At 51.5% G+C, this 115343-nt stretch carries 105 protein-coding genes, 7 tRNA genes and 1 pseudogene (2 of these 113 running past the window's edge); 46 read left to right on the forward strand and 67 right to left on the reverse strand.

Annotation, left to right across the window (positions count from 1 at the left end; translation table 11 throughout):
* Positions 1-1158, forward strand: the 3' portion of a protein-coding gene (locus tag CULFRC11_RS06245) for an aminotransferase class I/II-fold pyridoxal phosphate-dependent enzyme (protein WP_038620601.1). Its footprint begins 57 nt before the window's first position; 1158 of the gene's 1215 nt are visible here — the last part of the coding sequence; its start codon lies off the left edge, out of view; the stop codon is at positions 1156-1158.
* Positions 1159-1169: 11 nt separating this feature from the next.
* On the opposite strand, the gene CULFRC11_RS06250 is transcribed toward CULFRC11_RS06245, so the two are convergent.
* The 10 genes from CULFRC11_RS06250 to CULFRC11_RS06295 all read right to left on the reverse strand — a co-directional run bounded on the left by CULFRC11_RS06250 (position 1170) and on the right by CULFRC11_RS06295 (position 11174).
* Positions 1170-1628 (reverse strand): LemA family protein, encoded by a 459-nt coding sequence (locus CULFRC11_RS06250; RefSeq protein ID WP_013911654.1) that lies wholly within the window; start codon positions 1626-1628, stop codon positions 1170-1172.
* A gap of 5 nt (positions 1629-1633) precedes the next feature.
* A complete protein-coding gene (locus tag CULFRC11_RS06255; protein WP_023635811.1) occupies positions 1634-2734 on the reverse strand; it encodes a glycosyltransferase family 4 protein in 1101 nt (366 codons plus the stop codon).
* Positions 2735-2832: 98 nt separating this feature from the next.
* The gene (locus CULFRC11_RS06260; RefSeq protein WP_023635812.1) at positions 2833-3750 is read right to left on the reverse strand and encodes a phosphatidylinositol mannoside acyltransferase; all 918 of its coding nucleotides are present in this window, start codon (positions 3748-3750) and stop codon (positions 2833-2835) included.
* Positions 3747-4436, reverse strand: a complete 690-nt coding sequence (gene pgsA, locus CULFRC11_RS06265) for a phosphatidylinositol phosphate synthase (RefSeq protein ID WP_023635813.1) — start codon at positions 4434-4436, stop codon at positions 3747-3749. The genes CULFRC11_RS06260 and pgsA (CULFRC11_RS06265) overlap by 4 nt, the downstream gene beginning before the upstream one ends.
* Entirely contained in the window at positions 4429-5022 is a 594-nt protein-coding gene (locus tag CULFRC11_RS06270) for an ATP adenylyltransferase (protein ID WP_014525872.1), read from the reverse strand. The genes pgsA (CULFRC11_RS06265) and CULFRC11_RS06270 overlap by 8 nt, the downstream gene beginning before the upstream one ends.
* Before the next feature lie 171 nt (positions 5023-5193).
* Entirely contained in the window at positions 5194-7263 is a 2070-nt protein-coding gene (thrS, locus tag CULFRC11_RS06275) for a threonine--tRNA ligase (protein WP_023635814.1), read from the reverse strand.
* Positions 7264-7496: 233 nt separating this feature from the next.
* Positions 7497-8804, reverse strand: a complete 1308-nt coding sequence (locus tag CULFRC11_RS06280; protein WP_023635815.1) for a Dyp-type peroxidase — start codon at positions 8802-8804, stop codon at positions 7497-7499.
* Positions 8805-8916: 112 nt separating this feature from the next.
* Positions 8917-9522: a copper chaperone PCu(A)C gene (locus CULFRC11_RS06285; RefSeq protein ID WP_038620606.1), complete on the reverse strand. Its 606-nt coding sequence runs from the start codon at positions 9520-9522 to the stop codon at positions 8917-8919.
* Positions 9523-9526: 4 nt separating this feature from the next.
* Positions 9527-10111 (reverse strand): copper resistance CopC family protein, encoded by a 585-nt coding sequence (locus CULFRC11_RS06290; RefSeq protein WP_023635817.1) that lies wholly within the window; start codon positions 10109-10111, stop codon positions 9527-9529.
* A gap of 739 nt (positions 10112-10850) precedes the next feature.
* Entirely contained in the window at positions 10851-11174 is a 324-nt protein-coding gene (locus tag CULFRC11_RS06295; protein WP_023635819.1) for a hypothetical protein, read from the reverse strand.
* Between CULFRC11_RS06295 and CULFRC11_RS11040 the strand changes: the two genes are divergently transcribed.
* Positions 11173-11412, forward strand: a complete 240-nt coding sequence (locus tag CULFRC11_RS11040; RefSeq protein WP_080669066.1) for an excalibur calcium-binding domain-containing protein — start codon at positions 11173-11175, stop codon at positions 11410-11412. The genes CULFRC11_RS06295 and CULFRC11_RS11040 overlap by 2 nt on opposite strands.
* Positions 11413-11474: 62 nt before the next feature.
* Here CULFRC11_RS11040 and CULFRC11_RS06300 read toward each other — a convergent pair.
* A tRNA-Val gene (locus CULFRC11_RS06300) sits at positions 11475-11549 on the reverse strand.
* Between the two features lie 367 nt (positions 11550-11916).
* Between CULFRC11_RS06300 and CULFRC11_RS06305 the strand changes: the two genes are divergently transcribed.
* The 9 genes from CULFRC11_RS06305 to msrB all read left to right on the forward strand — a co-directional run bounded on the left by CULFRC11_RS06305 (position 11917) and on the right by msrB (position 15298).
* Positions 11917-11992, forward strand: a tRNA-Gly gene (locus tag CULFRC11_RS06305).
* A gap of 22 nt (positions 11993-12014) precedes the next feature.
* Positions 12015-12089, forward strand: a tRNA-Val gene (locus tag CULFRC11_RS06310).
* 36 nt (positions 12090-12125) lie between these two features.
* Positions 12126-12198: transfer RNA gene (locus CULFRC11_RS06315), tRNA-Gly, on the forward strand.
* 33 nt (positions 12199-12231) lie between these two features.
* Positions 12232-12302, forward strand: a tRNA-Cys gene (locus CULFRC11_RS06320).
* A gap of 8 nt (positions 12303-12310) precedes the next feature.
* Positions 12311-12385: transfer RNA gene (locus tag CULFRC11_RS06325), tRNA-Val, on the forward strand.
* Between the two features lie 36 nt (positions 12386-12421).
* Positions 12422-12494, forward strand: a tRNA-Gly gene (locus CULFRC11_RS06330).
* Between the two features lie 54 nt (positions 12495-12548).
* Positions 12549-13313 carry a pyrimidine reductase family protein gene (locus CULFRC11_RS06335; protein WP_023635821.1) on the forward strand — a complete coding sequence of 255 codons (765 nt, stop codon included), beginning with the start codon at positions 12549-12551 and terminating at the stop codon, positions 13311-13313.
* A gap of 71 nt (positions 13314-13384) precedes the next feature.
* A complete protein-coding gene (locus CULFRC11_RS06340; RefSeq protein ID WP_023635822.1) occupies positions 13385-14665 on the forward strand; it encodes a glycosyltransferase family 87 protein in 1281 nt (426 codons plus the stop codon).
* A gap of 222 nt (positions 14666-14887) precedes the next feature.
* Positions 14888-15298: a peptide-methionine (R)-S-oxide reductase MsrB gene (msrB, locus tag CULFRC11_RS06345; protein WP_023635823.1), complete on the forward strand. Its 411-nt coding sequence runs from the start codon at positions 14888-14890 to the stop codon at positions 15296-15298.
* Positions 15299-15374: 76 nt separating this feature from the next.
* Here the strand turns inward: msrB and hemQ are convergent, their stop codons facing one another.
* Entirely contained in the window at positions 15375-16079 is a 705-nt protein-coding gene (gene hemQ, locus CULFRC11_RS06350) for a hydrogen peroxide-dependent heme synthase (protein WP_013911667.1), read from the reverse strand.
* Positions 16080-16372: 293 nt separating this feature from the next.
* Between hemQ and CULFRC11_RS06355 the strand changes: the two genes are divergently transcribed.
* Positions 16373-16981: a DUF3000 domain-containing protein gene (locus CULFRC11_RS06355; protein ID WP_031270363.1), complete on the forward strand. Its 609-nt coding sequence runs from the start codon at positions 16373-16375 to the stop codon at positions 16979-16981.
* A 10-nt stretch (positions 16982-16991) separates the two neighbouring features.
* Positions 16992-18197, forward strand: a complete 1206-nt coding sequence (locus CULFRC11_RS06360; RefSeq protein ID WP_023635824.1) for an HRDC domain-containing protein — start codon at positions 16992-16994, stop codon at positions 18195-18197.
* Positions 18198-18221: 24 nt separating this feature from the next.
* Here CULFRC11_RS06360 and dxs read toward each other — a convergent pair whose 3' ends face one another.
* From dxs to dut, 5 genes are all read right to left on the reverse strand, one after another.
* The gene (gene dxs, locus CULFRC11_RS06365) at positions 18222-20141 is read right to left on the reverse strand and encodes a 1-deoxy-D-xylulose-5-phosphate synthase (protein WP_023635825.1); all 1920 of its coding nucleotides are present in this window, start codon (positions 20139-20141) and stop codon (positions 18222-18224) included.
* A gap of 222 nt (positions 20142-20363) precedes the next feature.
* The gene (locus tag CULFRC11_RS06370; protein WP_023635826.1) at positions 20364-21683 is read right to left on the reverse strand and encodes a class I SAM-dependent RNA methyltransferase; all 1320 of its coding nucleotides are present in this window, start codon (positions 21681-21683) and stop codon (positions 20364-20366) included.
* Positions 21684-22388 carry a DUF3159 domain-containing protein gene (locus CULFRC11_RS06375; protein WP_023635827.1) on the reverse strand — a complete coding sequence of 235 codons (705 nt, stop codon included), beginning with the start codon at positions 22386-22388 and terminating at the stop codon, positions 21684-21686.
* Between the two features lie 26 nt (positions 22389-22414).
* Complete coding sequence (locus CULFRC11_RS06380; protein WP_023635828.1) at positions 22415-23227, reverse strand: DUF3710 domain-containing protein; 813 nt, start codon at positions 23225-23227, stop codon at positions 22415-22417.
* A 107-nt stretch (positions 23228-23334) separates the two neighbouring features.
* Positions 23335-23796, reverse strand: coding sequence for a dUTP diphosphatase (gene dut / locus CULFRC11_RS06385; RefSeq protein ID WP_023635829.1), 462 nt, complete (start codon positions 23794-23796; stop codon positions 23335-23337).
* 232 nt (positions 23797-24028) lie between these two features.
* Between dut and CULFRC11_RS06390 the strand changes: the two genes are divergently transcribed.
* Positions 24029-24526, forward strand: coding sequence for a DUF3093 domain-containing protein (locus tag CULFRC11_RS06390; RefSeq protein WP_031270365.1), 498 nt, complete (start codon positions 24029-24031; stop codon positions 24524-24526).
* 148 nt (positions 24527-24674) lie between these two features.
* On the opposite strand, the gene CULFRC11_RS06395 is transcribed toward CULFRC11_RS06390, so the two are convergent.
* On the reverse strand, positions 24675-24968 hold the full coding sequence (locus tag CULFRC11_RS06395; RefSeq protein ID WP_013911676.1) for a DUF4193 domain-containing protein: 294 nt from the start codon (positions 24966-24968) through the stop codon (positions 24675-24677).
* A 193-nt stretch (positions 24969-25161) separates the two neighbouring features.
* Entirely contained in the window at positions 25162-26094 is a 933-nt protein-coding gene (locus CULFRC11_RS06400; RefSeq protein WP_023635831.1) for an inositol monophosphatase family protein, read from the reverse strand.
* Positions 26095-26310: 216 nt separating this feature from the next.
* Between CULFRC11_RS06400 and ppgK the strand changes: the two genes are divergently transcribed.
* Together ppgK and CULFRC11_RS06410 are read left to right on the forward strand one after the other, a co-directional pair.
* The gene (ppgK, locus tag CULFRC11_RS06405; protein WP_031270367.1) at positions 26311-27063 is read left to right on the forward strand and encodes a polyphosphate--glucose phosphotransferase; all 753 of its coding nucleotides are present in this window, start codon (positions 26311-26313) and stop codon (positions 27061-27063) included.
* Between the two features lie 366 nt (positions 27064-27429).
* Complete coding sequence (locus tag CULFRC11_RS06410) at positions 27430-29031, forward strand: RNA polymerase sigma factor (RefSeq protein ID WP_038620610.1); 1602 nt, start codon at positions 27430-27432, stop codon at positions 29029-29031.
* Between the two features lie 69 nt (positions 29032-29100).
* Here the strand turns inward: CULFRC11_RS06410 and CULFRC11_RS06415 are convergent, their stop codons facing one another.
* The 3 genes from CULFRC11_RS06415 to CULFRC11_RS06425 form a co-directional block, all read right to left on the reverse strand.
* Positions 29101-29625 carry a DUF4190 domain-containing protein gene (locus CULFRC11_RS06415; RefSeq protein ID WP_013911680.1) on the reverse strand — a complete coding sequence of 175 codons (525 nt, stop codon included), beginning with the start codon at positions 29623-29625 and terminating at the stop codon, positions 29101-29103.
* 141 nt (positions 29626-29766) lie between these two features.
* Positions 29767-31473 (reverse strand): DEAD/DEAH box helicase, encoded by a 1707-nt coding sequence (locus CULFRC11_RS06420; RefSeq protein ID WP_023635833.1) that lies wholly within the window; start codon positions 31471-31473, stop codon positions 29767-29769.
* The gene (locus CULFRC11_RS06425; RefSeq protein ID WP_013242069.1) at positions 31470-31709 is read right to left on the reverse strand and encodes a DUF3039 domain-containing protein; all 240 of its coding nucleotides are present in this window, start codon (positions 31707-31709) and stop codon (positions 31470-31472) included. Before CULFRC11_RS06425 ends, CULFRC11_RS06420 begins: the two co-directional genes overlap by 4 nt.
* 59 nt (positions 31710-31768) lie before the next feature.
* Here CULFRC11_RS06425 and CULFRC11_RS06430 point away from each other — a divergent pair, with 59 nt between their 5' ends.
* From CULFRC11_RS06430 to galE, 6 genes are all read left to right on the forward strand, one after another.
* Entirely contained in the window at positions 31769-32275 is a 507-nt protein-coding gene (locus CULFRC11_RS06430) for a DUF3099 domain-containing protein (protein WP_023635834.1), read from the forward strand.
* A gap of 165 nt (positions 32276-32440) precedes the next feature.
* The gene (locus CULFRC11_RS06435; RefSeq protein ID WP_023635835.1) at positions 32441-33967 is read left to right on the forward strand and encodes a DUF7782 domain-containing protein; all 1527 of its coding nucleotides are present in this window, start codon (positions 32441-32443) and stop codon (positions 33965-33967) included.
* A gap of 5 nt (positions 33968-33972) precedes the next feature.
* On the forward strand, positions 33973-34407 hold the full coding sequence (gene dtd / locus CULFRC11_RS06440) for a D-aminoacyl-tRNA deacylase (protein WP_023635836.1): 435 nt from the start codon (positions 33973-33975) through the stop codon (positions 34405-34407).
* Between the two features lie 138 nt (positions 34408-34545).
* Positions 34546-35535, forward strand: coding sequence for a sigma-70 family RNA polymerase sigma factor (locus tag CULFRC11_RS06445; protein ID WP_014525892.1), 990 nt, complete (start codon positions 34546-34548; stop codon positions 35533-35535).
* Between the two features lie 273 nt (positions 35536-35808).
* Complete coding sequence (locus CULFRC11_RS06450) at positions 35809-36489, forward strand: metal-dependent transcriptional regulator (protein ID WP_023635837.1); 681 nt, start codon at positions 35809-35811, stop codon at positions 36487-36489.
* A gap of 11 nt (positions 36490-36500) precedes the next feature.
* Complete coding sequence (gene galE, locus CULFRC11_RS06455; RefSeq protein ID WP_023635838.1) at positions 36501-37484, forward strand: UDP-glucose 4-epimerase GalE; 984 nt, start codon at positions 36501-36503, stop codon at positions 37482-37484.
* Positions 37485-37523: 39 nt separating this feature from the next.
* Here galE and CULFRC11_RS06460 read toward each other — a convergent pair whose 3' ends face one another.
* Complete coding sequence (locus tag CULFRC11_RS06460; protein WP_023635839.1) at positions 37524-38591, reverse strand: DUF4192 domain-containing protein; 1068 nt, start codon at positions 38589-38591, stop codon at positions 37524-37526.
* Positions 38592-38983: 392 nt separating this feature from the next.
* On the opposite strand from CULFRC11_RS06460, the gene CULFRC11_RS06465 reads away from it, so the two are divergent.
* Positions 38984-39997: a PAC2 family protein gene (locus CULFRC11_RS06465; RefSeq protein ID WP_023635840.1), complete on the forward strand. Its 1014-nt coding sequence runs from the start codon at positions 38984-38986 to the stop codon at positions 39995-39997.
* Positions 39998-40153: 156 nt separating this feature from the next.
* Positions 40154-42694, forward strand: a complete 2541-nt coding sequence (locus CULFRC11_RS06470) for a DEAD/DEAH box helicase (protein WP_023635841.1) — start codon at positions 40154-40156, stop codon at positions 42692-42694.
* A 135-nt stretch (positions 42695-42829) separates the two neighbouring features.
* Here CULFRC11_RS06470 and CULFRC11_RS06475 read toward each other — a convergent pair whose 3' ends face one another.
* On the reverse strand, positions 42830-43354 hold the full coding sequence (locus tag CULFRC11_RS06475; RefSeq protein WP_023635842.1) for an alkylhydroperoxidase, AhpD family: 525 nt from the start codon (positions 43352-43354) through the stop codon (positions 42830-42832).
* Between the two features lie 145 nt (positions 43355-43499).
* A complete protein-coding gene (locus tag CULFRC11_RS06480) occupies positions 43500-44096 on the reverse strand; it encodes a peroxiredoxin (RefSeq protein WP_023635843.1) in 597 nt (198 codons plus the stop codon).
* Between the two features lie 313 nt (positions 44097-44409).
* Between CULFRC11_RS06480 and CULFRC11_RS06485 the strand changes: the two genes are divergently transcribed.
* Entirely contained in the window at positions 44410-45351 is a 942-nt protein-coding gene (locus CULFRC11_RS06485; protein ID WP_023635844.1) for a hydrogen peroxide-inducible genes activator, read from the forward strand.
* 77 nt (positions 45352-45428) lie between these two features.
* Here CULFRC11_RS06485 and CULFRC11_RS06490 read toward each other — a convergent pair whose 3' ends face one another.
* Positions 45429-46457 carry a DUF2189 domain-containing protein gene (locus CULFRC11_RS06490; protein ID WP_038620614.1) on the reverse strand — a complete coding sequence of 343 codons (1029 nt, stop codon included), beginning with the start codon at positions 46455-46457 and terminating at the stop codon, positions 45429-45431.
* A gap of 249 nt (positions 46458-46706) precedes the next feature.
* On the opposite strand from CULFRC11_RS06490, the gene hrpA reads away from it, so the two are divergent.
* Positions 46707-50705 carry an ATP-dependent RNA helicase HrpA gene (hrpA, locus tag CULFRC11_RS06495; RefSeq protein ID WP_023635846.1) on the forward strand — a complete coding sequence of 1333 codons (3999 nt, stop codon included), beginning with the start codon at positions 46707-46709 and terminating at the stop codon, positions 50703-50705.
* Here the strand turns inward: hrpA and nrdR are convergent.
* Positions 50702-51157, reverse strand: a complete 456-nt coding sequence (nrdR, locus tag CULFRC11_RS06500; RefSeq protein ID WP_013911696.1) for a transcriptional regulator NrdR — start codon at positions 51155-51157, stop codon at positions 50702-50704. The genes hrpA and nrdR overlap by 4 nt on opposite strands.
* Positions 51158-51265: 108 nt before the next feature.
* The gene (locus tag CULFRC11_RS06505) at positions 51266-51649 is read right to left on the reverse strand and encodes a hypothetical protein (protein WP_023635847.1); all 384 of its coding nucleotides are present in this window, start codon (positions 51647-51649) and stop codon (positions 51266-51268) included.
* A gap of 300 nt (positions 51650-51949) precedes the next feature.
* On the opposite strand from CULFRC11_RS06505, the gene lexA reads away from it, so the two are divergent.
* Positions 51950-52657, forward strand: a complete 708-nt coding sequence (gene lexA / locus CULFRC11_RS06510) for a transcriptional repressor LexA (RefSeq protein WP_023635848.1) — start codon at positions 51950-51952, stop codon at positions 52655-52657.
* 289 nt (positions 52658-52946) lie between these two features.
* Complete coding sequence (locus tag CULFRC11_RS06515) at positions 52947-53723, forward strand: transcriptional regulator SugR (RefSeq protein ID WP_013911699.1); 777 nt, start codon at positions 52947-52949, stop codon at positions 53721-53723.
* Positions 53724-53802: 79 nt separating this feature from the next.
* Here the strand turns inward: CULFRC11_RS06515 and ptsP are convergent, their stop codons facing one another.
* Positions 53803-55506: a phosphoenolpyruvate--protein phosphotransferase gene (ptsP, locus tag CULFRC11_RS06520; protein ID WP_023635849.1), complete on the reverse strand. Its 1704-nt coding sequence runs from the start codon at positions 55504-55506 to the stop codon at positions 53803-53805.
* A gap of 210 nt (positions 55507-55716) precedes the next feature.
* Here ptsP and CULFRC11_RS06525 point away from each other — a divergent pair, with 210 nt between their 5' ends.
* The 6 genes from CULFRC11_RS06525 to CULFRC11_RS06550 all read left to right on the forward strand — a co-directional run bounded on the left by CULFRC11_RS06525 (position 55717) and on the right by CULFRC11_RS06550 (position 62220).
* Positions 55717-56520: a DeoR/GlpR family DNA-binding transcription regulator gene (locus CULFRC11_RS06525; RefSeq protein WP_023635850.1), complete on the forward strand. Its 804-nt coding sequence runs from the start codon at positions 55717-55719 to the stop codon at positions 56518-56520.
* The gene (locus tag CULFRC11_RS06530; RefSeq protein WP_023635851.1) at positions 56517-57497 is read left to right on the forward strand and encodes a 1-phosphofructokinase family hexose kinase; all 981 of its coding nucleotides are present in this window, start codon (positions 56517-56519) and stop codon (positions 57495-57497) included. Before CULFRC11_RS06525 ends, CULFRC11_RS06530 begins: the two co-directional genes overlap by 4 nt.
* Positions 57498-57646: 149 nt before the next feature.
* Positions 57647-59686, forward strand: a complete 2040-nt coding sequence (locus CULFRC11_RS06535) for a PTS fructose transporter subunit IIABC (protein ID WP_023635852.1) — start codon at positions 57647-57649, stop codon at positions 59684-59686.
* A gap of 278 nt (positions 59687-59964) precedes the next feature.
* Entirely contained in the window at positions 59965-60231 is a 267-nt protein-coding gene (locus CULFRC11_RS06540) for an HPr family phosphocarrier protein (protein WP_013911704.1), read from the forward strand.
* Positions 60232-60438: 207 nt separating this feature from the next.
* The gene (locus tag CULFRC11_RS06545; protein ID WP_023635853.1) at positions 60439-61554 is read left to right on the forward strand and encodes a CE1758 family FMN-dependent luciferase-like monooxygenase; all 1116 of its coding nucleotides are present in this window, start codon (positions 60439-60441) and stop codon (positions 61552-61554) included.
* Positions 61555-61557: 3 nt separating this feature from the next.
* Positions 61558-62220: an FMN reductase gene (locus CULFRC11_RS06550; RefSeq protein ID WP_023635854.1), complete on the forward strand. Its 663-nt coding sequence runs from the start codon at positions 61558-61560 to the stop codon at positions 62218-62220.
* Between the two features lie 32 nt (positions 62221-62252).
* On the opposite strand, the gene CULFRC11_RS06555 is transcribed toward CULFRC11_RS06550, so the two are convergent.
* The 3 genes from CULFRC11_RS06555 to hflX form a co-directional block, all read right to left on the reverse strand.
* Complete coding sequence (locus CULFRC11_RS06555; protein WP_230478277.1) at positions 62253-62756, reverse strand: hypothetical protein; 504 nt, start codon at positions 62754-62756, stop codon at positions 62253-62255.
* A 108-nt stretch (positions 62757-62864) separates the two neighbouring features.
* Positions 62865-64151 (reverse strand): uracil-xanthine permease family protein, encoded by a 1287-nt coding sequence (locus tag CULFRC11_RS06560; protein WP_023635856.1) that lies wholly within the window; start codon positions 64149-64151, stop codon positions 62865-62867.
* 83 nt (positions 64152-64234) lie between these two features.
* Positions 64235-65854, reverse strand: coding sequence for a GTPase HflX (gene hflX / locus CULFRC11_RS06565; RefSeq protein ID WP_023635857.1), 1620 nt, complete (start codon positions 65852-65854; stop codon positions 64235-64237).
* A gap of 242 nt (positions 65855-66096) precedes the next feature.
* Between hflX and CULFRC11_RS06570 the strand changes: the two genes are divergently transcribed.
* A complete protein-coding gene (locus tag CULFRC11_RS06570; RefSeq protein WP_023635858.1) occupies positions 66097-66852 on the forward strand; it encodes a hypothetical protein in 756 nt (251 codons plus the stop codon).
* A gap of 94 nt (positions 66853-66946) precedes the next feature.
* Positions 66947-67471, forward strand: coding sequence for a hypothetical protein (locus CULFRC11_RS06575; RefSeq protein ID WP_013911711.1), 525 nt, complete (start codon positions 66947-66949; stop codon positions 67469-67471).
* Between the two features lie 67 nt (positions 67472-67538).
* On the opposite strand, the gene dapF is transcribed toward CULFRC11_RS06575, so the two are convergent.
* Genes dapF through CULFRC11_RS06590 form a run of 3 tightly spaced genes read right to left on the reverse strand, consistent with a single transcriptional unit; the run spans position 67539 to position 70110 of the window.
* Entirely contained in the window at positions 67539-68402 is an 864-nt protein-coding gene (gene dapF, locus CULFRC11_RS06580) for a diaminopimelate epimerase (protein WP_181878578.1), read from the reverse strand.
* A 26-nt stretch (positions 68403-68428) separates the two neighbouring features.
* Positions 68429-69364: a tRNA (adenosine(37)-N6)-dimethylallyltransferase MiaA gene (miaA, locus tag CULFRC11_RS06585; RefSeq protein ID WP_023635860.1), complete on the reverse strand. Its 936-nt coding sequence runs from the start codon at positions 69362-69364 to the stop codon at positions 68429-68431.
* Between the two features lie 26 nt (positions 69365-69390).
* Complete coding sequence (locus tag CULFRC11_RS06590) at positions 69391-70110, reverse strand: hypothetical protein (RefSeq protein ID WP_023635861.1); 720 nt, start codon at positions 70108-70110, stop codon at positions 69391-69393.
* A gap of 270 nt (positions 70111-70380) precedes the next feature.
* Between CULFRC11_RS06590 and CULFRC11_RS06595 the strand changes: the two genes are divergently transcribed.
* Complete coding sequence (locus CULFRC11_RS06595; RefSeq protein ID WP_023635862.1) at positions 70381-71733, forward strand: DUF349 domain-containing protein; 1353 nt, start codon at positions 70381-70383, stop codon at positions 71731-71733.
* 10 nt (positions 71734-71743) lie between these two features.
* Positions 71744-72880, forward strand: a complete 1137-nt coding sequence (locus tag CULFRC11_RS06600) for a GNAT family N-acetyltransferase (protein WP_023635863.1) — start codon at positions 71744-71746, stop codon at positions 72878-72880.
* Positions 72881-72893: 13 nt separating this feature from the next.
* Here CULFRC11_RS06600 and CULFRC11_RS06605 read toward each other — a convergent pair whose 3' ends face one another.
* The 5 genes from CULFRC11_RS06605 to CULFRC11_RS11050 all read right to left on the reverse strand — a co-directional run bounded on the left by CULFRC11_RS06605 (position 72894) and on the right by CULFRC11_RS11050 (position 77451).
* Positions 72894-73565 carry an Rv2732c family membrane protein gene (locus tag CULFRC11_RS06605; protein WP_023635864.1) on the reverse strand — a complete coding sequence of 224 codons (672 nt, stop codon included), beginning with the start codon at positions 73563-73565 and terminating at the stop codon, positions 72894-72896.
* Between the two features lie 68 nt (positions 73566-73633).
* The gene (gene miaB, locus CULFRC11_RS06610) at positions 73634-75172 is read right to left on the reverse strand and encodes a tRNA (N6-isopentenyl adenosine(37)-C2)-methylthiotransferase MiaB (RefSeq protein WP_023635865.1); all 1539 of its coding nucleotides are present in this window, start codon (positions 75170-75172) and stop codon (positions 73634-73636) included.
* A gap of 104 nt (positions 75173-75276) precedes the next feature.
* On the reverse strand, positions 75277-75882 hold the full coding sequence (gene recX, locus CULFRC11_RS06615) for a recombination regulator RecX (protein ID WP_031270372.1): 606 nt from the start codon (positions 75880-75882) through the stop codon (positions 75277-75279).
* Positions 75875-76984 (reverse strand): recombinase RecA, encoded by a 1110-nt coding sequence (recA, locus tag CULFRC11_RS06620; protein ID WP_023635867.1) that lies wholly within the window; start codon positions 76982-76984, stop codon positions 75875-75877. Before recA ends, recX begins: the two co-directional genes overlap by 8 nt.
* Positions 76985-77238: 254 nt before the next feature.
* The gene (locus tag CULFRC11_RS11050) at positions 77239-77451 is read right to left on the reverse strand and encodes a DUF3046 domain-containing protein (protein WP_029975259.1); all 213 of its coding nucleotides are present in this window, start codon (positions 77449-77451) and stop codon (positions 77239-77241) included.
* Between the two features lie 77 nt (positions 77452-77528).
* Here CULFRC11_RS11050 and CULFRC11_RS06625 point away from each other — a divergent pair, with 77 nt between their 5' ends.
* From CULFRC11_RS06625 to CULFRC11_RS06635, 3 genes are read left to right on the forward strand one after another with little or no spacing between them, the layout of a single operon-like run.
* Entirely contained in the window at positions 77529-78128 is a 600-nt protein-coding gene (locus CULFRC11_RS06625; protein ID WP_023635868.1) for a biotin transporter BioY, read from the forward strand.
* Between the two features lie 4 nt (positions 78129-78132).
* Entirely contained in the window at positions 78133-78825 is a 693-nt protein-coding gene (locus CULFRC11_RS06630) for an energy-coupling factor ABC transporter ATP-binding protein (protein WP_023635869.1), read from the forward strand.
* Positions 78822-79436, forward strand: a complete 615-nt coding sequence (locus CULFRC11_RS06635; RefSeq protein WP_023635870.1) for an energy-coupling factor transporter transmembrane component T family protein — start codon at positions 78822-78824, stop codon at positions 79434-79436. Before CULFRC11_RS06630 ends, CULFRC11_RS06635 begins: the two co-directional genes overlap by 4 nt.
* A gap of 81 nt (positions 79437-79517) precedes the next feature.
* Here the strand turns inward: CULFRC11_RS06635 and CULFRC11_RS06640 are convergent, their stop codons facing one another.
* The 4 genes from CULFRC11_RS06640 to pgsA (CULFRC11_RS06655) form a co-directional block, all read right to left on the reverse strand.
* A complete protein-coding gene (locus CULFRC11_RS06640; RefSeq protein ID WP_013911725.1) occupies positions 79518-80354 on the reverse strand; it encodes a PspA/IM30 family protein in 837 nt (278 codons plus the stop codon).
* 130 nt (positions 80355-80484) lie between these two features.
* Positions 80485-80817 carry a helix-turn-helix domain-containing protein gene (locus CULFRC11_RS06645; RefSeq protein ID WP_013911726.1) on the reverse strand — a complete coding sequence of 111 codons (333 nt, stop codon included), beginning with the start codon at positions 80815-80817 and terminating at the stop codon, positions 80485-80487.
* Positions 80818-80932: 115 nt separating this feature from the next.
* Entirely contained in the window at positions 80933-81448 is a 516-nt protein-coding gene (locus CULFRC11_RS06650) for a CinA family protein (protein WP_023635871.1), read from the reverse strand.
* Positions 81438-82031: a CDP-diacylglycerol--glycerol-3-phosphate 3-phosphatidyltransferase gene (gene pgsA, locus CULFRC11_RS06655; protein WP_014525919.1), complete on the reverse strand. Its 594-nt coding sequence runs from the start codon at positions 82029-82031 to the stop codon at positions 81438-81440. The genes CULFRC11_RS06650 and pgsA (CULFRC11_RS06655) overlap by 11 nt, the downstream gene beginning before the upstream one ends.
* A 111-nt stretch (positions 82032-82142) precedes the next feature.
* Here pgsA (CULFRC11_RS06655) and CULFRC11_RS06660 point away from each other — a divergent pair, with 111 nt between their 5' ends.
* Positions 82143-82436 carry a YciI family protein gene (locus tag CULFRC11_RS06660; protein WP_023635872.1) on the forward strand — a complete coding sequence of 98 codons (294 nt, stop codon included), beginning with the start codon at positions 82143-82145 and terminating at the stop codon, positions 82434-82436.
* A gap of 125 nt (positions 82437-82561) precedes the next feature.
* Here the strand turns inward: CULFRC11_RS06660 and CULFRC11_RS06665 are convergent, their stop codons facing one another.
* The 11 genes and pseudogenes from CULFRC11_RS06665 to CULFRC11_RS06715 form a co-directional block, all read right to left on the reverse strand.
* A complete protein-coding gene (locus CULFRC11_RS06665) occupies positions 82562-83581 on the reverse strand; it encodes a TerC family protein (RefSeq protein ID WP_031270374.1) in 1020 nt (339 codons plus the stop codon).
* A gap of 299 nt (positions 83582-83880) precedes the next feature.
* Positions 83881-87024, reverse strand: coding sequence for a DNA translocase FtsK (locus CULFRC11_RS06670; RefSeq protein ID WP_023635874.1), 3144 nt, complete (start codon positions 87022-87024; stop codon positions 83881-83883).
* Positions 87025-87099: 75 nt separating this feature from the next.
* Positions 87100-87763 (reverse strand): annotated as a pseudogene (locus CULFRC11_RS06675) (TIGR03085 family metal-binding protein).
* Between the two features lie 72 nt (positions 87764-87835).
* Complete coding sequence (locus tag CULFRC11_RS06680; RefSeq protein WP_023635875.1) at positions 87836-89887, reverse strand: ribonuclease J; 2052 nt, start codon at positions 89885-89887, stop codon at positions 87836-87838.
* Positions 89888-89889: 2 nt separating this feature from the next.
* Positions 89890-90795 carry a 4-hydroxy-tetrahydrodipicolinate synthase gene (dapA, locus tag CULFRC11_RS06685; RefSeq protein ID WP_023635876.1) on the reverse strand — a complete coding sequence of 302 codons (906 nt, stop codon included), beginning with the start codon at positions 90793-90795 and terminating at the stop codon, positions 89890-89892.
* A 133-nt stretch (positions 90796-90928) separates the two neighbouring features.
* Positions 90929-91687 (reverse strand): FAD-dependent thymidylate synthase, encoded by a 759-nt coding sequence (thyX, locus tag CULFRC11_RS06690; protein WP_023635877.1) that lies wholly within the window; start codon positions 91685-91687, stop codon positions 90929-90931.
* A complete protein-coding gene (dapB, locus tag CULFRC11_RS06695; protein ID WP_023635878.1) occupies positions 91687-92436 on the reverse strand; it encodes a 4-hydroxy-tetrahydrodipicolinate reductase in 750 nt (249 codons plus the stop codon). The genes thyX and dapB overlap by 1 nt, the downstream gene beginning before the upstream one ends.
* A gap of 251 nt (positions 92437-92687) precedes the next feature.
* On the reverse strand, positions 92688-94991 hold the full coding sequence (locus tag CULFRC11_RS06700; protein WP_023635879.1) for a polyribonucleotide nucleotidyltransferase: 2304 nt from the start codon (positions 94989-94991) through the stop codon (positions 92688-92690).
* 140 nt (positions 94992-95131) lie between these two features.
* Positions 95132-95401, reverse strand: a complete 270-nt coding sequence (gene rpsO, locus CULFRC11_RS06705; protein WP_013242127.1) for a 30S ribosomal protein S15 — start codon at positions 95399-95401, stop codon at positions 95132-95134.
* A 198-nt stretch (positions 95402-95599) separates the two neighbouring features.
* Entirely contained in the window at positions 95600-96565 is a 966-nt protein-coding gene (locus CULFRC11_RS06710) for a nucleoside hydrolase (RefSeq protein WP_023635880.1), read from the reverse strand.
* A gap of 17 nt (positions 96566-96582) precedes the next feature.
* The gene (locus CULFRC11_RS06715; protein ID WP_023635881.1) at positions 96583-97581 is read right to left on the reverse strand and encodes a bifunctional riboflavin kinase/FAD synthetase; all 999 of its coding nucleotides are present in this window, start codon (positions 97579-97581) and stop codon (positions 96583-96585) included.
* 12 nt (positions 97582-97593) lie between these two features.
* Between CULFRC11_RS06715 and truB the strand changes: the two genes are divergently transcribed.
* A complete protein-coding gene (gene truB / locus CULFRC11_RS06720) occupies positions 97594-98505 on the forward strand; it encodes a tRNA pseudouridine(55) synthase TruB (RefSeq protein WP_023635882.1) in 912 nt (303 codons plus the stop codon).
* A gap of 24 nt (positions 98506-98529) precedes the next feature.
* On the opposite strand, the gene CULFRC11_RS06725 is transcribed toward truB, so the two are convergent.
* The 9 genes from CULFRC11_RS06725 to rimP form a co-directional block, all read right to left on the reverse strand.
* Entirely contained in the window at positions 98530-99201 is a 672-nt protein-coding gene (locus CULFRC11_RS06725; RefSeq protein WP_013911741.1) for a 4'-phosphopantetheinyl transferase family protein, read from the reverse strand.
* Positions 99198-100073 carry a metallophosphoesterase family protein gene (locus tag CULFRC11_RS06730; RefSeq protein WP_023635883.1) on the reverse strand — a complete coding sequence of 292 codons (876 nt, stop codon included), beginning with the start codon at positions 100071-100073 and terminating at the stop codon, positions 99198-99200. The genes CULFRC11_RS06725 and CULFRC11_RS06730 overlap by 4 nt, the downstream gene beginning before the upstream one ends.
* Positions 100074-100143: 70 nt before the next feature.
* A complete protein-coding gene (locus CULFRC11_RS06735; RefSeq protein WP_023635884.1) occupies positions 100144-101496 on the reverse strand; it encodes an MATE family efflux transporter in 1353 nt (450 codons plus the stop codon).
* Positions 101497-101590: 94 nt separating this feature from the next.
* Positions 101591-102583 carry a DHH family phosphoesterase gene (locus CULFRC11_RS06740; protein ID WP_023635885.1) on the reverse strand — a complete coding sequence of 331 codons (993 nt, stop codon included), beginning with the start codon at positions 102581-102583 and terminating at the stop codon, positions 101591-101593.
* On the reverse strand, positions 102576-103013 hold the full coding sequence (rbfA, locus tag CULFRC11_RS06745; RefSeq protein ID WP_013911745.1) for a 30S ribosome-binding factor RbfA: 438 nt from the start codon (positions 103011-103013) through the stop codon (positions 102576-102578). Before rbfA ends, CULFRC11_RS06740 begins: the two co-directional genes overlap by 8 nt.
* Positions 103014-103242: 229 nt before the next feature.
* Positions 103243-106182 (reverse strand): translation initiation factor IF-2, encoded by a 2940-nt coding sequence (infB, locus tag CULFRC11_RS06750; RefSeq protein ID WP_038620623.1) that lies wholly within the window; start codon positions 106180-106182, stop codon positions 103243-103245.
* A 105-nt stretch (positions 106183-106287) separates the two neighbouring features.
* The gene (locus tag CULFRC11_RS06755) at positions 106288-106662 is read right to left on the reverse strand and encodes a YlxR family protein (protein ID WP_013911747.1); all 375 of its coding nucleotides are present in this window, start codon (positions 106660-106662) and stop codon (positions 106288-106290) included.
* Between the two features lie 276 nt (positions 106663-106938).
* Positions 106939-107937, reverse strand: coding sequence for a transcription termination factor NusA (gene nusA / locus CULFRC11_RS06760; protein WP_023635887.1), 999 nt, complete (start codon positions 107935-107937; stop codon positions 106939-106941).
* The gene (gene rimP, locus CULFRC11_RS06765) at positions 107934-108488 is read right to left on the reverse strand and encodes a ribosome maturation factor RimP (RefSeq protein WP_023635888.1); all 555 of its coding nucleotides are present in this window, start codon (positions 108486-108488) and stop codon (positions 107934-107936) included. The genes nusA and rimP overlap by 4 nt, the downstream gene beginning before the upstream one ends.
* Positions 108489-108546: 58 nt before the next feature.
* On the opposite strand from rimP, the gene CULFRC11_RS06770 reads away from it, so the two are divergent.
* Positions 108547-109461 (forward strand): DUF4439 domain-containing protein, encoded by a 915-nt coding sequence (locus CULFRC11_RS06770; RefSeq protein WP_031270378.1) that lies wholly within the window; start codon positions 108547-108549, stop codon positions 109459-109461.
* Between the two features lie 94 nt (positions 109462-109555).
* Here the strand turns inward: CULFRC11_RS06770 and CULFRC11_RS06775 are convergent, their stop codons facing one another.
* Positions 109556-111313 (reverse strand): proline--tRNA ligase, encoded by a 1758-nt coding sequence (locus tag CULFRC11_RS06775; RefSeq protein WP_023635890.1) that lies wholly within the window; start codon positions 111311-111313, stop codon positions 109556-109558.
* A gap of 32 nt (positions 111314-111345) precedes the next feature.
* Here CULFRC11_RS06775 and yaaA point away from each other — a divergent pair, with 32 nt between their 5' ends.
* Complete coding sequence (yaaA, locus tag CULFRC11_RS06780; RefSeq protein ID WP_031270381.1) at positions 111346-112083, forward strand: peroxide stress protein YaaA; 738 nt, start codon at positions 111346-111348, stop codon at positions 112081-112083.
* A 66-nt stretch (positions 112084-112149) separates the two neighbouring features.
* Here the strand turns inward: yaaA and cobA are convergent, their stop codons facing one another.
* Positions 112150-112917, reverse strand: coding sequence for a uroporphyrinogen-III C-methyltransferase (gene cobA / locus CULFRC11_RS06785; protein WP_051373204.1), 768 nt, complete (start codon positions 112915-112917; stop codon positions 112150-112152).
* Positions 112918-113011: 94 nt separating this feature from the next.
* On the opposite strand from cobA, the gene CULFRC11_RS06790 reads away from it, so the two are divergent.
* On the forward strand, positions 113012-114388 hold the full coding sequence (locus CULFRC11_RS06790) for a protein adenylyltransferase SelO family protein (protein WP_031270386.1): 1377 nt from the start codon (positions 113012-113014) through the stop codon (positions 114386-114388).
* Positions 114389-114415: 27 nt separating this feature from the next.
* Here the strand turns inward: CULFRC11_RS06790 and CULFRC11_RS06795 are convergent, their stop codons facing one another.
* Positions 114416-115343, reverse strand: partial view of a GTP-binding protein gene (locus tag CULFRC11_RS06795; RefSeq protein WP_023635894.1) — the 3' portion only. Its footprint extends 188 nt past the window's final position; 928 of the gene's 1116 nt are visible here — the last part of the coding sequence; its start codon lies beyond the right edge, outside the window; its stop codon occupies positions 114416-114418.

A 115343-nucleotide genomic window follows, 5' to 3' on the forward strand; every position in this document is an offset into this window, starting at 1 on the left:
GCACCCTCTCTCCTTGGGGACTTTGCAGAAGAGAAAAACCGCTGTTGGGCTGAACAGGGATTGCTACGGGCTCCCGTGCGATTCGATGGCCCGCAAACACCAATGACCCTTATTGAAGGCATCGAGATGTGTTTGTTTGCGTCCTCAGATTATCTCGGTTTATCAGTCCACCCAGCTGTACAAGAAGCTGCGATCCAGGCCATCCATGACTTTGGCACAGGATCTGGAGGAAGCAGGCTTACCACCGGCACCAATCTTCACTCGGCTCTAGAGCGACAACTTGCAGCGTTTTTTGGAGTTGAGGACGCCGTATTCTTTGCGACAGGGTACCAAGCTAATCTCTCGACAATCGCCACAATTGCCACGGCCTCAACCACCATATATTCAGATGAGCTCAACCACGCATCCATTATTGACGGATGCCGCATGTCCAAGGCTCAGGTACACGTGTATCCCCACAACGACATGGAAACTCTTGAACGCCTGCTCAAAGAGTGCACAACGCCTCATGCCCTGGTTATCAGCGACGCTGTTTTTTCCATGACCGGCGAAGTCGCGCATATCGACGCCCTACATACCCTCTGCAGCAAACATAAAGCTTGGCTTTTGCTTGACGACGCCCACGGGGTCGGCGCGCTAGGCCCCACGGGAAAAGGTAGCACCGAACAAACCGGCATTGATCCCACTCGTGAAATTCTCATCGGCACCGCAAGCAAAGCCCTAGGATCCGAAGGTGGTTTTGTTCTGTGTAATCATGAGGTTGCAACGCTGCTACGCAATAGGGCCCGAAGCTATGTCTTTTCTACGTCCCCGACGCCTGCAACCGTTGCCAGTGTGGCCGCTGCCCTTTCGGTGATCGAAGATGAACCTGAACGCTTAGAAGCTTTACAAAACAACATCGCGTATTTCAGCCGGCTCCTTGGTATACCCGCGCCACAGACACCAATCATCCCTATTCACGTGGGTGATTCCGTGCGCGCTGTACGTATTTCTCAATCACTTGCCGATGAAGGATTCTTTGTTCCTGCTATCAGGTATCCCACTGTGGCGCACCAATCAGCTCTCTTGAGAGTCACGCTCACCGCAGCCCACACAACTCAGCAGCTCAGGCGACTTGCGGAAGCCATCCAGCGGTTGCTCCCTACAATCACTCGATGAGTGCCCCTGCACTATACGTAATCGGCGAACTCGAAAAATTCGGGTAACTTCGCTGTGCCACCCAAGCGTAGCCAGCGTACAAGTGTTCGTGTCCGTAACGCACGAGTATCTGCAACAGCGTCATTATAAAAGCGGTGCGCTAAAGAAAGCCGCACTTCCGCATCAACAATCATCGGTTCTGCGGACTCACCAATCGCAGCAATCCGGGCAGAGATTGCCCGTTCCTTCTCCGCCCGATCAGCAAACGTCTCATAACCCAACTGAATCTTCTGCGCCGCCTGGGCATCCCCAATAGCCTCAGGGTGTAGTGCGGCCACCAGCGCAGCACGACGATCAAGCGCTGCCTGCAACGCCTGCAACGCCGAATCTGTGCGAATGTGTAACCGGTTCAATCGCTGTGCCATCATCCATGCCCACACCACGATAAATGTGAGCAGGACTGCAATAACCGTCATCAACACGGTACTCATAGCAATCACACCTCCACTTTCGTGCCATCAGCAACAGTTTCATAAACTCGAACTATTTCGGAGGCGACCCGTTCCCAGTCATATTGCTTTGCCCGAGTTTCACCGGATTTCGCTAGCTGTTCGCGACGGTCTGGGGCGTCGATAAGCAGGCGCAGCACAGATGCCAAGGCAGATGCATCTCCATTGCGGAACAATAATCCAGCCGGTGCTGGAGAATCCGCATCGCACACTGCGTGAAAAGCCTCCAGGTCGCTTGCTACCACCGCGCAACCAGCCGCCATGGCTTCGACTAACACAATGCCAAAGCTCTCGCCGCCGGTGTTCGGAGCCACATAAATATCAGCCGCGCCCAAAATCTCAGCTTTACGTTCCTCCGAGACCCTTCCCACGAACTCCACAGAATCGGTATTATGGCGCTGGGCTCCACCACCGATAACTGTGACATGAACGCCACAATCAAGCTGTTCTACAGCCTGTAAAAGGATGTCCAAGCCTTTTCGTGGTTCGTCGATACGCCCCAAAAATACGATCTCCACTGGGTCGTTCGGGCTCTTCAAAAAGACATTTTTACGAGCCTGCGCAAAAAGCGATGTGTCCACGCCGTTGGGGATAGACACAGGGTCGCCTCCCAGCATCTGAACTTGCCATCGACGTGCCATTTCAGAGACCGCAATCCCACCACGAATCTTCTCCAGCGAACCACGCAAAAACGGCAACGCAAGCGTTAAAAGAGTCGACTTGCTACTCGACGCATGATAGGTGGCCACGATCGGCCCCTGCGCTACTTTTAAGGCTGCTAAAGAAAAACTCGGAGAGTTGGGCTCATGAATGTGGAGCACATCAAAGTTACCCTCTTGGATAAACTCACGAACCTGCCTAAAAGTCTTTGGGCTAAAAGCCAGCCGTGCCACTGATCCGTTATAAGGAATCGGCCACGAGCGCCCGCCTTTGGTAACAAAATCAGGCACCTCCGTTGATTCTGCACAGGGGCCGATTACGCCAACGTAGTGCCCCATATCGATGAGCTTACGAGCAAGATCAAGGATATGAGCTTGAACTCCGCCGGGTTCGTCAAAGGAATAAGGGCACACGATTCCTATACGCATGTATCTTCCTTTGTTTCACTAGGCATTGGTCATGTCAGGCTGTCATCTAAAAAAACAGAGGTACCGAGGCAATCGACGGGCCCCTACTAACTGATGAGCTAAGACAGTCCCGCCTGAAAACGATCCTGGTCCAGATCCGCAATCCACAGCGGCTGCAGCACATGCCAGTCTTCTGGATGAGCCGCAATATTCTCCTGCATTATGTCAGCAACACGTTGCACTGTCGAACTCACATCAGTGACCCGTACTTCTGGAGAAATGCTTATCCCCCAGCCGTCTCCTTCAAACCACACATGCCCAACGTGAAGAGCTGCAGTGGTTTGCATGGCTAGTTTCACAGGACCTGCAGGCATGCGTGTAGACTCGCCAAAAAATTCCACGTCAATGCCTGTTTTCCTCAGGTCACGCTCTCCAAGCAAACAAACAATACCGCCATCATTCAGCCGGCTTTTCAACTCGGGGAAAGGCGCCGAACCACCGGTTAACGGCAAAACCTCGAAACCCAAGGTCTCTCGAAAAGCTACGAACGCCCGATAGAGGCTTTCAGGCTTTAGTCGCTCAGCCACAGTAGTAAAAGGACCAAACGCATGGGCGACATACATTCCAGCCATATCCCAGTTACCGGAATGCGGCAATACCACAATCGCCCCTCGACCTGAGCGCACAGAAGCTTCTAAGTTCTCTTTACCGCGCATGCAATTGTCTAACCGACGTATCACTCTGGGGTCCCCGGCCATACTGGGAAGACAAAAAGCTTCTTTCCAGTATCGAGCATAAGAACGCATAGATGCCCGAACTAGATCTTTAGTCACATTCTCAGCGCCTACCACCCTCGCCAGGTTTTTCCTCAGCTGTTCCATCCCTGCACCACGCCGAGAAACTACGTCGGCGCCAAAAGCAAAAATGAAGTCAGCCACCCGACTGGGCAGCATCCGAACCACAGCCCAACCAGTGTGATATCCCCATGACGTCACCTGTTCTAATGCGCTCACACGCCAGGATATATGGCGGCTCATACGTCTTCCTGCGCAATTCCGGCGTCAACGGCCTGTCCACGCGGATGCTCCTGTGCCCCAGCGGGAGGAGCTATCTTGTCTTGAGCATATTCTGATCGGGATGCGATAAACAGCCTTTGCGCCACCGTAAAAATGCTTCCTACAGCAAGAATCCACAATGCAACATCTATGGCGAACGGAACTCCAAAGCCTGTCAATCCGATTCCAATAAGGCCAATGATAAGGCGTTCGGGACGTTCCACGAGCCCACCGACCATCGAGAATCCGCTGGCTTCTCCCCTGGCCTTGACATAAGAGATCACCTGCGAGCAGATGAGCACGACAAAAGACGCCGCCACTAATGCTTTGTGAGCGTCATAGCTATATACAAGCCACCACGTGATAGCACCAAAAAGCGCACCATCAGTAATACGATCACATGAGGCATCAAGAGTCGCCCCAAACTTTGTTCCGCCGCCCCGCATACGCGCCATAGTCCCGTCGACCATGTCAAAGGCTGCAAAAAGGCCCGACAATAATGCAGCAGCCACTAAATGCCCGGTAGGGATTAGAAAGACCGCGATAGCTACGGTGATGACTGTGCCCAACACAGTAACGCTGTTAGGAGATAAACCCATTTTGCTGAAGCACTGCGCCACTGGCTCAACAATGACAGCTGCAGGTTTTCTACCATGAACACTAAGCATGTGCGACTCCTGGAATACCTTCCATCTCATCCCATGCTTGTGCGAGAAGCGAACGAGTATCCCGCAAAAGCTGAGGCAGTACCTTTGTTCCGTCAATGATCGTCATAAAGTTTGCATCACCCGTCCACCGCGGAACAATGTGCATATGCAAGTGCTCTCCTACTGAGCCACCCGACGCCTTACCCAGGTTAAAACCAAGATTGATGGCGTCAGGAGCAGAAACTTTCTTAAGCACTTTAATTGCGGCCTGAGCAAAAGAAAAAAGCTCTGCAGATTCTTCCACGGTAAGGTCTTCTAGATTCCGCTCTTGCCTATAAGGCACAACCATCATGTGTCCGGCGTTGTAGGGGAACAAATTAAGCACGCAATAAACAAGCTCACCGCGCGCGACAATTAACCCTTCTTCGTCGCTAAGTTCAGGGATTCGGATAAATGGATTAGCTGGCCGCTCGTTGGCGTCACGTTGGTTGCGAGACCCATCGTTACGGATGTAGGACATCCGGTACGGTGCCCACAGTCGCTCTAGGCCGTCGGATATACCAACACCTTGATCCGTGTACGTCTCGTTTTCCCCATACGAGGGCATATCCGCGAACTCCTTCAGCATTCACAAACTACGTAAGCTGGCTGCCATACGATGCTGCATATAACAACGGCTTTACGACCTACAGAAACACCGTAGTCGCTTACCCTACAGAATGGGCTCGGCAGCTACGGTGTTTCTGATAAAACCATCTAATATCAGTAGCTTGATTTTTTAATCAAGAACCAGAGCGCTCACTGATTCTTCTGTTGGCTGGTCATTGTTCCGCGAACGAATCCACTGGTCGATAATCTCTACAGCTTTTTCTACTGGAACCCCGTTAACCTGAGTTCCGTCAAGGAATCGGAAGCTCACAGCACCGGCCTCAACGTCACGAGCACCCGCAAGAACCATAAAAGGAACCTTGCCTGTGGTGTGATTACGGATCTTCTTTTGCATACGGTCATCAGAAGTATCCACGTCTGCACGAATGCCTCGTTGACGCAGCTGCGCCATCATGTCTTCAAGGTGTCCCACAAAAGCATCAGCCACAGGAATACCAATAACTTGGTGCGGAGCCAACCATGCGGGGAAAGCACCCGCATAATGCTCTAAGAGCACGCCAAAGAACCGCTCGATGGAACCAAACAGAGCTCGGTGAATCATAATCGGCTGGCGCTTGCTGCCATCAGGAGCCGTGTACTCCAAGTTGAAGCGATCCGGCAAGTTGAAGTCCAATTGCACCGTGGACATCTGCCACGTACGGCCAATCGCATCACGAGCCTGGACAGAGATCTTTGGCCCGTAAAACGCCGCACCTGCTGGATCAGGAACCAACTCAAGGCCCGACTGCGTTGCCACACGCTCCAAGATCGAGGTGGAGCGCTCCCAAATCTCATCCGATCCGACGAACTTGTTTGGATCCTTGGTAGACAACTCCAGGTAGAAATCATCAAGGCCATAGTCCTTGAGCAACGAGATAATGAAGTCAAGAACCGACGTGAGCTCTGCTTCCAGTTGATCTTCCGTGCAGTAGATGTGGGCGTCATCCTGCGTGAAGCCACGTGCACGGGTCAAGCCGTGAATAACTCCCGACTTCTCATAACGATAAACCGTTCCAAACTCAAAAAGTCGGAGAGGCAATTCACGATACGACCGTCCCCGCGACGCAAAAATGAGATTGTGCATCGGGCAGTTCATCGGTTTAGCGTAGTAATCCTGCGCCTGCTTGGTAACGTTGCCGTCCTCATCGACTTCACCGTCGAGCTGCATGGGCGGGAACATTCCGTCCGCATAAAAGTCTAGGTGACCAGACTTTTTAAACAGATCTCCCTTGGTGATGTGTGGGGTATTAACAAACGAGTACCCCGCCGCAATATGCCGTCTGCGGGAGTGCTCTTCCATCTCCAAGCGCACAACTCCACCATTGGGGTGGAACACCGGGAAGCCTGAACCGATCTCATCGGGGAAGCTGAACAAATCAAGCTCAGCTCCTAGACGGCGGTGATCCCGCTTCTCAGCCTCTGCCATCATCGTCTGGTATTCCTCAAGGGCCTCTTTAGATTCCCATGCGGTACCGTAAATTCGCTGCAAATCAGCCAAAGACTGATCTCCGCGCCAGTATGCTGCGGAGGACCGGGTAAGGGAAAAAGCAGGAATGTACTTGGTGGTAGGCACGTGGGGTCCACGGCAAAGGTCATACCAATCGACCTCGCCCGTGCGTGGATTGAGGTTGTAGTAACCCGTCAGATCACCCGCACCGACCTCAGTGGCTTCATCAGAGTCAGGATCGACGCTGCCTTTATCCCTGATCAGCTCAAGCTTATAGGGCTCATTTTTCAGCGCTTCTGTTGCTTCTGCTACAGACGCAAACGTGCGGCGTTCAAACTTTTGCCCCTGCTTGATGATCTTCTTCATCCGCTTTTCAATGCGCTTCAGATCCTCAGGAGTAAAAGGCTCTGCAACGTCAAAGTCGTAGTAGAAGCCATTCTCGATTGCTGGGCCGATACCCAGCTTGGTTCCTGGAAACTCAGCTTGTACAGCCTGCGCCAACACATGGGTGCACGAGTGGCGGATAACCTCGCGGCCTTCCTCCGTATTTGCCGGTACCGGGGTTACCTGCGTATCTGTCTCGGGGACAAAGGAAAGGTCTCTCAGAGTGCCTTCGGAGTCTTTGACGCAGACGATTGCCTCTGGCCCTTTATTGGGCAGCTCAAGCTCTCGCATAGCAGCACCCGCCGCTACTCCTGCGGGGACGATGAACGGTTGGTGCAGATTAGGCGTCGCCTCGATGAGATGTGCCATTATAAAAATGCGCTCCTTACTTGCGCTCATGCTCAGCGTCATACCTGGACGCGTGGGCTGTAGATAGCGGCGAAGGCTAAAACTGGATATGAAAGTTGTGCTAGTTAAGAAAATGCCCGCACAAGATTGCACTTAAAAAGAACTATTTCTCAAGCACAGACTCATGCGAGCATGACTGCAGATGTATCACACCAATGCTTACCGACGCTCAGCTCCCATCCTACAACTAGTTGTTAGGATTCAAAGAGCTCAGCTCCCCAGTAGTGTTTTTTGCTTCCACTATCTTCAGAGGTTCCCGGCAAAATAGCGTACACCGCTGATCCAATATGGGTGATCCATTCGTTCAGTCGATCCGAATCATTGAGGCGTTTCTGAATAGGGATAAATTGTTTCCTAGGGTCTTTTTGGAAGCAGCAAAATACCAATCCCACATTCGACAGCTGCCCCGAACCTGGAATAGGCGCCTCATCATAGGAATAAGCTCGGCGCTGAATCTTCTGATCCGGGCTGTCAGAAGGCGGCGTGGCTAACGCCATATGTGACCGAGCATCGATCTTAGGCAGTCCGTACTCATCCACGGCATGAAAATCCGGCGCATCAAACTCAGAACCACCGCTTAGCGGAGCACCGTCTTTTAGGTCTCGACCAATGACTATCTCACGGGATTCGCGATCAAGAATCTCCCAGGTATCAAGATTCATGGCAATACGACGAACAATCATGCACGATCCCCCCTGAAGCCAAGCCGGGGAATCATCTGCTTTATCAATCCACACTTGAGCGTCAAACTCTTGGTCATTGTGTGGGTTAACAGTTCCGTCTTTCTGACCAAACAGGTTACGAGGCGTCTCGCCTTTTTCATTAGCACCGTTGGCGTTCAGGAATCCTTTTTGTACCCACAGAGTTTCCGTATAGTCCGTGCCAGAGCGAATCATGTGGCGAGTAGCAAAAGCTATGGTCACCGGATCGTCGCACGCAATCTGGATCACAATGTCAGACTCACCCCAGCGTGGATCCAACTTGTCTTTGGAAAACGCAGGGAGGGGTTGAAGCCACGCGGGACGCTGGTCTTCTTTCCCGATGATGCTAAAAAATCGCTTTCCTACCCCGCATGTAATGGTCAAACGCGCAGGTTTGGTCACCATTTCCGGCTCAAGGCTACCCAGAGGGTTCTCTCCTTGAGTCAAACGACGAGCATCCTCCGTCCACAACTTGAGCAAACGCTGTACGCCAACTTTGTTCACGCCTGCGCGTATGTTCAGAGCAATAACGGTGAGGTGAGCTTGCGCAGAGGTAGCAATTCCGGACTGATGCGCTCCGTCAAAAGGCTCGCGTGCCGCAGCTACTGAAGCAGCGCTGACCGACGCATCCTTTGCTGTTGCGTGTTGTTCCGCATTAGTACATCCCGCCAATGCAGCCCCACCGACAACCGTCGCTCCGGTCGCCGACCCTAAAAGAAAGCTACGACGAGATATTCCTTTTACCGGCGGCGATTTTTCTGACTGTAGTTGGGAATCAGAATGGGATTGAGCGGCTGTCATCATGTGCTCCGGGGTCAGTTAATGGGGTATCAACAAGGCTGATGGCCTTACTCGACTTAAAGTAAGACCATAGTTTTTAAAAGCCGCGTAATACATTACGCGGCGACTATCTTTAGTGCTTGTGCATCATTCCTGTGGAACCGGTCTCCTTATGCAAAGAGCCATCTTCAGCGTAGCTCTCATCTCCGGCGGCAACGGTACGAACAGGAACTTCCTTAACGGCTACAGTTGATCCGTCGGAAAGCTGCAGAGTTACATCTACGGAGTCTCCCGCTGCGACAGGCTTATCCAGACCCATGAGCATCATGTGATCTTTACCGGGTTCCATTGTCAGAGTCTGGCCTGCAGGAATCACAAAGCCACCATCTTTTTCTTTCATCACACCGTCAACAACCTCATGAAGCTGGTTCATCTTAGCGTTCATAGAAGAAGAGAAGCCGGTAACCGTGATCTCTTTATCAGTGTGGTTCTTAATCTGACCAAAAATGGCGGTCATGTCCTTGCCTTCGCTCATGGCGCGCACGTAGGGGTCGACAAGCTCAACGCCCTTAGCGGACATTTCATCAGAAGCTTTAGCTCCTGCAGAAGCCGCCGCAGAGGTAGCAGTATCTACCTTCTTGGCGGAATCTTTTTCGGAGCTAGAGCACGCAGTCAGCGCAAGCGATGTAACAGCGAGAGCACATATTCCGACCTTGATACGAGAACTAACGATAGACATATAATTAATTACCTTTCTGTTTACGAGACCTAAGTGCCACAATAGTCCCACTGCCTATGCCCGCAACCGCGAGCAATCCAATAACAGGCCATAGCCATCCGGGAAACCCCGCGGGCTGGGTCACGTCACTCGAATCCGAGCTTGTCGACGCCCCCTCGGCGCGTTCGCCGGCCACAGTAAAGGTGGTCTTGCCGCGGGTGGCGTGCCCATCCGACGACGTAATCTGAAAGCCCAAAATATAATCGCCCGGTCCCGGCGCTATGTCCGACGGCACCTCAACGCTCACGTTTCGCCCCTCAATATGAGGGTCCGCAGTAAAAAGCACCTTGGAGTTTGATGCATCACTTACTGCAACTGTATTAAACCCAGGCTTCGGCTCGCCAGAAAAGACCAGTGAAAGCGACCTTGGAAAAGAGTCAACAGTTGAGCCGTTGACAGGGTTGGAATCGATAACCACATCGTGGGCATACGCAGTAGACCCTGCGCTTATAGAAAGCGCACAGGTTGCAGTCAACGCGGCAACACAAGCGGCCACCCTACCCAAAATGGGAGTATCGCGACCACACACGCTGTCCCCAGCACCACTCACTTAGATTCTCCCATTCGTCGAAGCTGCTTACAGCTCCCACTCTTCCATATTGGATTGCTCTACGTTCCTATGTAACAAGATATGAGCTGTCTATATCTATCTATAGTGACATTCAATACATAAGGATGCGAGCACAATTAAGAGTCGGTTCTTTGGATATAGAAGTTCCCCTGGAGGGTTAATTTTCTTTAAACATACCCCCGGGAAAGTTCGACAAGGTGAACTCTTCACAATGAGAATCTAACCCGCGTTGACTCCAATACCGCGCCCGATCGTACGGCTAGAGCATAAGACCAACAATGTGCAACGTAGTGGATCATTACCCCCATCGAATATCAAATTCGCAAAAGCCGCATAATCGTTTCCCCTGTGCAATAACCTAAAAAACTAGGAGTAACCTTCGGTTTTTGCAACGATAAGCAAAGACTGTGTTTAGCAGACACACAACACGGTATGGAAAGCACACTATTGCTCTCTTAGAGATGGAAGACCCCTCATCTTCCCGCTTCCCTATTCTCCTCCCCCTCAAACCGCTAAGAAATACCCCTCAAACCGCTAAGAAATACCACTCAAAGGGCAAAAATATGAAAGTAGTAGCCTCACTCATAGCGATCGCCTTGGGCATGTTCATCATACTTTTAGGCATATTTGGCGCGATTGCTGAAAGCAACTTCCGCTTCTTTGTCGCATTCCTATTGATCAGCTTGATGCCACTCTTACCGGGCGTATGGACGTTACTTCACCAACGACGAGAAAAGAAAGGTGCGGAACCCCTCAAACGCCATTGGGGAAAGGTAACGCTTGCGTCCTTTATCGCTTTCATACTCGGTTCTGCACTTATACCCACAACAGAAGCCCCTTCTGAAAAGACTGCACCAACAACCAGTACAGCCTCTACGTCTTCCAGAGTGTCCCCTACCTCTTCCGTGACATCAAGCACCACATCAAAAACTACGCCCACATCCACGAGTGAGTGGACCAGCACAGCAAGAAGCACTTCCAAGAAACCGTCAGCAACACCTAAGCTTCCATCATCTACAGAACCAGTACCACAGCAGTTCATGGCCCCTCCGCCTCCTACAGCCCCAATGCCTACCCCAACACCAACGCCGGTCCCCGCCCAGGCCCCACAACAGTTCGTAGCCCCTCCACCAGCTCCGGCGCCAGCACAAGACGTGTATTTCAGCAGCTGCAAAGAAGCCCGCGCCGCAGGATACTCGCATATGCGTCGTGGAGAACCCGGCTATAGATCAGGGCTTGACGGGGATAATGACGGCATTGCTTGCGATAAGAAAAAGTAGCGTCAGACAACAGGGATAAACTGAGATACCCCACACCTTTGATGGTGTGGGGTATCTCAGTTTGGTGGTCCTAGCTGGGATCGAACCAGCGACCTTTCCGGTGTGAACGGAACGCTCTTCCACTGAGCCATAGGACCTTATAATTTAAGCCGCACTCAATGTGCAACAGAACTAGAATTTAGCACCATCTACATTTCTATTCAAAACCCAATGCAGAAGCATCTTTTAACCCCGCTGTTCTAATATCCGCCTAGAGATTCGCCCCCTATACCCAGTGCCATCCCCAGACATTCTCCAACCAATTATCACCAAACCCCGCGATTCTTTGAGTGCGCTCAAGGACGCACTCAAACTAGTGCCACCGTCAAGGAGATGCCCCAACAAAGATCCCCTCACTGCTCACCGCAGCAAGCATAAAATTCGGTGGTTCCCTTAGTTTCACTGGGGATTTGTACTAAACCGACGATTCAGGCTAAAGTTTCATCTCGCAACAACAGTTGTAATGCGGATGTAGCGCAGTTGGTAGCGCATCACCTTGCCAAGGTGAGGGTCGCGAGTTCGAGTCTCGTCATCCGCTCCACGTTCACATTATTTGAACGCCCGCGCGTTTAGCTCAGCGGGAGAGCGCTTCCCTGACACGGAAGAGGTCACTGGTTCAATCCCAGTATCGCGCACCAAAGCCTTGTTTCAGGCTTTTCAAACAGTAGAAACATGCGGATGTAGCGCAGTTGGTAGCGCATCACCTTGCCAAGGTGAGGGTCGCGAGTTCGAGTCTCGTCATCCGCTCAGGTACATTAGTATCTACGGCGGTAACGCCACGGTGGAATGGCCGAGTGGTGAGGCAACGGTCTGCAAAACCGTGCACACGGGTTCGATTCCCGTTTCCACCTCGTATTAAGCGCGTTTAGCTCAGCGGGAGAGCGCTTCCCTGACACGGAAGAGGTCACTGGTTCAATCCCAGTATCGCGCACCAAAGCCTTGTTTCAGGCTTTTCAAACAGTAGAAACATGCGGATGTAGCGCAGTTGGTAGCGCATCACCTTGCCAAGGTGAGGGTCGCGAGTTCGAGTCTCGTCATCCGCTCAGCACAAGGCGGCACCTCTTAAGAGGTGCCGCCTTTTATGGTCTAATCGTTTTATGTCCACTACTCAGCAGCAGGCACAACAGTTACTAGGAGAGATCCAGCCAGCCCAACACCCGGAACTAAGAGCTGTCACCTTAGCCACTCTTAATGGATCCGCGACCATCAACGGTGTATCCGGTTTTTCCTCCACACCTCTGGATGCAGAGATGATCGCGGCTGTGCGGGCATGGTCAGATCTCGTGCTGGTTACTTCCGCGACCATCAAGGCCGAATCTTATGGCCCTGTTTCGCTTTCACCAGAAGTGCAGCTAGAGCGAAAAGCCAGAGGTCAGACTCCCCTTCCCACTCTTGGCATAGTCAGCCGTTCCCTCGATTTTCCCAGCGATTCGGTTGTCTTTGAGCCAAGTGCGCGAGGTTCTTTACTTGTGATTACTGAGAACGTCGATAAGCAGGACGCCCAGCGGGTGCAGCGATACCGTCAACTCACTGACTCGGGGATCGTCGTTCTTATGGTTTCCGATTTAGAGACTCCCCCAGGCCTCCACTCCGCGCTGACAACTCTGCGCCAAAACGGGTTTTCCCGCATCAGTTGCGAGGGCGGACCGTCCTTGTATCGGAAACTTCTTCAGGCCCAGCTCATTGACATCATTCACCTGACCATTGCACCCGTCATTGCGTTACCCGTCGAAACACCCAGTTTTGCCACCGACTCATCGACCGACACTTCTCTGTATCACTTTGATGTAGAAGAAACGCTGACTGCCACCGATGGGTCAGTTTTTCTCAGGCTCAAAGCCAATCGCGGTAACAAACCCTAACAGCAGATTTTTCGAGGTACTAACCAGTTTCGATCCCCCACCCCACGGGTTTTTCCACTACGGTAATCAAGGTGACCGAGAATCAAATTACCCGTAGCACCCGTTTTTCTTTCCCTCAATGGTTGCGTCGGCAGGCGGAGATATCCCGCTCGTTCTCCTACTCCCAACCGGCGCCAGCTCGAACGCCATGGGATAGCGCGGGAAAAAAGGCTTTATACCCGCTAGCTATTGGCTTGGTCATATACAGTGTTGCGGTTTTAGGTGTTAACGGCAGCATCACCGATGATTTCTCTACCGTTTATAATGCTTTACGACGTTTCCTCGACGGAGTTCCTGTCTATAACGAGACATACTATTTCGTTGACCCACATTATCTCTATAACCCCGGGGCCACTGTTCTCCTGTCGCCGATAGCCCTAGGCACTCATTTTGCGTTTCAGCGCCTGGTGTTCATCATCGCAAACGCAGCTGCCATCATCGCGGCGCTGGCGCTTCTCACTCGGATTTTTGGATACTCGCTCAAAAGCGCGATCTTTCCGCTCGTGATCGCACTCGCCTTTCTCACAGAAGCTGTAAGAAACACCCTCATCTTTTCCAATATCAACGGAGTCTTGCTTCTAGCTTTTGTCGCTTTTCTCCGATTGACTCTTGATAATCGGCGGTGGTGGGCCGGAATTATTATTGGTCTGGCGATTGTGGTCAAACCTGTTTTCTTGCCAGTCCTTTTTATCCCGCTAGTTTTGCTGCACTGGCAGACCCTGTGTGCTGCGCTGGGAATTCCGATAGCCGCCAATATTGTCGGTTGGTTCCTAGTGCCAGGCGCTTCCGACTATCTCAGCCGCACAGCCCCTTATCTTAAAGAGGTTCGAGACTACGCCAATAGTTCCTTGCGTGGTATGGCAGTGTACTTTGGTGCGCCGACGTGGGTGAGCGCTTTCTTTTTCCTGCTCTTTGCCGGGCTCGTTATTGCGGGTCTTCTCTTTCTCCTTCAATGGCGGTCAAAGGAACCTTTACTGTGGATTATTTCCACAGCATCGCTTCTCCTCCTCGCCGGCTTTTTCTTATCCTCGCTGGGGCAGATGTACTATTCCATGACGCTTTTCCCCCTACTGTTTACCGTTCTTCTCTCCCGCTCCCCTATGCATACGTGGACGGCATGGATCGGCGCACTCCTTGTCCTTGCTCCATTTGATTGGACTTCATCGTATTGGCCGGTAGTAGGCCCCTGGATTACTACGTTCCAGGCCACTTTTGGCTGGGGACTACTCATCATCGCTATCAGCGTCAGCGCCATGGCATGGCGACAGGCGGATGTTAACAACACTGCTGCGCTGAAGCCGTCGACCGCTTAAATCTCGAAGAAGTCTCAAAAAGCACTCTGCCCTATCTTCCCTTTTTATTCAGCACTTATCCTGCGTTTTCGCGTCGGAAGCTACCATAATCCTGCTGTATTACTGTTAAATTCCTGAATCGGCTCATAAAGGGAAATATCAGGAAAGCCCGCGCGTTGATAGATACATAAGATCCATTGGCGCTTGGTTTTCAAGCCCGTCGACTAACAAGGAGTGCTTATTATGACTAACTTCAAGCTGATTTCCGACGATCAGTGGCGGCAACGACTCAGCGCTGAAGAATACCGGGTTCTGCGACAGGCCGGAACTGAAGCTCCTCACGTTGGCAAATACACAAATACAAAGACCGAAGGCGTTTATTCCTGCCGGGCATGCGGAACTGAGCTATTCAGATCCACGGAGAAATTTGATTCCCATTGTGGCTGGCCCTCATTTTTCTCCCCTCTAGCAGGGGACAAAATTATCGAGCGCTCCGACACCTCGCTAGGAATGGTACGCACCGAGGTCCTATGTGCCACCTGTAACTCACATCTAGGTCATGTTTTCGCAGGGGAAGGCTATTCCACCCCCACAGACCTACGTTATTGCATTAACTCAATCTGCCTTGAGTTAGAAGAGAAGCCCATCGACTAAATAAAACCACTACTCCCCTCGTCTATAAGCCCACACAAGGGCTGAGACGAGGGGAGTTTTTCTTAAACCAGAAACGTTATGGCAGTACAGAAATCACATCGCCGATAGTCGTTACTCGCTTACCGGTGAAGAAAGGCACCTCTTCACGTACGTGAAGTCGCGCCTTGGTATAGCGCATTTGGTGCATCAGATCAACGATGCGGTCCAAGCTCGGTGCTTCAAAGGCCAGCATCCACTCATAATCACCCAAGGCGAAAGCAGGGACAGTGTTAGCACGGACATCTGGGTATTCGCGGGCTGCTTGACCGTGTTCGACCAAGATGGCGCGACGCTCTTGCGGATCCATAAGGTACCAGTCATAAGAACGCACGAAAGGATAAACAGTGATCCATTGACCGGGCTCTTCCCCCATAATGAAGGAAGGAAGGTGCGAACGGTTAAATTCTGCAGGGCGATGGAGTGAGTTACCAAGCCAGAAGACTTCAGTGGTTTGTCCTAGCACGGTGTCTCGGCGGAACCTACAGTATGCATCCTGAATCTGTTCAAATTCCTCTGCAATCCACCAGATCATAAAGTCAGCTTCAGCCCGGCACCCCGACAAGTCATAAATTCCGCGGACGGAAACTACACCTTCGCGTTCCAGCTCAGCGAAAAAGTCCTGTGCCTGAGCGATGATATCGCTTCTGTCTGTTCCCAAAGCTCCTGGTATCGCTTTAAACGTCGCAAATTGCGAATACCTTTGCAAACTATTCAATTCGTCGAAGTTAATCTTCTTTGCCACTGCGTAGCCTTTCTGCCTGCACCTAGTTGCCGTCTATAACATGTTCGTAGTAATCAGACAGGAATCCTGGAGAAAGCGATTCTGGGAATCTGACCCATCCACCAAAACTCCCGCCTTGTTATCAATCTTAAGTTTTATTCCAGCTCACGGTCAAAGAATCCTGTGCCGCGCGCAGGCCACACCTCTTCCCTACCCCATCTCACGTCGACTTATTTCCTATACACAGTTCAAGCACTACGTACTTCCGGCGCGCCTCCAACCAAACGTACACAGCAAAAGTTACGTTCTCCTTTGTGACTGATTCTCAAGCACCGTCGACGCCCAATATCTCGGACGCCACGGACTCAACCCCACTGGAGTTTTCCCAGGCGGTCGAATCTATGCATCAGGCTATGCTGCGCCCTGAGATCACTTTGGGGACAATCCGCCCCCCGCAGCGTCTTGCTCCGTTTAGCCACGCAATCGGCCTAGAGGTATCTGACCCATCGCAGGGCTCGCGTATCCCTGACCATAGCGAAGGCGACGCTTTTGGCCGACTCATCCTTCTTCATGATCCTCATTCCGAGGACTCCTGGGAAGGAACCATGCGCCTCGTTGCTTATATCCAAGCAGATATGGATGCTTCTGTAGCCAACGATCCCTTGCTCCCAGAGGTTGCGTGGGAATGGCTCACTGAAGGACTAGCAGATGCAGGTTTTAGCAACTTAGGCGGAACAGTGACATCTACGTCTTCAGTTCGCTTTGGAGATATCGGCGGACCACCAAGGGCGTATCAAGTTGAGATGCGGGCATCATGGACTGCAGAATCCTATGATCTCGCACCGCATGTCCTCGCTTTTTCAAAGGTACTTGCCAACGTCGCAGGTCTGCCCCCTGAGGGTATTTCAGCAATAGGCCGCTAATACGTACATTATGCCCGAGCTTCTCGACGAACCCAGGGAGGGCCTTCCTCCACTGTGCACTACGGTAGAAGAAATAGCTGATGCAGCACGTCTTCTCGAATCTGGAACTGGACCGTTTGCTGTAGATACAGAACGCGCCTCAGGATTCCGTTATGACGATCGTGCTTTTCTTCTACAAATCCGTAGAAGGCAAGCCGGCACGGTGCTTATCGACCCTTCAATCCATCCCGAGGCGGTCACTCAGCACATCGGGAGGGCGCTCAACTTCCATACCTGGGTTATTCACGCGGCTCCTAGTGATCTACCGTGTCTGCACGAATTGGGGCTGCGTCCTTCTAATATTTTTGATACCGAACTTGCCGGAAGGCTCATCGGCATGCCGCGCGTCAACCTTGCCGCGATGACCGAAGAAATCGTCGGCTTCACATTGCTCAAAGGACATGGCGCAGAGGATTGGTCCACGCGTCCCCTTCCTACAGACTGGCTAAACTATGCAGCTCTAGACGTAGAAACTCTCTTGGATCTTGCTGATGCCATGGCGGAGCTACTCGATTCTCAAGGCAAACTCGACTGGGCTGAGCAAGAGTTTGCACACCTTGTCCATATGGAATATGACACTCCGCGCTCACCTAAACAGTGGATAGATCTTAAAGGAATTGGTTCCATCAAAGATCCCGAGCAACTTGTCGTGGCCCGAGAAGTCTGGAATGCACGAGAGAAAGAAGCCTACGAAGTGGACAAGGCAGTGTCTCGTATACTGCCTGATAAAGCAGTCATCGGTTTAGCACTTTCTATGCCGCAGAGCGTACGTGCAGTAGAACGATCACCCGGTTATCCTTCCCGGTTACGGAAGGCATCTCGTAGATGGTTGAGCGTTGTCACGGCTGCCCGCAAGCTTCCCTCTAGTCAATGGCCACAAAGAAATCCTCGTCCACCGCGCCCTTATCCCCCCAAATCTTTGTGGGGACGCGACTATCCTGAGGTCCTGGCGGCTTGGGAGGACGTACAGCGCTCGTTAAGCTCTCTGTCTCTCCATCTGGAGATTCCCGTCGAGAATATTCTTCAGCCCTCGGCCCTCCGAGAAATTGTCTGGCTGTGCTGCACTACACACTCGATCGTCTCCCATGACGATCTTGTGCAGGCTTTACGCGATCACCAGGTGCGCGAGTGGCAAATCCAGATTGTCCTCGACCCGCTGCGTCGCAAGCTCCTATAAAAGCTTTTCGACGCAGCCTATCCGCTATTCCGCTTCTGCCTCACTAGGGCCAAAGAGATCTTCCGCCCAACCACAAATAGTAGTGGTCACACTGTGAGAATCGAGTCCCACCATCTTAAGCAGTTCGCTTCTCGACGCATGCTCGGGGAACACTTCCGGGAAGGCTAAGTTCCGAACCGGAACATCAATTTCTGCAGCGTTAAGGGCCTCATTGATCATCGAGCCAATACCGCCATGGATAATGCCGTCTTCGATGGTAACCACGAGGTCATGATCTGCTGCCATAGCAATAAGCGACGGCGCAACAGGTGAAACCCATCGTGGATCAACCACTGTTACGTTTAGTCCTTCTTCGATCAGGGTCGAACACGCTTCCATCGCGGTCTTCGCCATAATGCCCACCGCAATGATCAAGATGCTAGGCGAATCACTATCAGCACCTTCAGTGTCCGCATAAGCCAGTACCTCCGCGCCGTCGTCAAGCCTCATTAACGCTGGGATCTCCTCAGGAAGATTTCCTTTGGGGAACCTGACCACAGTGGGACCATCGATAGATACGGCTTCGCGGAAGAGCTCTTTAAGCTGCGATCCATCTCGCGGCGCCGCAACGCGCATCCCCGGAATCACTGACGTTATAGCAAAATCCCATACGCCATTGTGGCTTGCGCCATCAGAACCAGTTACGCCTGCTCTGTCCAGCACGATGGTGACGGGCAGTTCAAGGAGGCTGACGTCCATAACCATCTGGTCAAACGCCCGGTTGAGGAACGTAGAATACACCGCGATAACGGGGTGTAGACCACCCAAGGCTAGGCCCGCTGCAGAGGTCATCGCATGTTGTTCAGCGATCCCTACGTCAAAAAATCTCTCCGGATAGGCTTCCCCAAAGGCCGATAAACCAGTCGGGCCTGCCATCGCAGCGGTAATGGCCACGATGTCCTGGCGTTCCTTGCCGACCTCCACAAGTTCCTTGCTAAACACAGACGTCCAGCCGGGGCTTTTTGTTCCTACGGGTTCACCTGTCTTGGGGTTAATAACACCCGTGGAATGCATGAGTTCCGCAACATCGTTTTCCGCGGGGGCATAGCCTTTGCCCTTTTCGGTGACCACATGAACGATCAGCGGGCCTTTATGATCACGTCCATAGCGGAGCGCAGTTTCTACGGCCTTGATGTTATGCCCGTTAACCGGACCAATGTACTTCATCCCCAGCTCAGGGAACATTTCTGTAGGAATAACGCTAGATTTAACGCCTTCTTTGAATGCATGAAGCGCTTCAAAAGTTCGCTCCCCCACCCAACCAAGGGCCTTCAGCGTGCTCTTCCCTTGTTCCATCATCTTGTCGTAGAACGGCTGCATCCGAAGGCCCGCTAGGTTATCGGCAAAACCGCCGATCGTAGGAGAATAGCTGCGACCGTTGTCGTTGACCACGATCACAACATTGCGGTCCTTGCCCATCGCGATGTTGTTGAGAGCCTCCCAACACATCCCGCCGGTCAAAGCGCCATCGCCAACAATCGCAACGACGTTGCGATGGGTTTCTCCTTGAATCTCAAACGCCTTGGACAAACCATCGGCGTATGACAATGCTGCTGAAGCATGTGAAGATTCGGTCCAGTCGTGAGGGCTTTCTGCACGGTCTGTATAGCCCGACAAGCCGCCCTTTTGCCTTAGCGAGTCAAACAGCCCCCCGCGTCCCGTCAGGATCTTATGAACATAGGACTGATGTGACGTATCAAAAATAATGGGATCCGAAGGAGAAGAAAAGACACGATGCAGAGCAATCGTCAGCTCAACTACTCCGAGATTTGGCCCCAGGTGGCCTCCGGTAGCAGATACTTTTTCAACAAGAAATTCTCTAATCTCTGCAGCAAGCACATCAAGCTCATCAAAAGAGAGCCTTTTCACGTCGGCCGGAGACGAGACGGTGTGAAGAATACCCATGGAGGAAAGGCGCACCCTTTCATTGATCGCGGACGACGGGCTTAGCTGTTAGCACTCTCCGCTAAGGATAATGGAGAGCTCTACGGTCTGAGGAGACATGCGATTGGGGGCGCATGCAGCTACAAGCCTGAAGTGACAAAAATTCTTAAACGCATTCTACTCCGTCATGCACTCCGACTAACAAAGCCCACCGCTTTTCGCATGTCGTCGCAAACGTATTAATTAAAGTTTGCGGCCCTTATCGCGCACCAATAACCCAAGGGTCTCAAAATGATGAGTACCCGGAAAAGCATCCACAAGCTGGAGACGAATCAACGCGTATCCGTTTTCCTGCCAGTACGACATGTCGCGAGCAAAAGTAGCAGGATCACAACCAATATGAACCACAACCTCGGGGGAGGCTAGTGCAACATCATCAATTACTGCTCGCCCAGCCCCCACCCGCGGCGGATCGAGTACCACTGCGGCAGGCTTTGGCAGCCTGGAAACAGCCCGCTCCACCAGCGAGGAGTGGAAGACCACCCGTTTGGCGTCGTGGATGCTTCTTAGAGCATGTTTTCCAGCTTTTGCAGCTTCTGGCGATAGCTCCACAGAGTGGACAACGCTGCTATCTCCCAGCGCATCCAGCATCGCAGGTACAAAAGCTCCTGCCCCACCATAGAGGTCCCATCCGATGGGTTTGCCGTTAACAGCATCCTTGAGGTTAAGCTCCTGCAGCGTAGTTTTCATCCAGCGTTGGATAGTAGAAGCATAATGCTGGGCCGAAGCCTTATGTGCCTGCCAAAAAGCTGTTGCTGGAATAGTAAATTGTGCGTTGTCAATGACCTGAGTAACGTTGCCGTCGCCTTCCAATACTTTTTGAATCGACTCAGCACGTTGCCCTCGCGATGGCTTTCGTGTTTCCACGACCGAGCGTTTACCCTCATCGTCCAGGACGACCACAATCTGAGAACCTGGCGTGAACGTAAAGTTCACTGCCGCTCCTTCAGATTCGACGATCCCGTCCAACAAGCCTGGAACAGCTTGTGAACAACGATGATGCGCCACTATATCGTGAGAATTACGACGGCGAAAACCAGCGTTTCCCAGAGCATCGATGCCCAGGCGCATCCGAGTGCGCCAGCCCACCGGTTCCCCGATAGTCTGCACATCAATAGCAGGGACATTGGCGATTTTGCCTAAACGCTGAAGCTGGTCTTTCAAAATACGCGCTTTGAACTGGGCTTCTTCTTCAGGCCTAATATCCCCTAGATCACAGCATCCGGCACCATGCGACGCTGCCAGACATCTATTGGTTGTTCTAAGATCGGATGCTTGCAGCACTGCGTTCAGTTCCGCACGCGCAAATTTTTTCTTCACCTGCGTAATCGTGGCCTCGACTACATCCCCGGGATAGGCATTAGGAACAAAAACCACCCGCCCCTCTGACAAGGCTATACCTTCGCCCCCATGCGCTGACCGTTCGATGGTCAACTCGACTTGTGTTCCCTTATGCATGATTGTGTTCGATCCCTCGGGACTATCCGATGCCGTCTCAGTCATTTATTTATGTCCTTCTTGAGGATCGACAGGGTTAGCTTCCCGATCCGTAGTTTCTTCTACAGGCATATTTTGCTCTGTGGTCATCGCACGTGCGGCTTTCTTAACCATCCACACAGTAAGTAGCGTGACTAATCCGGTAAGCGGCCATCCCATGAGAATACGGGCAAGCGCCAGCGCATTAGTTGCGTCTGCGTCATAAAGATTACGCTGAACTACAAAGCGCGTTGCAAATACTAAGGCCCATCCGAACGTAGCTACAGCATAAGCACGACGTGCCGTTACGTTTGATCTCCACGCCATGCCTTCGCCGTTGATCCCTTTCCAGATGATTCCGACCATAGGCCATCGCACGATCAACGAGACTATGAACACAAGAGACATCAAGCCTGACATCCAGATGCCATAAAGGAAATAGCCTTTGGCATCTCCAGTCCACCATGCGATTGCCGCGCAAATTCCTACTCCGATAAACCCTGAGATCGCAGGCTGAAGATTTTCTTTCCGCATCAGGCGCCACACTGTGACTGCTATCGCTATTGCAATCGCGGCCAAGAGGCCAATATTAAGACCCCATGTATTGTTGATTGGAACAAAAACCAGGATAGGTAAGGTCGAGGAGACTAAGCCTCCAAGACCACCCATCTGGTCCAAAAACGTACCAGTATCTTTGGTTTTTCCTTCAGGTTCTGTAACAGAAGAGTCCACTTAATTCCTTTATTACTATCAGTGGGTTATTCAGAAGGGGCAGCTGGAGGCTGAGAATTATTTGGATCGTTTTCCATCGCGGCTCGTCGCGCCATCTCTTCCTGTACTTGCTCCGCAAGCGGTTGCGGAAGAGCCACTGGCAGTGAGCTTCCAGCCAAAATAGGAGCATCTCCGCGATTCACAAAAGTACGGGCGATAACTTCACGACCCAGCTCAGCCATCTGCTCGGCAGATTCCGCCGGCGCGGCAAGAGTCATCCGCAGCATCCAACGAGGTCCATCTACGCCGATGATGCGGATTATGCCGTTTCCTCCGTCTGCGGATCCAACGATTTCACGACCCCAAGGACCATGTTCGATGTGCACGAGGAGTCCGTCTTCACGCATTCCCGCCGCAATTTCTTTGGTCGACTCACGCCATTGTCCTGCGGAAGAAGGTGCAGCAAAAGCAACCGGAGTGATGCGTCCATGTTCTGTAAGAATGTGAAGCATCTTCGGTCCTTCTGGCCCCATTTCCACTTGCACCTCAGAAGGGCGTGGGAGCGGGACAAGTAAGGAACCTAGATTGAGTGTTCCATCGGAGAAATCAGAAAAATCAAACTCTTCTATGTCTACGTGCCCGGCGTCAAAGGGGCCTCTATGCCCATTGATCGCATCATGAATAGGATCTGTGTCTTCAGATCCATCCGATACCAAGCTGTCATCTAAAGAATCACCCTCTGGATCTGCTTTTACCAGAGATGGATCATTTTCTGCCGGATATCCGGGGTCTTCTTGTCGGTCCGTATCTGGGTTGTCAGCGGACTCATTTTTATTTTTGCCAAAAGGCCAGATAGACATATTCTTCCTTCGCACTTGCACTGCTTTGCAATTCATTGTGGTTAATCAAGGGCTGGTAGTACAAGACAACACAATTAGCTGTAGCCACAGATTACGTTGCCTATAAACTAGTTAACCCCTGTAGAGCCGTAGCCGCTAGATCCCCGCACTGTGTCATCTAGCTCCTCGACCTCTATAAAATCAACCAACTCAACTTTTTGAATCACAAGCTGAGCAATACGCTGACCACGCTCAATAGAGATAGGTGTCTGAGGATCAAGGTTAATCAGGCACACCTTGATTTCTCCACGATAATCTGCATCGATTGTACCGGGAGCATTGACAATACTGAGTCCTTCTTTTAGAGCACGTCCTGATCGTGGGTGGATAAGTCCCACAGTCCCCAGAGGCAAAGCTAACGCCACGCCGGTGCCTACGAGTGCCCGATGTCCAGGCTGAATCTGGATGTTCTCGGTGGCATACAGGTCCACTCCTGCGTCTCCGCGATGTGCACGCTGAGGTAGCGGAAGATCTTTATCTAGCCGTTTAATCGACACAGGTCCTATTTGGTGGTCACTGTAGGCATCCACGATGCAGCTCCTTGCTCTGTTGTTCATCTGACCTAAGTCTTTCTGTGCCGATGCGGCACAAACACCGCATAAGAATGCCACACCAACGTACAAATTCTCACATTTATGAGGCCATCTTCTTGAATAAGCTTTGCGACCCCACCGCAATAGCGTCGTAAAGCTCAAAACCACTGTGAAGTCATCTCAGTGCTCAGCAGTTGTAGTCGCCTTGCACTGCAGTAGACTGTGCTGCGTGACTGATGGGGAACGTAATCAAGTAAAAGTCTTGTACAGCGAACGACAATGGGTTCCATGGTACTGGTGGCTTTTTGCCGCAGCCTTCGTCGCCCTCATCGCGACACAGGCTGGGATAAACCGATCTGGTATCTGGTTCTATGGCACCGCTGTGCTTCTAGCAGCAGTATCGACGTGGGTCCTCCTTTCTTGGTCTGGGACAAAAATTACTGTCGAGGAGGACTCTGAGGGAACCCGTTGGCTTGTTGTCGGCGAAGCCAACCTGCCTTCTACCGTAGTTTCGCGTTCGTTGGCTGTCCCCTCTTCTGCCAAACGCAACGCGATGGGACGCCAGTTTGATCCTGCCGCTTTTATGGTCTCTCATGGCTGGGTACCTGAGATGGTGATGCTCGTGTTAGACGACGAGGACGACCCCACCCCCTACTGGCTGATTTCTTCTAAGAACCCAGAACAATTGCTTCAGAGTTTTGTGCCTCATCAAACCGTCAACACGTGAGGCTAATCCACTGAGAACACGCATAAGGTCAGAGGTTGCTAAAAATGTAGCAGCCTCTGACCTTATATTTTGTGCGCTAACGCGCAGCATCCACGTTGGCAGTTACGGCCGATGAATGCATCGCACTTATGCCCTCATGACGACTTAGTTACGCACAATCTTTGCAGATAATACTGCCGTCATCTTCGACGTGATCGATACGATTATTGCGTTGAACCAAATAGCAAACAGAACAGGTGAACTCGTCGGAACGGCGAGGAATTACGGTAACGCTAAGTTCTTCTCCCGAAAGATCCACTGTGGGAAGCTCAAAAGGTTCGACGATCTCACCGTCATCATCAATATTGCTTTTAGTCGACTCTGCGGCTTTCAGTCCCTCTAGGGAGTCAGTCTCGATCTCGTCTTCTTCTCGACGTCGGGGTGCGTCGTAGTCAGTCGCCATGTGTCTCGCTTCCTGAAGTAAATTGCAGAACAGTCATCGCGTCAGCGGCGTTGTATGCCTGCCTCTGCCCGAACTACTGTGTGGCATCTATCGACGCGCATATTAAGGCACAAATCTCAGATTGTCACTTCAGTTCCAACAACCTCCCTAACGGGGGTAACTTCAAAGAAGTGAACCTATTAATTCATGCTCTTTAATTTCGCACGTTATGGGAGGTAATAAGGTTTTCTAGCTCTATCGAAATGCTAGGTGAGGACGCCCACACAATTTCCCCCGACGTTCCCGGCGTAGAAAGAGGCGGGATTCGGACACTCGCACCAGCTTCAGATGCAATCAACGCCCCTGCAGCGTAATCCCATGAGTTAAGGCCGCGCTCAAAATAAGCATCAATCTTCCCCTCAGCCACAGAACACAAGTCTAAAGCGGCACTTCCCATCCTGCGAATGTCACGCACTTGAGGCAGCACGCTCACAAGCAATTCCGCTTGTTCTTCCCTCCGCTTCGCCGCATAGGAAAACCCGGTAGCTACCAGCGCCGTGGCCAAATCCTGAACATACCTCACCCTGATGACCGACCAGTCTCCACCTTCATCGGCAGCAATTGCACCTGCTCCTACTGCAGCGGCATACATCCGACCGGTGGCCACGTTCACTACTGCGCCAGCAACGACCTGACCATCTATGGCCGCCGCGATCGATACCGCATAGTGAGGAATCCCATAGAGAAAATTAACCGTGCCATCAATCGGGTCAATGATCCACGTCACTCCACTGACGGATACCAGCTCGCTGCCTTCCTCACCAATAATGCCGTCGCTCGGACGTCTACGAGCAATTTCTTCGGCGATAATTCTCTCTGCCTCCGTGTCCACTACAGTCACCGGATCCACTGGGGAAGACTTAGTCTGCACAAAGTCGGAAATGTCTCCCAACTGGGCAACCTGTCCCCTAATGGCCGCAGCAGCACAATCAGCAATCGCAATAGCATCGCCTGCAAGTTGGACCGCATTACTTGGCTCTGCATCGTGCTCTGCAGTTAAAAGAGCTATTGCTTGTCCTGCTCGAGCACACTCAAAACCCTCTCGCGACAAATGTGCATCTATGTTGTGATCATTGCTGTTTGACATGCTGCTCAACCGTCCTTAAATCACGGAAGTGACATCTTTTACAAAACTATTTACGCACGATCCATTCTTCCTTCTTTTCCTAGATTGTGCAGCCCAAAAGCCTCCATGGGTTTTTGAGGTTCCTTGCTACGTTTTTTGCGTTATTTACATCGCGTAGAGACGTAAATCTGCTGCAATTGCACTCACAGGGGCTTGCCATTCAGTAAGCTCAAATCCATGACACGAATTGGCTTTGGCATTGATGTTGGTGGATCTGGGATTAAAGGCGCCCGTGTTGATCTGGATACCGGTGAATTTGTCGGAGACAGGATTAAAATCTTAACGCCCAAACCTGCCACCCCCGAAGCGGTCGCCCAAACGATTTGCCGCATTGTTACAGAAGCTGAATGGGAAGGCCCAGTCGGAATAACGCTTCCCTCTGTAATCCGGAATCAGGTGGCCCTTTCCGCCGCCAACATTGACAAATCATGGATCAACGTTGATGTTCAGAAACTATTTACAAAAACCCTAGGCGGACGTAACGTCGCAGTGCTTAACGACGCCGATGCGGCAGGCATCGCCGAGGTAACTTTCGGGGAAGAACAAGCTCGCCGCGGTTCCGCCATTTTGCTCACTTTAGGAACTGGAATCGGTTCCGCTTTCTTTATCAACGGCGTCCTATTCCCCAATACCGAACTAGGACACATGCTCGTAGAAGGAAAAGAAGCCGAGCATCTCGCTTCATCCGCAGCGAAAGATCGTGAAGAGCTAAGCTATTCCAAATGGGCCAAGCGTGTTTCTAAAGTCCTCAGCGAATATGAACGACTCTTCTGGCCAGATGTCTTTATCGTAGGCGGAGGAATCTCACGCAAAGCCGATAAATGGATCCCTAAGCTCACTATCGATACACCTGTCGTACCTGCAAAGCTACGCAATACTGCAGGAATCGTAGGAGCGGCAATGGCAGCTGACCAAAATATCCGCCCCTAGAGCATCGTAAAAACCGCCAAACTTCGTGGGGTCGCTACCGCTAAAACTTCCATAATTTTGCAAGTAACGACCCCTCAAACCCCGCAATCTCCTTAAATGTTTTATAATGGCGCTTTGTCCAAGTCGTAATTAGTAAAATGCCTAGGAACTTCCACGTTCGACCTCCAGTTCTCCCTGTGTCCTTCCGCTTGTTGAACTTTATATAAAGTGCACAGGTTAAGCAGGGAATAATAATGAGGCTTTTGACGTTAAAGCTTCCATCGGGTTAAGCCCCTTAGGCGAGTAAGAAACAGCTCTGTTCTTCACGTCCTACCTGGCATCAACCTTTTTACGAGGAAACTCACTCATCCAATCGAAAGGGCGTACGTGGCAGCCACTGATAATTCAGAATCTTCCGCAACGGCACGCACTAGCGGCACCGGTCTTTCTGGAACTCCTGCCGGTGAAGCAGCCGCTCCTGCCGCAAAGAAGACGGCAAAGAAAGTTGCAGCGAAGAAGACGGCACGCAAGGTCGCTCGGAAGGCCGCTCCGCGCAAAGCCGAGCCGGTATCCACCACAGTGGGCCTCGTCGGCGGTATTGAAGCTGAATCCCCCACCGCGTCATCCATCGAATCGGATTCTGTCGAGTTGAAGGATTCTGCTCCCGTGAAAAAAGCGGCTAAAAAAACCGCTAAAAAGACGGCTAAGAAAGCAGCCAAAAAGGTAGCTAAAAAAACTGCCAAAAAGGCCGCTAAAAAAGCTCCTAAGCGCGCAGTCAAAGTCGAAGAACCAGTAGAGGTTTCACCTGAACTGGAATCTACTGATGAAGACGAGCTTGAGACCGATGACAACGATGATTATGATCCTCTCGACGCTGCAGAGGATGATCTTCACGATGAAGAAGACGATCTTGTATCGGTTCTCGGCAATGACGATGAGGAAGAAGCTTCTGAAGAGGCTGAGGACGAAGAAGACGATGAAGGTTCCTCAGTTTGGGACGAAGACGAGTCTGCTGCCCTACGCCAAGCCCGCAAAGATGCGGAACTCACGGCTTCTGCAGACTCGGTGCGCGCTTATCTGAAGCAGATCGGTAAGGTCGCTCTTCTTAACGCAGAGCAAGAAGTCTCTCTGGCTAAGCGCATTGAAGCTGGCCTCTATGCCACCTACCGCATGGAGCAAATGGAAGAGGCCTTTAACAATGGAGACAGGGAAGCAAAACTTACTCCTGCAGTTAAGCGCGACCTTCGTGCAATTGCCCGCGATGGCCGTAAGGCTAAGAACCACCTGCTAGAGGCCAACCTCCGTCTGGTAGTTTCATTAGCTAAGCGCTATACCGGTCGAGGCATGGCCTTCCTAGACTTGATTCAAGAAGGCAACCTTGGTCTTATCCGCGCAGTTGAAAAATTCGACTACACCAAGGGTTACAAGTTCTCCACGTACGCTACATGGTGGATTCGACAGGCCATTACCCGCGCTATGGCGGATCAAGCACGAACCATTCGTATCCCTGTCCACATGGTGGAAGTTATTAATAAGCTGGGCAGAATCCAACGCGAGTTGTTGCAGGATTTGGGACGCGAGCCTACTCCGCAAGAGCTAGCTAAGGAAATGGATATCACCGAGGAAAAGGTTCTCGAGATCCAGCAATATGCGCGCGAACCAATTTCTCTTGACCAGACCATCGGCGATGAAGGCGACAGCCAGCTTGGTGACTTCATCGAAGACTCTGAAGCAGTTATCGCTGTCGATGCAGTTTCCTTTACATTGCTCCAAGATCAGCTACAGGATGTTCTCCATACGCTCTCAGAGCGTGAAGCTGGTGTAGTTAAACTCCGCTTTGGCCTCACTGATGGTATGCCACGAACGCTTGATGAAATCGGACAGGTTTATGGAGTTACTCGTGAGCGCATCCGCCAGATCGAGTCCAAGACTATGTCTAAGCTACGGCACCCATCACGTTCGCAGGTTCTCCGCGACTATCTTGATTAATTAGCTATAGCTGTAGATAAGCGTGGTGGCCTTCCCCGACTTTGGGGAAGGCCACCACGCTTATCTTTTTTAGTTATTAAACTTTTTATTGAGCTCGGCTTCAACGCACTGCTGTTGTTCTTCTTGTGGAAGGTTAACACAGTTGCCAGCTGTATCTAGGACGAAAGCTCCCAAAAGCAAAGCGCTAACCAGTGATCCAACGATAATAAGGATACTAAGAACCAGGGAGATAATAGACATGCCTTTACGGGTCTTAGATCCTAAAGGCATCTTGCGCCCCTTCACCAGCGCAATAATCGCCAAAACGAGGGCAACGAGCGCGGGAATAAACGCAAAGATAAGACCCACGATGCTGAGTACAGCCAACACAGAGATAATGGCAAAGCCCAGCGCCCAATAAGCAATGGTGTTGTTCGCCGGAGTTACTGCGCCATATTCTGGGTTTCCGTAATGCATTCCGTTGAAGGAATCCTGGCCATAGTCCCCTTCTGTATTTCCTATTCCAGGATATGCAGGCATCGAGTTAGGTTGCTGCGGCAATCCGTCACCAAAACCATTCTCGTTATTACCATAGGGGTTCTTCGGGGTGGTCATAATGTCCTTCCGAGTAAAAGTGAAAAATACTTGTAGGCTCCATTATGCCTATCAAAGTAATCATTTTCGCAATAATAGTGTTTCTTTTTCAGTTAAAGCAGGCCACCGTAACGCATCGAGCACTACAGCTCACTTCGCTCTTTACCAGCGCCGTAAATAATCAATACGTGATTGGAGCTGTTCGGCTGAACACATGGCGGTGGGAGGGCCACCGCATTTTTTTCTCACCTCAGTGTGAATAGCTCCGTGGGGCCTACCAGTGCGTGAAGCTGTCACTGATACCAAAGCATTGAGCTCTTTGCGGAGTCGAGGAATCTCAACGCTTGCAACCCGGTCTGCAGATTCCTGCTGTTGTGTTGCTTTAACGCTTTCTTCATTCCTTTCGCGTTCTTTTGCTTCCGCATCTCGCGCATCAAGTTGCTCAGTTTGGTGTTTTCGGAGCAACGCACGCATCTGGTCGGCGTCGAGAAGCCCTGGAAGTCCCAAATAATCAGCTTCTTCGTCTGATCCTGCAAAAGTACCCGTTCCATAGGACGAGCCATCATAGATCAGCGAATCTAGCTCTGCGTCCGCTCCCAGCGACTCATAGCTAGGCAGGTCATCCTTCTCGGTCTCTTCTTTGTTTGCTTGGGCCAACAACTCGTCATCCCAACCTTCACTGGGTCTATCTGGCTTACCCAAAACGTGGTCACGTGAGTTTTCCAGCTTCGACGCCAAATCAAGCAAGACCGGAACAGAAGGAAGAAATACCGATGCGGTCTCGCCTTTTCTTCGGGATCGCACGAATCGCCCGATCGCCTGTGCAAAGAACAACGGGGTGGATGCAGATGTTGCATACACGCCAACGGCAAGGCGAGGAACGTCCACACCTTCAGACACCATGCGCACCGCGACCATCCATTCATCGGTAGACCCGTTGAAATCTTCAATGCGCTGCGAAGCCCCGGCCTCATCAGACAACACCACAGTGACCGGTGTGGAAGATAAACGCTCCAAAATCTTGGCGTAAGCTCGCGCCGTCGTTTTATCCGTTGCGATCACAAGCCCACCAGCATCGGGAATATGCTTGCGCAGCTGCAATAACCGCGTATGGGCAGCTTGGAGTACTGCAGGTATCCAATCGCCTCTAGGATCTAGAGCGGTCTTCCAGGCACGCGCTGTCTGTTCCGGATTTAAAGGTTCCCCTAATCTCGCAGCAAATTCCTCGCCCGCGTTTGTACGCCAGCGGGCCTCGCCAGAATAAGCCAAGAACACCACGGGGCGCACCACGCCGTCCGCCAAAGCATCCGAGTAGCCGTACGTGTGATCCGACTGGGACACAAGGTGGCCTTCGCCGTCTTCTTCATAGCGAACAAACGGAATCGTGGAATCGTCCGAGCGGAAAGGAGTTCCGGTCAAAGCTAATCGACGTTCCACGTCACCGTAAGCATCGCGGATTCCGTCGCCCCAGCTTTTAGCATCGCCGCCATGGTGAATCTCATCCATGATGACCAAGGAGCGCTTTGCGGTAGACACCGCATGGTGCTTAAACGGGTGCATAGCAACCTGTGCATAGGTCACCACGATGCCATCGTATTGGGGGTTAACTGCATCGGAGTTTTTAAAGTAAGGGTCTAGAGCCAACCCCACTCGTGCGGCTGACTGAGCCCACTGCACTTTCAAGTGCTCCGTAGGCACAACGACGATAACCCGGTCGACAGTACGGTTTTCTTTCAGTTCCGTAGCAACCCTCAAGGCAAAGGTGGTTTTACCAGCACCAGGAGTAGCTACTGCAAGAAAGTCCCGCGGGCCCTTCATCAAATACTTGGTAAGCGCCTTGCGCTGCCAGGCGCGTAGGTCGCTTTTCACTTTTTACGTAGACCCCTATAGATACGCTCGCAGTCTGGGCATACAGGCGACCCAGGCTTAGCTTGTTTGGTTACAGGGAAGGTTTCTCCACACAGAGCGACAACCATTTTTCCTGAAATTGCAGAATCAACAATCTGATCCTTTTTCACATAATGGAAGAACTTCGGGGTGTCATCACCAGTGAGATTGTCTTCTCTGATGTCTGGACGTTCGATGGTCTGCGTGCTCGTACTCACTCCACCTATATTGCACCACAATGTGTGGTCTCGGCTACATGGGTCTACCCTAGGAGGTTATGCAGCAGCGTCAAGGAGATCACAGTGAGCATAATCTTGCGGATACTGAGGTAGCCGAGCTCAAGCTAAGCCGAAAGACTCGTGTTTTACGCCGTTTCATGGGCCACCGTGTGGAATTAGTCACCGATGCCAAGAAGAGCCCCTCGGAAGACCGCCATCATCGAGAAGTGGTTTACTCCTGGATTCAAGGATTACGGATTCCTTTTCTGCTTGCAGCCATGGCTGCATATATCTGGATGCACAACATGGTTTTATCAGTAATTCTTTTTATCATCTGTGTACCACTCCCCTGGATCGCCGTTGTCATTGCCAACGGCGTAGGAGAAAAGAGAGATCCCCGTGCGCCAACCGTATATAAACCTGCTGCAGCGCGAGAACAAGAACGCTATTTGAATAACGCTCACAACGATCAACAACAGCTTTCTGCCCCTTCCGCCACAACAAACCCACCTATGGTTATTGACGCTGATGACACAGACGATAATGTCTCACAAAACCCTACGTAACCGCTGTAGCTCAACACGAAACTGTGGACGATACCGGCAGACGTCGGCACGCTAACCTCTCTTAATGCTCCTCCCTTTAGCTTCCATTACTTAACCTGTTACGGTTTCTACAGTGCTTCACCCACGGCTTCTCCACGCCATTTCACAGAAAGACGTGCTACATACATGCGCAGTACTCTCACTGAGATCTCACTCCAGCTTGTCCAGGTGCTTGAAGAGGTAGGTTTCACCCCTGCAGCGTTGCAAGAATATCTAGGACCTGCAGCTTTCTCTTCTATAGCCCGAGGTGAACCCGCGTCAATCCTCTACGCGCTGCGCACGCGAGAAGAAGAACCACTAGCCATCCTGATACGAGCTTTTCTGGTGCATGCTGCGGTACCTCGACAGCACCTTGACAGCATCCTCGATGCACAGATCGTCGACACTCTTTTAACGCTCGGAATGGCACAGGAGAAGGATTCCCTCGTCACTATTGGGATTGACATTCGTAGCACTTTGATCGATGGTCGATTGGTCTGGGTTTTTTCTGACATGGATGCTTCCATGGTCGCAGGCCACGTTCCTGGGAAAGACCATGTCCTGGGTATCGGCGCCGCCAGTTTATCGCTACTATCGACGACTCCACGAACCCCTGTTCACGCGCTGCTTGACCTCGGCGCGGGATCCGGCATCCAAGCGCTGGGACAAGCTCCCTATGCACGTGCAATCGTCGCAACTGATGTCCATGACCGTGCTCTTGATTTCGCAGAAGCCAACGGTGCAGCAAATAAGGTATCGCTCGACATACGTTCTGGATCCTGGTTTGAACCCGTGGCCGGCGAAAAATTTGACCGGATCGTAGCCAACCCACCTTTTGTTGTCGGCCCCCCAGAAATTGGACATGTCTATCGCGACTCCGGTCTCGATTTAGACGGAGCCACCGAGTGCGTTGTCCGAGGCGGGGTCGAGCATCTCAAAGAACAAGGATGTCTTCACGCATTGGGTTCCTGGGTGTATCGCAAAGAAGAATCTGTTCCGGCACGAGTTGCATCATGGATTCCGGAGAAAGGGATATCAGCTTGGTTCGTCCAACGAGACATCGTCGATAGCATCGACTACGTCAACACCTGGTTAAGAGACGAGTCCATAGATCCCCGCAGTAACGAGGGTGCACAGCGCACGCAACACTGGTTACAACACTTTGATCGCGCCCATGTCACCGCGGTGGGATTCGGTTTCATCGCAATAAAGCGTATCGACGACCACCTTCCCTCCGAAGTAGTCTTTGAAGATATTTCCCACCCCATCGACGCCTATGTGGGCGACGAAGTTCAAGAACACTTCGTAAGAATGGAATGGCTACGGTCTAAAGACGCAGAAGCGATTCTAGACGCTCAGTATTATCTACGCCCTGGCGTAGCTAAAGAAGATGTCTCTACAACAGATGTAGAGACAGGCATGGGATTTGCACCAGCTGCACTAAGACTGACCCGAACCGACGGTTTCCGCTTTAGTCACGACGTAGACCAGCACATCGCCGCCATTATTGCGGGGTTGCACCCGACAGGGCTGTCTCTGCGTGAAGTCGCAGGACTTTATGCTTTTAGCAACGGTCTTGAAGACGATGCTCTCTGCGCAGCCCTTATCCAACCCATCGTTGCCCTCATTCAGCATGGGATTATCCTCCCCGCAGACATCACAACGGGTTGGTAGGCCACATGCGTGCAGTACTCACAAGAGTAAGTTCAGCATCCGTGTCTGTAGACGGACGCGTCGTAGGCAGTATTAATGCTCCAGATACAGGAGGAATTCTGGCTCTGGTAGGCGTGGGAAGAAACGATGACACCGATGCCTGGAAAACAATGGCCCGGAAAATTGCGGAACTTCGCATTCTCGAAGGCGAAAAAAGTGTTTCCGAGGCACAGGCCCCTGTTCTTTTAGTCAGCCAGTTCACGCTTATGGGTGCCACCGCTAAAGGCCGACGACCTTCATGGTCAGAGGCGTCTCCGAGAGAACTAGCAGAGCCCATCATGGAAAAGATCGCCACAGCATTAAAGCAACGCGGGATCCACGTGGAGGAAGGTCAGTTTGGTGCAACAATGGAAGTTTCCTCTGTAAATCAGGGTCCCTTCACAGTGATAGTGGAGTGCTGATTTATCCGGGGTATTTATCCGCATGCACTCTTTCGGGGCTAAGAGATAACCCCAAGTTAATCCATCAAAGCTAATCGGGAACTTTTTCAGAGGTTTTTCCGTTGAGTCCCATAGAAGCGCCGACTTGAGGAGGTCATGATGACAGAATCATCCAGCCAAGAACTAGCTCAGGAGTTGATTGACCGCGGAAGCCGCCGCGGACAAACTAACGATAATCCCTCTGCAGACCTCGTCCGCGTTTATCTCAATGGCATCGGTAAAACTGCCTTATTATCCGCAGAAGATGAAGTAGAGCTAGCTCAGACTATTGAGGTTGGACTCTATGCTGCGCATCTTTTAGAGGACTCGAAAGAACCTCTCACACGTGCAATGAAACGAGACCTTAAAGTCTTAGTCAAAGACGGACGCAAAGCTCGCGCACATCTTCTTGAAGCAAACCTCCGCCTTGTTGTCTCCCTAGCTAAGCGCTATACAGGCCGCGGCATGCCGCTTCTCGACCTCATCCAGGAGGGTAACCTCGGCCTTATCCGCGCCATGGAAAAATTTGATTATTCCAAAGGCTTTAAATTCTCCACATACGCAACGTGGTGGATCAGGCAGGCAATCACGCGAGGCATGGCTGATCAGTCACGAACCATCCGTCTCCCAGTTCATCTCGTAGAACAGGTCAACAAACTCTCACGAATCAAGCGTGAAATGTATCAACACCTTGGCCGGGAAGCTACCAATGAGGAGCTTGCAGAAGAATCCGGAATCGATGAGTCAAAGATTGAGCTTCTGCTACGCCAATCTCGCGATCCAGTCAGCTTAGATATGCCGGTCGGCGCCGATGAAGAAGCCCCTCTGGGTGACTTTATTGAAGACTCTGAGGCAACCGATGCTGAGTCTGCGGTCGTCGCTTCATTACGTCACTCCGATATTCGTTCGGTCCTTGACACTCTTGAGCAGCGCGAACAAGATGTCATCCGCATGCGCTATGGCTTAGACGATGGTGTCCCCCGCACTCTTGATCAGATCGGCCGTCAATTCGGTTTATCTCGTGAACGCGTCCGCCAAATCGAACGCGAGGTCATGACTAAGCTTCGCGACGGCGCCCGCGCCGACAAGCTTCGCGCCTACGCAATCTAACAAGTCGCCCCCCCCCTGAAAACTCCCTTGAATCAAGCAAACTTTTGTTTCAAGGGAGTTCGGCTTTCCATCACCAATTAATTGAAGTTTTCAATTTATCTCCGACAACCCATTCTGATACTCTATTTCTAGTGCCTGCGGTTTACGCCTCGCAGGCACCTTACCTAGCCCAAACCTGCAAGTTCGACAGAATCCATATAGATTTATGTAGGAGAACTCGCCACGAACTTTGATTAGCCTGCCCCACGGTGGATAAAGGAAAAGAGGTTAAAAATGAAAGATTTGGTCGATACCACAGAAATGTATCTGCGGACCATTTACGAGCTGGAAGAAGAGGGAGTCACTCCCCTTCGCGCACGCATCGCCGAACGCCTCGATCAGTCAGGTCCTACAGTTAGCCAAACAGTTGCACGCATGGAGCGCGACGGGCTCGTTGTAGTCGCATCCGACCGCAGCCTTCAAATGACACCCACTGGACGATCTCTAGCCACTGCCGTGATGCGCAAACACCGTCTTGCGGAGCGCCTCCTTACGGATATTATTGGGCTTGATATACACAAAGTTCACGATGAGGCCTGCCGTTGGGAACATGTAATGAGCGACGAAGTGGAACGACGCCTCGTCGAGGTCCTCGATAATGTCACACGCTCCCCCTTTGGCAACCCAATCCCAGGTTTAGACGAACTCGGTGTTTCCCTAAAGAAGAAGGAAGAACCGGGTAAGCGCGCCGTTGATGTAGCCCGTTCCACCCCCAGGGACGTACGGATCGTTCAAATCAACGAGATTCTTCAAGTGGATACTGATCAGTTTCAGGCGCTTATCGATGCGGACATTCGAGTTGGCACAACCGTCACACTCAGCGAGATAGACGGTCGAGTTACTATCACGCACGGAGAAAAAACAGTAGAGCTTATCGACGACCTAGCTCACGCAGTACGAATCGAAGAAATTTAAAGGGCACACACATGAAACTCCTTGTCACTGGCGGAGCTGGATATGTAGGAAGCGTCTGTGCTGCAGTGCTTCTAGAGCAAGGCCACGATGTCACGATAGTGGATAACTTTTCTACTGGTAACAGGGAGGCCGTGCCCACTGGTGCCACTCTCGTTGAGGGAGATATCCGCGACAAAGCCGGCGAAATACTCGCATCTGATTCATATGATGCCGTCCTGCATTTTGCAGCACGCTCTTTGGTTGGTGAATCGGTAGAAAAACCATCCGAATACTGGCAACACAACTTTGTTACCACCTTGGCCCTTCTTGATGCGATGCGCGCCAACAACGTAACAAATCTAGTTTTTTCTTCTACTGCGGCAACCTACGGCGAACCTGCTTCTGTGCCCATCACAGAGGACTTCCCCACTCAGCCGACCAATCCTTACGGTGCTTCTAAGCTTGCAATCGACCACGCCATAACTTCTTATGCACAAGCTTATGGCTTAAGCGCTACGAGCCTGCGTTATTTCAATGTCGCTGGAGCATACGGAAGCATCGGCGAAAATCGCGAAGTAGAAACCCACCTTATTCCGCTAATACTTCAAGTTGCATTAGGACACCGAGACAAGATTCTTATGTTCGGTGACGATTGGCCCACCGAAGACGGCACTGCGGTTCGTGATTACATCCATATTCGTGATCTTGCCGATGCCCACGTTCTTGCTATGGAATCCAATCAACCGGGTGTCCATAGAATTTTTAATCTAGGATCTGGGGCAGGATTCTCTGTCAAACAGGTCATAGAAGCGTGTCGCGCTGTGACAGGGCATCCCATTCCAGCAGAGGTCGCGCCACGAAGAGCTGGTGATCCCGCTGTTCTGATTGCATCTTCAGCAAAAGCGCAATCGGAGCTAGGGTGGCATCCCACGCGCACGGATCTCTCCACCATCGTTGAGGATGCCTGGTCTTTCACTTCCAAACTGGGAGAACGTGCACATAGCGCGCACAAATAGTCGTTTCACCCGCTCCTGCAGCAGCATAGGTCTCTATCTTTATGCTGCTGCATTTGTTTTTTCACCGTCGCAAAAGCCAAGAGACTCCCATGTCTGCTTTGCTCCTTCCTGAACCGCCTCATACACACGATCTAGCTCCCCTGCCTGATAGCCAACGAGTAGTAATCCGCTAAGGCGGTGATGAGGGTTTTCATCCAGTGCGCTAGCCAAAGCAATAGGAATCCGCGGTGACAAGGGCGTACTACAGCAGCTAATAGCGTAAACGCACAAAGCGTTAGCACGGATATCCCCCGATGAGCGCTGAGCGACTTCACGGGTCACATGCCGTGTAGCCTCCGGATGCTCAAGGAACTCTGAGAGGCATAAGTCCCTGAGGAATGAATCAGAAAATATCTCTCTAACTAAGAGCAACTGTGCATCGGTAAGATGATGTGTTCCTGCAAGAGTCTCACGCATCGTCATGAGAACCGCACGAAGCTGCTTAATTAAATCGTGCCCCTGTTTCTCATCACTTTTTATTGCTTGTGTTCGCGTAAATGCACTTTGCCGCAAAGAGGCAATATCCAAATCCTCCAGCTGCTCCCCGGTTGCCTCAAAATACTGAAAAGCTTCTCCGCGGCTGATAGCAGGCAATTCTCCACATTCGAGCAAAGCTTGACTGGTACAAGAAGCTGAAACCTGTGAGATCTCGCCTTCCCGCCAAGCATGATCCTTATCTGCCCATTTTTGTGCATCATCCCCGAGTAATAATGCGTGGTATCGCTGTGACGTCGCAATGTCCGCAGTAATCCAGCATCCATCCAGATGAAGAATCCCACAATGAGATAATTGGGAGAGATAGTCTCGCAAGTCTTCGATCTGTTCTGCACTTAATCGTGATGTAACAACAAAACCCATCACGAATTCCGGTTCAACAACGCTTAATGCCTGATCCACATCCGGTAAATGTCTCACATCGCTAATATCCAGACGTAATACAGGCCCCAGGGCTATACGATTCTTAGATTTTTTGACGCAGGTAACGAAGACCAAGGATTCATGTGGGTAGTAGCCCAACAAACCAGGAATATTGGCAAATATTTCTCTCGGTGTAAAGACAATGTTCATGTCTCAAGTTTCTACCGAGGATGTTTCTGATCGGACAGCACATCATGCTTGGGTAACTCTTATCGGTGGATAACTCTAGAATTTCTTCACTGCCTGTGTACAACAACTTTTCTTTTATTCTTAGCGGATAACTTCTGCAAACCCGCAGGTTCTCATAGAAAATCACTGAGCTTGGAACAAAAACCAATCTCAGTCTGTTATTGAAGATAAACAGCACAATTGCTGTTCAAGACCAGTTTTGCAGTCTATAGAGCAGAATACGCTACCGCTTACCCGCATTATCCTAAAACAGATTAGAATGGAGGGCTTAGCGTAAATAGTCACCTCGTTTTACCTTTAGCTCTGCACTATTGACGCTATTAGAATGTGGGAAGATGTTTAGGAGGAGTAACATGCAGGAGAAAAACGCTCGCATGTACGAATTAGAGTTTCCTGCGCCTGAAGTGTCATTAAAAGACAGCGAAGGCCCGACTCTCATCGTTGCACTCCAGGGTTACGCGGACGCTGGACACGCAATCGACGCGAGTGCGGAACATTTGCTTGCGGCTCTCGAGCACAGGCCAGTAGCTTCATTCAATAATGACGAGCTCATCGACTATAGGTCCCGGCGTCCTTCAGTGACCATCGAACACAACAATATTGTTAGCGCAGAAGAACTTGCATTAGGTATTGAGGTTCTTCGAGATAACTCGGGTACCCCTTTCCTATTGCTTTCCGGCCCTGAACCTGACCTACGATGGGATGCTTTTACCAAAGCCGTCGCAGATCTCGTAGAACGTTTCGGCGTTTCCCGCACCATATGCTTGTACGCAGCCCCTATGGCCGCTCCCCATACCAGGCCCCTAGTGGTTTCTGCTCACGGAAATTCCGCAGAGTTAATCGACCATCATTTCAGTTTAGATACCAAGATCACAGTACCGGGTTCTGCATCGCTTCAACTTGAGCGCTTGCTTAACAAACAAGGAAGAAATGTAGCCGGATACACTGCACATGTTCCGCATTATCTTTCTGCTTCACCGTACCCACAAGCAACGCTGAGCTTGCTCGAAGCTGTCTCTTCTTCTACTGGCCTCAAGTTTCCGCTTCGCACGTTGGAAGAGGATTCCCGTAAGGTTGCCATCCAGGTTGAAGAGCAAGTTGCAAGTTCCGCAGAAATCGAGAATGTAGTTCGTCTTCTAGAGCAGCAATATGATGAAGAACTTGAGCGGTATAGAGAAGCTAACCCTGAGGCGGTTATGCCTGGAGAAGGTGTGGTTCCTAACGCCGAGCTGCTGGGAGAAGAATTCGAAAAATTTCTTGCAGATATCGACAACCGTTCATTAAACGGTGGAAAAGGCGAGAACGATAAAGACTCCTCAACTTCCGCAGACAATACTGATGAGTCAGATGGGGAAACGGATCTCTAACACCGAAAACAGCTCCACCGGGGAGGGAATAAACTCGTTATTCCCTCCCTGCTTCCGTCATGTCGTATAGCTGTTCCCCTATTTTTCCTTTCTGTTCTTAGCGCATGTGATACATGTTTCAGCACATGACAACAAACCCAGCTAGGGTTAATCACTGTGAACCTTACTCAGATGCTCCCCGACCTAGAAGAAGTCCCATCGTCGCTTTTAGACGACGCTATTTTTGACTCTTTCTTGGGGTGGACAAAAGCTAAAGGAATTTCTCTCTATCCAGCTCAAGAAGAAGCTGCTTTGGGAATTCTCGCCGGCGACAATGTCATTTTGGCTACTCCCACTGGGTCCGGAAAATCTATGGTCGCTATCGCAGCGCATTTTATTGCGATGGCGCGAGGACAACGCTCTTTTTATACTGCTCCTATCAAGGCTCTTGTCAGCGAAAAGTTCTTCGCGCTATGCGATATTTTCGGCCCCGAGTCAGTAGGAATGATGACGGGTGATGCCACTGTCAACGGCGGGGCTCCCATCATTTGTGCCACCGCCGAGATTGTTGCCAACATTGCGCTTCGGGATGGTGCTCAATCCGATGTCGACCAAGTAATCATGGATGAGTTCCACTATTATTCAGAACCTGGTCGTGGCTGGGCATGGCAGGTGCCACTCTTGGAACTCCCCCGGGCACAGTTCCTGCTCATGTCAGCGACATTAGGCGATACTTCCTTCTTGGAAAGAGATCTAGAACAGCGCACTGGGCGCGATACCCAGCTGGTTTCCGGATCTACAAGGCCGGTTCCCCTGGAGTTTTCCTACGTTTATACGCCAATCCACGAAACCATTGAAGACCTGCTTTCAACAGGTAAGGCCCCTATTTACGTTGTGCATTTCACCCAGCGGGAGGCGATCGAACGCGCCCAATCGCTGACAAGCATGTCCATCATAGATAACGAGGCTAAAGAAAAAATTGCCAAAGAAATAGGTGACTTTAAATTCACGACAACCTTTGGACATGTCCTTTCCAAGTTGCTACGTCGTGGTATCGGGGTTCATCATGCTGGCATGCTGCCCAAATATCGCCGTCTAGTAGAAAAACTTTCTCAGACGGGGCTTCTGCGAGTAATTTGCGGCACAGATACTTTAGGCGTGGGCATTAACGTGCCTATTCGCACCGTATTGTTTACTGGTCTAGCTAAATTTGATGGTACGAAACAACGCATCCTTGCGTCTCGAGAATTCCATCAGATTGCAGGCCGTGCGGGACGAGCTGGCTTTGACACAGTTGGTTCTGTAGTAATCGAAGCTCCTGAATTTGAAATTGAAAATTGGCGACTCCGGCAACGAGCAGGCAGTGACCCCAAAAAGCTAAAAAAGTTACGCAAAAAATCGGCACGTGACGGCGATGTTGTCTGGGGAGAACGCACCTACGAGCGCCTCAGCACCGCTGAACCAGAGCATTTGCAAAGCCAATTTCGGGTATCTAATTCAATGCTGCTTAATATCATTAGCCGCCCCGGTAATGGCTACACGCACCTCAAGCAATTGCTTCGTAACAACCATGATTCGCGTGAAAAGCAAAATAAAGACATCCTGACGTGCCTTGAATTATTCAGGGGGCTTCTCAACGCTGGGATCGTCGAGAAGCTAGAAACCCCGGATGAAACCGGCCGCTACTATGCGATTACTCAGGAGCTTCAACGAGACTTTGCGCTCAACCAGCCCTTGGCACCTTTCGCGCTAGCCTCTCTTGAGCTGCTTGACCGTCAATCGGACACTTTTGTTCTTGACGTGATTAGTACTTTCGAGGCTATTTTGGATGATCCTCGGCAGGTGTTGATCGCACAGCAAAAAGAAGCACGAGCAACTGAGATAGCCGCGCTCAAAGCAGAGGGCGTTGACTACACCGAACGCATGAAATTGATCGAGGACATCACATGGCCAAAGCCCTTAGAGGATGAATTAGAGAATGCTTTCGAGATATATGCGCAAGGCCATCCATGGGCTAAAGAATTTGAGTTAAGCCCCAAATCAGTAGTCCGGGACATGATCGAGCATGGCATGACTTTCAGCGATCTGATAGCCACATACGGCCTTGCCCGTTCTGAAGGTGTAGTACTGAGGTACCTCACCGATGCGTGGCGGACACTGCAACACAGCGTCCCCGCCGAGTATCGCACCGAAGAGCTTGACGACGTCATCATTTGGCTCGGAGAAGTCGTCCGCCAGGTGGACTCCTCGCTTGTCGACGAATGGGCTCAGATGGCAGACCCCGATGCGCCGATTTCTCAAGAGACCCTTGAACGCGAGCTAGCTTTCGGAGTGGAAGACCCCACCGCACTTACGGCTAATAGGCGCGCCTTTACCATTATGGTGCGCAACATAATGTTCCGATTAGTCCAGCTTTTTGCAGATGAGAAAGAAGACGAGCTCAAAGAAATGCTCGCTTATCTCAGCGAAGTTCCCGATTTTGGAGCTGCTTTGGATGATTACTTTGACGAGTACTCGGATCTTGATACTGGGCCGGAGGCTCGTGGTCGGGAGTATTTCCTGGTGCAGTCTTCTGGCAGAGAATGGCAAGTACGCCAGATAATCAAGGATCCTGCGGGCGATAACGCCTTTGCTTTTGTCGGGACTGTTGACCTTGATGCTTCCGATGCTGCAGGCGAAGTACGCTTCGCACAATTAACGCTCGATTACACGCATTAATATCTCATGTTTTGATATGAGTACGCGGTGCTTAAGAGTCTAATCTTTAAGCACCGCGTACTCTCTTAGTTTGGCCCACGCAGAAGTTATCGAGCACGAAAGACATGATAGCTTCAGCTTTAGCTGGCCGTTTTTTTAGCGAGCAGCCTCAATTTGTACTGCTTGTGCGATGGCTTGCATTACACCAGCGATCTTGATGCTCTCCCAGACTTGTTCCTTGGTCAGACCTTCTTCTTGTACCGTCTTAACGTGTGCTACTGCACAGTGTTCGCAACCATTAATCGCGGAAACAGCAACAGCCCATAGTTCAAAGTCAGCTTTATCCACGCCGGTCTTGTTAATGATGTTCATCCGCAGACCAAATTTCACCTGAGCAAAGTCGTCACCGAGCCAGCTCTTGGCCCGGTAAGCCACGTTATTCATAGCCATAACGGTCGCGGCAGCAAAAGCGGCTTCAATTGCTTCTGCAGAAAGATGGTCCTGAGCCTCATCAAGGATTTCTGAGATAACCGTCTCGTTGCGGGTTGCTGCCGCAGTGGCTACTAAAGTTCCCCACAGCTGTTGTTCGCTGAGTTCGGTAGACCTAACAAGGGTACCAATGTTTAGTTTTTGGTCCTTTGCGTACTCGGGAAGTGCATTCTTAAGGTTCTCGATGGACATATGTTTCCTTTATTGAAATTTTTTCTTATCTAAAAGGGCCCGGCGCTAACGTCTCTATATAAAAATCTCTATACAAAGAATATGCTCCGGGCCAATCACGCCCCTTGTGTTTGCAGGCGTTACCACAGTCGATTACTTCAACTGATTACTTCAACGACTCCTGAACTACCTCAAGCTTGTCGATGTTCTTGGTTGGGTCATTCTTCTGCCAGTTACAAGCACATACTTCCTCAGACTGAAGCGCGTCCAACACACGAAGAACTTCATCTACGTTGCGACCAACAGCATCTGGGGTAACAGAAACAAATTGGATGATTCCGTCAGGATCAATGATAAAGGTTGCGCGATCTGCGACACCTGCGGCGTTCTCAACACCAAGCTCACGGATAAGCTCATGCTTAATATCAGAGAACATTGGGAATGGGATGGTCTTGAGCTCAGGGTGAGTAGCGCGCCAGTTAAAGTGAGAGAACTCGTTGTCAATGGAGCCACCAAGGATCTGGGTATCGCGATCTTGGAATTCCTCATCGAGCTTGCCAAATGCAGCAATCTCGGTGGGGCAAACAAAGGTAAAGTCCTTCGGATAGAAGAAGACTACCTTCCATTTGCCCTCATATTTGTCCAAAGAAACGGTCTCAAAGTAATCCTCAGGCTGGGAGGCGTTAACATTGTGCAGGTCACCGCCTTTGAGGGCCAGGAGCTCGAACTCAGGGAACTTCTCTCCAACTGTCAGGATTGCCATGTTTTCCTCCAATAAAACAAATGACGTTACTTTTATTTCCGTAGTCAGCCGAAAAATCCAAAGATTTCATAGTTAACCACGGCAGATCATGCTCCTATGCATGCCAAAAGATGCCTGCGCCGATGAGTGTATGAATTACGTATTAGGGCTAGAAGCAAAGCCTCAGACCGTGCACTAGCCCCACATAATCCATTTCATAGCAGGCACGCTTGATAGGTTTCACCGTAGTGTCATGCACCTACAATCGTTTATACCTATTCGCTACCACAGTGTCAATATGACTTTACGATTTAACTAGCTATAATAAATAGGTATGAGCAATAAAGAATACCGACCGACTCTCGCGCAGCTACGAACTTTTGTCACAATTGCAGAAAATAAGCACTTCGGAAGCGCCGCAGCCAAGCTATCCATTTCACAGCCATCCCTATCGCAGGCCCTGGTTGCCCTGGAAAATGGCCTAGGTGTACAGCTTATCGAGCGCTCTACCCGGCGAGTTATCGTAACCCCAGCAGGAGAGGCTCTCCTCCCCTTTGCAAAAGCCACACTAGACGCTGCAGATGCTTTTACTTCTTATGCCCAGGGAGCATCAGGCACACTTTCGGGTCCCCTATCTTTAGGCATTATCCCAACGATCGCACCCTATATCCTCCCACAACTCCTTGATTTGGTGCATGAGGAATTTCCCGATCTCGAATTACGCATTATTGAAGAACAAACCAAACATTTGCTCCAACAACTGCGAGACGGACAGCTCGACTGTGCAGTGCTTGCGCTCCCCACGGAGCAGCCAGGGATTATCGAGATGCCTCTTTATACCGAAAACTTCCGGATGGTAGTACATAAAGACCATCCGTTTGCAGGGCGCGATAATCTCACTTTGAGCAGCCTGCGAGAACTCGACCTTATTTTGCTTGACGACGGTCACTGCCTACATGACCAAATCGTAGACCTTTGCAAACAGGTAGATGTTAACCCTGCGCGCTCTAAGAACGCTGAAATGCGTGCAGCTAGCCTTACCACCGTTATGCAGCTCGTGGGAGCAGGCCTTGGAAGCACACTAGTCCCCGAGAGTTCAATACCTATTGAATGCAATCGGCCTAACATTGCGACGGTAAGCTTTGCACGCGAAGTAACAGCCGCGCGTCAAGTGGGCTTAGTATTCCGCGCTTCTTCCACACGCACAGAGGAATACCAGAAGCTTGGTTCAATTGTTGGACAGGCTTATCACAACGCTTTAGCCTCCGAGGCATAAACATACAGCAGAAAAGCGCTGTCCAATGGGTTTCCATTGGACAGCGCTTTTCTCATGATCTTTTTTGGAGCCTATCTCTAATACTTCGGGTATGGACCACCCGCGAGTTGCCTATAAGCATGAACTGTAGCGTTGTAGATGACTGGGAAGACAATAAACGTTCCCAATCCAAGTGTAAAAATCATAAGAGCAACAGAAATAAGTCCGGTAAGGATCAAAAACCCAAGGATCCGAAGATAATTTTTCTTTCCAACAGCAATTCCCCACAACAGAGCATCTTTTACTCCACCTCGGCGATCAGCTGCGTAATACGCAGAAAAACTCACAAATGGCTGGATTAATAGAGAGACAAGAGCATAAACTGCTAGCCCTCCCAACGTCACAGCGATAAGTTGCGGATCAGTTATAGAACCAGAGATTTTCCACAGGTTAACGCCCACGACTGCGGCGACCACAAACAGAATCAGAAAATCAATCACGGCAATAGCTAGCAAAGTAAGCGTCGCAGGCCAATAATTTACTTTTTGGAAAACAGCAGAAAAAGAAATCTTTTTCCCGTCTATTTGCAGCAATAGCAATTGATATAAGAATGCTGTCAGGAACACAGTAATCAACGAAACAACGATGTCAAAGACTGGGCTACCAGAATCTTCCGGTCCGGGAGTGGAACCTGCATCAAGCTGAGAAGCTATCTGTGGCAGCGCTACGCCTATACTGCCTCCGATAACGATCAAACAGACAATAAAAGCACCGAGGATCCACAGCACTGGACGACTAAAAGTAATACCAAATCCATATTTAATTGCAGACTTGATCTGGAGCCCCGGATCACCAGTGACCATAAATCGGTCCACGTCCGGGTGCATCTCCTGCGCCACGGGGCTTGCATAAGCATTGCTATTTATCCCAGAAGCTGTTTGTTCCATTGCGTTTGCAGAATAACCGTCATAGCTTCCCGTCTGATTCTGTCGAGGCTCGCCAGCGCTATAAGGAAAATCTGGTTTGTCTTCCGGATGATTAACCTCTGGGTAAGGGCGAAAATCATCTGCCCCACCCTTATTATGATCCCCTGTTACATTGCCATCTTTATCATGTGGGTCAGACATAACACCCTCCAGTGTATTTATTTTCTGATACTTATTTTCTTGATAGGGAAAAACAATTTTCATTGTATAGATTATCGTTTAAACACAATGGGGGGTAAGGCATACCTCCTTATCCACCCCTTATACCTACAAAACAGGAAACAATACCCACATTAGGGGCAAGAGCGTGATGTGCTGCTTTCACCACAAACCAGGTGCTCAACAGTTGAGATTCTCTTACTTGTTAGAGCCAAGTACCATGGTCAGGAAATGAGTACTGCGAAACATCAGCCCAGCGATAATAAAAACGTTGATACCAACGCAAGCCCTACCACGCCTAGGAAACAACGGCACTCGACTGCGTCCACCCAACTGGATGCCGAGTTACGTTCTGCAAAGAAATCGCTTCGCGCAAAGCTTAATCAGGTCAGTATTGCCGAGGAACGAGCCTTTCTTCGTCGCATTCACAAGGCCTCGTCCATGGGTGCCATTAAGGCTATCACCAATGATATCGATCAAGCCCAGGCAACATTATTACAACGAACAGCAAACATTCCTGCTGTTACGTTCCCCGAGAATCTTCCAGTCTCTAGCCAACGTGACGCTATCGCAGAAGCTATCACCAACAATCAGGTTGTCATTATTGCGGGAGAAACAGGATCGGGAAAAACCACGCAAATTCCTAAGATCTGTTTAGAGCTAGGCCGCGGAGTACGTGGTTTGATCGGCCATACACAACCGCGGCGGCTTGCTGCACGCACGGTTGCAGAACGCATCGCGGAAGAACTCGGTCAAAAAATCGGTGATTCGGTGGGATATGCCATCCGTTTTGATGATCGCGTTTCTGCGTCCACGTCTATCAAGTTGATGACCGACGGCATTCTGCTCGCAGAGATGCAGCGAGATCGCTTCCTCAACGATTACGACACAATAATCATCGATGAAGCACACGAGCGCAGTCTCAATATCGATTTTATTCTCGGCTACCTCAAGCAGCTCCTTCCACGGCGTCCTGATCTTAAAGTCATCATTACCTCTGCGACAATCGATCCAGAACGATTTGCACAGCACTTCTCTGACGCCCACGGTAATCCTGCACCAATCATTGAAGTCTCCGGGCGCACATACCCCGTTGAGATTCTTTATCGTCCGCTTGAACTCTCCGAGGGCGAAAAACTTATAGACGTCGATCCCATCGATGGACTCATCCAAGCCATCCAGGAACTTATGGGATACGGTCCCGGAGATATCCTGTGCTTCTTTGCAGGAGAAGCAGATATTCGCGAGGCCATGGATGCTATCGAAGCCAAACGCTGGAAAAACGTTGAGGTCACTCCCCTCTTCGGCCGACTCTCCAACCAAGAGCAACATCGGGTTTTCTCTCCCCATTCAGGACGCCGAATTGTTTTAGCAACCAACATCGCAGAAACCTCACTTACTGTTCCCGGTATTCATTTTGTGGTGGACACCGGAACCGCACGCATTTCCAGGTATTCCACTCGGACTAAAGTCCAGCGCCTTCCTATCGAACCAATTTCGCAGGCTAGCGCTAACCAAAGGTCAGGACGCTGTGGTCGTGTCACGGATGGCATAGCGATCCGCTTGTACTCTCAGCAAGATTTTGAGTCTCGACCGGAATTTACTGACCCAGAAATCCTGCGAACAAATTTGGCCAGTGTTATCCTTCGGATGGCTTCGCTCAAATTAGGCGATATTGAAAACTTTCCTTTTATTCAGGCTCCTGATACCCGAGCCATCCGCGATGGCTTCTTGCTTCTCAAAGAACTAGGAGCTCTCACCGATTCGGACCAAGAAGATTCTCTTCGCCTCACCACAGTTGGCCGTAGCTTGGCCAAGATTCCTCTAGATCCTCGTCTTGCACGAATGCTGATTGCTGCAGAAGAATACGGTTGTCTCAGAGAGGCCTACATAGTGGTAGCCGCTTTGAGCATTCAAGATATCCGTGAACGTCCATTGGAAAAGCAAAGCCAGGCGGACCAACTCCACGCACGTTTTAAAGACACAAGCAGCGATTTTCTTAGCTATCTTAAGCTCTGGGAATACATCGCAGAAAAGCGTGCAGAACTGTCTGGTAATGCTTTCCGACGCACCATGCAATCCGAATTTTTGCACTATATGCGCATCAGGGAATGGTCAGATCTCATTCGTCAGTTGCGTAGTATCGGGGAACAAATTGGATGGACCAACCCAGAAGATATCGGAGGGACCTTCAATCCCGACAATTTACACAAAGCTCTGCTCTCTGGATTGTTGTCCCATATTGGTCTGCGCGACGGTGATTCCAAAGAGTTCATAGGAAGCAGAAACTCCAGGTTTTTAGTATTCCCAGGTTCTTCTCTATCCAAGCGTCCACCGCAGTTTCTGATGGCAGCGGAACTGGTAGAAACTTCCCGATTGTGGGCACGGAATGTAGCGGAAATCGATCCCGCTTGGGTCGAACATATAGGTAAAAACCTGCTCAAACACCATTACTCTGAGCCGTATTGGTCCACAAAGCGCGTGGCCGCCATGGTGCACCAAAGGTCAACGTTATATGGTGTGCCAGTTATTGCGGATAGATCAGTCGGGTATGCCTCTATTGATCTTCGAGCTGCCCGCGATATGTTCATCCGGGAGGCGCTAGTCAACGGCAATTGGACTACGCACCATGCCTTTTATCGTCGTAATGCAGAAAAACTACTTTCAGCTGCGCAAATTGAAGAAAAAATCCGACGCCGTGATGTTGTAGTCGATGAAGATACTCTCTTTAGCTTTTACGATTCCAGAATCCCCAAGCACATCGCCACCGGACGTTCCTTTGACCGCTGGTGGAAAACTACTGCGCACAAAACGCCACACCTTCTGGACTTTGATCTGGAGGAACTGCGCCGAGATGGCGCAGCAAACGTCGATGAAAAAGATTTCCCCGATGTATGGCGCCGAGGGTCTTTGGAATTCGGATTAACTTATCACTTTGATCCCAGTGCTGAAGACGACGGTGTCACCGTTCTTGTACCCGTGCCGTTGCTGGGAGGCCTCGATGCTGATGGGTTTGAGTGGCTTGTCCCAGGACTGTTGGAAGATCTAGTTACTGACCTGATCCGTTCTTTACCTAAACATCTACGTAAAACCGTTGTTCCTGCACCTGATTTTGCCCATAAAATCACAGCTATGCTGGTCTATCGTGATGGTTCCCTTTACCAGCGCATCGGCGAATGCTTATCAGAGTTAGGCCGTCCTGGAATATCTGCGGAAGACTTCAGCCCACAAGCACTTCCCAAACATCTCAAAATAACATTCGCTGCTGTGGACAAACGCGGACGTATCATCGATCAAGATAAATCACTCGAGTCGCTCAAATCCCGACGTTCCGAACAGATCCGAGCATCAGTTTCGCGGGTATCTCAGGCAGTCGAGCAGTCTTCTGCTAAGGAATGGACTACTCAGTCCCTAGGAGCTATTGCACAAGAAGTCACCACAAAAGTCGATGGGCAGATAGTGACAACGTACCCAGCACTTGTGGTTACGCCCGAAGGTGTTTCTGTCAAAGCTATGGCGACTAAACGCGAGGCTGATGCATCTATGTTTACAGCGACGCTAACGTTATTACTCAAAGCCGTGCCCGTGAACACCCAAAAGATGCTCAATGGCCTGCCGTTGCAGCAACGAGTTGCTATAGAAAATTATCCGCACGGTAGCGCCACAGGTTTTGTCAACGATGCGCGGGTTGCAGTCATACGAGACTTAATTATTGCTCACGGTGGCGCAGTGAGGTCGCCAGAAGAGTTCTCCAAGCTACAAGCGGTTATCAAACCATTGGTTCCTAGCAAGGTGCGTGCAATAGTCGTCGAGTTAGCCCCCGGTATTAACTCTTATCTCCGCATCAAATCAGAGATCAGCAATTGGACAGGTCCAGCTATCGACGATATTAATAATCAACTCAATTTTCTACTTCCGCCGCATGCCATATCCCAACATGGAGCACAACGCCTCAAGCATCTTTCAAGATACGTGCAAGCAATCACGCTTCGGCTCGAAGACATGGGCCGGATGCCTGACCGAGATGCAGACAGGCAATTACTGATTAATCGATTAGAACGAGACCTAGCACAGAAAGTTCAAAAGTCCGGGCACGGAAAATCTACTCGGCAGATACGAGATATCCAATGGATGATTCAAGAATTGCGTGTCAGCCTTTTTGCACAAAGGCTGGGAACTGCACAATCAGTCTCTGAAAGGAAGATTGCAAAAGCAATCGAGCAGCTCTAAAGGCTACGATCACGCCGCCGCATCAAACGGATCTCAGATTCAAAATCATTAACGCTCTCAAACGATTTATAGACAGAAGCAAAGCGCAAATAGGCAACTTCATCGAGTTCTCGTAAAGGTTCCAAAATTGCTAGGCCTATGGCATTTGCCTGAATCTGAGAACTTCCGTGCTTTCGGATACGTTCCTCTACTTGTTGGGCCAATCGTTTTAATGCGTCTTCGCTCACGTCACGCCCCTGGCAAGCTCTCCTCACGCCCACGATAACTTTATCGCGGCTAAAGGGCTCCGTCAGGCCATTACGTTTTACTACTAGTAACTGTGCCTTTTCCACAGTGGTAAAACGGCCATTGCACTCCGAGCATTCACGCCGCCGCCTGATTGCTGAACCAGCATCAATCATTCTGGTATCGATAACTTTGGAATGCTCATGGTGGCAGAACGGGCAATACACTTTGAATAATCCCTACAGTCGATAGTCGTTTAACTAGCGTAACTTAAAGGCTACCGCACAGGCTTAAGCAATAGTCGTTAAAGGCGACCTCCAAAAACGCACGATGTCCTAGTTACTATCACCGAACTGGGGTATTCCTGCATGTAGAGTTTCAGAGCCAGTAGTGCTTTGTGCGGGGATCGCATGCGGGTTTCCTTCTACCTCGCCTGCAACGACGATTCCCAGAAGAAGGAAGAGACCAAAAACAGCACCAGCAAGCGCATTACTGGCATGTTCCTTCCAGCGAGGATCCGATGTGATTAACAGACTCCGCCACTCTTTGTGGTTGCCTCTATTACATCCAGATCCTTCATGCAAGGAAAGTGTACGAACATTCGTTTTAATATCATTGTTACGATTCGCGTCAATGTCCCAGACATCCGACGCAGGAACAATTTGCGCTCGATTTACCCGAGAATCACTCATTTTTTGAGGGCGATAAGCCAGCGTCATTACTCTTCCTAACTTTTCGCAGCAAAGAAATCATCCCTGCTGTTTTAGCAACAAAGTCACTATAAAAACCACTTCAAACACACCACACAGAAACACGATCATATGTTCGAAGAATCAATCACATGTTCGATTTTTACACCTTTTCGAACATACGGTCAAGTTTCTCATCCATTTTTTCGAACAGATCACCCTAAGGGCACAAAGATAAGCTAAGGTAAACAGCAGTAGAGGACGAACACGTTCGCGGAGCATTAAAAGAACTCCCCCCCCCAAAAAAAATCCTGAAGGGATATGACATCAATGGCCAAACAATCAAATAAACCGAACGCCACCGAGCCTGACCAGAAGAAGCTTTCCGAACGTCAGCGACGCATCCTTGAAGTAATCAGAGATGCTGTTGTTTTGAGAGGCTACCCACCAAGCATTCGAGAAATTGGAGATGCCGCAGGCTTGCAGTCCACCTCATCCGTGGCGTATCAACTCAAAGAGCTAGAAAAGAAAGGGTATTTGCGCAGAGACCCTAATAAACCACGCGCTGTCGACGTGAGAACACTGCCCGAATCCAGCACCCCTAAACCGGGCAGGAAACAAAACGCAAAGCCGAGCAAGTCGCCAGACCCCTCCGAAACTTCACCTACTAGCTTCATTCCTATCGTAGGATCCATTGCCGCAGGTAGCCCGATTCTTGCCGAAGAAAACGTAGATGCCTATTACCCCCTCCCCCAAGAGATTGTGGGAGATGGCGAACTATATATGCTCGAAGTTGTAGGCGAATCCATGCGAGACGCAGGAATCCTCAACGGAGACTGGGTAGTTGTACGTTCCCAACCTGTTGCAGAACAAGGTGAATTTGTTGCCGCCCTTATTGATGGCGAGGCCACCGTGAAAGAATTCCACAAAGATTCTTCAGGGGTATGGCTACTCCCCCATAATGATGCTTTCTCACCAATTCCAGGTGACCAAGCAGACATCATGGGCAAGGTAGTTTCCGTTATTCGAAAACTCTAGATCCACCCTTATCTTTTTAGATTGCACAGCACAGCTACCCCCACTTCAGGGAGCATGCGAAAAGCAAGATAAACATCACATTCAAATAAAACGGACACCGCCACCTTGGCTAACGCCTACTTTTCCCAAAAAATATTTTGATTCATGTCCGAACATTCGTGATTCATTTGTCCGTTTGACTGTTTTCTCCTTTTACCCGTGACAAAATAACAAGAGGTAAGTCTTACGGAAAACAACGGTTCTAGTGCCAAACTTTTCCGATATTTGATTTCACTCGAAGGGATTGGACATGTACTCAGAAGAACGACGGCGCCAAATAGCTTCTCTTACGGCGGTAGAGGGGCGCGTCAATGTCACTGAGCTTGCCGCCCGATTTGATGTTACCGCTGAGACTATCCGTCGAGATCTGGCAGTGCTGGACCGTGAGGGAGTCGTTCATCGAGTTCATGGCGGTGCTGTGGCAAATCAAACATTCCAAACCACCGAATTCAGTTTGGATACTCGTGCGCGTTCAGCATCCGGAGCTAAAAACTCCATTGCGCACGCCGCTTTGTCATATCTCCCTGAATCTCATGGTGGAATGTTCCTTGATGCAGGTACGACCACAGCTGCTTTGGCGGAACTTTTGTCGGTTCAACCAGCTGCAAAACATTGGTCAATCGTTACCAACAGCCTCTCCATCGCGTTAACCCTAGCCAACTCAGGGCTCGACGAGATCCAGCTTCTTGGTGGTAGCGTACGCGCAATCACGCAAGCCGTCGTGGGTGACACTGCGCTACGAACATTAGCTCTCATGCGCGCAGATGTCGCCTTTATCGGGACAAATGCGCTGACAATCGATCACGGCCTTTCCACCGCTGATTCTCAAGAAGCAGCAATCAAATCAGCCATGATCACAAATGCACATAAAGTGGTCGTCTTGTGCGACTCAACAAAAATGGGAACCGATTATCTTGTCAGCTTTGGTTCCATCAACGACATAGACGTAGTGATTACAGACTCAAATGCTCCCGAATCATTCATTAAAGCCCTCCGCGAACATGACGTTGAGGTCATCACCGCGTAAATAAACAAACGCCGCAACAAAGGGGCGGGGCCACCATATATTACTGGTAGCCCCGCCCCTTTGAGGTTCTAGGCCTAGACTAAGGCTGAATGATAGCTCTCACAGCGGCGCGTGCTTCTTTAGCACCCTCAGCATCCAATGCTGCTTCTGCCGCTTTTTTGCAGGTTTCCATATCAACGGCAGCAAGCTGAGCGCCAACGCCTGCAATAGCCGTCGAGGCAGCGGATAGCGAGTTAACACCTAATCCGGTAAGTACACAGGCCAACAGAGGATCAGCAGCAGCCTCGCCGCAAACGCCCACAGCGGTATCAAACCGCGCTCCCTCTTTACAAGTGTGAGCAATAAGGCGTAGTACCGCCGGCTGCCATGGATCGGTCAGGTATGCCAGCTGTGGAGACATACGATCCGCAGCCATGGTGTACTGAGTGAGGTCATTTGTACCGATGGAAACAAAGTCAAGATGCGGCATAAGCTTGTCTGCCATCAAAGAAGCCGCTGGGACTTCAATCATGGCACCCGCGACCAAACCACGGTCTGCGCATAGCCCCGCAAACCATTTCGCTTCACGAGCAGTTGCCACCATCGGCGCCATAACCCACGTCGGTGAATGTTCATCGCGACCAAGATCCGCAGCTGCTTTGGCAATAGCATCAAGCTGTCGAGTCAAGAGAGCCTCATTAGCACGCGCCACCCGAAGCCCCCTCACTCCAAGAGCTGGGTTCATTTCATCTGCCATTGAAGCGAAAGCAACAGGCTTATCAGAACCGGCATCTAGTGACCGGACGACAACCTTAGAATCCGGGAACTGTTCTAAGACCTTCTTGTAAACTTCCGCCTGTTCCTCAACGCTTGGCTCTTCCGTTGCGGTGAGGAAGCACATCTCAGTACGGAATAAACCAATACCTTCAGCCTGGCTATCAGTGGCTGCAATACGAGCGGCTTTACCATCTTGAACATTAGCCAGCAGCTGCACACGGTGTCCGTCTTTGGTGGTCGCCGGGCCTCGCCATTGCGCAATACGCTCTGCGAGTAGCTTGGATTCTTGCTCCGCTGCGCGGGCGGTTTCTGGGTCCGCTTTAAGAGTCACGGTCCCCAGGGCACCGTCGACAAGCACGGGCTCACCGAGCTGCACCTTATGAATCTTCTCTCCCGCTGCCACGATACAAGGCACGTTCAGTTGTCGAGCGATGATAGCGGTATGGCTGGTCGGCCCACCTAGTTCAGTGACTAGCCCGACAAAAAAATCAGTGTCTAGCGCTGCAGTATCCGCAGGCGAGAGATCATCAGCGAAAAGCACAACCTGCTCTTCAACATCTGGGAGACCTGGTTCCGGTTCATCGCGAAGCTGTGCAATCACACGGTCCCGGATATCACGTAGGTCCGTTGTGCGCTCGGCCATAATTCCACCGGCGGCCTCAAACAACGAAACAAATTTAGTAGTAGCCGCAACAACGGCATATTCGGCCGGGTGGCCACCTTGTGTGCCTTTTTTCACAGCCTTTCGCCAGCCGCGATCATTGACCATGCCTGCAGTCGCTTTCAAGACCTCCGAAGCAGCGCCCTCTGCGCGTTGTGAGCGATCAAGCAAGCGCTTAGCGACGACGTCCGCAGCGGTGGTAAAACGTTCAAACTCAGCCTCGCGCAGGGACTCCTCGATCACTTCACCAGCCTGCGGCAATTCTGGACGCGGGCTAATCCACACAGCTTTTGCGTAGCGAACACCAGATACTACTCCAGTGCCCTTAAAAACTGTGTCAGTTGCAACGTTATTCAAGGTTTCCACCCATCTTCACAGTTGAAGTTCATTCTTCCTACACATCACCACAAACTCAACATTTCCGCAACCAAACAAACAGAGAACTATTGACAAACAGACATAAGTGGGCATAAATTGGGCATTGATTTCAACATTTTTCCAGCAGAAACGGTAAAAACGGCGGAAATCAGCATGCTTCAACTCTTCACAAAACGCCAATTTTGTTAGGAGGTGACTATGGCCACCGTCGAAGAGGTTCAACTTAGACAATCAGCAATTGTCACCCTTACCAACGATTTGGGCCGTTGTAGCGTGACACAGCTTTCTCAGCGTTTTTGTGTCACACCCGAGACGATCAGACGCGATTTAAAAAGCCTTGAACATCAAGGTTTGCTCACGCGAGTTCATGGCGGCGCAGTATCAGGTTTCCCCATGCCCCATATAGAAATACTTGCGGTAGATGATGACGATGATCTTCCCATCCATCAATCACAACGGCGCAAACAAGCCATCGCGCACGCAGCTCTGCCTTTGATTCCAGGACCGAACGCGGCCATCTTCATTGATGCAGGGTCTACTACAGAGAGTTTCGCCAGCGTTTTAGCCCGCAACTATGTGGGACAAAACTGGCTAGTTGTTACCAATTCCCCAAACGTGGCCAGAACTCTTAGCGGAGCCGGTGTCCCCGACGTAATGATCCTTGGGGGGACGCTTAAGGGGAGAACTCAAGCGATTGTTGGCGAAAAAGCGGAAGCATCCCTACGCACGCTTAAAGCAGACATCGCGTTCATGGGGACAACCGGTCTCAGCATTGAAACCGGACTGACCACGTCCGATCCGCGAGAGGCTTCCATCAAAGCAACCATGATCGAACAGTCCCGATGCGTAGTTGCGCTCTGCGACTCCGGGAAACTTAACCGAACTTCTGACGTCACGTTTGCCAGCATTGATGATATCGATTTCTTAGTAACCGACCGGCATGCCTCGAAACAGCTACAAGCCAGCTTCAACACATTCAACACCCAGGTGGTGATCCCGTGATACTTACATTCACACCCAATCCCAGCATCGACACAACGCTCACCCTCGATACCGCTTTACGACGCGGCTCTGTACAACGCCCGATCTCTAACAAAAGCGTAGCCGGCGGAAAAGGGGTAAACGTTTCTCAGGCGATAGCAAAAGCGGGACATGAAACTATTGCGCTCTTCCCCTCCGCAGCACACGACCCTTTTATAGAGTTGGTCAAGCAAGCTGAAATTCCAGGACACGCGGTACCAGTCTGTGGGCACGTTCGAGTGAATACCGCCGTTACCGAGCCTGACGGAACAACAACAAAATTTAATGATCAAGGTGCACAACTAGATTCCACGAATATTGAAGCTTTGGAATCTGAGCTCCTTGCTCTTTCACGACGCGCATCATGGGTCGTTCTCTCCGGTTCATTGCCACCTGGAGCACCCATAAATTGGTACTCCCAACTCGTGGAAAAGCTGCAAAAAGAGATTCCGGGCATCAACATCGCTATTGACACTTCTGATAAACCACTCGTTGCACTAGCCGCTGATTTTACTAGGGTCGCCCCCACAATAATTAAGCCGAATGGCATGGAACTAGGTCAGCTAGTTGGTGCTAAGGACATAGATTTTGAAGCTGAAGCCGAAAAAGGAAACTACGAGCCCGTGGTTTCCGCGGCAGAAGAGCTGATAAAGCAGGGACTGGAAGCCGTACTAGTAACGCTGGGAGCTTCAGGAGCCGTACTAGTCTCTACTACCGGTTCATGGATTGCTCAGCCACCGGAGACCACCGTCGTCTCCACTGTAGGGGCTGGCGATTGTACCCTCGCCGGTTTTATCATGGGACAAAGCACAGGCTTATCCCAGTCCGAGTCTCTAGCACTAGGCGTCGCATATGGCAGCGCAGCCGCAGCCTTACCTGGAACCACTATCCCAACACCTGATCTCATAGACGTAGCCGGAACTCGAGTCTTCGCTTTTACTAAGATTAAAGTTTCTTAACCCTACTCGAACAATCTCCGAGCACCGGACGGTGCTGTTTTTAGCCACTACCCCTATCTATCACGCAGTTTGCCTTTCACCGCCACAATGAAGGACAGCCTTTTCTTATCGTCCTTGACGCGAACGGAGGCATAGTCTCAAGGAAAACCATGGCTCAACCCGTAATCACTGCTTCACTGGTGCGGTTGGACGCTGAGTTCGGTCCAACTCCAACCGATGTTATTTCTTCCCTCGCGGACATCGTCTCAGATGCTGGACGTACCGATCATGCGGCAACGCTTCTCGCTGATGCGCTCGCGCGAGAAGAAAAATCTGGTACCGGCGTTCCTGGCGGAATCGCCATTCCACATTGTCGTTCCGAGTCTGTGCAGATACCTACTCTTGCTTTTGCACGACTCAAAGATGGCGTGGATTTCGGTGCTCCGGACGGCTCCGCTTCTCTGATTTTCTTAATTGCAGCGCCTGCCGGAGGTGGGAAAGAGCATCTAAAGATCCTTTCCAAACTTGCGAGAGCTCTCGTCCGAAAAGATTTTATCGATGCGTTGCACAACGCTACTTCTGAAGAGCACGTAGTCGAATTGGTGAATACCGTCATCCATCCTGCCCCTGAAACCCCGACAGACGCCCAAGCTTCAGAAGCTGCAATAGCTAATAAAAAGCACATCACTCGTATCGTCGCAGTAACAGCATGCCCCACCGGCATAGCCCACACGTACATGGCTGCAGATTCCCTCAGTCAAGAAGCCGTCAAACGCGACGATGTTGAGTTAGTGATAGAAACCCAAGGATCTTCAGCAGTTACGCCTATCCCCCAAGATACGATTAACGCTGCGGACGTGGTTATTTTTGCCACCGATGTTGGCGTAAAAGACAGGGAGCGATTTGCCGGTAAACCGCTAGTCGAATCGGGAGTTAAACGGGCTATCAACGAGCCGGTAGCAATGCTAGAGGAAGCCGTTCTCGCTGCACAGAATCCGCAAGCTCGCAAAGTATCAGGCGTTTCATCTTCCGGACGAACAACCGATACAGCATCAAGCGGAGGCCTGAGTCTAGGCAAGAAAGTACAGCAGTCAATCATGACTGGCGTCTCTTACATGGTTCCTTTTGTCGCCGCGGGTGGCCTCCTCCTTGCATTAGGGTTCCTCTTTGGAGGATATGACATAGCCAATGGTTGGAAGACGATCGCTAGCGAGTATTCAATTACCAACCTGCCCGGCAATACCGTAGCTATCGACGGCTCCGACATAACCTTCGACCGTTCAGGGCTATTGCTTTATCTTGGTGCTGTTCTCTTTGCTACAGGTCAAGCAGCAATGAGTTTTATTGTGGCAGCGTTGTCTGGCTACATTGCTTATGCCCTCGCAGGGCGTCCTGGTATCGCCCCCGGTTTTGTTGGTGGCGCCATCTCCGTGACTTTAGGCGCGGGTTTTATTGGCGGCCTGGTTACTGGTTTATTAGCAGGCGTTATTGCACTGTGGATTAGCTCGTGGAAAGTACATCGGATTGTCCAATCTCTTATGCCAGTGGTCATCATTCCGCTCCTCACCTCGCTGTTCATAGGCCTCATCATGTTCCTTCTACTAGGACGCCCCTTGTCTGCAGCCATGATGGGGCTACAAAACTGGTTAGGAACGATGTCGGGCTCTTCCGCCGTTCTTTTGGGCATCATCCTTGGCTTAATGATGTGCTTTGACCTAGGCGGTCCAGTGAACAAGGCTGCTTATCTCTTTGCCACAGCAGGTTTGTCTACTGGCGACCAGGCCTCCTTACAGATCATGGCAGCAGTCATGGCAGCAGGAATGGTGCCTCCCATTGCTCTATCCCTTGCCACGCTTATAAGAAAAAACCTGTTTACCCCAGCAGAACAAGAGAACGGCAAATCGGCTTGGTTGCTCGGTCTTTCCTTTGTCTCTGAAGGCGCCATTCCTTTCGCCGCAGCTGACCCACTGCGCGTCATCCCCTCGATGATGGTAGGTGGTGCGGTCACCGGAGCGATAACCATGGCAACGCACACTATTTCCAGAGCTCCCCACGGCGGAATTTTTGTTTCCTTTGCCATCGACCCCATCTGGGGCTTCGTCCTTGGGATAATAGCTGGTGTGATTGTCTCCGCGTTTTCCGTAATCGCGCTGAAAAGCTTGTGGCCCAACAGGGTGGCAGAGCAAGCAGCTGTTAAAGCCCAAGCGTAGAACTTATCTCTTGAGACTCTCCGTGAGGCATCAAACACCCAAATACAAAGGATTATGACAATTCTATGCCCGTTTAATGGAAAAACCGACAGAATCGGAATAGAATCGGGCATAGAACCTACGGAGGAAAACTCCGATCATGGTTTTTGTGTATTTTGAGATACTTGCGCAAGGCTCTCACATACGCAAAACTGAGTTTTAATCTCCTCTAGGGACAAAGAAAAGCGTTAGGATTCAGCATTCCAGAGCTGGATTCAACACTATGAAAGGAATATTCCATGGCTTCTAAGACTGTTGCAGTCGGCTCCGCAGTTGGCCTCCACGCACGCCCAGCTTCCATTATCGCAGAGGCAGCCGGCGAGTTCGATGAGGAAATCTTCCTTGCCCTTGAGGGGGAAGACGATGATGAAACCGATGCAGCGTCATCTTTGATGATCATGGCTCTCGGCGCAGAAAAAGGCGATAAAGTCACCGTAACTTCTGAAAACGCAGAAGCAGTTGAGAAGATTGCAGCCTTGATCGAAAAAGATCTGGACGCTGAATAATCCTTTCTAATAAAGCGCTGAGGTTGGGATGCTCCCCTCCTCAGCGCTTTATTTATGTCTCACGTGTACGTCTAAAACCGCGTGGAGCGCCTACTTCCCTATGTGAAAACTCCCTCGATCCTCCGCATGGAATACTTGCAAAACATTTTTGTTGACATGTCATATAAAATGTTTTCCAAACACCCTTAACGATAAGAAGGAACCACCATGCAATTCGGAATTTTCACGATCGGTGATCTCACCCCCAACCCTATTACTGGCGAGACTCCCACAGAACACGAACGCATTAACAGGATCACTGAGATAGCCCTCAAAGCAGAAGAAGTAGGACTCGATGTCTTTGCTACTGGTGAACATCACAATCCGCCTTTTGTGCCCTCCTCCCCTACGACACATCTGGGATATATCGCCGCCAAAACCACCAACATTCAGCTTTCGACCTCAACTACGCTTATCACAACAAATGACCCAGTAAAGATCGCTGAAGACTACGCTTTCCTCCAGCATCTTGCGCAAGGCAGGGTTGATCTCATGCTAGGACGTGGAAATACCGGCCCTGTTTATCCGTGGTTTGGTAAAGACATCCGCGACGGCTTGCCGTTAGCAGTAGAAAACTATCATCTTCTCCGCAGACTGTGGCGCGAGCCAGTTGTTCATTGGCACGGTAAATTCCGTACACCGCTACAGGGTTATACCTCTACCCCGGCTCCGCTCGAAGATGTACCGCCCTTCGTGTGGCATGGCTCCATCCGCTCTCCAGAAATCGCCGAACAAGCAGCATATTACGGTGACGGGTTCTTTCATAACAATATTTTTTGGAACAAAGAGCACACAGCCAAAATGGTCAACCTATATCGCAAACGCTATGAATCGTATGGTCATGGGCAAGCCGATCAAGCAATTGTTGGCCTTGGCGGACAGGTATTTATCGCAGAAACAGAATCCGAAGCCAAACGTATCTTCCGTCCTTACTTTGATAATGCCCCTGTCTATGGTCACGGCCCATCATTAGAAGAATTCTCCTCGTTAACGCCCCTCACCGTAGGTACAGTTGAGCAAGTCGTTGAGAAAACAATGCACTTTGCAGACTGGGTCGGCGATTATCAGCGCCAAATGTTCCTCATTGATCATGCAGGACTTCCACAAGAAGTTGTTTTGAAACAAATTGAGATTCTAGGAAAAGACGTGGTTCCCGAATTGCGAAAGCGCATGGAAGCTCGCCGTCCAGAACACGTTCCCAGTAACCCTCCTAGCCACCGCTGGCTCGCTGAACACCGGGATTCCCCGCATTTCTTCGTTGACCCAACCTCTAAGGAGTCTTAAGCTATGCGCTCTCTTGTTGTCATATCAGCAGGTTTATCCACCCCCTCATCCACCACAAATGTCAGCGATACTATCGCTCGCTCCGTATCCGCTGCTGTCACTGCGCGTGGTGAGTCTTTAGAGATTCATTCAATCGAGCTATCTGAATTAATCCCGGATCTCAGCACGGCATTATCGACGGGCATCGGGACACCACGATTAGAAGAAGTCAAGCAAAAATTATCGTCTGCAGATGCCCTCGTGGCGGTGACCCCCGTCTTTAAAACAAGCTACTCCGGATTATTCAAAACTTTTTTTGATGTTCTTGATGCTGAAGCTCTCGTCGATATGCCGGTACTTATCGGTGCTACTGCAGGCACTGCACGGCATTCTTTGGTTCTCGACTTCGCCTTGCGTCCCCTGTTTACCTATATGCGCGCGATAGTTGTGCCTACAGGGATTTTCGTTGCTACAGAAGATTTTGGCGGCATCGAATCAGAGGCTACTCACATAAGAATTCAGCGGGCCGCCGATGAGCTGGCAGAGCATATAGTCAATATTTCCGCACAGGTAGATGGACTTGGAGGTTTTGTTCTACACAAAGAAACGAGACGGCACACCGGGATCGATCCTCAGGAAAACCTGACTCCTTTTAGCGAGTTGCTCCGGGGACACACTGGTTCCTAGTCCGTGCTGTCGGAGCAAAGAGGCAAGAAAGCTTAGGAATACGACCAATACAAGCGAGTCACACGTTCTTCCTCTTGCTCCGACATCACCGTGTACTCTTCCCAGCGAAGCGGCCCCGGTTCCCCACATTCCGATACTCGCTTCTCCAGTTCACTCCACACCGTGGGAAGAGCAGAATAGGACCCTCTATGTTCCATAAAAGCGGCGGCAGTGCTTGACGTTTCCCACGCAGTCATCCCGCTTACCTGGCTAGGAAGATACTCGCAATGAGCCTCGTCAGAAGCCCTGCAGACAGCCTCCATCAAGGCCCAGTCCTTCGGCTGCACCACAAACGCTGGAGCCATGTGTATTACTCCGCTTGAGACCTCATAGTAATAAGCGACCTGGGCAGCAGGGGCTACTCCTTGTTTTTTAAACAGGTCCCCAAGAGCTGTATATGCTGGCTCGAACACCGTAGGGATCTCCGACAAAGGAACCTTATAGTGGATTCCAACGAGGAAGCGATTCTCAATCACTGACTGTTGTATATGTTCCATGAGGGTCCCTTCTGTTGATGACCTCTGTGGATACACAGTACACGCATGCCAGCTATGTTCCCGGAAAATAACGCAAGCCCGTATCTTGATCAAGATACGGGCCAGTTTTTAAAATCGTGCGGTTTGTCCCTCACCAACGCGGGTATACAACCATCGCAAGATTGGGTAAAAGACGATGATTCCCATGGATCCCCAAGCAATACCTTGAAGCTCCACGCCGAAGACTGTGAGAGTCAGGTTTCCGATTCCCGCAATAAGTGCCACAGCGGCAGCGGTAAGATTCACAGGGTTATTAAAATTGACCTTGTTATCTTGCCAGATCCGCACACCAAGCATTCCGATGAGGCCATACAAGACAATGGCCGCGCCACCGAGAACGCCCGTAGGAATAGTGAAAATGAGCGCCCCGAACTTCGGGATAAAAGCCAAGACAACTGCGGTCAAAGCCGCAATCCAATAAGCAGCTGTTGAGTAAACTCGCGTTGCGGCCATAACACCGATGTTTTCTGCATACGTGGTGGTTCCTGATCCACCGAATCCTCCAGCAAAAGTAGTTCCTAGTCCATCCGCGATGAGCGCGTCGCCAGCCAAATCGTCTAGATCACGCCCGGTCATCTCGCTCACGGCTTTGACATGTCCTACGTTTTCCGCGATAAGAACGATCACTACCGGCAAGGTCACAAGGATGGTGTGCACAGTAAATTGTGGCGTGTGGAACTGCGGTAATCCGATCCATGCGGCATCATGAATAGCGGTCGTTGCTCCTTCCGAAAGGTTTCCGGTCAAAGCAGCAAAAACCCAGCCTATGATGACGCCGATGAGGATTCCCAACCTGGCAATCATTCCGCGTCCAGCAACCGTAAAAAAGAGAATCGCAGCCAGAGTCACCGTTGCGACCAACGGCTGTGCTTGAAAATTAGAAGTAGCAGCCGGAGCAAGGTTAAGCCCGATGAGCGCGACAATGGCACCTGTGACGGCAGGAGGCATGACGAGATCAATAACTCGCTTACCTGCGGCTTTAACAATAAAGCCCACCGCAATGAGCACAAGGCCTGTGACAACTACGCCACCCAGCTGGACGGCGATACCTTCACTTTGAGAGGCGATCAGCGGAGCGATAAAGCCAAACGAGCTTCCCAAATAAGAGGGAAGCCTGTTTCGAGTGATTAGGAGGAACAGCATGGTGCTAATTCCGGAGAAGAGCAAGGTGGTATTCACAGGGAAACCAGTCAGGGTGGGCACCAGCAACGTTGCACCGAACATTGCGATTACGTGCTGCATGCCGATACCTACGGTCCGACCCCAGCTCAATCGTTCTTCTGGTGCTACTACGGCACCAGGGGCAATCGTCTTACCGTCGCCGTGAAGGGTCCATCCCCAGGAAGTTTTGCTCACGAGCTTTTATTATCACCCCCGAAGGGGCTTTTCTCCAAGAACGTGGGGGCACCATGTGCATTTTTCGCCCCCACCTCGAATTATTAGGCGGACGCTACCTGGTACTCCCCTAGTTCTGATGCCAAAGAATGCGGCAGGCGGACGTCGATAAGCGTGCCTTCCGCGTGATATTCCTCAGATAAAACCGTTCCAAATTTATGGAGTCGCGACACAATGTCCCCTCGGGTAAAGGGGATCAGCAGATGAACATGTGCGTCCAGAGTGTTGAGGAAAAGCTCGATACGAGCTTCCAACTCAGGAATCCCGTCACCTTCTTGTGCTGACACAAACACCACGTCATCCAACGCATGGCGCAATTCTGCAAGGATCAACGGATCTGCCTGATCAATCTTATTGACCACGATTATCTCTGGTGGCGCTTCTACCTTCAGCTCTCGCACGATGTCAGATATAACTCCGTTAACAGCTTTGATCTGTTCCAACGGGAAGGGATCAGAACCATCGACAACGTGGAGAACAAGATCTGCTCCCACGACTTCTTCAAGCGTAGATCGGAAAGCTTCCACTAGCTGAGTAGGCAAGTGACGGACAAAACCCACGGTGTCGGTGAAGACCACCGATCGGCCATCGGCAAGCTCAGCGCGCCTGGTGGTCGGATCCAGGGTCGCAAACAGTGCGTCCTCCACAAGCACGCCCGCGCCAGTAAGAGCATTAATAAGGGATGATTTTCCAGCGTTGGTATATCCGGCAATCGCGATCTGAGGAATCGTAGAGTCGCGGCGCTGCGAGCGTTTCACGTCTCTCGCTGTTTTCATACCAGCGATTTCTTTACGCAATTTAGCCATGTCTGAACGAAGACGACGGCGATCCGCCTCGATCTTTGTTTCACCGGGGCCACGCAGGCCTACGCCACCATTGGAACCTGCTCGACCGCCCGCCTGCCGAGACAAAGCCCCACCCCAACCGCGCACGCGAGTAATAAGGTATTCCATTTGCGCCAATGAGACTTGAGCTTTGCCCTCTTTGCTCTTAGCGTGCTGGGCAAAGATATCAAGGATCAGCATCGTCCGGTCAATGACCTTAACGTCTAAGGCTTTTTCCAGCGCAATCATCTGTCCTGGTGAGAGCTCACCATCGCACACCACAGTATCCACACCGGTAGACATCACGATGTCTTTAAGCTCTGCTACTTTACCGGAGCCGATATAGGTTCCAGGGTCGGGCTTATCACGCTTTTGATAGAGCATGTCCACAACTTCTGACCCTGCCGTCTCAGCCAGAGCTGCAAGTTCCTGCATGGTGGCTTCTACTTCTGCCGTAGTTCCTTGTGTCCACACACCAACAAGAATCACGCGTTCTAGGCGTAATTTTCGGTACTCAACGTCATAGCCGTCATCTTGGTCTGTCGCATGAATACTTGAGCCTCGGGTGAGGCTACGCAGGCTGGATCGGGCTTCTAGATCAAGCTCACCAACAGTAGGCTGCTTGTTCTCCGACATGCCAGGCGAGGACACTGCCCCATCCGCGTGGCGGGGACTAAGCAACCCAGATTGATCTACTCCGGAATCTCCATACGGCGCTACAGGCCGATGATCCTTGAATGCTTGGTCAAGAAGGTCATCATGCACGGTTCCTAGCTGCTCCGAGGGATGAGCAGAGTTAAGGATCTGGTCGTGAATTGGGGTTTCATTATTTTTAGTCATCGTTACCGATCATTGTCGCATGTTGAATAGCCCGACACTAGTACTTCGCACCGATGATCTTTGTTAGCGAACGCAGCAAAAACGTAGTAACCAAACCAACCTCACATGATTTTCCTGTGACGTATAGCCGTACCCTCCTATGTCTCGTCGTCACGCAGTGCCAGCCTCCGTTTATAAAAAGAACTCCTGAGAAATAGTTCCAATGCCATCAATAGAGTCACAAAGGGATACAATCAGACGCTATGAGCACTGATCTCTTGAGCATTGGTATGACCTTTGACAAGTGGCAGGATGCCGTTGAAGCAGCCATCGCCACCGATAAACTTGCCGTGACCGGCGAAGTCCGTGGTGGACAGCTTATTCAGTATGCAGACGACTCCGGCGCACAAATTAACATTCTCGCTGTTGAGCCGTTTGCCACTTTTGCTGGCTTTGACTCCGTTACTCAATCATTCGCGCATATTTCTATGGTGAATGACGTCCTCGCATTGTGCGAAATTGTTGATTACAACGGGCAAGAAGTCACGACTGTGGCCTGTAATCTTGCACAAGGACCTTTGCTTGTCGACGAACCCGAGCAGCGCTGGCAACAGCTGGGCCTCTCTGCTCTCGCTTTCGACGTGATCACGTATCCGACTATCGCAGATTTTGAACAGGCCTCCCCCGAGATCCTGGGAACGGTAGTCAGCGAGGGCGCTCTCACCGTGATGTCTGGTAACGGCACCACCGCTCCCGATGCTTCTGCAACATTTAACGTCCGCGTCTTGTCCTCCGAGTACAGAACGAATACGCTCACAGGTTCACGATTTATCCATGCAACCGTTGACGGGCCTTTCCCCTTTGACGTCTGTTTACCCGACGCAGCTTCTCTGCCAGAACGTGACTCCGTCATCGCAGGCAAAGCCGTGTTAGTGGGATCCGTGTCCGTTCCAGAATCAGGTGGATGTGGTTCCGGCGGCGGATGCGGCTCTGGTGGCTGCGGCTGTGGTGGACACTGATCTCCCGATTATTTCTTTGCCCGCCCCTTACCTAGGTTTAGGTCATATCATCTCATAATCGCGCAGCAACTTGACGCCAAAGGAACGATAAATAATGCCGGAATTCGCTGGAATTAGCGACGCAGGACGTAGGCCACTCTGGCCTTACATCGCGATCTCTTTTGCTTGCGTCTGCCTCGTTATATGGCTCAAGTTTCCCGGAGTGATGCTCTCTATCATCATTATCGGTGCAACAACCTTTATGACTCAGCATCGTCCCAATACCCGGGAAGTAGATTCTCTCCGTGCTTCCATCCGGCTCACGCTTGAGGATATACAAGATATCCTCACGCAGTACGACAAGTTTGAAACAGGCACGGACATGGAGTCAATTGCGGATCGCACCCTCTATCGTCCTGCTCTTCTGGACCCAGAAAGTAGCGATCCGGATATTGAGGCTTTCCATTATCTTCGGAAGACCTCGCGCCGATTCCTGACTCGCGCCGATGGACACCTCACTAAAGCATTGACTATCGGGCAACTAGAGAAAATCCTTGAGGTTACAGACCGTCGTGCCTCTGATTTTGAGGAATCGTGGATTGCTGCACGACGCGCCGCAAAACGGCTGAGCGAGAATTAGCCTTAGCACTACCTATAAACGCCCGCACCGGTATAACTTGATGCGGGCGTTTATTCATCTAACGGGTTTATACGCTTAAACCACGGGTATCCAGCTGACCCCACGCGACGATTTTCGAGGGACCCCGCAAAACGGAGGTATCCCCTTGGATTGTCACGCTGACGCTGCCGCCAGGTATGTGTACCACCACGTGGCCGTCGACAAGCCCAGCATCCGCTAGCGCCGAGCGCGCCGCAGCGACGGTACCGGTGCCGCAACTGCGGGTCTCTCCCACGCCACGCTCATACACACGCATATGGATCTGCGATTGGTGATCGAGTTCCGTAAGCAGCTCTACGTTGACTCCCTCTGGGAAAAACTCGCCATCAATAACAGGCTGCACCAGATCAACCTCTGATAAGGCTTGCGGGGTCAGTCCCGGGACCACGCAGGCGAGATGCGGATTCCCCATATCCACTCCCATGCCTGCGTATGAAGCCGTACCGATATGACACGTTGAGACACCGGTGACTTCGGCTGGTCCCATATCAACGCTAACGTCAGCATCCGTTGCGCTGAAGGAATGAACCGAAACGGTACGAACTCCTGCACGAGTGCCAATACTAAAGTCATCTGTATCAACTAAAGCTCGCGACCTCAGCCAATGGGCAAACACGCGTGTTCCATTACCGCACATCTCTGCAGCGGAGCCATCCGCATTGTAATAGTCCATAAAATAGTCAGATGGGTCTAGCCCTTCCGGAGCTTGGGTAAGCACACCGGAAGCCAGCAAGGCTCCAACACGAGCGACGCGTAAAACACCGTCTGCACCCACGCCCGCCCTACGATCGCACATGGCGCTTATGAGCTGAGGCGTCAACGGCAGCTTCGCGTCAAGATCCTCGATAATTACAAAGTCATTTTCAGTCCCATGGCCTTTAGCAAACGAGATCTGCTGAGGTAGTTCATGTGTCACAGTCACGTTAGCAATGATAGCGCTTGCGACGGCGTGTCTTCAGCAGCATCGATCCAGGAGATACGAGGATCACGGTTAAACCAGCTTCTTTGCCTGCGCACATATCTGCGAGTCCCCGTGATCGTCCGGTCTACTACCTCGTCCCAGGTCAAATCACCTGCCATTCCCTGTAAAACCTGCGCGTATCCGATCGCCCGTCCCGCCGTCGAATCAGCTACCAATCCTTTGTCTAACAACGATTCAACCTCTGCGACAAAACCGTGTTCGAACATAAGACGAGTGCGCAACTCAATACGAGGGTTAAGCCAATCGCTGTGCGTACGTAGGCCTAGAATTCGCGTCCCCCAACGAGGAGCGCCATTTTTGGGCGGCTGGCTGGCTTGAAATGGCTGACCAGTAAGCTCAATAACTTCCAATGCCCGAACAGTCCTGCGAGGATCTTTGTCTTCGATGATCTCCGCCGCAGCGGGATCACGTAGTGCAAGTTCGCGATGCAACGCGTCAATGCCGATTTCAGCGAGTTTTTCTTCCCATTGCGCCCGCACTTTCTTATCGGTGGGGGGAAATTGCCAGGCGTCGACAAGCGCTTGCACATACAGCATCGATCCCCCCACGAGAATAGGGGTTTTCCCACGTGCCATGATGTCTTCCACATCGCGTACCGCGTCTTGCTGGAACCTTGCTACCGATGCAGTCTCCGTGACCTCCCAAACATCCAGCTGATGGTGAGGGATCCCTTCGCGCTCAGAAATAGAAAGTTTAGCTGTGCCAATATCCATGCCTCGATAAAGCTGCATCGAGTCAACGTTGACTATCTCTCCGTCTAACTCGTGCGCTAGAGCAATACCAAGAGCTGACTTCCCCGATGCTGTAGGCCCAACGACGGCGATGGGACGTATTCCGTCTACAGTCTGGTAATCCGAATCTTCCTTGTGCATGCTATTTTCTCTGTGCTGTGTAAACGCTATTGACACGTGCTTCTCCTACCTGCTGCGTTGCCTTTCCACACAGCAACAAATCTCCCGACTCCTAAAGACGAATCAGACAAAGCCAAAAACGCCTCTTCCACCTCCAGCCCACTAAGTTCATGCCACAAGTCTGGGTGTACTACCCCACCGTTTTCTGGGGTAAGCAGCGCGTTAAATTTCTCCTTTTCCGCGTCATCGTGGAGAGCATGAGGTCCCCCTGCCAACAGTTTCTCCATGAGCTGATGGGTTTCTTTCCCCGTGTCAAGCAAAGCAAGTGGCGCCCGTTCAGTTAAGCCCGCGGAACCATCAACTACCACGATCGTGAGTGCTCCACCGCGTGGTTTCTCCAGACGCGGCTTGATCTCTGACACGTCCACCGTCGGGTTATCCGCTATAAAAGGGCCCGCAATATAACGAGCGATAAGTTCGGGAAGATAAAACCCCTTCCCCACATTCACGTGGGGAGCACCCCATGCTTTGAAGCTGCCCTCTACGTTTGTACGGAAGTTGGTATCACATGCACCAACAATGTCTATCGACGTAGGAGACAAGTCTTCAATCATGTAACGCGCGCATTCGCGTAACGCACTTGAAGCCGCATCAGGAGATAACTCTGAGACAAGCGCCGGGCTGCTCGGAATAATCAACACGGCCCACGGTTTCGTTTCACATTTTCCACGACTTTCCACCGCGGTATCCGTATCAATACTCACCACAACTGCCTTCCCACTACCTTCCACGTTGCATGTGCTTGCAACGCTTTCAGAGCTAAGCCTAAACGTGGGTCGTGAGAGAACCAACCTGCATGCACTCAGTTGCTGAGAATGTCACGCTGGATTTTGCGGCAGTGTCATTGCGAAACCTGTAAGTTTATTGAAGTGAAACATAAGGCATACTCGGAATAGCAGATTCCTCTCCTTGTGCTTCTGTTAAAGCTTCGGCAGCCGCGACGCGCGGCACGATGAATAGAAAGACGGACTAGCGTTATGAGCTCTAACACTTCCCCTAAGCCAGGCCCCACCCCAGGTCCTCGTCCCGGTCCTCGACCAGGAGCTGTTCCGGGGCCACGCCCTGGTGCACATGCGGCGCATTCAGCGCCTGCAGTTGCTGTTGCACCGCAGAACGACCCCAGCAAATGGGGACGCGTGGAAGAAGACGGCACTGTCTTTGTCACCTACAAAGGCGTCGACCGAGAGATCGGTTCTTGGCAAGCAGGCACCCCGGCTGAAGGCCTAGCCCACTACGGGGCTCGCTTCGACGATGCCGCTACGGAAGTTGCCTTGTTAGAAGCACGGCTTAATACGCATCCTGGCGACGCGGATCACATCAAGCGCAAGGCCGCAGAAATCTTGGAGACTCTGCCTACCGCAGCTTTTATTGGCGATATCGAATCGCTTGAGCGACGTTTGGGCACCATCATCAATGGCGCAGATGACGCCGGTGAAAAGGCACGCGAGGAAAAGCAACAGCACCGCATCAAAGCAATCGCCCGCAAGGAAGAACTCGCAGCCGAAGCAGAAGATCTAGCCGAAAACTCTACAGACTGGAAGGCTGCCGGCGACCGTATCCGCGAGATCCTCGATGAGTGGAAGAGCATCAAGGGGATTGACCGTAAAACAGACGATGAGCTTTGGAAGCGCTATTCACGCGCGCGTGACGCTTTTAATCGTCGTCGCGGTTCTCACTTTGCTGAGTTGGACCGGGGCCGGGCCGCAGCACGCAAGGTGAAGGAAGAACTGGTAGCCAAAGCCAACGAGATTAAGAATTCCACCGACTGGAATGACACGGCTAAGACATTCAGGGATCTTATGACCTCCTGGAAGACCGCCGGACGAGCTCCCCGTGAAGTAGACGATAAGCTGTGGAATGCTTTCAAAGAAGCTCAAGACTACTTCTTTAACGCGCGTCATGCGGTTAATGAGGAACGAGATCGCGAGTTCAGCGCTAATGCCGACGCAAAGGATGCTCTCCTTGCGGAATACTCGCAGCTCATCGATCCTTCCAAGGATCTCGACGCAGCACGTAAGAAGCTACGCGAGTTGCAAGAGAAATGGGAAGAAATCGGTTACGTGCCACGTGACCGGGTACGCGAATTCGAAGATAAAATCTCCAAGCTTGAACGCAGGGTGGAAGATGCCGCTGATGCTCAGTGGCGCCGTACCGACCCAGAGGCGCAGGCACGCGCCTCCCAGTTCACCGCCAAAGTCGAAGAATTTAATGCGCAAGCTGCAGAGGCTGAAGCTAAGGGCAACTCCAAGAAGGCTGCACAATTGCGCGAACAGGCGCAGCAATGGCAAGAATGGGCCAATGCAGCACTCAATGCGGTAGAAAACCGCTAGAATTGGCTAGATGCTGAAGCTTTATCAAATCGAACGATCGGAGCACACCGACTCGTCTCATACCGAGCCGAGCGATCTGCTTCGGTCGTTTACTTTTTCTTCTAATTTAGCTACGCAAGACATCAGCGGAGATAACTCCACATCCTCCACCGTTGCCTCTGTTATCCAGCAACTTCACGGTTCTCCTGCTCAAAGAACAATTATTGTTGTTGCGGTCCAGACAGAGTCTCAGGCGCCGACATATCCGACCGGTGAGTTAGGTTTAGAGGTGCTTCCTTGCACTGATCATTCTTTACCGGATTCAGAGGAAAGCACCATTGGTTATCCAGTCGGATATCTAGAAATTGACATGCCATTGCAGTCAAATCTCTCTTCAATCGCCTGTGACATCATCCTGGATGCGGAACTTCAGCCCCTGCCTGCAGAACAGCCAAGCGACGAAGCACGCGAATGCGTCCGCTTCTTGTTGGAATCTCTCCCCTCGCTTGCGAAAAAACTAAGCCGTCCCCTCATCCAGTTGTGGAAGCTCATGCCCGCGGAGCCGACGCCTTATAGCAGTTTCCTAGAGTCAGTCATTCATGAACAAGGCTTTATCAAAGGTCTGGACGAGATCCAAGGATATGTACCCGCTCAGGACTATCCCATAGCGATTCCTGAAGGTTTTGAATCCCTCACCTACTACGATCACAAGCCACCGCACGATATCGTCGACAGCCTCCTGTCGCTATTCGATCAAGCAGCCCACGACATACCGGTAGGCACATTAACTAGGCAGCCGCGTCCCTGGACTAGGGAAAGGCTAGAACAAGCAGCTGAAACAACTCGCCGTCGCGGCAACCAAGTAGTTTCTACCGTACTCATGCACCAAGGAAGGGCCATCGCTTTCAGCGAGGCTTCTCGACGCGCCGACGCATCCCCTTCTGTCGCCGAACAAAGCTTTACCCTTGTTCTACGCGAATATAGAGGAAAAAATCTGGGCACGCTGATCAAAACGCTCTGTATCACGGAAGCGCTTCGTCGATGGCCTCATATCAAGCGCATTTATACCGAGATGGCCACATACAACGCTGCCATGCAAACCGTTAATAACCAACTTGGTTTTACTCACGTGGCTGCGGTACGCGCATGGGAGAAAAAACTAGCTTAACCAGTGACTGGTTTTAGCGGTTGTCTTTGTCAGCTCCGCGTTCCTGATTCTTCTTGTGCTTCGCTGCAGCTAATCGACGCCGATCATCGATAAATAATGGGTTCTCTTTCGGCATACTCGCCTGTTCGGCTATGCGCAGAGATCGTTGCGCGTAGCCGACCTCATCGAGATTTTCATGTTCTGCCCGTGCCTGAGCAATCTTTGCTTGTTCATCACTCCGCGCAAAGATAATTAAGCTTAAAAAGAAAACCAAAATAATCGTGGCTGCTACTTCCAATAACAAGCCGATTCCGATGCCGGTCTGTCCTTGAAACTCTTTACTTTGTAACCTCATCCATAAGCAGAACAAGGAAACCAGCAGGGAGATTCCACCAAGTAGATAGCATAAATTGGCAGCTAAAGTACGTCGGAATAACAGTGTTAGTCCATTAAGCACCACAACGGACAGCGTCCCCACATAAACAAAGATGTGCTCCGCCACCTTGACTGAGCCGTAGTCGCCAGGAATGAGTAACTGTGCCCCGCGAATTCCACCGGTATGAGGTAGCGCAAGTCCAACAAGAAAAAGAACAAGAGCCACCAGCATGCCGGCACGCGCACCATCTGTTGATACACGACGAGAAACGGTCTTCTCTTCGCGTGCTAACTGGCTAGCAGAAACTGGCTCTTGTTTTGCTTCAGACACTACTGCCTTCTCCTATTAACGACTCAATAATGCTGCGCACAGTGCGCAAACAGATGTAATTCCTTGGCTTAGCAGCCGCAAGCGTCTTGCGACGCGGTCTTCTGTGCAATTGGTGCGCCTATTGAAGGCAATCCTAGCCCAACACCAACAGGCGCAGTGGTAGGTACTTTTCCAGCGGCACTCATATCACCGGCTTTTGTACGACGATGCGAGAGAACGCCAGAATCTGCAATTAAGAAGTGGGGCGCCGCGCTGGTGACCGTAGCTACAACAATGTCGCCTGGACGGATTTCCCCGTCTGTGACACCTTCTGGCGAAAAATGAACTAGCCTGCCATCACGAGCACGGCCGGTAAGTCGGTTTGTCTTATTGTTCTTCCGTCCGCCTTCAGCCTGCACCAAAAGCTCAACCTCTGTGCCAATAAGCTTCTGGTTTTCTTCGAGAGACACTCGCTCCTGTAGTTCCAAAAGACGCTCGTAGCGTTCCTGCACCACTTCTTTTGGTATCTGATTTTCATATTCTGCCGCAGGTGTCCCCGGACGAGGGCTGTATTGGAAAGTGTAAGCACTGGTAAAACGAGCTTTTTCTACCACATCGAGGGTTGCCTGGAAATCTTCTTCAGTCTCACCAGGGAAACCAACGATGATGTCTGTGGTTATCGAGGCATGAGGTAGCTTCGCCCTTACCTCATCCAAAATCGCCAGGAATTTCTTTGATCGATACGAGCGACGCATCTCTTTCAAGACTTTGTCAGAGCCGGATTGAAGCGGCATGTGCAGCTGCGGGCAAATATTAGGGGTCTCAGCCATGGCGTCAATGACATCGCTAGTAAATTCGGCCGGGTGCGGGCTGGTAAAACGCAGCCGTTCGAGCCCCTCGATATCACCGCAAGCTCTCAGAAGCTTAGAAAACGCAGAACGGTCACGCTCGATCGAAGCATCGGCGAAATTAACTCCATAAGCATTAACGTTTTGCCCAAGCAGCGTTACCTCAGAGACGCCCTGTTCCACGAGTGCCTGTACCTCTGCCAGAATGTCACCGGGACGGCGATCGACCTCTTTACCGCGCAATGAGGGCACGATACAGAACGTGCACGTATTGTTGCATCCGACGGACACCGATACCCATCCTGCATATGCGGACTCTCGCTTTGCGGGGAGGACGGAAGGGAATTGCTCCAAGGAATCCACTATCTCTACCTGAGCACGGTTGTTATGCTCCGCACGATCAAGCAGCGCTGGCAATGAACCAATGTTATGCGTGCCAAAAACCACGTCTACCCAAGGCGCTTTCTTAACAACGGTGTCCTTGTCTTTTTGTGCAAGACAACCGCCCACGGCGATCTGCATCCCAGGGCGTTCCACTTTGGTTGCACGTAATTGTCCCAGGGTGCCATAAAGCCGCATATCGGCGTTTTCCCGGACGGCACAAGTGTTAAAGACCACCAGATCTGGTTCATCACCAGCTGCTACGGGTGAGTATCCGGCGTCTTCAAGAAGTCCGGAAAGTCTTTCCGAATCATGGACGTTCATTTGACAACCGAAGGTTCGCACCTCATACGTCTTACCCGCGCCCACAGTTGTTTTCTCGGACTTCTCGTTCTTCATCTGCACATCTTTTGTTGACAATGACACGTCACGCCATTGTAGTGGGCAAGGGATAAAAGCCATAACTGAATTACCTGCATTTTTAGGATGCTGTTTCTTGGCTTTCATTCTTTAAGTTCATCCAACCGCTGTTCTAACGCAGAACGTGCGATGTGCAGCGACTGAGATTGTCCAAAGCCTCTACGTGCAAGTACACCTACGATTCTTCTTAGTGCCTTGTCATAGTCGTTTCGCGTTTCGGGTATCTTTTTAATCGACCGAGCCTTTTTCCGAGCTAAAGCGCTCGCCACGTTTTCTTCATCGTCTTCAGAAACCTGGCTCAACGCTTCCTCACGCTGCTGCCTGCCCACGCCCTTTTCTTTAAGCTCATGGTTAAGCGCAGCACGAGATTTTCCACGTGCCACATGCCGTTGCCGCACCCATTCATTGGCAAACATTTGGTCATCGAGTAGCTTTGCGTGTTCAAAGTCTTCCAACACCGAATCAACAATGTCTTCTTCAAAATCCAAAGAGAGCAGTCGTTGTTTAAGCTCGTGACGTGAGCGCTGACGTTGGTTGAGCAACAGAAGCGCACGATGTTTTACCGGAGCTTTGGCTTCTTCGAACTTTTTGTCAAAAAGTTCGCTACCTTCCTCGTGATAGCGCTCAAGCGCCCGCGAAAGGCGCTTGAGCTTGTCTTCTTTGCTTAGACTTGGATCAATCTTAGCCATTGTCCTCATCATCAAAGTCGATATTAGGGACCATATCTACTGGATCATCAGTAAGCGCGTCGTTTTGATTAGCGTACTTTCCAATCTGCAGTGCCCGGAAGATCTTCTCTTCAATTTCGTCCGCTAGTTCAGGGGTCTGCTTTAAGTACAGACGGACTTTTTCCTTACCCTGCCCGAGTTGATCGCCATCATAGGTAAACCACGAGCCCGATTTTTTGATGATTCCGTTGTCTACACCCAAATCGATGATGGAGGATTCTCTAGAGATTCCTTCGCCATACATGATGTCAAATTCTGCAATTTTGAATGGGGGCGAGACCTTATTCTTCACCACTTTTAGTCGGGTTCGGTTACCAATGGCATCCTGTCCATCTTTAAGTGTTTGGATACGACGAACATCGCACCGAACTGACGCATAGAACTTCAGCGCTTTACCACCCGTAGTTGTCTCAGGTGAACCAAACATCACGCCAATTTTTTCGCGCAGCTGGTTGATAAAGATAGCGGTCGTTCCCGAGTTATAGAGAGCTCCTGTCATCTTGCGCAAAGCCTGACTCATCAAACGTGCTTGCAAGCCAACATGGCTATCTCCCATCTCCCCCTCGATTTCCGCTTTGGGAGTAAGAGCAGCCACGGAGTCGATAACGATGATATCTATGGCCCCTGAGCGAACAAGCATGTCTGCAATTTCCAGAGCCTGTTCACCGGTATCTGGCTGGGATACCAACAGCGCGTCTGTGTCTACGCCAAGCTTGCGAGCATAATCTGGGTCCAAGGCGTGTTCGGCGTCGATAAACGCGGCAATCCCCCCAGCACGCTGCGCCTGCGCTATGGCATGCAGTGCCACAGTCGTTTTACCCGAGGACTCAGGTCCATATACCTCAACGATGCGCCCCTTGGGGAAGCCGCCGATACCGAGGGCAACGTCGATTGCAGTGTTTCCAGAAGAAATAGCGCTGATCGGAGGCCGATTGTCATCACCAAGGCGCATCACTGCGCCTTTACCAAAGTCTTTCTCGATCATAGCCAAGGCCGCATCGAGCGCTTTTTGCCGATTATCCCCTGTTGCCGGCTGAGACTTCGCACTTTTCTTAGCTGCCATTTTTATCCTTCTTTTCTCATTGAGGAACACTCAAATTAATCTGGCTCATCTTTTTGACGCATGATCAGGGCACTTCGGATCCCTCATCAGTGTATAACCGGGGAATTTCACCCCCGATTGGTGAGCTCGACTCAACTAAGCATGAATCCTAACGACCACTGCCAACATCGCATTAATCTCCCACGAGAATACACAAACAGATGTTCGACAGGCAAACTGATCTCCGCAGACTTTTACATAGCCCTGGGCAACTTTTACTTCGGATTATCCAACCCCAGCCGTCGACTTTCAGGAATCGAAAAGTCTTCACACAAAGCCCACCACACTGCTCTCGGCTCTACCCCATGCTCAATTAAGCGATCCGGAGTGTCCCCCAACGCTGCCAGAACATGAGAATGGAGCAACCACGGTCCGCGAGTGCTACCGAATTCATCAACTACCAACTGGTGAAACTCTGTTAATCGCATAGTGGCCATCGTAGGCGATCATCCCACGCAAAGCGCAGCCCCGATAGTGAATTGAACAGCGTTAACCACTACTGTTTATGAACGTGAACACTTCTTCTCAGCGCAATCGACTACTTGATCTCGCTTATATCGCAGTCTTTGCGGCTCTTATCATTGTTTTTGCTTTTGTTTCCATTCCGGTAGGCGCTGCCGGTGTCCCTATCGTTATGCAAAATGCAGTCATCATTTTGGCCGGCCTTATCTTAGGCGGACGCAGAGGCTTCCTTGCCGCAGCTCTCTTCCTTGCGCTCGGATTGATCGGCCTTCCTGTACTAGCAGGTGGGCGCACTACCTTGGCCGCATTATCAGGTCCTTCAGTAGGTTACCTTGTTGGTTACCTACTATCCCCTTTGGTCGCAGGAACCATTGCGTACCTCGCCCCAAAGAAATCCAAGCCATTAACCACGGTTTTCTTTGCCCTCGCAGCTTTTGTCGCGCTCTTAGTCCAATACACCTGCGGAACCTTTGGACTTATGATTCGAGCCGGCCTCGATTTTGCCAAGGCGGCAGCTGTTAATATCCCCTTTGTTGGCCCTGATGCTGTCAAACTCGTCATCGCTGTTGTCATTGCACTAGGCGTGCACGCGGCCTTCCCGGATATCCGCGGTACTCGCCGTACCACCCCGTCCGCAGGCTAGGACCATGCCAAGCATCATCTTTGACAATGTCTCCGTGGCTTACGAAGACCTGCCCGTCCTCGATTCCGTAAGTCTGTCCCTCAAGGAACACCGCGTGGGCATTATCGGTGCTAACGGTGGAGGAAAGTCTACCTTGGTGCGGCTTATTAACGGGCTAAGCGATCCTTCTTCAGGAACCATCGTGGTAGACGGCCTTGACGTCGCAAGGGAAGGCAAAAAGGTTCGCCGTAAAGTAGGTTTTGTGTTCTCTGACGCAGAGAACCAAATTATTATGCCCACGGTTAAAGATGACATTGCGTTCTCCCTGCGCCGCCTCAAACTGGACAAAGAGACACGGCGCAAACGCATCTCAACCGTACTAGCTCGTTTTGGCCTTGAATCACACGCGGAGCACTCGCCTCATCTGCTCTCAGGCGGGCAAAAACAACTGCTTGCTTTGGCATCGGTGTTGGTCATAGAGCCTGAGATCGTAATCATGGATGAGCCAACCACGCTTTTAGATATGCGTAACCGCGCTCATATCAAGACCATCATCGAAGGGCTAGAGCAGCAGGTTATTGCAGTAACCCATGATCTTGATCTTTTAAGCAATTTCGATCGAGTCCTGTGTGTTCATGACCAAAAAATCTTGTTCGATGGACCACCCGAGTCTGTGATCGCACAATATGTCTCCCTTATGGAAAACAATCCATTATGATGCGTAATGTTCCTTTAGGAGTCTATGTTCCAGGCGAAAGCGTTATCCATAGAATTCCTCCGAGTGCAAAGTTTTGCTTTCTCATAGTTTTTGTCATAGCTACAACAGCTCTAGTAAAACAGCCGGTTGTCGCTTTGTCCTGCGTCTTCTTTTCTACGACTCTGTACATTTTGGCAAAAATTCCTCCCCGTATTGCGTGGGGACAATTGTGGCCCCCAGGCCTTATATTGCTGTTCCTTGGAGCATTTCAGTGGTGGCAAAAAGGATTGCCGTACGCATCGGCCCTTGTTCTAGCCATTTTTGCCTCGCTCATGCTCGCAATGCTTCTCACATTGACCACCCCGTTGGAATCAATGATGGAGACGGTGCAACGAGTATTAGCCCCCACGGAACGGTTTGGGGTGCCTGTAGAAACCATTACTTTGGCGTTTTCTTTAACTCTTCGGCTCATCCCGCTCATGCTCACAACTGTCTATGAGGTGTTAGACGCCAGGAAAGCGCGCGGTGCCACTTTTTCACTCATAGCCCTAGGAACACCTGTGATGATCCGTTCCATTCGTCGAGCTCGCAACATAGCGGATGCGCTTATGGCGCGGGGCGCCGGCGATTAGGCACTCTTTATTAGCACAACAAAAGGCACAAACCCCATCAACTGGGACTTGTGCCTCTCGTATAACGGTTGATTCGCGTTTTTATGCTTCCCCGCGAAGCTCCCGCATCTTTTGTGCCACAGCATCATCGGTAGCGCTTGGTGTTGCCTGCGATGACTCAATTGAACGTTGCTGAGCGCTATTACCGGAAGTGAGCTGGCCGCCTGCCATTTCTGCACGAATCTGCTCCAAGCGTGAGTGGCCTGCAAGCTGTACACCTGCCTGCTCGATCTCAGCCATACGCCCCTGCACAGAATTCTGAGCAAGTTCCGCAGTGCCCAAAGCATTAGCGTATCGACGCTCAATCTTCTCACGAACCTGGTCAAGATTAGGAGTATTGCGGTTGGAGATGGAATTCATCGACTGAATCGACTCTGCAACCTTCTCCTGCATCTTCGCCTGCTCTAGCTGGCTAAGAAGCTTGGTGCGCTCTGCAACCTTCTGCTGCAATGCCATGGAGTTGCGTTCAACTGCTTTCTTAGCTGCCTCAGCTTGCTGAAGCGACTGATCGTGCAGCTGCTTGGTGTCCTCTACGCCCTGCTCTGCAGTAACCAGCTGTGCAGCAAAGGCCTCCGCAGCATTTTCATACTCTGTCGCCTTCTGAGTATTACCTTCAGCGCGTGCTTTATCTGCAAGCTGAATAGCCTGACGAGTGTTAGATTGAAGCTTCTCGATCTCAGCCAAACGACGGTTGAGCTGCATCTCCAGCTGGCGCTGATTACCGATAACTGCTGCTGCCTGCTGCGATAGCTCCTGATGCTGGCGTTGAGCATCCTCGATAGCCTGCTGAATCTGAACCTTCGGGTCAGCATTCTCTTCGATCTTAGAATCAAAGAGAGCCATCAGGTATTTCCATCCCTTGGAAAATGGGTTAGCCATCGTGCGTTCGGCCTTTCATTTCAATAGTTTTGTTCGCGTTATGCACGCGCTTAATAATCCTAGCTCAGGTTCGAGCTATCAGACCATGTTCACCACAGGTCGGAGACAAAATCGAGAAAATCAGTCTTGCTTATACGCGAGCTAAATCGGCTTCAGCCGACCGCACCGCCATAGAGCCTGCGGCCTCAATAAGGACATCAGCCACAGTAGCCCCCAGCGCATGACAGACAGAAGCCAGTAATTCCGAGGAAACTTCTTTCCGGCCCCGTTCTAACTCCGATAAATACCCCGGAGACACTCTCGACGCTTCCGCGAGTTCGCGCAGCGTAATACCTTTGTCTGCGCGGAAAGCACGCAGCGCAGCTCCCAATGCTTGGCGCAGAAGCGGCTCTGGTGCACGAGCAGACCGCCCAGTGGCAGAAGCCGAAACTGGATTATCTAAGACAGCGGTATAGTTCATCATCGTTAGTTCAAACGGCTTAAGCCGCCCTTTTGTTCCCACTTCCCATAGAAATTCCCAAACTTGCGTCAACTCTACTCAATATAGAGCAGTGGTAGAGCACAGTGTTAGACAAACCTTACACTGTCAAAAACTGCATCATAAGTTCATGAGCGCATCGTACAGCTGCAGAACGAATGTGAAGTCGTGTGCCCAAAAGAAGCGCGTCTGCTGTCTCGGAGCCTCTAAGGGTTCCTGCACGATGCGCGCTGACGTACCCTGTGGGGGAAGCAATACCAATCCACACCTCACCCACCGGGTGTCCTGCCTGTTGGTCCGGTCCGGCAACACCGGTTAAAGAAACCCCCCAAGAAGCACCACATCGGATGCGAGCACCTTGCGCCATAGCCACGGCGCATTCGGAAGAAACGGGACCGAACTCATCAAGTATTGATTGATCCACCCCGGCTAAATCGTGCTTCAAGTTCGTAGCATAGGTAACAAAGCCGCCTGTGAGCACTGCGCTGGCGCCTGGAACGTCGGCAAGCGATGCCATGTACAGACCGGCTGTAAGCGATTCGCACGCCGCGAGGGTCTCGCCTCGACGTTTCAAGGCGGCGATAACCTGCCGTGCACCCTCCGCGTTATCGTTCATGGTTCAATCGGCGCGCATCGATAAGATATTGCACACCAGTGATAACAGTAACCACCACGGCGGCCAACATCACAAGGAACTGAACAACCGAAAAGACTCCAGACAGCGGTATCAGATACAACGCTACTGCCAAAGATTGGAGGGTTGTCTTAATCTTCCCGCCCTTGCTGGCTGGAACCACATTTCCTTTACGCAGTTCACTCATGCGCCAGAAGGTGATGCCGAGTTCGCGAATCACAATAATAGCCGTGATCCACCACCCCACGAGTCCCACAATGTTCAGACACACAAGCGCCGTGATCATCAGTGCTTTGTCTGCAATCGGATCCGCAATCTTGCCAAAGTCGGTGACCAGGTTTTTCGCTCGCGCTATATCGCCATCCAACTTGTCCGTAATCATGAGCGCAACAAAGACGCCTAGGCTCCACCACATCCACGAGGCATGCTGACCATCACCTGAAATAACGAGCCACGCAAATAATGGGATGACGATGATGCGCAGACTAGTCAGGACGTTAGGAACATTAAAATTAGAAGGTTTATGTTCCGGTGTGTTGACAGTGCGTTCCTCATTCACAATCACTCACCATACCCGCCTCCGCGCTAATCATTTGCTGCACCACACGATTAGCCAACTGAGAATTCTCAATCAACCCGCAGTGGCGGCTAGGTGTCTGACGATACAATCTAAAGCATGAACACCTTTGCTTTCCTCTATAGTTACGATCCCAATAACCCCGCAATCGCAGAAATACGCCCACGTCATCGCGAATTTTGCAGCAAACTCAAAGAAGAAGGAACAGTCATCGGCACTGGTCCTTTTATCGACGGCGATGGAGGCGCACTACTGGTTGTACGCCTGCCCAAACCAAGCACGCTTGACGACGCTACAGCGATCATGGACCGCGATCCTTTCTATGCAGAGGGTGCCCTCACAGGACGCACCGCTCACACGTGGAACCCCGTGATCAATATTTTTGAGGACTAAAACGGCTATAAAATTCCCTATTGGTGCATAAAAGACTCTGTCGCGCATATGGAGGTGTTACTCCCCTTATGTGTGCGACAGAGTCTTTTCTTCGTGGTTTTCCACCACTCGCAGGTAGCTAGTTTTTATTTATCAGTGTCATACACCGCTTTGGTGCGCACTACTCCCTGAGTATCATCTCGTTTGGATTTAATCACAGAGGCAAGCACTGTCACTGTCAGTATTCCTACGATGGACACGAGCGACCACACCGTATCAATTTCTGGAACTGGAACGTTGTTACCACTATTGATAAAGGGAAGATTGTTCTCATGTAGGGCATGTAGAACTAGTTTCACACCAATAAATCCGAGGATGATTCCCAATCCATAAGGTAGATAGACCAAACGCTCAAGCAAACCATCAAGCAAGAAGTACATCTGGCGCAAGCCCAGCAAAGCAAACGCATTCGTGGTGAAGACGATATACGGTTCTGTAGTGATGCCATAGATTGCAGGAATCGAGTCAAACGCAAACATGAGGTCGATCATCCCGATTGCCACCAAAGCGATAAATAGCGGCGTTAGCGCAAATTTACCTTTTTGGTGGATATAGAGATGATCCTTTTCATAAGTAGGAGTAACGCGAACTACTTTGCGCAGCCATTTGATGATCCGCATATCATTGGGGTCGGTCTCAGGCTGATCAGTTACCTCGTCATAAATAAGTTTGATCGCGGTGTACAGCAAGAAAATACCGAAGATATAAAACACATCTGACCAGGCGTGAATGACAGCAGCGCCAAGTAAAATAAAGATCAGCCTAAAAATCAGCGCCAAAGCTATACCAATAAGCAGAACTTTTTGTTGGTATTTACGAGGAATCTTAAAAGTCCCCATGATCAATGCGAAGACGAACAGGTTATCAACACTTAGGGCTTTTTCCGTAACGTACCCTGTGAAGAACTCAATCCCATGTTGATGCGGGTTGCCAGGCTCGCCCCAAACAAACCAAAGAAAGACGCCAAAAGCGCATGCGAGAGCCACATAGAACAAAGACCATCCTGCAGATTCTTTGAGTGTGGGCTCATGTGGGGTTTTGACATGGGAATAAAAATCAAAAACAAAAAAACCTGAAATCGCCACAAAAGTGATGATCCATACCATCATGTTTACTTCCAAGGAAAAAGACACCTCCGGTCTCATTCGGTCAGCGGATGAACCGGAGGTCTCCCCCACTCCTAGAACTTTTAGCTGTTTTTGCCAGAAGCTCCTGCAGGAGCCAGCACGACCGGGAATCTATGAAGATTGCCGTGTTGACGATCAATGCTGTGGGTGGGGTACTCCCCTCCATGCACGGTGCCCGAGTGTAGTCGATCACAAGCATTTTGCCCACCTAGACCGACCATCTCTCATTTCAGCCCTAGTCCCTCTGTATAGCTACAGGGCATTGGCCAGGCATAAGGCTAAAAAGCGTTACCAGTAGGGTTATATGTTGCTTGTGTTGTTGTAGACGATGCATCAGCACCACCATCCGAATCAATCTCTTTAGGTGCGTCTTCAGGTTTTGCGCCTTTAAGCATCCACAGAGTTGTTTCGAGCTCTTCCGGCCTTACCAAAACTTCTCGTGCTTTCGATCCCTCAGATGGGCCCACGATCTCCCGAGATTCCATCAGATCCATCAATCGGCCGGCTTTGGCAAACCCGATGCGTAGCTTACGCTGCAGCATCGAGGTAGAACCCAGCTGAGAAGTAATGACCAATTCAGCAGCCTGAAGTAGATCTTCCAAGTCATTTCCGATATCGGAATCAATGTCTTTCTTAGCTTCGGCTGCCTTATCAGTGGTCACGCCCTCGGTGTAATTAGGCTGTCCCTGAGCTTTTGCGGCGTCGACGACAGACTGGATTTCCTCATCTGTAACAAAAGCACCTTGAATACGCTGAGGCCTTCCTCCCTGCGGGATAAACAACCCATCGCCCATGCCGATAAGTTTTTCTGCCCCGCCCTGATCCAAGATCACTCGTGAGTCGGTCAAAGAAGAAGTAGCAAATGCTAACCGGGACGGCACATTTGTCTTAATCAGGCCAGTCACAACATCAACGGAGGGGCGCTGCGTAGCCAGGACCAAATGGATTCCCGCTGCTCGCGCCTTTTGCGTAATTCGGACAATCGAATCCTCGATCTCCTTAGGCGCAGTCATCATCAAGTCTGCGAGCTCGTCGACAACGCACACGATATAGGGATACGCATGATACTCACGCTGCGATCCCATCGGGGTTTGGATCTCACCGGCGTTAATCTTGCGGTTGAAGTCTTTAATGTGTCGCACACGTGCAGACTTCATGTCCATGTACCGCTGCTCCATCTCCTCCACCAGCCATTGAAGCGCAGCTGCTGCCTTTTTGGGCTGAGTAATAATAGGAGTGATCAGGTGCGGAATACCCTCATAAGGCGTAAGCTCCACCATCTTTGGATCAACCAGAATCAGTCGTATGTCTTCAGGGGTTGCTCGGGTGAGCATGGACACCAGGAGCGAATTCACAAACGCCGATTTACCGGATCCAGTAGAACCCGCAACCAACAAGTGAGGCATCTTTTGCACCGAGTGCGCGACAAAGTCTCCCTCAATGTCTTTACCCAGGCCAATGAGCATCGGATCGGTGTCCGCCAGAACCTCAGGCGCATTCAACACGTCTCCTAGTCGAACCATCTCTCGGTCGGTGTTAGGGACCTCAATACCCACGGCCGATTTACCCGGAATCGGCGTCAGAAGACGCACGTTGTCCGTTGCAACCGCGTACGCCAAGTTTGATTGGAGGTTTGTAATCTTGGATACCTTCACGCCCGGCCCCAGTTCAACCTCATAACGGGTTACTGTTGGGCCTCGCGAGAATCCCGTTACGTGCGCGTCTACTTTAAACTCCGCAAAGACATCGGTGATCGCTTCAATCATCCGATCATTGGCAGCCGAACGAGTTTTGGGCTGTTGTCCAGGGATAAGGAGCTCAGTACTAGGAAGCTCATAGTCATCTACTACGCGATCAATAGTCCCTGCAGAAGCATCTTCGACTCCCTGATGGCTTGTCGACGCCACCGGTTGCTGCGCGCGCGCCGACACAGCTTCCTGCACGGCCTTACGCCCTGCAGCAACTACATCAGCAGCTGCTGCAGCGGCCGTCACCGCTTGCCCAGCAGCAGAAATATTGCCGGCCATTGCTCCTGAAACTGCACCGCCGACAGCTCCCGAGACGATCCCTGCTACCTGCTGGGCACCATTCCTGCTGCCCGAGGGGCGTCTTTCCACTACTTCAGTCTTATCCGTAACGATCGGAAGCTCATCGGTATCAGAAATATCCCTAGGCAAACGCGCTTCGTCATTTCGCTTCACCACAGCGGGACGACGCCTCTGAGGTGCATTTGCTGGAACCTCGAACAAACCAGTTTCTACGTCTTTTTCTTCTAATGGATAAGCGTCCAAAGGAGTTGATGGTTTTTTGTTGATTCGTGAATCAATTCCAGACCTACCGCGAGAAGGCACTGCATTCTCAGCCCACGAGCTGCTACGAGACGAGGCCGCCCTACCTGCCGACGTCCCCCTGCGAGGCAGATCCCCTTCCGCACGTGCTTCTAGTTCTTCATCGACATCCGAGTAGAGATCATCTGAATAGTCCTCATCTGCCTCGGCCCCACGATGTTGATTTATAAGCTCACGGAGGGCGTCGACAAGCTCCCGTGTGGTGATATCTGTGATCTTCTGAGCCCCATAAATAATGATGATGACCAAAAGTGGAATGGCTAAATAGGAAGAAAACCCTTTGGCCAAGATTCCGCCAGTGTAAGCCCCCACGGCCCCGCCTGCAGCAGCGCGCCCCGGCCAATCAGAAGGATTACCGCCAAAAAGATGCACCAGTCCAAGCATGGACACAGCGATCAGGATCGTTCCGCCGACGATGCGCCCCCTCGAATCAATGGAAGGGAAATGCCCTAACATCAAGGCAATAGCCCCTGCGACCAGAAGAATCGGTAAAATCAAAGCCCCTGATCCAATGAGGAAATGCACACCTGCAGAAATTCCCTCACCAATAGGGCCAGCGATGTTGAACCACACAGAGGCGCCCAAAACCACAGCTAAAGCGATGAGAATAAGGCCAATAGAGTCGGCGCGTTGCTCGGCTATTCGCCCATCTTCGTAATCAGTTTCATCCTCAACACCGTCATCCTCAGAGCTACGGACAGCGGAGCGCTTGCGACGAGACTTATTATCCGTGTCGTCATCAAAGAAATCTTCCGCCTCGTCATCGTCTCGGTTTTTTCCGATTCCTCCGACCACTCGAGTAAGAGATCCAACTCCTCGCGCCGTAGCGCCAAAGAGAGACGCCAATCCACCACCGACAGCACGAAAAGCGCTGCCAGTCCGCTCCTCAGAGGTATCTGCAGCACGACGCGCAGACTGTGCCGGATGATTCACAGAAGAAGCACTCCTTTTAGTACGACTGTTCGGGCCCGTTGACCCACCTGTAGCTCGTGGTGCGGATCTATTCGAAGATCCTCGCGAGCGTTTCTGGTGGGCCGAGGATCCGGCAGATCGGGAATTGCTTCTGACAGTCATGTAGCCAAGCTTAGACGCTCACGTCACATTCATCACATTCGCAACACTGCAAACTACCTTTTATTTAAGTCCAGCCTACAGGCCTGACCTAATAACTTTTTCTTGCATCTCCGTAGAGTTCAATTTCCACGGCGTCACGGCCGAAAGCCCACAACACTAGCTCTCCTACCTGACCTCTGATATGGGTTACGGCACTACCAGAAGAGGCTACTCCCCGTGAATCCGCTGCAACAATCCGAGGATAGCGATCAGGTTCTAGCACCACAGGAACCGACGATTGCCGCAGCAGCTTAGGTGCAAAAAAACGTAGAACCCGCAACAAATCTTTCTCCGCCACGTCACTCAAACTACGCGGCTGCACCCCAGCCACAAGAGAATTCTCTCCTAGCGACGCTCCCCGACGCAGATCCTCATGATGAACAAAATGTTCCGCCGTGTTCAGGAAAAAGTCCAGAGTTTTACTGCGCGAGAATCCCCGTTTTTCTTCCGCCCATTTTTTCACGACCTCAGCAAAAGGCATAGATGCAGTTTGTTGTGTGCGATGTTCGAGCAATGGGGACAATGCTGGCACAAACATTCCGGCAGTAGCCAACGGATAGCGCTGTCTAACGTAGAGATGAACCGCCAAGTCCCCAGCGTTCCATCCCTCGCACAGGGTGGGCGCTTTTGCCCCTTTTTCTAGTAATAGCTCTGCTAATGCCAAGCGCTCCTGCTCTACAAACAACATAAATCCCAGCATATCGCGGATAGGAAGAGCAAAGCGGGCAGCACCATCGCTTCTTTCCAGTGCTACCCGCTTTTCTGCTGTTTTTTAGAGGCTTTCGCGCGTTGCGCGAATCTCCTCTTCATCCGCTTCCACCTGAGTCTGAGTCGTCGGGATAACGGTAGGCATAATCATTGGCTTACGACGCCACTTTTGCTCTACAAAACGAGAGACGCGACGACGCAGTTGCTGAACCATGCGGTAAGGATCGTTCTCCCCTTCCCCAGCCAAGTCAGTCATGGTGTTCTCTACCAACTCGGTGACTTCCGGCATCATGGCAACGGCATCTTCAGAGAAGCCCTTGGCCTGAACAGTAGGACGCTCTAGCAACCTTCCGGTCCGGTTATCAATCACGGCTGTGATTGCGATCAGACCGCCTTCGCCCAGGGAAGTACGCTCCTCCAGAACCCCCGCGTCAATATCACCCATGGTGACACCATCCACGTAGAGGTTACCGATCTGGATTTGCCCGACCACCCGAGCTCGTCCGTCAACGAGGTCCACGACAACACCATTTTGTGCAAGAACTACACGATCGCGCTCCACGCCAGTGGAGATTGCCAGTTCCTTGTTGGCCCGCAAGTGGCGCCATTCTCCGTGCACTGGCATAGCGTTTACCGGACGAGCAGCGTTGTAGAGGAACAACAGCTCACCGGAGTAGCCGTGACCGGAGGTATGGACCTTGGCATCGCGACTCGTCACAACGGTCGCACCAATCTGCGCCAGCATATTAATAACGCCGAACACAGCTTCCTCATTACCAGGTACCAAGGAAGAAGAAAGAATAATCAGATCGCCATCGCGAACCGTGATCTGGCGATGCTCACGACGCGCCATGCGCGACAAAGCAGCCATGGGCTCGCCCTGCGTACCCGTGGTGATGAGCATAACCTTATGCGGCGCCATCTTTGCAGCATCATCCATGCTGACAATGGTTCCACGAGGAGCCTTCAGGTAGCCCATCTTTTCCGCGATTTCCATGTTTCGAATCATGGAGCGCCCATTGAATGCAACCTTACGACCCGAGGCTACTGCTGCGTCTACCGCAGCCTGAACGCGGTAGACGTTGGAGGCAAACGACGCTAGGATAACGCGCTGTTTTGCGTCACCAACAAGGCGTTTCAAGGTCGGCGCAATATCGGCTTCGGAGCCCGAAACGCCCGGCGTAGTTGCATTGGTGGAGTCACAGAGCATGAGGTCAACGCCCTCATCGCCAAAGCGAGACAGTGCAGGAAGATCGGTAGGACGTCCGTCTGTTGGGGTCTGGTCGAGCTTGATGTCACCGGTATGGATGACCAAACCTGCGCCAGTCTTAATGGCAAGACCTAAGCAATCCGGGATCGAGTGGTTAACTGCCCAGAAACGGATATTAAAAGGCCCACGGTTAATATCAGACTTCTCGTTTACCTCGATCAGCTTGGGACGCTGACGGTGCTCACGACACTTTGCAGCGATAAGAGCCAACGTAAATTTGGAAGCGTAGATAGGTAGGTCTGGACGCAGCTTTAGCAACCACGGAATAGCTCCAATGTGGTCCTCATGCCCGTGAGTAACAACGAGTGCCTCGACCTTATCTAGCTTGTCTTCGATGGGACCAAAATCAGGCAAGATCAAATCCACGCCTGGTTCACCAGACGAGGGGAAAAGAACACCGCAGTCAACCAACAACATCTTGTTGTTGTACTCAAAAACGGTCATATTACGACCAATTTCAGAGATGCCACCAAGAGCGTAGATACGCAGACCGTTCTTAGGAGCCTTAGGAGGCTCCGGAAGACGCTCGGTCAGATCCGCACCTTGCATGGATTTGACCACGTTACGACGGCCTCGGTTGCTCTTATTATTCTGAGGATTGCCGCCACGGCGTGAACGACCATTGCGTGTTCCGTTTCCAGCTCGTCCAGAGTTGGAACGGCCACGGTTGCCCTTAGAGCTAGCCTCTTGATTGGAAGAACCTTCGCCTGAAGTTTTCTTCTCTGCCTCGTCCTTAGCAGATACCTCTACAGAGGTGTCAGGGGCTTGGAACGCTGGCGCCTCAGTAGTCTCCGGCGGGCCAGCTTTACGAGTAACCTTTCGAGAACGGTTACGTGGTTCAGTCATATTTATAGAACTCCAGATTTATTCATGTCGTGTCGGAGACGCTCAAGCTCTTCTTCGCTTGGTGCGACAATAGGCAGTCGCGGGTCCCCGACCTCAATACCTTGTAGCCGCAATCCGGCTTTTGCGAGGCTTACGCCACCCAAACGTCCTTGAGCAGCGACTAATGATGAAAGTTTTGCGTTAATCTCACGCGCACGCGCAAGATCGCCGTTATTAAAACTTGTATGCAGTTCGCGCAATTCCTTTGGTGCCAAGTGACCAATCACGGAAATAAAGCCCACCGCTCCCACGGACAACCACGGGAGATTAAGTGGGTCATCGCCTGAGTACCAGGCAAGTCCTGTTTCCTCTATGAGAGGTGTAGCAGCAGCGATATCACCTTTTGCGTCTTTAACGCCCTTGATCGTAGGGATCTCAGCAAGACGACGCAGAGTATCCGGCTGAATAGGAACAACCGAACGTGGCGGAATATCATAAGCGCAGATTGGCAAGTCTGTGGCTTGCGCGACTGTTCGAAAATGCTGGTAGATCCCCTCTTGACTAGGTTTTGAATAGTAAGGGGTCACTACCAGGAGTGCATCGGCGCCAGCTTCAGCAGACGCTCGAGCCATATCAACCGAAGCCGAAGTATTGTTTGTTCCAGCGCCCGCGATAATTTTAACGCGGTCGCCGACCTCCGACTTAACGGCCTTGAGCAGGTCAATTTTTTCTTGCAGCGTTGTAGTTGGAGACTCACCGGTGGTTCCGGCGAGCACCAGCGTGTCAATCCCGTTGTCAGCCAGGTGTGCGGAAAGCTTCCGCCCTGCAGAAACATCGAGTTTCCCCGTGGCATCAAACGGTGTCACCATCGCTACGGCGACGGTACCGAAGTATTCGCTACCCGTATTCGCTGTCAAACCTGTGCTCATGTGCCCTAAGGTTACCCGCAAATGAGCCGGAAGTTGACATCGGGCAAGGATTCTCCCGCGTGTCGGGTCAAGTCACCCTCGTTGAGAGTTGCTTTCTCTTCCGGCTTTCATATTCTCCACAGCAAAAATTTCGTTAAAAATCTGTGACGTACGGGCTAGTTGCCATGCAGGAGCCGTCGGCAAGCGTGGACTCTTCAAAATCACCAAACAATACCGGCGATTGCTCCCTCAACAGATGCAAGCATCGGATTGCCAACGCCCGAATTTCTACGTCAGCATGCTCGGTAGCTCTCATCCCTATAAAGTGACGCCATGTTCTGAAATTCCCGGTGACTAGTAGCCGCGATTCTGTGGCGTTAGGAAGTATCGCGCGTGCCGCTTGACGCGCTTGCTTCTTCCGAAGAAGCGCGTTCGGTTCTTTAGCCAATTTTTCTTCCAGCGCAGACAAAACCTCAGTAAAGGCAAAGCGCGATTCATCTACCGCGTGGAGAAAAAGTCGTCGTAATTCAGGGTCTTCCGCGATCAACGGCGGGATGATTACGTGAGAATCCTCGTGATGGACAAATCTCTGCGAGAGCTGCGAGCAAGAAAAATGTCGGTGCCGCATCAACTCATGCGCCGCTGATCGAGACAAACCACGGATATATAAAGAAGCAGTAGCATGTTCTAAAAGCGCCATATGGCCTACCTCCATAATGTGCCGGAGGTAGGCATCGTTTTGAGCAGTTCTCGCATTTGGTTTGTCAAAAGTCTCGTAACATGCGCGTCCCGCAAACTCCACCAGCGCTTCAGAATCTTTAGCGGCAGGATCACAAGACCACGTGATACCAGTAGGAGGAGTAAACGTCGTGCAGGCCACCAATTGCACGTCAAGATGAGTTTCTACAGCCATTATGAGATATCGAGGTACTTATCTAGGCCAACGCTAAGACCAGGATGCTCATGGATCTTCCGCACGCCTACTAAAACTCCGGGGACAAAAGACGTACGGTCGTAAGAATCCTGGCGAATAGTCAAGGACTGCCCCTGGGCACCAAAAATAACTTCCTCATGTGCAACCATGCCGGTCATGCGTACAGCGTGCACCGGCACTCCGTCGACATCGGCTCCGCGGGCCCCTTCAAGCGAATCTTTTGTTGCATCGGGCTGCGCACCAAGTCCTGCTTCCTTACGAGCCTCGGCTATGCCTTGTGCTGTGTGAATAGCGGTTCCTGAGGGGGCATCCAGCTTGTTGGGGTGATGGTACTCCACGACTTCAGCAGAATCGAAGAACTTAGCTGCTTGGCGGGCAAAGACCATGGTTAATACAGCTGAGATAGCAAAGTTGGGGGCAATCAGCACACCCACCGAAGGATTTTTCTCCGCCCATGCTTCCACTTGAGCGAGTCGCTCTGCTGTAAAACCGGTGGTCCCCACGACGCAGGAAATACCGTGGTTGATACAGAAATCTAAGTTGCCCATGACGGAATCAGGAGTGGTGAAATCAACGATTACCTCTGCTCCGTTATCAACGAGAACATTCAGATCATCATCACGGTCGACCTCAGCAACAAGCTCAAGATCTTTGGATTCGTTTACACCCGCTACTACGGCTTGACCAACGCGCCCACGCGCCCCGAGGACTCCTACTTTAATGGACATGTCACTGTTTCCTTTTCCTTTGTGGTTGGGTCAAAAGATTAAGAGATTCTGCTTGTGTAGCCTACAAAATAGGCTCGTGAAGATACACAAATGCTCCCCACCGTGGGATGGCAACGGTGTACAAGCTTCTCGACGAGGTCATAAAACCCCGTCGCTATATACACAGTAGCGATGCCTATCGCTGGGGAGCAGAAGTAAGGATAAGGCGGAAAACGCCTAGCGCGATCCCACCTTAACCTTGTGTTCGCAGACTAGTCTTCCTTCACTGGCGCCAAGGAAATCTTGCCGCGGTTGTCTATGTCGAGGATCTCCACCTCGACTTTGTCACCAACGTTGACTACGTCTTCTACCTTCTCTATGCGCTTACCGTTGCCGAGCTTAGAGATGTGAATGAGGCCGTCACGACCAGGTACAAGAGAAACAAATGCACCAAAAGCAGTGGTCTTAACGATGGTTCCGAGGAACCTCTCGCCAACCTTGGGCAACTGTGGATTAGCAATAGCATTGATCTTTTCGATCGCTGCTTCAGCGGCAGCACCTGAGGTCGCGGAAACATACACAGTTCCGTCTTCCTCGATGGAGATGTTTGCCCCGGTCTCCTCAGTGATCGAGTTGATCGTCTTGCCCTTAGGCCCGATAACCTCACCGATCTTGCTAACTGGAACGGTGACAGTCGTAATGCGCGGCGCATAATCGCTCATCGCATCTGGGCTCTCAATAACCTCAGCCATAGTATCCAGAATTGCTTCGCGAGCCTCATAAGCCTGAGCAAGCGCAGACGCGAGAACCTTGGAAGGAATACCATCAAGCTTGGTGTCCAGCTGGAGGGCTGTCACAAAGTCACGAGTTCCAGCAACCTTGAAGTCCATGTCACCGAAAGCATCCTCGGCACCAAGGATGTCTGTCAAAGCAACATAACGGGTTTCTCCGTCAACTTCATCAGATACCAGACCCATAGCAATGCCAGCCACGGGGGCCTTCAGCGGAACACCCGCGTTGTACAGCGAGAGCGTTGAGGCACACACTGAACCCATGGAGGTAGAACCGTTAGATCCGAGGGCTTCCGAAACCTGACGGATGGTGTAAGGGAACTCCTCACGGGAAGGAATCACCGGCATAAGGGCGCGCTCTGCAAGCGCTCCATGTCCGATCTCGCGGCGCTTCGGGGACCCCACACGGCCAGTTTCTCCGGTGGAATACGGCGGGAAGTTGTAGTGGTGGATGTAGCGCTTGGACGATGTAGGCGACAACGAATCAATCTGCTGCTCCATCTTGAGCATGTCTAGCGTGGTGACACCCAAGATTTGCGTCTCACCGCGCTCGAATAGAGCGGAACCGTGTGCACGAGGAATGAGCTCTACCTCTACCCCAAGGTCACGAATATCGGTGACTCCACGGCCATCAATGCGGAAGTGCTCGGTGAGAATCATGTGGCGCACGAGCTTCTTCATCACGGCGTTGTAGGCAGCGCGGATAGCCTTCGATGCTGCAGCCTCATCCTCAGAACCGAATTTTGCGAGCAGCTCACCCTCGATCGATTCCATGTAGTCGTTCGTGGCGTCGTCACGCTCTTGCTTTGACTTAATGGTCAACAGCTGACGTAGTTTCTTAGAAACCTTCTTTTCCACGGCATCGTAAATAACGTCCGAATAAGGTGGGAAAAGTGGGAATTCTTGAGTTTCTTTAGCTGCACGCTCTGCCAGGCCAGCCTGTGCTCGGCACAAAACCTCGATGAAAGGCTTAGCCGCTTCTAGACCTTGTGCAACGATCTCTTCTGTCGGCGCAGGAGCGCCATCCTTGATCTTTTCTACGACGTTCTCAGTCGCACCCGCTTCCACCATCATGATGGCAACGTCTTCGACAGTCTTGCGCCCCTGTTTCTTAGCTACCAGGCGTCCTGCAACAACAAGTTCAAAAAGAGCCTTCTCATGCTGTTCATGAGTTGGGAATGCAATCCACTGACCCTTGGGATGCTCATCATCCGCGATAAGAGCCATGCGAACTCCGCCCACAGCACCCGATACCGGAAGACCGGAAAGCTGAGTAGCAGCTGACGCACCGTTGATCGCAACAACGTCATAGTAGTCTTCTGGGTTCATGGACAGAACGGTGATAACGACCTGAACCTCGTTGCGCAGTCCCTTAACAAAAGTCGGACGTAGTGGGCGGTCGATCAGGCGGCAAGCCAAGATTGCTTCAGTGGAGGGGCGTCCCTCACGACGGAAAAACGAACCCGGAATGCGGCCCGCTGCGTACATGCGCTCCTCGACGTCCACCGTTAGTGGGAAGAAGTCGAATCCCTCACGCGGCTGGTTGGAAGCCGTCGTGGTAGCCAACAGCATTGTCTCATCATCCAGGTAAGTGGTGACAGAGCCATCGGCTTGCTTGGCCAGCTGGCCGGTTTCAAAGCGAATGGTACGGGTTCCGAAGTCGCCGTTGTCAATGGTGGCGATCGCTTCGGTAATACCGAATTCTTCGTCTACGTTGAATTCGATGTTTTTTGCCTTGCTCAAAGTGCAGGTCTCCTCGTGGATATTCCTTCTCACAACGGTCATCGGTGCCGCGTGTTTCCAAAAAAGGTTTTGCTTCTAATGCAACGGCAGGATTTTAACACGTTTTCACATCTTAAGCACAGCGAAACCCCGCGGCTTAAGTTTTACCTAAAACCACGGGGTGCCGGTTAACGTCGAAAAGCTTATCGACGCAAGCCCAGACGAGCAATCAGATCACGGTAGCGATCAACGTTGTTGTCTGCGAGGTACTTCAAGAGGCCCTTGCGGCGACCAACCAGAAGCAACAGACCACGACGAGAGTGGTGATCGTGCTTGTGGAACTTCAGGTGCTCGGTCAGCTGGTTGATGCGTGCGGAAAGCAACGCAACCTGTGCCTCAGGGGAACCGGTGTCGGTCTCATGCAGACCGTACTCAGCCAAGATGGACTTCTTCTGCTCATTGCTCAAAGCCATGAGAAAACTCCTCAATAGTTATTTCAGTCCACATAAATATGACTTGATAAAAAGAAACCGGGTTTCTTTTTATCAAACCATTCCTATCACTGCTGTGGACCGCAGTGAAGAGAACGGAAGGAACACTACCACAGAAAGGAAAGGGATAAAGGAATTTTCGAGTTTTCCTCGCTTATCCGTAGCTTTTCCCTGCTTGTTTTATCTACCGATTGCGTTTCCTACTAGCACTCGCGTAATGCGTTCCATAAATTCTTTGAGGAAGCGCTCTACGTCAACCGCCACTGCAACCTGGGCATTCTTATGCTGTTCTCCCAGTTTGACCTCATTACCGATTGTCCGCCCCCTCGTAGGCCCCTCAATATCTACTTTGAGATTCAGAGGAAGAACCGTAACCAGGCTGGGATCAACAGCTACTGCAACGGCCAGGGGATCATGCAGCCCACAACCGCCAAGATGAGGCGCTACCGTGTCATAGGCGCGAATATAGTAATCGGTGGCGTCGGCAAGCACCGTTGCAGCCTCTGTGTTCAACGCCCTCCACGTAGCAGTCTCCTCATATGTCAACAGCGTTTGGAGTGTTACGTCAAGCCCGATCATCGTCACGTCAGCGCATTCTCGGACCATCATGTCTGCGGCTTCTGGGTCTTGGTTGATATTTGCCTCGGCCCAAGTGCTCACATTCCCAGGAACCGTAAGCGCGCCTCCCATGAAAACGATATGAGCGTTAGCTGCAAAATCTGGGTCCTTATCCATTGCCGCGGCGATATTAGTCATAGCTCCCGTTGGGATAATGACCAAGTCATCGCCATAAGCAGCCACCGATTCAATAAGGAAATCAACTGCTGTTTTATCACTCACGCAGGATTGAGGCTGCTGTATCTTCGCCTCACCAATGCCATTTTTTCCGTGGATAAACTCAGAAATTTCTAAAACGGAAAACTCATCTTTGGCCCGAGCGTGTGGCTCGCCGACAAAAACTGGAATATCGGGGCGTCCAAACAACTCCAGGAGCGCAAGGTCATTGCGTGCTCCATCGTCGACAAGAACGTTGCCATACGTCGCAGTGACACCAATGAGATCTAGCTCCGGAGAACCTAGAGCATAGGCCAGTGCCAACGCATCATCGATGCCAGTGTCTAGGTCGAGGATTACCTTCTTTGCCATTCTCTGTCTTCCTTAGTTTAGGGTTTACGAGGTTCGTCAACTCTTAAAATTTCGCGAGTAGTCTCCACGTCTTGCGCTATTGCTTCCAGTAGTTCTTCCATACCGTTAAACTTCACCATCCCGCGAATACGGTCCACGAATTCAACGGTGACGGAATGTCCGTACAAATCAGCACGACGATTAAGAACAAAAGATTCAACGCTACGACGCTGATCCCCGAACGTGGGATTATGGCCTACCGAAATAGCCGCCGGGTACCGCACTCCTGCAACCATATCCCCGTCGATGGGCGCTGCAGAGGTGATCTGCAGCCACCCTGCATACACGCCGTCTTCTGGCAGCGCAATAGAGTCCGGGAAGTACAGATTGGCAGTCGGATACCCAAGTTCTTTTCCGCCCCGACCAGCCCCTCGCACCACGTCTCCGCTAACTGAAAATTCCCGCCCTAATCCCCAATTAGCTCGGCGTACGTCTCCTTCTGCAAGAGCTTTACGTATTACAGAAGAAGAAACCACGGTCTGGTCTTCTGCCAGCAATTCCAGCACACGAATGTCAATGTCGTATTTTTCCCCCAATGCCTTCAAAGTCTCCGTGGTACCGGATGCTTTATAACCAAAGGTAAAGTTCTCCCCCACCACTACGACCTTGGCCTTGAGCTTGTCTTTAATAATAGAGACAAAGAATTCTTCCGGAGATAGGTGTGAGAGGTTGGCAGTAAAATTCATGGCAAACATGTGGTCAACGCCAAGATTTTCTACGAGATTCGCACGTTGGGTAACTGTCCCCAAAAGTGGAGGCATCTTTTCCGGCCGCAGTACCGCCAAAGGATGCGGGTTAAACGTAACCAGGATGCTCGGAACACCAAGTGCCCGCGCTCGTTGCGTTGCAGCGCTGATCAGTGTCCGATGTCCACGATGGACACCGTCGAAAACGCCAATGGTGATGACCGAGGCGTCTAGATCCGCCGGAATGTCTTCAATATGATGCCAGATATCCACTCTGGACAGTTTAGCCATAGACTGCTAACTATGATTGATCCCCTCTCCACTTCTGGACTCGTAGTCGTCGATAAACCCGCTGGCATGACCTCGCATGACGTAGTTGGGCGCTTGCGCCGTATCTTTGGCACTAAACGGGTTGGTCACGCGGGTACCCTCGACCCCATGGCTACCGGTGTTCTTGTTGTGGGAATCGAAAGAGGGACAAAATTTCTTGCCCATATGGTCGCATCGACTAAGTCCTACCGAGCAACTATCAGACTTGGGATGTCCACCACCACCGACGATAAAGAGGGAGAAGCAGTTTTTGCTGCCGATACCTCCACGGTATCCGCGATCACCGACGATGAGATTGCTGCTGAGATAGCTAAGCTCACTGGAAATATCATGCAACGCCCAGCATCAGTCAGCGCAATCAAAATCAACGGGAAGCGAGCCCATCAAATGGTGCGTGAGGGGCAAGAAGTAGAGATACCCGCACGTCCGGTCACTATTTACCGGTTCGATGTCCTCAATATTTCGCGCGCTTTATCACCGGAATTCATTGACATCGATGTAGAGGTCACGTGTTCATCGGGCACGTATATCCGGTCTCTCGCTCGTGATCTAGGAGAAGCCCTCCATGTGGGTGGCCATCTCACAGCTTTACGACGCCTATCCGTGGGCCCCTTCACCCTTTCCGACGCCATTACTCTCGACGATCTCGCAACCGCCCCCAAACTCAGTCTTTCTTTGGATGAATCCTTAACTCGGTGCTACCCCACATTAGAGATCACAGAATCTGAAGCCACAGATCTTTCTATGGGAAAATGGCTCCAACCACGCGGCTTAACAGAGGTTCACGCAGCGGTAGCACCCAATGGCTACACCATCGCGCTTATCAAGGAAAAAGGCAAGCGGCTTTCTTCCGTTTTCGTCGCGCGTCCCAACACGCTCTCCTAGTCGCGCCAAACTTTTGGCAGCCTTTTATACAACTGAGGTTACCGCTATTACGTAACCGTTTTTCACCATCCAGCGCCCTTCTATAAAAGGAACGGGAGTGGGACGAACAAGCAGATAAGACACAAAAGATCCATCGTCTCTAATGTCTATTTCTGCTTGTTCAAAGCCTAACCACCGGTGTGTCAACGGAAACCACACTTTGTAGGTAGCTTCTTTTGCACAGAACAAAACCCGATCTGCGCACGAGATACCATTGCTACGTAGACGTTCAAGCTGTTCGAGTTCGCCTTCTCGAGCGATCGAACCGATGACGCCCTCTGGAAGCGGCTCGGCGACTTCCGCATCGATTCCCATCGACCTGATAAGCAGCCGAGGAGCAACAACTGCGGCCCTAAAACCATCAGTGTGGGTCAAGGATCCACTAACAGAAGCCGGCCATAGCGGCATACCTCGCTCACCACGCAGAATTGGTTCACCCGTGTCGCGTTGTAACTTAGCAAGGGCTTGGTGAGCACACCACCGCGCATCTCCGAATTCCGCTTTGCGGAGCGGGACAGCGTGTGCGACAAGAGCCCGTTCCAACGGATGCAGCTCATTAAACTTGCCCAAGTCTATGATTCCGGGATCGGTGGTAAGAGACACATAACGTGCAGCTTCTGGGAAGAGCGACTGATCAAGCTGGATCTCGTTGTTCACGACTCCCCCTTGTTCACACGCTGTGATATAGGTGCATCCGGCTCAAGCCCCGGGCCCATGGTCGCTTTTCCAGCATCATCGATATGCATGATAGGAAAAGGCCAGGGACGTGACTCTATGTTTTGCTGCCACTGCCGGGGATATCCCAGAGAAACCTCCACATGTGGCACACCATCAATACGCATTATTCCAGGAAGATGCAGATGCCCATAGATCACCGCTTGTGCGCTGTATCGGCTGCCCCATGACATAGTGTGCCGAGTTCCGCACCATAACCCGATCTCTGGGATCTGCATCCTATCCACAGGTTCTTGGGAAAGGGGCCAATGATTGATCAGAATCGTAGGTCCGTTTACCCTGCTTAACCGATTAACTGAATATGCCAAACGGTCCCAGCACCATGCGCGAATATCCACGAATGGTGCGATAGCAAACTGGTCCGTAAGCACAATTTGCTTTTCATGAGCAGCCTCAACGGCCTGTTCAATACTCATTCCACTCGGGCGGAAAGAGTAATCATAAAGCGTAAACAAAGGCACGATGGTCACACCGCCGAAAACCGGGAAAGGGTCTTCCGGCGTCAGAACATCAATCTTCCGACACGCACGCACAAGCTCATCGTATTTCGCGCGTCCCTGATGCGTATCTGTTTTCCTACAGAACAACTCATGGTTTCCTGGGACCCAAATAACGCAGGCGAATTGCTTACGTAGCTTATGCAGGACTTCCACGACAACGCTAGTACGTTCTGCAACATCTCCGGCAACAATCAGCCAATCGGATGGGTCCTTGGGCTGAAGAGAATCAATATGTTCTCCATTAGCTCGAACTGCTGCATGAAGGTCCGCAACAGCCCATAGGGTCTGTGCCATGTGGCCTCCTTGCGCACCTAGGTTGTTTCAAACGTAAGACTAATTATTGCAATTGTTAGCAGAGATTGGCTCATCGACTCTCCGGAGTCGGAATATTCCCGTCTTCTGAATCTTTACTATATGCCCACTTCATCGAGTAAAAGCGCCATATTCCCACGACCATTCGAATAGAAATAAAGGAAACTAGACCCCACCAAACACCTACCAGCCCCGCGTCGAAGAGCAAAGCCAACCATACGCCAGGTAAAAATCCTACGAGCACTGACAACAAAGATACGGTCCGCAAATATGCGGCGTCAGCTGCACCTAAGAATACTCCGTCAAAGCCAAACACGACGCCACCTATAACGATCATGAAGACCAGCTGCCACCACGGTCCACTTATTTCTTGAAGAACTCCCGCATCCGATGTAAAAATTCCTGGTATCACGTGGAAACCACCAGCGAATATCACAGCAAGCACCACGCTAAACATGGTGGAATACAGCACGGATATGTGTCCTACACGACGCGCTCGAGCAACATTGTGTGCACCAAGCGCAGCCCCTGTTAGCGTCTGCCCCGCAATAGCCAGCGAGTCTAGGATGAGCGTGAGAAAACTCCACAGTTGGAGCAGCACCTGATGAGCTGCTAAAGATTCCGCACCAAAACGCCCAGCTACAGCTGCCGCTGATACAAAAGAAATCTGAAATGATAACGATCGCAAAATCAGATCCCTACCGAGGGATAGCTGCGAACGCATGATGGTCCAATTGGGGCGAATAGTGCCCTCATGCGCCCGAAAAAGGCACAAGATAAACAACGAAGAAGTAATAGTAATCCCAACGATATTCGCCCATGCTGAGCCCACCAGACCGTACTGGTTAACCAAAATTGGCACTAACATCATCCCGGGAACAACACCCGAAAGCGTAAAAAGCAATGGTAAACGGGTATTTTGCACCCCTCTTAACCACCCGTTTCCAGCCATTACAACAAGGACCAGCGGGATACCTACAGCTGTTATTCTGAGCCAACTCGTGGCTGCGTTGGATACGTCATAAGAGCCGCTAAGCCAGAATGTGAACGTCGGAGCCCCCATAAAAACAACAAACGCCAAGATGAACCCGACGAAGAGAGCAAGCCATGTAGCCTGCACTCCTTCAGCCACAGCTTCCTTCTTTTTACCCGCCCCAAAAAGTCGTGCTGAGCGCGCCGTTGTCCCATAGGATAAAAACGTTAATTGCGTAGTTACTTGGGCATATATTGTGGTTCCTGCACCAAGCGCGGCCAAGGATGCAGCACCCAGTCTGCCCACTATTGCGGTGTCAAAAAGAAGATAAAGCGGCGTAGCTATCAGCACTCCCAGTGCAGGAAGTGCCAAGCGAAGAATCGTTGCTGGACTAATCTCTGCGGTCTCTTCTTGCGATCTTCCCACAGACATACTCTTTCTCCCCGAGTCTTCTCCTAGAGAACGTTCGTTGTACAGGCTTTTACCACGACAACGGTAAGCCTTATATTGTTTCTCACGGTCTCTCTCAGCAGGTCCGCTGAACCGCTGCCTTAAGTTCTGCTACTACGTGATCTACTGTTCCAAAAGTAACGTAGCCTGATGATCTTATGTGCCCACCGCCGCCTAAGGTACGGGCCACAACGGAAATATCGAGATCTTCCGAGCGAAGCGAAACCGCCCATTCCCCTCTTTTGTATTCTTTGAAGACCACGGCTATATCCGTGCCGTCTGAACCACGGATCAGATCCGCAATTTTTTCTACAGACTGAGCCGAATGCCCCTGAACATCGTCGTACCGTGCGATAGCCACAACAACCGATATGTTGTTGACATACACCACCTGAAGACGAGAAAGTATCGTACCGATCATCGCGAGGTCTGCCACAGAATCACTGCTAAAAAGCTGCTGCCCAATGGCCCGTATCTCAAGGCCTGTATCAACAAGCTCTTGAGCCAGGGCATGCATTTCTGGGCGTCCCCATCTAAAGCCACCCGTATCCGACACTAACCCAGCGTAAAGACCATATGCGATGTCTTTAGTCAGCGTAATTTTCAGGTGATGAAACCAATCGCGCAAAATACTAGTTGTTGATTCCGCCTGATGATCAATCAGGTTAACTCCTGCAAAACCGCGATTTGTGCTGTGATGGTCTATCAGAATGACACGACTAATGTCGCGCATAACTTGTGGCTGAAGGGCCCCCAGCCGCCCCACGGCACCGCAGTCCACTGCAATAATTGCATCGCACTCAGGAAGCCTATCCACCGTGAGGATGTCTGTGGCTCTGGGGATATCCAGCAAAGAACGCTCTAAGGGAGTGCACTGACCGATGACTCCGATGACTTCCTTAGACAGCTGCTCTAAAGCAAGCATCGTTGCACAAACACTCCCGATAGCATCCGTGTCAGGATTGATATGCCCTACGACGCACACTCTTTTGGCTTTGCTGATGATTCTTTCAGCAGCTGACCAATCCAATGATTTGTCCGACGATGTCTGAACACGGGTTTTATTCATCGACGTCCATTTTATAGGGATTTTCTTCCCCCGCTGGTTTTGCGTTCTTTTTCAGTTCAGCAAGCTCTGCATCGCGTGCTTTAGCACGCGCCAGCAGATCTTCCATATGCGCCGAAGACTCTGGAACTGTATCTAGCTCGAAAGATAACGTTGGGGTAAAACGCACGCTTAACTGGTCTCCCACGATCTTTCGTAGCTGGCCTCGCGCACGGTGGAGAGCCTCAGCCGCACCCTCTACATCTGGGGTGTCTTCAAGAGAACGTCCCCGCACTGTGTAGTACACGGTTGCATCATGCAGGTCACCTGTAACCCGGGTATCTGTAACAGTGACGTACTCTAACCGGTAGTCCTTAATTTCTCGTTCAATGGCTGTAGCCACAATCGTCTGGATACGCTTAGCCATCCTGGCGGCACGCGCGTGATCAACCATTGTTCAACCTCTTTTTCATCTGTTTTATTTTATAAATTGCAGCCATGTGTCGGCTAACGCAATTATCTTACCTGCTTTATCAAAGCGGAAACTTACCCCGTATTATCCACAGCAGACTTCTTTGTCTGATCTGCACGATAAACACAGAAGAGAAAACGGCGCCGACTCTCAACATTAGTTATGAGAGTCGGCGCCGCTTTCTAGTAGTTATCGGTTTAAGCAGCCACTGTTAAGAACGTGGAACCTCTACCTGCTCAAATACCTCGATGATATCGCCAACCTGGATATCCGGGTAGGACAAGACCATACCGCACTCGTAGCCTGCGGAGACCTCGGTGGCATCGTCTTTCTCACGACGTAGCGATTCAATAGTCGCTTTGTCTGCCACTACGGCGCCGTCGCGAAGCAAACGAATCGTAGCGTTACGACGCACCTTTCCGCTCTCCACCATGCAGCCTGCGATCAAGCCAACTGCAGAAGCCTTGAAGATTGCACGAATCTCTGCACGTCCAACTTCACGCTCCTCGTAGATCGGCTTAAGCATGCCCTTCAGCGCCTGCTCAACTTCTTCGATCGCGCGGTAGATGACGGTGTAGTAACGAACATCCACGCCTTCAGCGTTAGCTTCTTCCGTTGCCTTACCCTCAGCACGAACGTTGAAGGCAATGATCACGGCATCAGAAGCAGCAGCCAAGGAGACGTTTGTCTGCGTAACAGCACCAACGCCACGGTCGATGATGTTCAGCTGAACTTCGTCGTCGACCTCAATCTTGAGCAATGCTTCTTCCAAGGCTTCCACGGAACCAGCATTGTCGCCCTTGAGGATGAGGTTGAGGGTGCTGTGTTCCTTAAGAACTGCATCCAGATCCTCAAGAGAAACGCGCTTGCGGGTCTTTGCGGCCAGAGCGTTACGCTTGCGCGCATTGCGCTGGTTAGCAATCTGACGAGCAACGCGATCGTCTTCAACAACTAGGAGGTTATCGCCAGCGCCAGGGACACCATTGAGGCCCTGCATCTGAACAGGACGGGAAGGTCCTGCTTCTTCAACGTCATGTCCGTACTCATCGACCATGCGACGCACGCGGCCATAAGCATCACCTGCGACAACAGAGTCACCAACGCGCAGCGTACCGCGCTGGACGATGACTGTAGCCACTGGGCCTCGACCACGATCCAGGTGAGCCTCGATGGCCACACCTTGCGCATCCATGTCAGGGTTAGCACGCAGATCTAGAGACGCATCTGCAGTAAGAAGAACAGCCTCCAGTAGTCCATCAATATTGATGTTCTGCTTTGCAGAAATATCAACGAACATGGTGTCTCCGCCGTACTCCTCAGGAACAAGGCCGTACTCGGTGAGCTGTCCACGGATCTTATCCGGGGACGCGCCTGGCTTATCGATCTTGTTCACTGCGACCACGATCGGTACGTCTGCTGCTTTAGCGTGGTTGATGGCCTCAACGGTCTGAGGCATAACTCCGTCGTCAGCAGCGACGACCAGCACAGCGATATCCGTGGACTTAGCACCACGAGCACGCATAGCGGTGAAGGCCTCGTGACCCGGGGTATCAAGGAAGGTGATCTTACGATCGGTGCCGTCGACGTTAACAGCGACCTGGTAAGCACCAATGCCCTGCGTAATGCCGCCTGCCTCACCGGAACCAACGTTGGACTTACGAATCGAGTCCAACAGGCGGGTCTTACCGTGGTCAACGTGACCCATAACGGTCACCACAGGAGGACGCTTCTCTAGATCCTCTTCAGTTCCTTCGTCCTCACCGAACTGTAGGTCGAAGGACTCAAGAAGCTCGCGGTCCTCATCTTCAGGAGAGACAACATCAACTTTGTAGTTCATCTCTTCGCCGAGGAGCTGTAATGTCTCCTCGCTCACAGATGCGGTTGCCGTTACCATCTCGCCAAGATTAAAGAGTGCCTGGACGAGAGCCGCAGCATCTGCATTAATCTTCTCAGCGAAGTCGGAAAGCGAAGCACCTCGGGCAAGACGAATCGTCGCGCCTCCACCGTCTGGCAGGCGAACGCCACCAATGACGTTTGGTGCCTGCATTGCCTCGTATTCATTACGCTTCTGACGCTTCGACTTACGTCCCTTGCGTGGAGCACCACCTGGGCGTCCGAATGCACCAGCGGTACCGCCACGACGTCCGCCGCGACCACCGGCAGCTCCACCGCCACCTGGGCGACCGCCGCCAAAGCCTGCGCCTCCGGGTCCACGGTTTCCGCCTTGGGCACCCGCACCGCCGCGGCCGCCATTACGGCCACCGGCGCTCCGAGAAGGCATCTGCCCTGGGTTAGGATGTGAAGGCATCATTGCGGGACTTGGGCGACGTCCGCCGCCCTGACGCTCCTGACCAGCACCTTGCTGCGGTCGGTTACCGCCTTGTTGACGCTGCTGACCGCCGCGACCGCCTGGGCGAGGCTGACGCTCAGCGTTGTTGCCGCCTTGGGCACCACGACCTGAACCCGGACGCGGAGCGCCACCTGGGCGTGGGCCATTTCCAGGGCGGTTGCCGCCACCAGGACGAGGCGCTGGACGCTCACCGCTGGAGAACGGGTTGTTGGCTACGCGAGGAGCACGTCCACCCGGTTTTGGCGCATTTCCGCCTGGGCGCGCCTGCGGACGAGGCATAGCAGAAGGAGATGCTCCTGCACCTGGCTTAGGAGCAGAACCCGGAGTTTTAGGTGTATCGGATTGGGAAGCGCTGAAACCTGGCTTAGGTACAGGCTTAACAGCAGGTTTTGGAGCGGCTGGCTTCGCGGAAGCCGGCTTGGGTGCTGCAGGCTTTGCGGCAGCAGGTTTTGGAGCGGCTGGCTTCGCGGAAGCCGGCTTGGGTGCTGCAGGCTTTGCGGCAGCAGGTTTTGGAGCGGCTGGCTTCGCAGAGGCCGGCTTGGGTGCTGCAGGCTTTGGAGCCGCAGGCTTAGCCGACGTTGACGTAGCTTTTGCAGCCTCAGGGGTAGTCTTTGCAGATCCCTGAGCAGTGGTTGGGTCTTGCGCAGCATAATGCTGCTTCATCTTCTTAATCACCGGAGGTTCGATGGTAGAAGACGCGGTTTTTACAAACTCGCCTTGTTCTTTCAGAGTGGCAAGTAGTTCCTTGCTTGTTACACCGAGCTGTTTAGCTAGCTCATGTACACGTAGCTTTCCGGGCACTTCTCTCCTTGAGTTACGGAAGGAAGCCTTGACCCCGGAGGGCTTACGTTGACTTCCTACCTAAGTTACTTTGACGTTCATCGCTGATGCTTCATCGTATGCTCATCAGTGTTCGGTCTTCCTTGTAATGTCGGGTCCAGCGCCAAGCGCTGCTAGGTACTCTCGTACATGACCTGTGTCTACTTCCGCAGACACCCTTAACGCACGAGCAAATGCTCGGCGCTTTTCAGCTAGCTCCAGTGCATCGATGGTAGGCGTGATCCATGCTCCGCGCCCTTGCAGACGCCTACGTGGATCAGCAATCACCGAATAAACAGAATGATGTGATTCCCCTGCTACATCATCTTTCTTGCGTAAAACAACGCGAAGAAGTTGATCAGCGGGTTGTGATTTTTTGGTAGCGATGCAGGTACGGATACGCGTCCGCGTAGGCTTAGAAAGATCTCCTCGGGGGGAGTCGCCATACAAAGCCGCTGGCATCCGTCTCCTTTTCGCTTCACATCTCATATGTCATGTGCTCGTGCTCAACGCTGCTCTAGCGTCCATCGCACAAGCTGCAGATGGGCCGTTAAGTAGTGTACGCCATATTCTCCACAAAGATGAAGTTGGAAACGTCAAACACCAAATAATTCCACTTTTCACTCTTTATCGGGAAGTGAACTCGACATATTTTCAGACCGCAAAAATAAAAAATGCCCCTCTTACTGCCGTGTAGATTCATCATCTACTGCAGTTCAAGGGGCAATGTGCAAAGGATTAGCTAGCGTCAGAACGGATATCGATCTTCCAACCCGTTAGGCGTGCAGCCAACCGAGCATTTTGTCCCTCTTTGCCAATAGCCAAGGAAAGCTGGTAATCAGGCACCGTAACCTTAGCCGCTTGAGCCTCAAGATCAGTGATCTCTACGTGCACAACCTTGGACGGTGCAAGGGCGTTACCTACGTACTTTGCCGGATCTTCATCAAAATCAATGATGTCGATCTTTTCCCCACCCAGCTCGTTCATGATGTTGTTCACACGCTGGCCACGAGGACCGATGCAAGCGCCTTTGGCATTCAGACCCTTAATATTCGCGCGAACAGCCACCTTGGAACGGTGTCCGGCCTCGCGCGCAATGCTGATAATCTCTACCGACCCATCAGCGACTTCAGGGATCTCCAGTTCAAAGAGCCTGCGCACCAGTTCAGGGTGCGTACGAGACAAATTAATCTGAAGGTTACGTGGGGTACGGTTCACTCCCACGACATAGCACTTTACGCGGTTGCCATGGACGAGTTTTTCGCCAGGAATTTGCTCGGCAGGAATGAGGATGCCGTCCTGCCCTTCAGCCTCAGTTCCCAGGTGCACAACGATAATTCCCCGCTCGTTTGCATATGCGTCTGCCTGAACGATGCCAGAAACTACGCGCCCTTCGTACTCGCTATACGCGTCATAGGCTTTCCAGGTTTCTGCCTCACGCAAACGCTTTTTGATTGCATCGCGAACCGCTTGCGCGCCGACACGACCGAAGTTAGCAGGGGTGTCGTCGTATTCAGAAACAACGTTGCCTTCTTCATCCAGATCAGAAACAATGACAGAGACAAGGCCTGTTGTAGCACTAATGTCCACGCGAGCACGGGTGTTTTCTTCAACGTTGGTGTCTTTAAACTCGCGATAGGAAAAAAGAAGCGCACGAGCGATCGTTTCGATCAATTCCTCTACAGGAACTTTTCGCTCGGACTCAATGAGCTTAAGTGCGTGGATATCAATATTCACTTGTTTTCCTCTTCCAAAGCCAAGGCGGCATTAAAATCTAGTTGCGTGAACTCAAGCTCCGCTTCTGCGGGCTTCGCGAACTCAATTTCTACCACTGCTTGAGTATTTTCTCCCAATTCAATCGAACGGATCGAGATTTTCTTCCCCTGCCGCTTGACCACGATCACTCGCGTTTCATCATCATTTACTGCCCCAATCCGCTCGATTGATTTCTTTCCTTCAACGTCAAGGGCGACCAAGCGGTGACGATTTCTCCGCCATTGGCGTGGCTTAGTAAGGGGCGCGTCCACTCCAGGGGTACCAACCTCCAGAGTGTATCCCGGCCCAAAGCTTAGGGCACCAGAAGCTTCTTGAGCGTCGAAAAGCTCAGAGATGGCTGTGGATACTACTTCTAGCTGATCCAAATCCGGCCGGTTGTCGGAATCCAAGGACACTGCGACAAGAGTTTTTTTACCTGCGCGGTTCACTCGGATGTGTTCAAGATCCATATTATGTGCCGCTGCGATCGGCGTAATGAGCTCGGTTAAGACTTCGGTAGAGGGAAATGCCATGCCCGTTATCGTAGCCGACGCACAAAAGCATTCGAGTATGGAAGTACACTTTCCTTTTGTGACTCGTTCTGCAGCATCTCGATTCTTATTGGCCGTAGTGGTTTCCGGCGGCATGCTTAGCGCATGCAGCCTTACTCCGCATCCCACGCCAGACACCACACTGACGCGCCTAGCAGCGCGAGCCTCCGCAGAGGCAAAAACATTTGATAGTAGTGACTCCCCCTATGCCGCGCTTCGACGCGCCGACCTTGCCGAACTCCGTACGGAGATCCAACGTGTATGCGGACACAAAAATGACGGTACTCTCCCCTCTTCTTGTGACGACTCGGCTCTAGATTCCGCCATAGAAAAAGCGCACCTTGATGTTGATAACAACAGCAATCCCGCAGATGCAGCTACAATCGCTGCTCAAGAGCTCGTGTCTAGTGCTGGAGAGCTCCCAGAGGGATCTATGTTGCTCGCTGCCAATCAACTCGTTGATCTCGTATCGGCAGGAGCAGCGGCACCGACTACAGGAGGTGCATTGTTCGACCCCTCGGTGAACAAAAAGCTTAAGTCTTCCGACGTTAAAGTCGACGCAGATGCGGCACGAGACGCACTCGCCTGGGAATATTCCATAGTCTATGGCCTGGGCGTTGCCACTGCATCCGCTAGTGGACTTCTCAAGCAAGCCGTCAACGACTCCATTGATGCCCACCAAAATCGCATCAGCATTCTACAAAGTAGCCTCGCGCCTACCGGAGAGTTCCCCAAGCCCGAGTCTGCTTATGAATTGAAAAAATACCAACAGCCTTTTGATGCTCAAAGTACTGCTGACTACATTGAGGCCTTACGCAGAGACACCACGGATTATTGGATTGCCACAGCTGCCACGGCTAAAACCACTTCTTGGAAAGAACTAGCATTAGCCTTTGCCGCCCAGACAGCAGTTGGCGCGCCCACAGCCCCGCCCAACGTACTACCTGCCCGATAAAAAGACTGCGTGCCCCGCCAATGACAACCACAGCGGGGCACGCAGTTCTTTTAAGGGTTAGACCACAAAGGTTTCCAACCTCTAAGAAGCGCCCTTAAGCACCAACCATATCGATAATCCGTGCAGTAGCTTCAGCCGCTGGAATTTCCACGGCTTCTGTGCCACGGACACGCAGCTCAACTTTTCCTTCCTTGAAAGACCTGCCCAGGACTACTACATAAGGCATCCCTAGCAGCTCCGCATCCTTGAATTTCACGCCGGGGCTTACCTTCGGGCGATCGTCGAAAAGCACTTCGATGCCCGCTGCGTCGAGCTCGGATACCAAGGCATCCCCTGCCTCAATGGCTGCGGCATCTTTGTTTGCTACGACCACATGAACTGCAAAAGGTGCAACCTCAATGGGCCAATTGAGACCCTTCTCATCATGACGTTGTTCAGCAAGCACCGCCATGAGCCGTGAGACACCGATGCCATAAGAGCCCATGGTCGGGATCGCCCGCTTGCCGTTTTCATCAAGAATCTGCACATCAAAGGCCTCGGTATATTTACGCCCAAGCTGGAAGATATGCCCGACCTCTATACCTCGAGCCAGGGTGAGTGTGCCCTGACCTTCTGGTGCTGGATCGCCCTCGCGAACTTCGGCGGCCTCAATGTAGTTTTCCACCTCAAAGTCACGTCCCACGGTGAGGTTAACTACATGGCGCTGATCCGCGTCTGCACCGGTAATCCATGAGGTTCCGGTGACCACGCGAGGATCGGCAAAAAGCTTAACGTCATGTGCGATCAATGCACGAGGGCCCACGTAACCTTTCACCAGGAAGGGGTTTGCCTTGAAGTCTGCTTCGGTAGCAAGTTCCACCGCCGCAGGCTCGAGAGAGGCTTCCAGGCGTTTCATGTCTACTTCACGGTCTCCCGGAAGCAGAATGCCGGCAAGCTCATGGTCTTCAGCGCCGGGTTCTGTAATTTTCACAACGATGCACTTCAAAGTATCTGAAGCAGCGACCTCACGGCCTTCAACCGTGATGCCAGCGGTCTGCGCCCATGCCACTAGAGACTCGATGGTTTCGGAAGCAGGAGTGTCGTACTCCATAGCTTCCGGCAGCCCTTCAAGGGAGCGTTCGACGCCAGGCTGTGTAACCACGGCTTCCACGTTAGCGGCATAGTCGCCCTGCGTAGCTCGCACAAAGGTGTCCTCGCCGTTTTCGCTGATCGCCAGGAATTCTTCAGAAGCAGAACCACCCATCGCACCAGAGGTCGCAGAGCAAATCGCATACTCAACGCCTAGGCGGTCAAGGATGCGCTGGTATGCACCACGGTGACGCTGATACGACGACTCGAGTCCCTCATCTGTCATGTCGAAGGAGTAGGAGTCCTTCATCACAAATTCACGGCCACGAAGAATGCCAGCGCGTGGGCGTTCTTCATCCCGGTACTTGGTTTGGATTTGGTAGAGGATGACAGGGAAATCCTTGTACGACGAGTACATGTCTTTCACTGCTCCGGCAAACATCTCCTCATGGGTGGGACCCAAAAGGTAGTCTGCACCCTTGCGATCTTTGAGGCGGAAAAGCGAATCGCCGTATTCAGTCCACCGGTTAGTCGTCTGGTAGGGCTCGCGGGGCAACAACGCTGGGAAAAGCAGCTCTTGAGCTCCAATTCCGTCCATCTCCTCGCGCACAATATTTTCGATCTTTTTGAGTGTGCGCAACCCTAAGGGCAGCCACGTGTAAACACCTGGTGCAGCTCTGCGAATGTATCCGGCACGAACTAGCAGCTTGTGGCTAGGAACTTCAGCATCTGCGGGATCTTCGCGCAGGGTGCGCAGGAAGAGCGTGGAAAGACGTGTGATCATGAGTAAGAAATATACCCGCTAGGGTTATGGACATGCTCATTGTGTTACCTCCTTCAGAGACTAAGGCCATCGGCGGTGATGATGCGCCACTCAATATGGACGCTTTATCCTTCCCCTCGCTGAACCCAATAAGGAAATCCATCTCTAAGGATCTGAGCTCACTATCCCCAGACCAAGCCCTAACAATGTTGAAATTAAGCGAGAAACTCCGGGAGGAAGTTGCAGCTAATACACAGCTGCTTCATGCACCAACGATGCCAGCGATACTGCGCTATACCGGTGTGCTTTACGACGCCCTCAACGCGCCAACTCTTCCGCGCTCAGCATGGTCGCGCCTTGCTATAGGCTCAGCGTTGTTTGGCGTCGTCGGAGCTTCAGACCCCATCCCGCGATACAGGCTATCTGGATCTAGTAAAGTCCCCGACGCAGATGGAACAATCCCAACGATGAAAAAACGTTGGGGCTCAGCAATTACCAAAGCGTTAAGTGATGCTGACGACTTTATCGTGGATCTGCGCTCTGGCACTTATCAGCAGTTGGGGAAAGTTCCCGGCGCGACTACGGTGCGCGTGGAGTCAGTGCAACCCAATGGGGCACGAAAAGTCATCAGCCATTTTAATAAGCACTACAAGGGTGAGTTAGCGCGAGTATTGGCGCTCAGTGATGCACCCCCTTCCTCTATTGAGGAGGTACAAAAGGTCGCACAAAAAGCTGGTTTAGCAATAGAGCAGACCGGGACAACAGAGTTGACTTTTGAGGTTCGTAACTGATCTGGCACATACACGAGGGGGCACCTCAAGGTGAAGCGCCCCCTCGTCTTTTCATGTCTGCGTGTTTTACGTATGTGCTGGTTGTGTGTCTAGTCCAGCGACTTCTCCGATGACGTATACGGCGGGTGGCTTAATCTCCTGCGTACGCATGGTGTTAGCCAGAGTTCCCAGCGTGCATTTATAGGAGCGCTGTTGTTCCGTCGCTCCTTCTTGGATTATCACCACTGGGGTTGAAGCTGGCCGGCCTCCCTCGATAAGCGCATCGGCAATGGCGGGTGCGTTTTTCACTCCCATAATCACGCTCAGGGTGCCTTGCGTTTGTGCTAGCGCACTCCAATTGTTGAGGGACTCCGGGTGTTGCGGTGGCACGTGTCCTGAGACCACGGTAAAGCTGTGTACGAGCCCTCGCTGGGTGATGGGGATACCGGCAAGCGCTGGTACGGAAACGGCGCTTGTTACTCCGGGGATAACTTCGCAGGAAATCCCGTGTTCTGCACAAGCCTGCAGTTCTTCAAAGCCTCGGCCAAAGATGTAAGGGTCGCCGCCTTTAAGTCGAGCGACTTTTTTTCCTGACTGCGCGTGATGGATGAGTAGCTCGTTGATTTTCGACTGAGCTACTTGCCTACCGTAAGGGAGCTTGGATACGTCGATGATTTCTTTCGTAGTGACGTCGCAAAGCTTATCCAGCTCCGACGCTGGGCCTAAATGATCCGCCAAAATTACGTCCGCTGTTTGTAGTCGACGCATCCCCCTGACAGTAATCAGGTCCCATGCTCCTGGGCCACCTCCGATGAGTACGACTGGGGCCTGCCATTGATTCTGCTGGGAAGTCATGAAAAACAAGTTTAAACAGTGGGTGCGCTTAGTCCTATTTGGGTTCCATATAAAGGAAAGATCACAGGTGGAAATCCGCGCTACGGTAGTACCTATGTCGCATCCCACGTTTCTCCATACCTTTGCAGAACAACTCCCCGGCCTTGCGGTTGCCCATCATCCCAGCACGTGTCTCGATCCTCAGCTAGTTGTTTTTAATGATGAGGTGGGAGCAGCACTGGGGATCACGCGAGAAAATATTTGTGGCCTTCTCCATGCCGAGGGACATGCGCAGGCGTATTCCGGGCATCAGTTCGGCAACTTTGTCCCGTTGCTCGGTGACGGTCGCGCGTTGTTAGTCGGAGAGCTACGCGCGGATCGCAGCCTCTGTAGGGAGACGACTGGTGCGCCTTTGCTTTACGACGTTCACCTTAAGGGTTCTGGTCCAACACATTTTTCTAGAGGGGGCGACGGTCGGGCGGTCCTCGGGCCTATGCTGCGCGAGTATCTTATTTCCGAGTCTCTCCATGCACTCGGTGTTCCTAGCAGCAGATCGTTAGCTGTTCTCACTACTGGCGAAACCGTGATGAGGGGACGTCCCCAGCCAGGAGCCATCCTTGTTAGAGTCGCCCCCAATCATTTGCGGGTGGGAACACTACAGTTTGCGGCACTCAATGGCCCTGAGGTTCTTCGCGATACTGTGCGCTATGCAAGCCATCGGATCTTAGCTAAACCTAGCGACAATGAGTTGAAAAACGCCCGAGAACTTTTGCATCAGGCTGTCCTGTCACAGGCACACTTAGTAGCCCAGTGGATGCGATTCGGGTTTGTCCATGGGGTGATGAATACGGATAACACCACGCTGAGTGGTTACAGTATTGATTTTGGCCCTTGCGCCTTTATGGATACGTTCAATCCCCAAGCGGTGTTTTCTAGTATTGATCAAGGCGGACGCTACGCCTATGGACAACAACCAGCCATCGCCGGATGGAATCTTGCTCGGATGGCTGAGACACTCCTTCCTTTTATCGGGATGGATGCGGCGAGGGAAGAAATCGATAGTTTCGCTTCCTACTACCGCACTGCTTGGTTGGAGGAAATGGCTCAAGCGGTAGGAGTAGATCCCCATACCCCTGATGTAGAAGGCCTTCTCGATGCTTTGCCGGAGTTACTGACTCGCCATACAGCGGATCTCGCGACTTTCCTACGAAGTTTGAGCGATGGTACGACACAGCAAAAATTCCCCTGGGCAAGCGACTGGTGTAATGCCCGTGATCTGTGCGGAGCTGTACCCCCGCACAATCCGGTGTACATTCCCAGGAATCATCTCGTAGAGGAAGCCTTGTTGCACGCTGAGCGCGGGGATCTCTCACGCTTCCACCGGCTCTTTGCCGCCACGACTGCACCTTTTGACCGCATCGATGACAGCGAAGATCTTGAGCAACCTGCTCCTCAAGACGCAGCTCCTTATATCACCTACTGCGGCACGTAGCGCACCGATGATACCGGGTCCTTCAATCTAAGTCCGCTGAGATAGCAGCAGCATTGTCTCCGTATCATTGAGCATCGCCTGGTTGAGTTTGCGCACCGCATCCTCACGGTCAAAATGCACTCCGATAAGTACGATCTCATTACTCGGTTCCAGGCCCGCCTGCTGCCAATAGCCGGCAGGGACGATACGTAGGTCCGGCCCCGCTTGGTGCCACACCTGAACCATATCAATGCGATCCGAGACCCAACAGTGCCCCTTGGAGCGCACGAGGCCAGAAATTGAATGCAGCGCCTGGATCAACCGCTCGCGGTCAAAAGGCCTGTCGCCGCGAAAAACCACAGAGCTAATCCCATATTCTTCCGTCTCAGGAGTGTGCGGGTTAGTCAGTTCATCCATGTACCCCTGATACGTCCGAGCTGTGGCTTCGTCGTAGGCCATGGCACCCAGCAAATCAGAAATTGCCGATCGTGGCTCGCCTTTTTCTGGAATGACGCGGCCGTCGATAAGCTTTTCGACGCTCGCGCGCGGGTTCATTCTGTGCACCAAGGCCACGGTCGCCTCGTAGCGTTCTGCAGGCACCAGATCGGCTTTGGTCACATAGATCCGATCCGCGAATTCTACCTGGTCTACCAGTAGATCAGCGATTGTGCGATCGTCTTCTGGGGTAGCTCCCAGGTCGCGATCTACCAGGTAGGTCTTTTTGGACATGTAGTCCAGGAACTGGGTGGCGTCGACAAGCGTTGCCATCGTGTCAATCGGAGCAACATCCGCCAAGCGGGTTCCGTCTTCCCATTCCCATTCAAATGTAGCTGCAACAGGCATGGGTTCCGATATGCCTGTTGATTCGATCACGATGTGGTCGTAGTCTCCCGATCTGGCGAGCGATCCCACTGATTCCACAAGATCATCGCGCAGGGTGCAGCAAATACAACCGTTGGTGAGCTCGATGAATCGG

It is taken from the genome of Corynebacterium ulcerans (assembly GCF_000767685.1).
In the GTDB taxonomy this organism is placed as follows: Bacteria; Actinomycetota; Actinomycetes; order Mycobacteriales; family Mycobacteriaceae; genus Corynebacterium; species Corynebacterium ulcerans.

Excerpts from the sequence above, each read along its gene's own strand:
- CULFRC11_RS06250 (WP_013911654.1), bottom strand. The coding sequence starts at position 1,628 with ATGAGTACCGTGTTGATGACGGTTATTGCAGTCCTGCTCACATTTATC.
- CULFRC11_RS06255 (WP_023635811.1), bottom strand. The coding sequence starts at position 2,734 with ATGCGTATAGGAATCGTGTGCCCTTATTCCTTTGACGAACCCGGCGGA.
- CULFRC11_RS06260 (WP_023635812.1), bottom strand. The coding sequence starts at position 3,750 with ATGAGCCGCCATATATCCTGGCGTGTGAGCGCATTAGAACAGGTGACG.
- pgsA (WP_023635813.1), bottom strand. The coding sequence starts at position 4,436 with ATGCTTAGTGTTCATGGTAGAAAACCTGCAGCTGTCATTGTTGAGCCA.
- CULFRC11_RS06270 (WP_014525872.1), bottom strand. The coding sequence starts at position 5,022 with ATGCCCTCGTATGGGGAAAACGAGACGTACACGGATCAAGGTGTTGGT.
- thrS (WP_023635814.1), bottom strand. The coding sequence starts at position 7,263 with ATGGCACATCTCATCGAGGCGACGCCTAATCTGCACCAACCGTTCATC.
- CULFRC11_RS06280 (WP_023635815.1), bottom strand. The coding sequence starts at position 8,804 with ATGACAGCCGCTCAATCCCATTCTGATTCCCAACTACAGTCAGAAAAA.
- CULFRC11_RS06285 (WP_038620606.1), bottom strand. The coding sequence starts at position 9,522 with ATGTCTATCGTTAGTTCTCGTATCAAGGTCGGAATATGTGCTCTCGCT.
- CULFRC11_RS11040 (WP_080669066.1), top strand. The coding sequence starts at position 11,173 with ATGGCCCCTCCGCCTCCTACAGCCCCAATGCCTACCCCAACACCAACG.
- CULFRC11_RS06295 (WP_023635819.1), bottom strand. The coding sequence starts at position 11,174 with ATGAACTGCTGTGGTACTGGTTCTGTAGATGATGGAAGCTTAGGTGTT.
- CULFRC11_RS06335 (WP_023635821.1), top strand. The coding sequence starts at position 12,549 with ATGTCCACTACTCAGCAGCAGGCACAACAGTTACTAGGAGAGATCCAG.
- msrB (WP_023635823.1), top strand. The coding sequence starts at position 14,888 with ATGACTAACTTCAAGCTGATTTCCGACGATCAGTGGCGGCAACGACTC.
- CULFRC11_RS06360 (WP_023635824.1), top strand. The coding sequence starts at position 16,992 with ATGCCCGAGCTTCTCGACGAACCCAGGGAGGGCCTTCCTCCACTGTGC.
- dxs (WP_023635825.1), bottom strand. The coding sequence starts at position 20,141 with ATGGGTATTCTTCACACCGTCTCGTCTCCGGCCGACGTGAAAAGGCTC.
- CULFRC11_RS06370 (WP_023635826.1), bottom strand. The coding sequence starts at position 21,683 with ATGACTGAGACGGCATCGGATAGTCCCGAGGGATCGAACACAATCATG.
- CULFRC11_RS06380 (WP_023635828.1), bottom strand. The coding sequence starts at position 23,227 with ATGTCTATCTGGCCTTTTGGCAAAAATAAAAATGAGTCCGCTGACAAC.
- CULFRC11_RS06395 (WP_013911676.1), bottom strand. The coding sequence starts at position 24,968 with ATGGCGACTGACTACGACGCACCCCGACGTCGAGAAGAAGACGAGATC.
- CULFRC11_RS06400 (WP_023635831.1), bottom strand. The coding sequence starts at position 26,094 with ATGTCAAACAGCAATGATCACAACATAGATGCACATTTGTCGCGAGAG.
- ppgK (WP_031270367.1), top strand. The coding sequence starts at position 26,311 with ATGACACGAATTGGCTTTGGCATTGATGTTGGTGGATCTGGGATTAAA.
- CULFRC11_RS06415 (WP_013911680.1), bottom strand. The coding sequence starts at position 29,625 with ATGACCACCCCGAAGAACCCCTATGGTAATAACGAGAATGGTTTTGGT.
- CULFRC11_RS06430 (WP_023635834.1), top strand. The coding sequence starts at position 31,769 with ATGCAGCAGCGTCAAGGAGATCACAGTGAGCATAATCTTGCGGATACT.
- CULFRC11_RS06435 (WP_023635835.1), top strand. The coding sequence starts at position 32,441 with ATGCGCAGTACTCTCACTGAGATCTCACTCCAGCTTGTCCAGGTGCTT.
- dtd (WP_023635836.1), top strand. The coding sequence starts at position 33,973 with ATGCGTGCAGTACTCACAAGAGTAAGTTCAGCATCCGTGTCTGTAGAC.
- CULFRC11_RS06445 (WP_014525892.1), top strand. The coding sequence starts at position 34,546 with ATGACAGAATCATCCAGCCAAGAACTAGCTCAGGAGTTGATTGACCGC.
- CULFRC11_RS06450 (WP_023635837.1), top strand. The coding sequence starts at position 35,809 with ATGAAAGATTTGGTCGATACCACAGAAATGTATCTGCGGACCATTTAC.
- galE (WP_023635838.1), top strand. The coding sequence starts at position 36,501 with ATGAAACTCCTTGTCACTGGCGGAGCTGGATATGTAGGAAGCGTCTGT.
- CULFRC11_RS06460 (WP_023635839.1), bottom strand. The coding sequence starts at position 38,591 with ATGAACATTGTCTTTACACCGAGAGAAATATTTGCCAATATTCCTGGT.
- CULFRC11_RS06465 (WP_023635840.1), top strand. The coding sequence starts at position 38,984 with ATGCAGGAGAAAAACGCTCGCATGTACGAATTAGAGTTTCCTGCGCCT.
- CULFRC11_RS06475 (WP_023635842.1), bottom strand. The coding sequence starts at position 43,354 with ATGTCCATCGAGAACCTTAAGAATGCACTTCCCGAGTACGCAAAGGAC.
- CULFRC11_RS06480 (WP_023635843.1), bottom strand. The coding sequence starts at position 44,096 with ATGGCAATCCTGACAGTTGGAGAGAAGTTCCCTGAGTTCGAGCTCCTG.
- CULFRC11_RS06485 (WP_023635844.1), top strand. The coding sequence starts at position 44,410 with ATGAGCAATAAAGAATACCGACCGACTCTCGCGCAGCTACGAACTTTT.
- CULFRC11_RS06490 (WP_038620614.1), bottom strand. The coding sequence starts at position 46,457 with ATGTCTGACCCACATGATAAAGATGGCAATGTAACAGGGGATCATAAT.
- hrpA (WP_023635846.1), top strand. The coding sequence starts at position 46,707 with ATGAGTACTGCGAAACATCAGCCCAGCGATAATAAAAACGTTGATACC.
- CULFRC11_RS06505 (WP_023635847.1), bottom strand. The coding sequence starts at position 51,649 with ATGACGCTGGCTTATCGCCCTCAAAAAATGAGTGATTCTCGGGTAAAT.
- lexA (WP_023635848.1), top strand. The coding sequence starts at position 51,950 with ATGGCCAAACAATCAAATAAACCGAACGCCACCGAGCCTGACCAGAAG.
- CULFRC11_RS06515 (WP_013911699.1), top strand. The coding sequence starts at position 52,947 with ATGTACTCAGAAGAACGACGGCGCCAAATAGCTTCTCTTACGGCGGTA.
- CULFRC11_RS06525 (WP_023635850.1), top strand. The coding sequence starts at position 55,717 with ATGGCCACCGTCGAAGAGGTTCAACTTAGACAATCAGCAATTGTCACC.
- CULFRC11_RS06535 (WP_023635852.1), top strand. The coding sequence starts at position 57,647 with ATGGCTCAACCCGTAATCACTGCTTCACTGGTGCGGTTGGACGCTGAG.
- CULFRC11_RS06540 (WP_013911704.1), top strand. The coding sequence starts at position 59,965 with ATGGCTTCTAAGACTGTTGCAGTCGGCTCCGCAGTTGGCCTCCACGCA.
- CULFRC11_RS06545 (WP_023635853.1), top strand. The coding sequence starts at position 60,439 with ATGCAATTCGGAATTTTCACGATCGGTGATCTCACCCCCAACCCTATT.
- CULFRC11_RS06550 (WP_023635854.1), top strand. The coding sequence starts at position 61,558 with ATGCGCTCTCTTGTTGTCATATCAGCAGGTTTATCCACCCCCTCATCC.
- CULFRC11_RS06555 (WP_230478277.1), bottom strand. The coding sequence starts at position 62,756 with ATGGAACATATACAACAGTCAGTGATTGAGAATCGCTTCCTCGTTGGA.
- hflX (WP_023635857.1), bottom strand. The coding sequence starts at position 65,854 with ATGACTAAAAATAATGAAACCCCAATTCACGACCAGATCCTTAACTCT.
- CULFRC11_RS06570 (WP_023635858.1), top strand. The coding sequence starts at position 66,097 with ATGAGCACTGATCTCTTGAGCATTGGTATGACCTTTGACAAGTGGCAG.
- CULFRC11_RS06575 (WP_013911711.1), top strand. The coding sequence starts at position 66,947 with ATGCCGGAATTCGCTGGAATTAGCGACGCAGGACGTAGGCCACTCTGG.
- miaA (WP_023635860.1), bottom strand. The coding sequence starts at position 69,364 with ATGCACAAGGAAGATTCGGATTACCAGACTGTAGACGGAATACGTCCC.
- CULFRC11_RS06595 (WP_023635862.1), top strand. The coding sequence starts at position 70,381 with ATGAGCTCTAACACTTCCCCTAAGCCAGGCCCCACCCCAGGTCCTCGT.
- CULFRC11_RS06600 (WP_023635863.1), top strand. The coding sequence starts at position 71,744 with ATGCTGAAGCTTTATCAAATCGAACGATCGGAGCACACCGACTCGTCT.
- miaB (WP_023635865.1), bottom strand. The coding sequence starts at position 75,172 with ATGAAGAACGAGAAGTCCGAGAAAACAACTGTGGGCGCGGGTAAGACG.
- recX (WP_031270372.1), bottom strand. The coding sequence starts at position 75,882 with ATGGCTAAGATTGATCCAAGTCTAAGCAAAGAAGACAAGCTCAAGCGC.
- recA (WP_023635867.1), bottom strand. The coding sequence starts at position 76,984 with ATGGCAGCTAAGAAAAGTGCGAAGTCTCAGCCGGCAACAGGGGATAAT.
- CULFRC11_RS11050 (WP_029975259.1), bottom strand. The coding sequence starts at position 77,451 with ATGCGATTAACAGAGTTTCACCAGTTGGTAGTTGATGAATTCGGTAGC.
- CULFRC11_RS06625 (WP_023635868.1), top strand. The coding sequence starts at position 77,529 with ATGAACGTGAACACTTCTTCTCAGCGCAATCGACTACTTGATCTCGCT.
- CULFRC11_RS06630 (WP_023635869.1), top strand. The coding sequence starts at position 78,133 with ATGCCAAGCATCATCTTTGACAATGTCTCCGTGGCTTACGAAGACCTG.
- CULFRC11_RS06635 (WP_023635870.1), top strand. The coding sequence starts at position 78,822 with ATGATGCGTAATGTTCCTTTAGGAGTCTATGTTCCAGGCGAAAGCGTT.
- CULFRC11_RS06640 (WP_013911725.1), bottom strand. The coding sequence starts at position 80,354 with ATGGCTAACCCATTTTCCAAGGGATGGAAATACCTGATGGCTCTCTTT.
- CULFRC11_RS06645 (WP_013911726.1), bottom strand. The coding sequence starts at position 80,817 with ATGATGAACTATACCGCTGTCTTAGATAATCCAGTTTCGGCTTCTGCC.
- CULFRC11_RS06650 (WP_023635871.1), bottom strand. The coding sequence starts at position 81,448 with ATGAACGATAACGCGGAGGGTGCACGGCAGGTTATCGCCGCCTTGAAA.
- CULFRC11_RS06660 (WP_023635872.1), top strand. The coding sequence starts at position 82,143 with ATGAACACCTTTGCTTTCCTCTATAGTTACGATCCCAATAACCCCGCA.
- CULFRC11_RS06665 (WP_031270374.1), bottom strand. The coding sequence starts at position 83,581 with ATGGTATGGATCATCACTTTTGTGGCGATTTCAGGTTTTTTTGTTTTT.
- CULFRC11_RS06670 (WP_023635874.1), bottom strand. The coding sequence starts at position 87,024 with ATGACTGTCAGAAGCAATTCCCGATCTGCCGGATCCTCGGCCCACCAG.
- CULFRC11_RS06680 (WP_023635875.1), bottom strand. The coding sequence starts at position 89,887 with ATGACTGAACCACGTAACCGTTCTCGAAAGGTTACTCGTAAAGCTGGC.
- dapA (WP_023635876.1), bottom strand. The coding sequence starts at position 90,795 with ATGAGCACAGGTTTGACAGCGAATACGGGTAGCGAATACTTCGGTACC.
- thyX (WP_023635877.1), bottom strand. The coding sequence starts at position 91,687 with ATGGCTGTAGAAACTCATCTTGACGTGCAATTGGTGGCCTGCACGACG.
- dapB (WP_023635878.1), bottom strand. The coding sequence starts at position 92,436 with ATGTCCATTAAAGTAGGAGTCCTCGGGGCGCGTGGGCGCGTTGGTCAA.
- CULFRC11_RS06700 (WP_023635879.1), bottom strand. The coding sequence starts at position 94,991 with ATGACCGTTGTGAGAAGGAATATCCACGAGGAGACCTGCACTTTGAGC.
- rpsO (WP_013242127.1), bottom strand. The coding sequence starts at position 95,401 with ATGGCTTTGAGCAATGAGCAGAAGAAGTCCATCTTGGCTGAGTACGGT.
- CULFRC11_RS06710 (WP_023635880.1), bottom strand. The coding sequence starts at position 96,565 with ATGGCAAAGAAGGTAATCCTCGACCTAGACACTGGCATCGATGATGCG.
- CULFRC11_RS06715 (WP_023635881.1), bottom strand. The coding sequence starts at position 97,581 with ATGGCTAAACTGTCCAGAGTGGATATCTGGCATCATATTGAAGACATT.
- truB (WP_023635882.1), top strand. The coding sequence starts at position 97,594 with ATGATTGATCCCCTCTCCACTTCTGGACTCGTAGTCGTCGATAAACCC.
- CULFRC11_RS06730 (WP_023635883.1), bottom strand. The coding sequence starts at position 100,073 with ATGGCACAGACCCTATGGGCTGTTGCGGACCTTCATGCAGCAGTTCGA.
- CULFRC11_RS06735 (WP_023635884.1), bottom strand. The coding sequence starts at position 101,496 with ATGTCTGTGGGAAGATCGCAAGAAGAGACCGCAGAGATTAGTCCAGCA.
- CULFRC11_RS06740 (WP_023635885.1), bottom strand. The coding sequence starts at position 102,583 with ATGAATAAAACCCGTGTTCAGACATCGTCGGACAAATCATTGGATTGG.
- rbfA (WP_013911745.1), bottom strand. The coding sequence starts at position 103,013 with ATGGTTGATCACGCGCGTGCCGCCAGGATGGCTAAGCGTATCCAGACG.
- CULFRC11_RS06755 (WP_013911747.1), bottom strand. The coding sequence starts at position 106,662 with ATGCCAGCGGCTTTGTATGGCGACTCCCCCCGAGGAGATCTTTCTAAG.
- rimP (WP_023635888.1), bottom strand. The coding sequence starts at position 108,488 with ATGGCATTTCCCTCTACCGAAGTCTTAACCGAGCTCATTACGCCGATC.
- CULFRC11_RS06775 (WP_023635890.1), bottom strand. The coding sequence starts at position 111,313 with ATGATCACACGTCTTTCCACGCTCTTCCTGCGCACCCTGCGCGAAGAT.
- yaaA (WP_031270381.1), top strand. The coding sequence starts at position 111,346 with ATGCTCATTGTGTTACCTCCTTCAGAGACTAAGGCCATCGGCGGTGAT.
- cobA (WP_051373204.1), bottom strand. The coding sequence starts at position 112,917 with ATGACTTCCCAGCAGAATCAATGGCAGGCCCCAGTCGTACTCATCGGA.
- CULFRC11_RS06790 (WP_031270386.1), top strand. The coding sequence starts at position 113,012 with ATGTCGCATCCCACGTTTCTCCATACCTTTGCAGAACAACTCCCCGGC.